At 65.7% G+C, this 81742-nt stretch carries 92 protein-coding genes, 1 tRNA gene and 1 other RNA gene; 51 read left to right on the forward strand and 43 right to left on the reverse strand.

Features of this window, described 5'->3' with window-relative positions:
* Nucleotides 1-163: 163 nt before the first annotated feature.
* The 20 genes from AC1RT8_RS19400 to AC1RT8_RS19495 all read left to right on the forward strand — a co-directional run bounded on the left by AC1RT8_RS19400 (nt 164) and on the right by AC1RT8_RS19495 (nt 17770).
* Nucleotides 164-871 (forward strand): CoA transferase subunit A, encoded by a 708-nt coding sequence (locus AC1RT8_RS19400; RefSeq protein ID WP_493077564.1) that lies wholly within the window; start codon nt 164-166, stop codon nt 869-871.
* A gap of 131 nt (nt 872-1002) precedes the next feature.
* Nucleotides 1003-1914 (forward strand): HAD family acid phosphatase, encoded by a 912-nt coding sequence (locus tag AC1RT8_RS19405; protein WP_493077566.1) that lies wholly within the window; start codon nt 1003-1005, stop codon nt 1912-1914.
* Between the two features lie 3 nt (nt 1915-1917).
* Nucleotides 1918-2553, forward strand: a complete 636-nt coding sequence (locus tag AC1RT8_RS19410; protein ID WP_493077568.1) for a CoA transferase subunit B — start codon at nt 1918-1920, stop codon at nt 2551-2553.
* Nucleotides 2553-3236 carry a glutathione S-transferase family protein gene (locus AC1RT8_RS19415; protein WP_493077569.1) on the forward strand — a complete coding sequence of 228 codons (684 nt, stop codon included), beginning with the start codon at nt 2553-2555 and terminating at the stop codon, nt 3234-3236. The genes AC1RT8_RS19410 and AC1RT8_RS19415 overlap by 1 nt, the downstream gene beginning before the upstream one ends.
* A complete protein-coding gene (locus AC1RT8_RS19420) occupies nt 3236-4117 on the forward strand; it encodes an alpha/beta hydrolase (protein WP_493077571.1) in 882 nt (293 codons plus the stop codon). Before AC1RT8_RS19415 ends, AC1RT8_RS19420 begins: the two co-directional genes overlap by 1 nt.
* Before the next feature lie 51 nt (nt 4118-4168).
* Nucleotides 4169-5605 carry a S41 family peptidase gene (locus tag AC1RT8_RS19425; protein WP_493077573.1) on the forward strand — a complete coding sequence of 479 codons (1437 nt, stop codon included), beginning with the start codon at nt 4169-4171 and terminating at the stop codon, nt 5603-5605.
* Nucleotides 5606-6568: an NAD-dependent epimerase/dehydratase family protein gene (locus tag AC1RT8_RS19430; protein WP_493077575.1), complete on the forward strand. Its 963-nt coding sequence runs from the start codon at nt 5606-5608 to the stop codon at nt 6566-6568.
* Between the two features lie 94 nt (nt 6569-6662).
* Entirely contained in the window at nt 6663-7496 is an 834-nt protein-coding gene (locus AC1RT8_RS19435) for a c-type cytochrome (RefSeq protein ID WP_493077576.1), read from the forward strand.
* Between the two features lie 280 nt (nt 7497-7776).
* Nucleotides 7777-8310 (forward strand): DUF5681 domain-containing protein, encoded by a 534-nt coding sequence (locus AC1RT8_RS19440; protein ID WP_493077578.1) that lies wholly within the window; start codon nt 7777-7779, stop codon nt 8308-8310.
* Between the two features lie 218 nt (nt 8311-8528).
* Nucleotides 8529-8987, forward strand: coding sequence for a DUF2946 family protein (locus AC1RT8_RS19445; RefSeq protein WP_493077580.1), 459 nt, complete (start codon nt 8529-8531; stop codon nt 8985-8987).
* A 96-nt stretch (nt 8988-9083) separates the two neighbouring features.
* Nucleotides 9084-11261 carry a TonB-dependent receptor gene (locus AC1RT8_RS19450; RefSeq protein ID WP_493077582.1) on the forward strand — a complete coding sequence of 726 codons (2178 nt, stop codon included), beginning with the start codon at nt 9084-9086 and terminating at the stop codon, nt 11259-11261.
* A 96-nt stretch (nt 11262-11357) separates the two neighbouring features.
* Nucleotides 11358-11765 (forward strand): MerC domain-containing protein, encoded by a 408-nt coding sequence (locus AC1RT8_RS19455; protein WP_493077583.1) that lies wholly within the window; start codon nt 11358-11360, stop codon nt 11763-11765.
* Nucleotides 11758-12183, forward strand: coding sequence for a Fur family transcriptional regulator (locus AC1RT8_RS19460; RefSeq protein ID WP_493077585.1), 426 nt, complete (start codon nt 11758-11760; stop codon nt 12181-12183). The genes AC1RT8_RS19455 and AC1RT8_RS19460 overlap by 8 nt, the downstream gene beginning before the upstream one ends.
* A 74-nt stretch (nt 12184-12257) precedes the next feature.
* Nucleotides 12258-13700 (forward strand): 3-isopropylmalate dehydratase large subunit, encoded by a 1443-nt coding sequence (leuC, locus tag AC1RT8_RS19465; protein ID WP_493077587.1) that lies wholly within the window; start codon nt 12258-12260, stop codon nt 13698-13700.
* A gap of 106 nt (nt 13701-13806) precedes the next feature.
* Nucleotides 13807-14436 (forward strand): 3-isopropylmalate dehydratase small subunit, encoded by a 630-nt coding sequence (leuD, locus tag AC1RT8_RS19470; protein ID WP_372852406.1) that lies wholly within the window; start codon nt 13807-13809, stop codon nt 14434-14436.
* Nucleotides 14399-15400 (forward strand): NADPH:quinone oxidoreductase family protein, encoded by a 1002-nt coding sequence (locus tag AC1RT8_RS19475; RefSeq protein ID WP_493077589.1) that lies wholly within the window; start codon nt 14399-14401, stop codon nt 15398-15400. The genes leuD and AC1RT8_RS19475 overlap by 38 nt, the downstream gene beginning before the upstream one ends.
* Nucleotides 15401-15546: 146 nt before the next feature.
* Complete coding sequence (locus AC1RT8_RS19480) at nt 15547-15870, forward strand: DUF1476 domain-containing protein (protein ID WP_493077590.1); 324 nt, start codon at nt 15547-15549, stop codon at nt 15868-15870.
* A 4-nt stretch (nt 15871-15874) separates the two neighbouring features.
* On the forward strand, nt 15875-16108 hold the full coding sequence (locus AC1RT8_RS19485) for a BolA/IbaG family iron-sulfur metabolism protein (RefSeq protein WP_372852413.1): 234 nt from the start codon (nt 15875-15877) through the stop codon (nt 16106-16108).
* A gap of 15 nt (nt 16109-16123) precedes the next feature.
* Nucleotides 16124-16456, forward strand: a complete 333-nt coding sequence (gene grxD, locus AC1RT8_RS19490) for a Grx4 family monothiol glutaredoxin (protein ID WP_493077591.1) — start codon at nt 16124-16126, stop codon at nt 16454-16456.
* A 21-nt stretch (nt 16457-16477) separates the two neighbouring features.
* On the forward strand, nt 16478-17770 hold the full coding sequence (locus tag AC1RT8_RS19495) for a glycosyltransferase (RefSeq protein WP_493077593.1): 1293 nt from the start codon (nt 16478-16480) through the stop codon (nt 17768-17770).
* Between the two features lie 191 nt (nt 17771-17961).
* Here the strand turns inward: AC1RT8_RS19495 and AC1RT8_RS19500 are convergent, their stop codons facing one another.
* Nucleotides 17962-18279, reverse strand: a complete 318-nt coding sequence (locus tag AC1RT8_RS19500; RefSeq protein ID WP_493077595.1) for a hypothetical protein — start codon at nt 18277-18279, stop codon at nt 17962-17964.
* 208 nt (nt 18280-18487) lie between these two features.
* Here AC1RT8_RS19500 and AC1RT8_RS19505 point away from each other — a divergent pair, with 208 nt between their 5' ends.
* Nucleotides 18488-20146 (forward strand): thiamine pyrophosphate-binding protein, encoded by a 1659-nt coding sequence (locus AC1RT8_RS19505; protein WP_493077596.1) that lies wholly within the window; start codon nt 18488-18490, stop codon nt 20144-20146.
* Here AC1RT8_RS19505 and AC1RT8_RS19510 read toward each other — a convergent pair.
* Nucleotides 20143-20532, reverse strand: a complete 390-nt coding sequence (locus AC1RT8_RS19510) for a VOC family protein (RefSeq protein WP_493077597.1) — start codon at nt 20530-20532, stop codon at nt 20143-20145. The two genes, AC1RT8_RS19505 and AC1RT8_RS19510, sit on opposite strands and share 4 nt — an antisense overlap.
* A gap of 87 nt (nt 20533-20619) precedes the next feature.
* On the reverse strand, nt 20620-20790 hold the full coding sequence (locus AC1RT8_RS19515; RefSeq protein WP_493077598.1) for a CsbD family protein: 171 nt from the start codon (nt 20788-20790) through the stop codon (nt 20620-20622).
* Between the two features lie 143 nt (nt 20791-20933).
* Between AC1RT8_RS19515 and AC1RT8_RS19520 the strand changes: the two genes are divergently transcribed.
* Nucleotides 20934-21527, forward strand: a complete 594-nt coding sequence (locus AC1RT8_RS19520; protein WP_493077600.1) for a class I SAM-dependent DNA methyltransferase — start codon at nt 20934-20936, stop codon at nt 21525-21527.
* 108 nt (nt 21528-21635) lie between these two features.
* On the opposite strand, the gene AC1RT8_RS19525 is transcribed toward AC1RT8_RS19520, so the two are convergent.
* Together AC1RT8_RS19525 and thiS are read right to left on the reverse strand one after the other, a co-directional pair.
* Entirely contained in the window at nt 21636-22409 is a 774-nt protein-coding gene (locus AC1RT8_RS19525; protein WP_493077602.1) for an alpha/beta hydrolase, read from the reverse strand.
* Entirely contained in the window at nt 22409-23407 is a 999-nt protein-coding gene (thiS, locus tag AC1RT8_RS19530; protein WP_493077604.1) for a sulfur carrier protein ThiS, read from the reverse strand. Before thiS ends, AC1RT8_RS19525 begins: the two co-directional genes overlap by 1 nt.
* A 169-nt stretch (nt 23408-23576) precedes the next feature.
* On the opposite strand from thiS, the gene aroQ reads away from it, so the two are divergent.
* The 6 genes from aroQ (at nt 23577) to arsC (ending at nt 27307) form a co-directional block, all read left to right on the forward strand.
* On the forward strand, nt 23577-24011 hold the full coding sequence (gene aroQ / locus AC1RT8_RS19535; protein ID WP_493077605.1) for a type II 3-dehydroquinate dehydratase: 435 nt from the start codon (nt 23577-23579) through the stop codon (nt 24009-24011).
* A gap of 56 nt (nt 24012-24067) precedes the next feature.
* Complete coding sequence (gene accB, locus AC1RT8_RS19540) at nt 24068-24541, forward strand: acetyl-CoA carboxylase biotin carboxyl carrier protein (protein ID WP_493077607.1); 474 nt, start codon at nt 24068-24070, stop codon at nt 24539-24541.
* 6 nt (nt 24542-24547) lie between these two features.
* Nucleotides 24548-25900: an acetyl-CoA carboxylase biotin carboxylase subunit gene (accC, locus tag AC1RT8_RS19545; protein ID WP_493077609.1), complete on the forward strand. Its 1353-nt coding sequence runs from the start codon at nt 24548-24550 to the stop codon at nt 25898-25900.
* Nucleotides 25901-26007: 107 nt separating this feature from the next.
* Entirely contained in the window at nt 26008-26271 is a 264-nt protein-coding gene (locus AC1RT8_RS19550; protein WP_493077610.1) for a hypothetical protein, read from the forward strand.
* Between the two features lie 31 nt (nt 26272-26302).
* Nucleotides 26303-26965, forward strand: coding sequence for a hypothetical protein (locus tag AC1RT8_RS19555; RefSeq protein ID WP_493077612.1), 663 nt, complete (start codon nt 26303-26305; stop codon nt 26963-26965).
* Between the two features lie 3 nt (nt 26966-26968).
* A complete protein-coding gene (gene arsC / locus AC1RT8_RS19560) occupies nt 26969-27307 on the forward strand; it encodes an arsenate reductase (glutaredoxin) (RefSeq protein WP_493077614.1) in 339 nt (112 codons plus the stop codon).
* A 315-nt stretch (nt 27308-27622) separates the two neighbouring features.
* Here arsC and AC1RT8_RS19565 read toward each other — a convergent pair whose 3' ends face one another.
* Nucleotides 27623-28297, reverse strand: coding sequence for a Crp/Fnr family transcriptional regulator (locus tag AC1RT8_RS19565; protein ID WP_493077616.1), 675 nt, complete (start codon nt 28295-28297; stop codon nt 27623-27625).
* 436 nt (nt 28298-28733) lie between these two features.
* Between AC1RT8_RS19565 and AC1RT8_RS19570 the strand changes: the two genes are divergently transcribed.
* The gene (locus tag AC1RT8_RS19570) at nt 28734-29546 is read left to right on the forward strand and encodes a sterol desaturase family protein (protein WP_493077618.1); all 813 of its coding nucleotides are present in this window, start codon (nt 28734-28736) and stop codon (nt 29544-29546) included.
* 155 nt (nt 29547-29701) lie between these two features.
* Here AC1RT8_RS19570 and AC1RT8_RS19575 read toward each other — a convergent pair whose 3' ends face one another.
* Complete coding sequence (locus AC1RT8_RS19575; RefSeq protein WP_493077620.1) at nt 29702-31693, reverse strand: FAD-dependent oxidoreductase; 1992 nt, start codon at nt 31691-31693, stop codon at nt 29702-29704.
* An 81-nt stretch (nt 31694-31774) separates the two neighbouring features.
* Nucleotides 31775-32722, reverse strand: a complete 948-nt coding sequence (locus tag AC1RT8_RS19580; protein WP_493077621.1) for a homocysteine S-methyltransferase family protein — start codon at nt 32720-32722, stop codon at nt 31775-31777.
* A 106-nt stretch (nt 32723-32828) separates the two neighbouring features.
* On the opposite strand from AC1RT8_RS19580, the gene purL reads away from it, so the two are divergent.
* The 7 genes from purL to bfr all read left to right on the forward strand — a co-directional run bounded on the left by purL (nt 32829) and on the right by bfr (nt 39776).
* Complete coding sequence (gene purL, locus AC1RT8_RS19585) at nt 32829-35045, forward strand: phosphoribosylformylglycinamidine synthase subunit PurL (protein ID WP_493077622.1); 2217 nt, start codon at nt 32829-32831, stop codon at nt 35043-35045.
* A 128-nt stretch (nt 35046-35173) separates the two neighbouring features.
* The gene (locus tag AC1RT8_RS19590) at nt 35174-36667 is read left to right on the forward strand and encodes a hypothetical protein (protein ID WP_493077623.1); all 1494 of its coding nucleotides are present in this window, start codon (nt 35174-35176) and stop codon (nt 36665-36667) included.
* A gap of 13 nt (nt 36668-36680) precedes the next feature.
* On the forward strand, nt 36681-37094 hold the full coding sequence (locus tag AC1RT8_RS19595) for a hypothetical protein (protein WP_493077624.1): 414 nt from the start codon (nt 36681-36683) through the stop codon (nt 37092-37094).
* 48 nt (nt 37095-37142) lie between these two features.
* A complete protein-coding gene (locus tag AC1RT8_RS19600) occupies nt 37143-37637 on the forward strand; it encodes a hypothetical protein (protein WP_493077626.1) in 495 nt (164 codons plus the stop codon).
* 31 nt (nt 37638-37668) lie between these two features.
* Nucleotides 37669-38943, forward strand: a complete 1275-nt coding sequence (locus AC1RT8_RS19605) for a DUF418 domain-containing protein (protein ID WP_493077628.1) — start codon at nt 37669-37671, stop codon at nt 38941-38943.
* 79 nt (nt 38944-39022) lie between these two features.
* A complete protein-coding gene (locus AC1RT8_RS19610; RefSeq protein WP_372852469.1) occupies nt 39023-39193 on the forward strand; it encodes a (2Fe-2S)-binding protein in 171 nt (56 codons plus the stop codon).
* 97 nt (nt 39194-39290) lie between these two features.
* Entirely contained in the window at nt 39291-39776 is a 486-nt protein-coding gene (gene bfr, locus AC1RT8_RS19615) for a bacterioferritin (RefSeq protein WP_465172575.1), read from the forward strand.
* A gap of 158 nt (nt 39777-39934) precedes the next feature.
* On the opposite strand, the gene AC1RT8_RS19620 is transcribed toward bfr, so the two are convergent.
* The 26 genes from AC1RT8_RS19620 to AC1RT8_RS19745 form a co-directional block, all read right to left on the reverse strand.
* Entirely contained in the window at nt 39935-40216 is a 282-nt protein-coding gene (locus AC1RT8_RS19620) for a DUF1467 family protein (RefSeq protein WP_493077630.1), read from the reverse strand.
* Between the two features lie 4 nt (nt 40217-40220).
* Nucleotides 40221-41858 carry a ribonuclease J gene (locus AC1RT8_RS19625; RefSeq protein ID WP_493077631.1) on the reverse strand — a complete coding sequence of 546 codons (1638 nt, stop codon included), beginning with the start codon at nt 41856-41858 and terminating at the stop codon, nt 40221-40223.
* A gap of 127 nt (nt 41859-41985) precedes the next feature.
* Nucleotides 41986-42768: a type III pantothenate kinase gene (locus tag AC1RT8_RS19630; RefSeq protein ID WP_493077632.1), complete on the reverse strand. Its 783-nt coding sequence runs from the start codon at nt 42766-42768 to the stop codon at nt 41986-41988.
* Between the two features lie 101 nt (nt 42769-42869).
* Complete coding sequence (locus AC1RT8_RS19635; RefSeq protein ID WP_493077704.1) at nt 42870-43619, reverse strand: biotin--[acetyl-CoA-carboxylase] ligase; 750 nt, start codon at nt 43617-43619, stop codon at nt 42870-42872.
* A gap of 47 nt (nt 43620-43666) precedes the next feature.
* Nucleotides 43667-45106, reverse strand: a complete 1440-nt coding sequence (gene nuoN / locus AC1RT8_RS19640; protein ID WP_493077634.1) for an NADH-quinone oxidoreductase subunit NuoN — start codon at nt 45104-45106, stop codon at nt 43667-43669.
* Complete coding sequence (locus tag AC1RT8_RS19645; RefSeq protein ID WP_493077636.1) at nt 45103-46662, reverse strand: NADH-quinone oxidoreductase subunit M; 1560 nt, start codon at nt 46660-46662, stop codon at nt 45103-45105. The genes nuoN and AC1RT8_RS19645 overlap by 4 nt, the downstream gene beginning before the upstream one ends.
* The gene (gene nuoL / locus AC1RT8_RS19650) at nt 46659-48713 is read right to left on the reverse strand and encodes an NADH-quinone oxidoreductase subunit L (RefSeq protein ID WP_493077638.1); all 2055 of its coding nucleotides are present in this window, start codon (nt 48711-48713) and stop codon (nt 46659-46661) included. The genes AC1RT8_RS19645 and nuoL overlap by 4 nt, the downstream gene beginning before the upstream one ends.
* Before the next feature lie 4 nt (nt 48714-48717).
* Entirely contained in the window at nt 48718-49023 is a 306-nt protein-coding gene (nuoK, locus tag AC1RT8_RS19655; protein ID WP_272625766.1) for an NADH-quinone oxidoreductase subunit NuoK, read from the reverse strand.
* A 151-nt stretch (nt 49024-49174) separates the two neighbouring features.
* Complete coding sequence (locus tag AC1RT8_RS19660; RefSeq protein ID WP_493077640.1) at nt 49175-49786, reverse strand: NADH-quinone oxidoreductase subunit J; 612 nt, start codon at nt 49784-49786, stop codon at nt 49175-49177.
* Between the two features lie 33 nt (nt 49787-49819).
* Nucleotides 49820-50305: an NADH-quinone oxidoreductase subunit NuoI gene (nuoI, locus tag AC1RT8_RS19665; RefSeq protein ID WP_372852491.1), complete on the reverse strand. Its 486-nt coding sequence runs from the start codon at nt 50303-50305 to the stop codon at nt 49820-49822.
* Nucleotides 50302-51351 carry an NADH-quinone oxidoreductase subunit NuoH gene (nuoH, locus tag AC1RT8_RS19670; protein ID WP_493077641.1) on the reverse strand — a complete coding sequence of 350 codons (1050 nt, stop codon included), beginning with the start codon at nt 51349-51351 and terminating at the stop codon, nt 50302-50304. The genes nuoI and nuoH overlap by 4 nt, the downstream gene beginning before the upstream one ends.
* Before the next feature lie 220 nt (nt 51352-51571).
* Nucleotides 51572-53572, reverse strand: coding sequence for an NADH-quinone oxidoreductase subunit NuoG (nuoG, locus tag AC1RT8_RS19675; RefSeq protein ID WP_493077643.1), 2001 nt, complete (start codon nt 53570-53572; stop codon nt 51572-51574).
* 14 nt (nt 53573-53586) lie between these two features.
* Nucleotides 53587-54249, reverse strand: a complete 663-nt coding sequence (locus AC1RT8_RS19680; RefSeq protein ID WP_493077644.1) for a hypothetical protein — start codon at nt 54247-54249, stop codon at nt 53587-53589.
* Nucleotides 54250-54289: 40 nt separating this feature from the next.
* Entirely contained in the window at nt 54290-54994 is a 705-nt protein-coding gene (locus AC1RT8_RS19685) for a hypothetical protein (protein ID WP_493077645.1), read from the reverse strand.
* Entirely contained in the window at nt 54991-56292 is a 1302-nt protein-coding gene (gene nuoF, locus AC1RT8_RS19690; protein WP_493077647.1) for an NADH-quinone oxidoreductase subunit NuoF, read from the reverse strand. The genes AC1RT8_RS19685 and nuoF overlap by 4 nt, the downstream gene beginning before the upstream one ends.
* Nucleotides 56293-56460, reverse strand: coding sequence for a hypothetical protein (locus AC1RT8_RS19695; protein WP_493077649.1), 168 nt, complete (start codon nt 56458-56460; stop codon nt 56293-56295).
* Nucleotides 56457-57125: a complex I 24 kDa subunit family protein gene (locus AC1RT8_RS19700; RefSeq protein ID WP_493077650.1), complete on the reverse strand. Its 669-nt coding sequence runs from the start codon at nt 57123-57125 to the stop codon at nt 56457-56459. The genes AC1RT8_RS19695 and AC1RT8_RS19700 overlap by 4 nt, the downstream gene beginning before the upstream one ends.
* The gene (locus AC1RT8_RS19705; RefSeq protein ID WP_493077651.1) at nt 57125-57925 is read right to left on the reverse strand and encodes a hypothetical protein; all 801 of its coding nucleotides are present in this window, start codon (nt 57923-57925) and stop codon (nt 57125-57127) included. Before AC1RT8_RS19705 ends, AC1RT8_RS19700 begins: the two co-directional genes overlap by 1 nt.
* The gene (locus tag AC1RT8_RS19710; RefSeq protein WP_493077653.1) at nt 57922-59157 is read right to left on the reverse strand and encodes an NADH-quinone oxidoreductase subunit D; all 1236 of its coding nucleotides are present in this window, start codon (nt 59155-59157) and stop codon (nt 57922-57924) included. Before AC1RT8_RS19710 ends, AC1RT8_RS19705 begins: the two co-directional genes overlap by 4 nt.
* Before the next feature lie 144 nt (nt 59158-59301).
* Nucleotides 59302-60195, reverse strand: coding sequence for an NADH-quinone oxidoreductase subunit C (locus tag AC1RT8_RS19715; protein WP_493077655.1), 894 nt, complete (start codon nt 60193-60195; stop codon nt 59302-59304).
* Complete coding sequence (locus AC1RT8_RS19720; RefSeq protein ID WP_272625747.1) at nt 60192-60737, reverse strand: NuoB/complex I 20 kDa subunit family protein; 546 nt, start codon at nt 60735-60737, stop codon at nt 60192-60194. Before AC1RT8_RS19720 ends, AC1RT8_RS19715 begins: the two co-directional genes overlap by 4 nt.
* Entirely contained in the window at nt 60728-61102 is a 375-nt protein-coding gene (gene ndhC / locus AC1RT8_RS19725) for an NADH-quinone oxidoreductase subunit A (RefSeq protein ID WP_272625746.1), read from the reverse strand. Before ndhC ends, AC1RT8_RS19720 begins: the two co-directional genes overlap by 10 nt.
* Before the next feature lie 219 nt (nt 61103-61321).
* Nucleotides 61322-62134 (reverse strand): inositol monophosphatase family protein, encoded by an 813-nt coding sequence (locus AC1RT8_RS19730; protein ID WP_372852516.1) that lies wholly within the window; start codon nt 62132-62134, stop codon nt 61322-61324.
* Between the two features lie 162 nt (nt 62135-62296).
* Nucleotides 62297-62860: an elongation factor P gene (gene efp / locus AC1RT8_RS19735; RefSeq protein WP_301085315.1), complete on the reverse strand. Its 564-nt coding sequence runs from the start codon at nt 62858-62860 to the stop codon at nt 62297-62299.
* Nucleotides 62861-62897: 37 nt separating this feature from the next.
* The gene (locus tag AC1RT8_RS19740; RefSeq protein ID WP_493077658.1) at nt 62898-63521 is read right to left on the reverse strand and encodes a M23 family metallopeptidase; all 624 of its coding nucleotides are present in this window, start codon (nt 63519-63521) and stop codon (nt 62898-62900) included.
* A gap of 4 nt (nt 63522-63525) precedes the next feature.
* Nucleotides 63526-64539, reverse strand: a complete 1014-nt coding sequence (locus tag AC1RT8_RS19745) for a L,D-transpeptidase family protein (protein ID WP_493077659.1) — start codon at nt 64537-64539, stop codon at nt 63526-63528.
* 38 nt (nt 64540-64577) lie between these two features.
* Here AC1RT8_RS19745 and AC1RT8_RS19750 point away from each other — a divergent pair, with 38 nt between their 5' ends.
* Together AC1RT8_RS19750 and AC1RT8_RS19755 are read left to right on the forward strand one after the other, a co-directional pair.
* Nucleotides 64578-65174, forward strand: coding sequence for a peptidoglycan L,D-endopeptidase MepK (locus AC1RT8_RS19750; protein WP_493077660.1), 597 nt, complete (start codon nt 64578-64580; stop codon nt 65172-65174).
* A 146-nt stretch (nt 65175-65320) separates the two neighbouring features.
* Nucleotides 65321-66082, forward strand: coding sequence for a hypothetical protein (locus AC1RT8_RS19755; protein ID WP_493077661.1), 762 nt, complete (start codon nt 65321-65323; stop codon nt 66080-66082).
* 12 nt (nt 66083-66094) lie between these two features.
* On the opposite strand, the gene thiE is transcribed toward AC1RT8_RS19755, so the two are convergent.
* From thiE to AC1RT8_RS19775, 4 genes are read right to left on the reverse strand one after another with little or no spacing between them, the layout of a single operon-like run.
* Entirely contained in the window at nt 66095-66778 is a 684-nt protein-coding gene (thiE, locus tag AC1RT8_RS19760) for a thiamine phosphate synthase (protein ID WP_493077663.1), read from the reverse strand.
* The gene (locus tag AC1RT8_RS19765; protein ID WP_493077664.1) at nt 66775-67449 is read right to left on the reverse strand and encodes an O-methyltransferase; all 675 of its coding nucleotides are present in this window, start codon (nt 67447-67449) and stop codon (nt 66775-66777) included. The genes thiE and AC1RT8_RS19765 overlap by 4 nt, the downstream gene beginning before the upstream one ends.
* Nucleotides 67446-67841, reverse strand: coding sequence for a putative quinol monooxygenase (locus AC1RT8_RS19770; RefSeq protein ID WP_493077665.1), 396 nt, complete (start codon nt 67839-67841; stop codon nt 67446-67448). Before AC1RT8_RS19770 ends, AC1RT8_RS19765 begins: the two co-directional genes overlap by 4 nt.
* Nucleotides 67838-68746, reverse strand: a complete 909-nt coding sequence (locus AC1RT8_RS19775; protein WP_493077666.1) for a class I fructose-bisphosphate aldolase — start codon at nt 68744-68746, stop codon at nt 67838-67840. The genes AC1RT8_RS19770 and AC1RT8_RS19775 overlap by 4 nt, the downstream gene beginning before the upstream one ends.
* 396 nt (nt 68747-69142) lie before the next feature.
* On the opposite strand from AC1RT8_RS19775, the gene AC1RT8_RS19780 reads away from it, so the two are divergent.
* The 6 genes from AC1RT8_RS19780 to pstS all read left to right on the forward strand — a co-directional run bounded on the left by AC1RT8_RS19780 (nt 69143) and on the right by pstS (nt 72655).
* Nucleotides 69143-69346, forward strand: a complete 204-nt coding sequence (locus AC1RT8_RS19780) for a hypothetical protein (RefSeq protein ID WP_493077668.1) — start codon at nt 69143-69145, stop codon at nt 69344-69346.
* A gap of 18 nt (nt 69347-69364) precedes the next feature.
* Nucleotides 69365-69700, forward strand: a complete 336-nt coding sequence (locus AC1RT8_RS19785; protein WP_493077670.1) for a hypothetical protein — start codon at nt 69365-69367, stop codon at nt 69698-69700.
* Between the two features lie 14 nt (nt 69701-69714).
* Nucleotides 69715-70299, forward strand: coding sequence for a hypothetical protein (locus tag AC1RT8_RS19790; RefSeq protein ID WP_493077671.1), 585 nt, complete (start codon nt 69715-69717; stop codon nt 70297-70299).
* A 93-nt stretch (nt 70300-70392) separates the two neighbouring features.
* A complete protein-coding gene (locus tag AC1RT8_RS19795) occupies nt 70393-70911 on the forward strand; it encodes a TlpA family protein disulfide reductase (RefSeq protein ID WP_493077672.1) in 519 nt (172 codons plus the stop codon).
* Between the two features lie 119 nt (nt 70912-71030).
* Entirely contained in the window at nt 71031-71420 is a 390-nt protein-coding gene (locus AC1RT8_RS19800; protein ID WP_493077674.1) for a PRC-barrel domain-containing protein, read from the forward strand.
* 164 nt (nt 71421-71584) lie between these two features.
* The gene (gene pstS / locus AC1RT8_RS19805; RefSeq protein WP_493077676.1) at nt 71585-72655 is read left to right on the forward strand and encodes a phosphate ABC transporter substrate-binding protein PstS; all 1071 of its coding nucleotides are present in this window, start codon (nt 71585-71587) and stop codon (nt 72653-72655) included.
* 2 nt (nt 72656-72657) lie between these two features.
* On the opposite strand, the gene AC1RT8_RS19810 is transcribed toward pstS, so the two are convergent.
* Complete coding sequence (locus AC1RT8_RS19810) at nt 72658-73857, reverse strand: phosphoglycerate kinase (protein WP_493077678.1); 1200 nt, start codon at nt 73855-73857, stop codon at nt 72658-72660.
* Nucleotides 73858-73894: 37 nt separating this feature from the next.
* Nucleotides 73895-74905 carry a type I glyceraldehyde-3-phosphate dehydrogenase gene (gene gap, locus AC1RT8_RS19815; protein WP_493077680.1) on the reverse strand — a complete coding sequence of 337 codons (1011 nt, stop codon included), beginning with the start codon at nt 74903-74905 and terminating at the stop codon, nt 73895-73897.
* Nucleotides 74906-75071: 166 nt separating this feature from the next.
* Between gap and AC1RT8_RS19820 the strand changes: the two genes are divergently transcribed.
* The 5 genes from AC1RT8_RS19820 (at nt 75072) to AC1RT8_RS19840 (ending at nt 76644) form a co-directional block, all read left to right on the forward strand.
* On the forward strand, nt 75072-75260 hold the full coding sequence (locus tag AC1RT8_RS19820) for a hypothetical protein (protein WP_493077682.1): 189 nt from the start codon (nt 75072-75074) through the stop codon (nt 75258-75260).
* Nucleotides 75260-75547 carry a cell division protein ZapA gene (locus AC1RT8_RS19825; protein WP_493077684.1) on the forward strand — a complete coding sequence of 96 codons (288 nt, stop codon included), beginning with the start codon at nt 75260-75262 and terminating at the stop codon, nt 75545-75547. The genes AC1RT8_RS19820 and AC1RT8_RS19825 overlap by 1 nt, the downstream gene beginning before the upstream one ends.
* Nucleotides 75548-75574: 27 nt before the next feature.
* Nucleotides 75575-75731: non-coding RNA, 6S RNA (ssrS, locus tag AC1RT8_RS19830), on the forward strand.
* 155 nt (nt 75732-75886) lie between these two features.
* A complete protein-coding gene (locus AC1RT8_RS19835; protein WP_493077686.1) occupies nt 75887-76435 on the forward strand; it encodes a 5-formyltetrahydrofolate cyclo-ligase in 549 nt (182 codons plus the stop codon).
* A complete protein-coding gene (locus tag AC1RT8_RS19840) occupies nt 76432-76644 on the forward strand; it encodes a DUF2842 domain-containing protein (RefSeq protein ID WP_493077688.1) in 213 nt (70 codons plus the stop codon). The genes AC1RT8_RS19835 and AC1RT8_RS19840 overlap by 4 nt, the downstream gene beginning before the upstream one ends.
* A gap of 31 nt (nt 76645-76675) precedes the next feature.
* Here AC1RT8_RS19840 and AC1RT8_RS19845 read toward each other — a convergent pair.
* From AC1RT8_RS19845 to AC1RT8_RS19855, 3 genes are all read right to left on the reverse strand, one after another.
* A tRNA-Asp gene (locus AC1RT8_RS19845) sits at nt 76676-76752 on the reverse strand.
* A gap of 81 nt (nt 76753-76833) precedes the next feature.
* A complete protein-coding gene (lgt, locus tag AC1RT8_RS19850) occupies nt 76834-77682 on the reverse strand; it encodes a prolipoprotein diacylglyceryl transferase (RefSeq protein WP_493077690.1) in 849 nt (282 codons plus the stop codon).
* A gap of 24 nt (nt 77683-77706) precedes the next feature.
* Nucleotides 77707-78924: an AI-2E family transporter gene (locus tag AC1RT8_RS19855; RefSeq protein WP_493077691.1), complete on the reverse strand. Its 1218-nt coding sequence runs from the start codon at nt 78922-78924 to the stop codon at nt 77707-77709.
* An 82-nt stretch (nt 78925-79006) separates the two neighbouring features.
* Between AC1RT8_RS19855 and glpK the strand changes: the two genes are divergently transcribed.
* Together glpK and AC1RT8_RS19865 are read left to right on the forward strand one after the other, a co-directional pair.
* Entirely contained in the window at nt 79007-80473 is a 1467-nt protein-coding gene (gene glpK / locus AC1RT8_RS19860) for a glycerol kinase GlpK (RefSeq protein WP_493077693.1), read from the forward strand.
* An 11-nt stretch (nt 80474-80484) separates the two neighbouring features.
* Nucleotides 80485-81207 (forward strand): SIMPL domain-containing protein, encoded by a 723-nt coding sequence (locus AC1RT8_RS19865; RefSeq protein ID WP_493077695.1) that lies wholly within the window; start codon nt 80485-80487, stop codon nt 81205-81207.
* The last annotated feature ends 535 nt before the right edge of the window (nt 81208-81742 follow it).

Below are 81742 nucleotides of genomic sequence, written 5' to 3' on the forward strand. Positions count from 1 at the left end.
AACTAGCATCGATCTGAGTATATCGGCGGCGTGCCCGATCGAATCGACGGCTGGCGCGCGCCGCGTGCATTTTCTGCAGGTGCAGTTGCAGCAAGCGCCCGATTGACCGGCGCGCGCGCCGATGGCTTATGCGCGTCCAAGAGGATGTTTGGAGATCACGGCGATGAAGAAGCTCTATCCCGATGCAGCGGCGGCGCTCGAGGGGCTCCTGTTCGACGGCATGACGATCTGCGCCGGCGGATTCGGCCTGTGCGGCATTCCCGAGCGGCTGATCGACGCGATCCGCGATGCGGGAACGAAGGACCTGACCATCGCCAGCAACAATGCCGGCGTGGACGGCGAGGGACTGGGCAAGCTGCTGCGCAGCCGCCAGGTCAGGAAGATGATCAGCTCCTATGTCGGCGAGAACAAGGAGTTCGAGCGGCAGTACCTGGCGGGCGAACTCGAGGTGGAATTCTGCCCCCAGGGCACCCTGGCCGAGCGCTGCCGCGCGGGCGGCGCCGGTATCCCGGGCTTCTATACGAAGACCGGCGTCGGCACGCAGGTGGCCGAGGGCAAGGAAGTGAAGGTCTTCGACGGCCAGGAATATATCCTGGAGCGCGGCATCCGCTCGGATATCTCGATCATCAAAGGCTGGAAGGCCGACGAGAGCGGCAATCTGATCTTCCGCAAGACCGCCCGCAACTTCAATGCGCCGATGGCGACCGCGGGGAAAATCTGCGTCGCCGAGGTGGAGGAAGTGGTGCCGGTCGGGTCGCTCGATCCCGACTGCATCCATCTGCCGGGGATCTATGTGAAGCGGATGATCGTAGGGTCGCCCTACGACAAGAAGATCGAGTTCCGCACGGTCCGCGAGCGGGTGGCGGCGTGAGAAAGCCTCTTTCTCTTAAGCCCCTCCCCTTCAGGGGAGGGGTTTGGGGTGGGGCATTCCGGCAAGACCGGCGCGTGACGATTGTGGAGTCCCCAACCCCAACCCCTCCCCTGAAGGAGAGGGGCTTTATTATGGCGTCGGCACTGATCCTCGCAGGCTGCGCGCATGCGGAGGCGCCTGTGCAGGTCGCACCTGCGCCTTATGTGCCGCCGGTCGAGGCATCACCGCCACCGCAGCCTCCAATACCTGTGCCTCCCCCCGCCCCGACCGTCCCGCCGGGCATGCAGTATCTTTACGGCTCCGGCGAAGGCTCGGCGATCAGCCTCCAGGCGTGGCGCGGGCTTACCACCTATGTCGCGCAGCAAGTGCGCAGGCGGCCACGCGACAGCGTCGTCCTCGCCACCGGCGCGACGCTTGCCGCGCCCAGCTTCGTGCCGTGCGGCAGGAAACCCTTCGCCGCGGTGTTCGACGTGGATGAGACCGTGCTGCTCAACCTCGGCTTCGAATATTCGGAAGCCGCCAACCCGCACCCCTATGACGAGGCGCATTGGCAGGCCTGGGAAAAGACCGGCGCCGACAAGGTCGCCCCCGTCCCCGGCGCCGTCGATGCGCTGAATCGGCTGCGCAAGCTCGGCATAACGGTGGTGTTCAACACCAACCGCTCGGCCGGCAACGCCGCCCAGACCAGCGCCGCGATCGAAGGCGCCGGGCTTGGCCCGGCGGTGCATGGCGAAACCATGTTCCTGTCGGGCGACGACGCCATGGGATCGAAGAAGGACGGCCGCCGCGCGGTGATTTCCGCCAAATATTGCGTGCTCGCGATGGGCGGCGATCAGCTCGGCGATTTCAGCGATCTGTTCAATGCCGGCCTCGCGCCATCCCCGCGCCGCGCGACCACCCTGGCACCGCCGGTCGCGGCCAAATGGGGCGCTGGCTGGTTCGTGCTCCCCAACCCCGTCTATGGCAGCGGCCTCAAGGGCGGATTCGACGACGTATTTCCTGCAGACAAGCGCTGGGTCGAGCCCGCGCCCACGGAGAAGTAAGACATGGCCTGGACCCGTGACGACATGGCGGCGCGTGCCGCGCGCGAACTGCAGGACGGATTCTACGTCAATCTCGGCATCGGCATCCCGACTCTGGTCGCGAACCACATCCCCGAGGGCGTGACCGTCACGCTTCAGTCCGAGAACGGCATGCTCGGCATCGGGCCGTTCCCCTATGACGACGAGGTCGACCCGGACCTGATCAATGCCGGCAAGCAGACGATCAGCGAGCTGCCGCAATCGGCCTATTTCAGCTCGTCGGACAGCTTTGCGATGATCCGCGGCGGGCATATCGACCTGACCGTGCTCGGCGCGATGGAAGTGGCCGAGAATGGCGACATCGCCAACTGGATGATCCCGGGCAAGATGATCAAGGGCATGGGCGGCGCGATGGATCTGGTCGCCGGGGTGAAGAAGATCATCGTCGTGATGGAGCACAATTCGAAGTCCGGCGACCCGAAGTTCATCCCCGCCTGCACCCTGCCGCTGACCGGCAAGAATGTGGTCGACATGATCATCACCGATCTCGCGGTGTTCCAGCGCCCCGACCATCAGTCGCCCTTCCGGCTGATCGAGACCGCGCCCGGCGTGACCGCGGATGAGGTCGCGGCGAAGACGACGGCAAAGTATCTGGCCTGATGGCCTATACCCTCATCACCGCCAACCGGAATTATTCGAGTTGGTCGCTGCGGCCCTGGCTGTTGATGAAGGCGCTCGGCATAAAGTTCGGGGAGCGGTTCGAACCCTTCGCCAAGCCGGACAATTACGAGGAATTCCGCGCCTTCTCGCCGAGCGGGCAGGTGCCGGTGCTGATCGACGGCGATCGCACGATCTGGGATTCGTTCGGAATCATTTTGTACCTTGCCGAGCGCCATCAAGGCGTCTGGCCGCGGGATGAGGCGGCGCGGGCCTGGGCGGTCTGCGCGGCGACCGAGATGCATGGCGGCTTCGGCGCGCTGCGCAACGACTGCACGATGAATGTCGGAGTCCGCGTCGCACCCAACCCGCCCTCCCCCGCCCTCGCGCGCCAGATCGCGCGGCTAGGCGAACTCTGGGCCGAAGGCCTGTCGCGCTTCGGCGGGCCGTGGCTGGCGGGTCCGGATTTCTCGGCGGTCGACGCCTTTTACGCGCCGGTCGCCTTCCGCGTGCGCACCTATGGCCTCGATGTCGGCGCGGCTGGTGCCGCATGGGTCGCGCGCATCCTCGATCATCCGGCGATGCTCGATTGGGAAAAGGTCGCGCTGACCGAAAGCTGGCGCGAGGCGGCGCATGAGGCCGAACTCGCCGCCGCGGGAACCATCACCGCCGACTTCCGGGTGTGATGCGGCGTGCGTTCGCCGCCGTCGCGCTCCTCATCCTCGTCTTGCTCGGGCTGACGGTGGCGTTCGTCTCCCCGCCCGGACTGCTGAGCCTGGTTGACGGCACGATGGGCGGTGGCAGCGGTGCGAGCCGGCCCGGCAGCTCTCTGCCCTTCGGCACCCACGGCCAGACGCTCGACGTGTGGCGGCCGGCCGGCAAGCCCGGCGCGACACGCCCGGTGCTGATCTTCTGGTATGGCGGTGGCTGGGCGAAGGGCGACCGCCGCGCTTATGCCTTTGCCGCCCGCGCTTTCGCCAAGGCCGGCTTCGTCGTGGTCGTGCCGGACTATCGCAAGGTACCGGGCGTGCGGTTCCCGGCCTTCCTGCAGGACGGCGCCGAGGCGGTGAAATGGACCCGCGACCATGTGGCCGACTTCGGCGGCGACCCGCACCGCATCGCCATCGCCGGCCATTCCGCCGGTGCCTATACCGTCGCTATGCTCGCGCTCGACCGGCGCTGGCTCGAAGCGGAGGGTGTCGACCCCGGCATCGTCAGGGCAGCGATCGGGCTGAGCGGACCCTATGATTTCTATCCCTGGACTTCGCCGCGATCGGAAGCGGCGATGATGGGCGTGGCTGACCCGGCAATGACTCAGCCGATCCATTTCGCGCGTGCCGATGCGCCGCCGATGCTGCTCGTCACGGGGGACACGGACACGACCGTCAGGCCGCGCAACGCCATCCATCTCGAGGCGCGGCTGAAGGCGCTCGGCGCGCCGGTGACCTTGCGCATCCATCCCGGCCTCGATCACGAGGATGTGGTGATGGCGCTCTCCAAACCGTTCCGCGCGAAGGCGCCGGTACTGGCGGAAAGCGTCGCTTTCCTGGATACTGTGCTCCAATAACCGCTGTATTGCAGCCATAACACGCGCGGGAGTAGGGGAGCGGGCATGAAAATGGCGATTCTTCTCCCGCTCCTCCTTGCTGCCATGCCTGCCGAACGCGACTGGTCGCAGGCGCTGCGCCAGGACGCCAAGGCACTGCATGACGATGCCGCGACCAATCATCCCGGGCCGATCAACACGCTCGACCCCGACTTCGCCAAACGCAATGACCAGGGCCTCGCGCTGGCGCTGAAACGTGCCGGACAGGTGCATGATTTCGCTGGCTATTGGTATGCGATGAAAGCTTATGTCGCGTCATTCGAGGACGGGCATATGGGTTTCGGCACGACCGGCGACGCGCCGAAGTTCGATACGAAATGGCCCGGCTTCCTGACCGGTTTCGATGCGGCCGGTGCCCAGCGCGTGGTGTCGCGCGCGGACGATGCGCCGCTGCCGCTCGGCGCCCGGCTCGCCTCATGCGGTGGCGTGCCGGCTGACTCGCTCGCGGCGGAGAATGTTGGGGCGTTCGAGGGCCGCTGGTTTCTGAAATCCCGCCATATTTGGCGCGGCGGCGAGCTGTTCGTCGATCGCGGCAATCCCTTCATCAAGCGGCCCGCGACCTGCGTGTTCGAGGTCGGCGGCAGGCTCGAACAGATCAGCCTCACCTGGAAAGCGATCGCGCCCGAAGCGCTCACGCCGCGGCTGTGGACCGCCAGCCAGCTGATCCGCCCGCCGGTCGGGGCGCGAACGCTGCCCGATGGAACGCGCTGGTATGCGCTCAGCGATTTCAACGGAGACCCCTCCTCGGACGCCGGGCGCAACCTGCCCGGCGTGATCGCGGGCATGAAGGCGGATCGCGCCGCGCTGGTCGCGGCGCCGGCGATCATACTCGACCTGCGCGGCAATAATGGCGGATCGTCCGACTGGTCGCGCCAGATCGCCGCGATCCTGTGGGGCGAGCAACGCTTCGCCGGGCTCGATATCGATTCGGACTCGGTCGAATGGCGAGCATCCGAAGCCAATATCGCGTCGCTGGTCGAGACACGCGAACAGCGCAAGGCGATCCTCTCGCCCGAGGCGAGGAAATGGTTCGACCGCACCATCGCCGGCATGCAGGCAGCCCATGCCAAAGGCGAGAAGCTGTGGCGCGACCCGGAGGACAAGGAGCCGCCGGTCCCCGGCGACCCTCCCCTCCCGCCGCGCGGGCCGGTCTATTTCGTCACCGATTCGGGCTGCGGGTCGGCCTGTCTCGATGCGGCCGATCTGTGGAAGGCGCTGGGCGCGATCCAGATCGGCCAGCAGACCAGCGCCGACACGCTCTACATGGACGTGCGCCAGAGCGTGCTGCCGAGCGGCATCTCGCGCCTGTCGGTGCCGATGAAGGTCTATCGCGGGCGCAAGCGCGGATCGAACATGCCGCTCGATCCGGTGCATGTCTTTCCGGGCAATCTGCGCGATACGGCGGCGCTCGAGGCATGGGTCGCGACCCTGCCCGAACGGAGGAAGTGAATGCGGATATTGCTGACCGGATCGAGCGGCTGGCTCGGACGCTATCTTGCGCCCCGGCTGTGCGGGCTTGGCCATGAGGTCACCGGCCTCGACGTCGCACCGGGGACCGACACCGATGTCGTGGGCAGCGTCGCCGACCGGGCGCTGATCGACCGGCTGTTCGGCGAGCGCGGGATCGAGGCGGTGATCCATGGCGGCGCGCTGCACAAGCCGGACATCGTGCGCTACCCGAACCAGACATTCATCGACGTGAACAGCAGCGGTACGCTCAACCTGCTCGAAGCGGCGGTCGCCAACCGCGCGAGCCGGTTCGTCTTCACCTCGACCACCTCGCTGATGATTTCGACCGCGATCCGCGAGGCGCGCGGCGAGACGGCGGTGTGGATCGACGAGGAGATGGCGCCGCTCGAGCCGCGCAATATCTACGGCGTGACCAAGCTCGCCGCCGAGCAGCTCTGCCGCCTGATCCATGTGGATCACGGCCTGCCCGTCATCATCCTGCGCACCTCGCGCTTCTTCCCCGAGGACGACGACACCCATCTGGCGCTGTCCGGCGAGAACATGAAGGCGAACGAACTGCTCCACCGCCGGCTGACGGTGGAGGATGCGGCCGAGGCACATATCGTTGCGCTCGCGCGGGCGCCGGAGATCGGGTTCGGGACTTTCATCGTCTCCGCCCCCACGCCGTTCGCGCGGGACGAGATGGCCGCGTTGAAGGCCGATGCACCCGCGGCGATCGCGCGGCTCTTCCCGGAGGCGGCTGGGCTCTATGCGCGGCGCGGCTGGCAGCTGCCGCAGTCGATCGACCGGGTATATGACGCCAGTCTTGCGGAGCGGGTGCTTGGTTTCCGGTGCGACACCGATTTCGCGGCGGTGCTCGACGCGCTCCGCAACGGGGCAGACCTGCCCTTCGCCCATGACGCCGACTATGTTTCGCCGAAGGAAGCCTTCGTCGCAGATTAGTCGCTCCTGTCGCGCGACCGCAGCAGCGGCCGGCTGTTCCCCCTAGGCGCCCCGCTCGATTTTTTGAGGAAGCGGGGAAATTGTCGTGCGGATAGTGAAGCGGATCGCCCTCGGGCTGATCGCGATCATCGTGCTTGCGGTTGTGGTGCTGTACACAGGATCGGAATGGAAGTTGCGCCGTGGCTATGACGTGGCGCTGACGCCGGTCGCGGTGCCGCATGACGCCGCATCGATCGCCGAGGGTGCGCGCCTCGCCAGGATCACCGGCTGCCGCGACTGCCATGGCGCCAATGGCGGCGGCGCGGTGCTGCTGAAGGACCCGATGCTCGGCACCATCGCCTCGCCGCCCTTTTCGCAGGTGGCGGCGCGCTACAGCGATGCCGAGCTGCTCCGCGCGATCCGCCACGGCGTGCGCCGCGACGGCAGCGCGCTGTTCATCATGCCGACCGATGCGCACACCTATCTGGCGGACGACGATGCCGCACGGATCATCGCCTGGATCCGCTCGCTCAAGCCGCAGCCGACCGATTCGCGCGAGACGATGCGCCTGGGGCCGCTGGGCCGCGGGCTCGTCCTCGCCGGCCAAGTGCGCCCGAGCGTCCAGATCCCCGAGATCTCCGCGCACACGCGGCCGGCGGATGTCGGCAAATATTTCGTCGATATCTCCTGCGCCGCCTGCCACAAGATGCACGAACCCTCGCCGGCGCACCACGGCAAGCAGATCGTGCCGGCGCTGGCCCCGATCGCCGCGGCCTATGACCCGGCTGCGTTCCGTACCCTGTTGCGGACCGGGGTGGGCGCCTCGAAGCGCGATCTTGGCCTGATGCGGATGGTTGCGGTCGCCGGCATGCACGCGCTGACCGACGAGGAGATCGCGGCGATCCAGGCGTATCTGACGGCGGAGGCGGCGCGCGTGCCGGCGCAATAGTCGGGAGCGAGTTCCTCGCTGTTACCGTCGCGCAGCCTCCCTGTTCCGCGCATTTTTCTCCCTGTTATTCAGGAACAGGGAGAATTGTCATCAAGCAACTGAAATACAATGATAATATTTCCAACAAAGTTGGAGATAACAGGGAGGAAAAAATCGGCCCCTGTCCGCCGCGATATCAGAGAGGGGGGCGGCACCTCCCGCCGCAGGCGAGGGAGGCTTGATTCAACCGCCCGGTAAAAGCTGCTTTCATGCGGCGATCCTTCTTCCATGGAGCGCTGACATGACGAGACGTAAAGGTGAATTGGACAAGGCAGGTGCGGCGGCGACAGGGAGCCCGCCTGTCGGACCGGGCAAGCCGCCGGTCGAATATCGTTTCCAGCAGGGGCGATCGGGCAACCCGGCCGGGCGGCCCCGCCGATCGGGCGCGCCGGGAGACCGGTTGCTCGGTGCGACGGAGCCGACACGACAGATGATCCTGGAGGAAGCGTATCGGATGGTGGAGATACGCGACGGCGACACGGTGACCGCGCTGCCGATGAATCGCGCGGTGTTCCGCGCGATGGGCATCGCGGCACTGAACGGAAACCCGACTGCACAACGCCGCTGGGCTGCGATGGTGCAGGAGACGGAAGCCGTGCAGAAGCGGGCACAACTGGCGATCTACAATGTGATCGAGCGCGAGGCCAGGGAGCGTGCGGCCAAGCGGCGCGAATGGTACGAGACGGCCGAGGAGCAGGACCCCTATGCCGAGGATATCCTTGTCGACTCGCGATCGGGGTCGGTGGTGATCCGGGATATGGGAAATGATGGCTGATGCCGGGGCAGGCGCTTCTATAGCGGGAGATCGGCGTGCTCGATCGTTTCCTGGTCCATGGCCATACCACCACGTCCATCGCCCAATCCCCCCTGTCCCCGGACGCCCGCTCCCGCTTCCTGCCGCCTGAAGGCCGACAGCCCATCGCTCGACAAGGCTTGATCTGGGTGACTATGTAACATAACACTAGCCTGAGAATTGTCGCAAATGGTTGGTCAATGACGGTGGGTGGTCAGTCGAGCGTGCGCTCCGGGCGCAGAAGGGCGCCACAGCTTCGCGCCCGGCTCGATGCCGCGCCGGCTCGGTCACTGCTGCCCGAGCGTATACGCACGGGATGGCTCGCTTTCCTTCTGGCGGTCACCCTTGCCCTTTCGTGGCAGAGCTTCCTCACCCAGACGCACCAGCATCTCGCATCCGCCTTCACCGCGGCAACGGCGCAGGGTGCGGGCACCACCGCGGCGCTTCCGGACCGCACGTCTTCCGATCAGCCGGCCACCTGCCCGATCTGCCGTGAGATCGCCCATAGCGGCTATTATCTCTTCCCGACCCTTGCCGTCTTCGACGCTCCGATAGCGACGACGTTCGGCTTTGGCGCGACGGTGGCACTTCGCCCCGTCCTCGTCCGGCGCTCGCACGCCTGGCAGAGTCGCGCCCCTCCCGTCCTGCTCCAAGCCTGAGGAACCGCCACCCGCGAAAGGGGGACGCGCCTGTGCGCGTCCATATGCGTGGCGTTTCCATCCGCCCTGTCGACAAGGTTCCTGGAGTATCTTTTCATGCGTCATCTGTATCTGCTGAGCGCTGCCTCGATCGCGCTCGCCCTCCCCGCCGGCGCCTATGCCGCGCCCAACGACACGCCGCCCGATGCCGCCGATGCGGCACCCGCCGATTCAGCGCCGGGCGGACAAAGCACCGCCAGCAATCCGCCCAACGACATCATCGTCACCGGCGTGCTCCAACAAAGCGAGAAGGACGTGCTGTCCGGAACCTCGATCCTGACCGGCGAGGAACTGACCCGCGACCTGCGTCCGAGCATCGGCGAAACGCTCGCCAGGCAGCCGGGCGTCTCGGCCACCTCGTTCGGCCCAAGCGCGTCGCGCCCGATCCTGCGCGGCTTCCAGGGCGAGCGGGTGCGCGTGCTGACCGACGGCATCGGATCGATCGACGTCTCGAACACCTCGGTCGACCATGCGGTCGTCATCGATCCGCTGCTCGCCGAGCGGGTCGAGGTGCTCCGGGGTCCCTCGGCGCTGCTATACGGATCGTCGGCGATCGGCGGCGTCGTCAATGTCATCGACAGCCGGATTCCGCGCAGCGTCCCGGCCAATGGCTACCGGGTCAACGCGATCGCCAGCTACGGCTCGGCCGCGAACGAACGCTCGGTCGGCGGTGCCGGCGACGTCGCGATCGGCAGCAAGATCGTGCTCCATGCCGACGGCTCCTATCTGAAGAGCGACGACCTGCACATCGGCGGCTATGTCCTCTCGCCCGGCGCCCGAGCCCAGGCATTGGCCGCGGCAGCCGGCCCGACCGCGCCGGACGACCCCGATTTCGCGGCGACGGCGGTGCTGAAGGATACGTTGCCCAACAGCGCCGCCAGGACCTGGACCGCTGGTGTCGGCGCGTCGATCATCACCGATACCGGCAGCCTCGGCATTTCCTACAGCCATTATGACAGCTTCTACGGCGTGCCGATCCGCTATGCGACCGCATCGGGCGAGGAGCAGGAGGCGCCGCGGCTGAGCCTGCTCCAGAACCGGTTCGACCTGCGCGGCGAGGTCGATACCGGCGGCGGCTTCCTCAAGCAGATCCGGCTGCGCGCGGGCTATGCCAATTACCGGCATTTCGAGTTGGAGGAGGACGGGTCGGTCGGCACTGCCTTCTACAACAAAGGGATCGAAGGCCGGCTCGAGCTGGTGCAATCGACCCGTGGCGGCTGGAGCGGCGCGTCGGGCGTGCAGTTCTTCAACCGCGACTTCAACGTCGTCGGCGACGAGGCCTTCCTGCCGAAGAACTCCACCAGCCAGATCGGCTTGTTCACGCTGCAACAGGTCGATCTGGGCCCACTGCGCGCCGAGGGTGGCCTGCGCTACGAATCGAGCGATCTGGAAGCGAACCCCGAAGACGGCGATCTCCGCTTCTTCTCGGGCAAACGCCATTTCGACGCCGTCTCGGGATCGGCGGGCTTGTCCTATGCACTCGCCGACGGCGTCCGCCTGGGCATCAACGTCTCCCGCACCGAGCGCGCGCCGTCGGCGGAGGAGCTGTTCGCCCGTGGCGGCCATGCCGGCACGCAATCCTGGGAAGTCGGAAGTCCCGACTTCAGGCTCGAGAAGTCCTGGGGCATCGAGGGCACGCTGCACGTCCACCGGGAAGGGTTCAGCCTGGACGCCTCCGCCTATTACAACTGGTTCTCCAACTATATCTCCGAGAATCAGGTCGACCCTTCGGTCTGCGAGGCGGTGGCGGCACCGAGCGGCCGCGAGGTCGACCTGCCCTGCTTCCAGTTCCAGCAGGCCGATGCCCGCTATTACGGGTTCGAGGCCGATGCGTCGCTGCGCGTCGCGCGGATCGGCGGCTATACGATCAACGTCGATGCGCTGGGCGACTATGTCCATGCCAATATCGTCGATATGGGGCCGGTGCCGCGCATCCCGCCGATGCGCGTGCTCGGCGGCGTCGAGGCGCAGTCGAACCGCGTGACCGGCCGGGTCGAGGTCGAGCATGTGTTCGACCAGGACCGGATCGCGCCGTTCGAGACGGAGACCAGCGCCTATACGCTGGTCAACGCGTCGATCGGGTTCAAGCCGATCGCCGGCAACGACAAGATCTCGCTGCTGCTCAGCGCCAACAACCTGTTCGACGTCGATGCCCGGCGCCATTCGAGCTTCCTCAAGGATTTCGCGCCGCTCGCGGGCCGCGATCTCCGCGTGACGGTGCGCGCCGGCTTCTAAAGCGGACAGCAACGCGGCGCCCGCTCGTGCCGATGTCCTCCTCGTTGGGGGCGTGGGCACGGGCGGGTGCCGCCAGCGAACAGAATTGGAGACTATATGTACTGCGGACAGCAGGCAGCCGGCGCGCCCGTCACCGACTGGGTCGAACGGGCGGCGGTCGGCGCGTCGATCCTATGCCTGATCCATTGCGCCGGGTTGCCGCTGCTGCTGGCGGCGCTGCCGGCGCTGTCCCGGCTGATCGCGCTGCCGGAGCAATTCCACCTGTGGATCCTGATCCTCGCGGTCCCTGCCTCGGGCACGGCACTGCTCCTGGGCGCCGTGCGCCATCGAACCTGGCGCCCGCTGGCTGCCGGATGCGTCGGCCTTGCGCTCCTCTCGGCCGGCGCGCTCCTCCTGCTCGGGAGCAGGTACGAGACTCCCGTTACCATCGCGGGGAGCCTCTGCCTCGTATTGGCGCATATCGACAACTGGCGACTGCGCCACCGCCGCCACCGCCATGGCTGAGAAGAGGCGTCGTGCCGGCTATCTGCGGGAGACGATCCTCCAGTCGCTGCACGCTGCGCCCCGGCCGCTCAGCGCGCTTGAGCTGAGGCAGATATTCCACCGACAGGGGGATCCGATCGGGCCCAATTTGATCTTCCGGGGGATCCGGCAGCTCATCGAGTGCGGCGCGATCCGCAAGGTCCTGGTTGCACGAGGTTATGCACCAGGATGTGGCGACCGCAAGGTGACCCTGTTCTGTAGACGATGCGGCCAGGTGACCGAGATCGCCTGCGCTGACGCGTTCGACGCGCTCGACGAGGTTGCTATGGCGGACGGCTTCACGGTCTCGCGCCACATCGTGGAAGTCTCCGGAGTCTGCGGGTCGTGCGCGCCGACCGCAGCCCCCGAAGGAGCGCCTGGCGACGGACCGGGCGCCTGACGCCCAACCCAGGCTATGCGCAACTAAATGCCGCACGCGCTTGATCGCGCGCAAGAAAGGGCTAGAGCGCCCGCATGGCTTCCCGTCCGCTCACTTTGTACGAAAAGATCTGGGCCGCTCATGTCGTCGAACGGCGCGATGACGGCACCTGCCTGATCTATATCGACCGCCACCTCATCCACGAGGTCACCAGCCCGCAGGCCTTTGCCGGCCTTCGCGCGGCCGGGCGCAAGGTGCGCCGGCCCGACCTTACGCTGGCGGTGCCCGATCATAACCTGCCGACCACGGCGCGGCTCGATGCAGCGGGCAAGCGGCTGCCGATCTTCGACGTCGAGAGCGCGGCGCAGCTTGACGCGCTCCAGCGCAACACCGCTGAATTCGGCATCGACTATATCGACGCGGTCGCGCCCGAGCAGGGCATCGTCCATGTCGTGGGCCCGGAGCAGGGCTTCACCCTGCCCGGCACCACGTTGGTTTGCGGCGACAGCCACACCTCGGCGCACGGCGCGATGGGCGCGCTGGCGTTCGGCATCGGCACCAGCGAGGTCGAGCATGTGCTCGCCACCCAGACCCTGCTGCTGAGCCAGTCGAAGACGATGGAGGTCCGGGTCGACGGATCGCTCGGCTTCGGGGTCAGCCCCAAGGACGTGATCCTGGCGATCATCGGCAAGATCGGCGCGGCGGGCGGCACCGGCTATGTGCTTGAATATACCGGCGAGGTGATCCGCGCCATGTCGGTCGAGGGTCGGCTGACCGTCGCCAACATGTCGATCGAGGGCGGCGCGCGCGCCGGGCTGATTGCGCCGGACGAAACGACCTTTGCTTATCTCAAGGGCCGGCCGATGGTGCCGAAGGGCGCCGATTGGGACAAGGCCGTCGCCTGGTGGAAGACTCTGCCGAGCGATCCCGCCGCGACCTATGACCGCAGCGTGCGGCTCGACGCGACCGATATCGCGCCATCGCTGACCTGGGGGACGAGCCCGGAGGACATCGTGCCGATCACCGGCGTGGTGCCCGATCCCGACAGCTTCGCCGATCCGGCCAAGCGCGCCGCCGCGCGGAAATCTCTCGACTATATGGGCCTGACGCCGGGCACCGCGATGCAGGACGTGGCTGTCGGGCATGTCTTTATCGGCAGTTGTACCAACAGCCGGATCGAGGATTTGCGCGCCGCGGCCTCGGTCGCCAATGGCCGCCATGTCGCTGACGGCGTGCGCGCGCTGGTCGTGCCGGGTTCGGGGCTGGTCAAGCGTCAGGCCGAGGCCGAGGGGCTCGACCGCATCTTCGTCGATGCAGGGTTCGAATGGCGCGAGCCGGGTTGTTCCATGTGTCTCGCCATGAATCCGGACAAGGTGCCGCCGGGCGAACGTTGCGCTTCCACTTCGAATCGGAATTTCGTAGGGCGTCAGGGTCCAGGAGCACGGACTCATCTGGTCTCACCCGCGATGGCGGCAGCGGCGGCTGTCACCGGGCGGTTGAGCGACGTCCGCGACCTGATGGGAGGGTCGAGATCATGAAGAAGGCGCTTGTGCTGCTGATCCTGGGCACCGTGTTGAGCGGCATCGCCGCCTATGCCGCGACCGCCAAGGCGAGGCCGGCCGACGGAACGATCGCGAGCCAGTAATGAAAGCCATCAGCCAGGTTTCCGGCCGCGCCTATCCCTGGGGCGCGAAGAATATCGACACCGACGTCATCATCCCGGCGCACTGGCTGAAGACCGTCACCCGTGAGGGCCTCGGCAAGGGCGCGTTCGAGACGGTGCGGGCGCAGCCCGACAATATCTTCGACGATCCGCGCTATGCCGGCAGCCCGATCCTGATCGCGGGCGACAATTTCGGCTGCGGATCGAGCCGCGAGCATGCCGCCTGGGCGCTGGCCGATATGGGCATCGTCGCGGTGATCGCGCCGAGCTTCTCCGACATCTTCTCGGGCAACGCCTTCAAGAACGGAATCGTACCCGTCGTTCTGCCGCAGGACGCGGTCGACCGGCTGGTCGAGGTGGCGAAGACCGACCCAGTCACCATCGATCTCGAGACGATGACGGTGACCACTCCCTTCCAGGACCGGTTTTCCTTCGAGCTGGACGCGTTCCGCCGCCAATGCCTCATGGAGGGGCTGGACGAGATCGGGCTTACGCTGGCAAGGGATACCGCGATTTCGAAATATGAGTCCGGTGTCGACGAGCACCGGCCATGGATGAGCGGAGACAGGATCTATGCGGGCATTGTTGTCGAAGGCGCCGGGCGGCCCTGACACCCTCGTCATCGACGACCTGCCCGATCCCGTGGCCGGGCCCGGCCAGGTGGTGGTCGCGGTCAAGGCGTGCTCGATCAACTATCCCGACGTCCTGATCATCGAGGACAAATATCAGTTCAAGCCGCCCCGGCCGTTCGCGCCGGGCAGCGAGATCTCCGGCGTGATCGAGAGTCTCGGCGAGGGCGTGACCGACTGGGCGGTGGGTGATCGGGTGATCGCCACTACCGGATCGGGCGGCCTGGTCGAGAAGATCGCGCTCAATGCGACCAGCCTGTTCCGCCTGCCCGAGGGGCGCAGCTTCGCCGAGGGTGCGTCGCTGTTGCTGACCTATGGCACGACGATCCACGCACTGCTCGATCGCGGGCATCTTGCAGAGGGCAATACGTTGCTGGTGCTCGGTGCGGCCGGCGGTGTCGGGCTGGCCGCAATCGAACTGGGCAAGGCGTTCGGTGCGCGCGTCGTCGCCGCGGTGTCGTCCGAGGAGAAGGCCGCGGTCGCCAAGGAAGCGGGCGCCGATGTGACGCTCATCTATCCCCGCGCCCCGTTCGACAAGGACCAGTCGAAGGCGCTGGCCGACCAGTTCAAGGCGGCGCTCGGCCCGGGCGGCGCCGACGTGGTCTATGATCCGGTCGGCGGCGACTATGCCGAGCCGGCGCTGCGCTCGATCGCCTGGGAGGGGCGCTATCTGGTCGTCGGCTTCCCGGCGGGCATCCCGAAGCTGCCGCTCAACCTGACGCTGCTGAAGAGTTGCGACGTGTGCGGCGTGTTCTGGGGCGCCTTCGCCGCGCGCGACCCCAAGGCGAACCAGGCCCATATCGAGCGCCTGTTCCGGCTTTGGAAGGATGGCCGTATCTCCCCGCGCGTGACCGAAACCTTCGCGTTCGAGGACGGCGGCAAGGCGATCGCCCGCATGGCCGCGCGCCAGGCGATCGGCAAGCTGGTGGTGACCGTCGCGGACTGACTCGTTCCACCCGTTCCGGGGGAGGAATGACTGCGACGAAGAATCGACCTGTGCCTCGCGCGGTCGTGCGCGCGCGGTTGCGTCGCAGCATCCGCGACCCTATCTCCGCCGTAACAATTGCAAACGCCCAAGGGGAACGAGCAACCATGAGCACTTTCGACGATCGCGAGCGGGCTTTCGAAACCAAATATGCGCGCGACGAGGAAATGGCGTTCCGCATCACGGCGCGGCGTAACCGGCTGCTCGGCCAGTGGGCAGCCGCCCAGATGAAGCTCACCCCGGAAGAAACCGATGCCTATGCCAAGGCAGTCGTGCAGGCCGATTTCGAGGAAGCCGGCGACGAGGACGTGATCCGCAAGCTGGTCAGCGACCTGAACGCGGCCGGCGTCGAGGTCGACGAGGGTGCGGTGCGCCGCGCGATCGAGGACCAGACGATCGAGGCCCGCCGTCAGCTGATGCAGTCGGAATAATCACATGGCGATGGCAGCCGAAGAGATCGAGGCGCTGATCACCGGGGGCATCCCCGATGCCCGGGTCGAGATCACCGATCTCGCCGGCGACGGCGATCACTATGCGGCGCGGGTGACGTCGGAGAGTTTCCGGGGCTTGCCCCGCATCAAGCAGCACCAGGCGGTCTATGCCGCATTGGGCGGCCGGATGGGCGGCGTGCTGCATGCGCTTCAGCTCACCACCGCGGTTCCAGAGTAAACAGGAGTAGACCCAGTGACCGATGACTCACAGGCCCGCATCGCCGAGATGGTCGCCAAGAGCGACATTCTCCTCTTCATGAAGGGCAGCCCGCTCTTCCCGCAATGTGGCTTTTCCAGCCGCGCGGTCGCCATCCTCAACCATCTCGGCGCCGAATTCGACAGCGTCGACGTGCTGCAGGACCAGGGCGTGCGCCAGGGCATCAAGGCGTTCTCGGACTGGCCCACCATTCCCCAGCTCTATGTGAAGGGCGAGTTCATCGGCGGATCGGACATCATGATGGAGATGTACGAGAGCGGCGAGCTTGCGCAGCTCTTCGAAGAGCAGGGCGTCGCTCAGGCAGGATGAAGAGGGAAAAAGGGACGGCACATGTTGTACGAAGCGGATTTCGCGCGCGGTGAAAACCGCGGGCGGACACCCCTCCTCGTCTGCGACCTGACCCAGAGCTACTCCCCCGTGGGCGGCGGCGGGATTAGCACTTACCTTCGCGAGAAGCGCGATTATGTGCTGACCCATACGCCGCATCACCTGCTGCAGATCGTGCCGGGGCCCGAGGACCGCATCACCGTCAACGGCCGCCACATCTTCGCCGAAGTCGCGGCCCCACAGGTGCGCGGCAGCCCGAACTACCGCTTCATCTTCCGCACCAGCGTCGTCCGCGACCTGCTGGCGCGCTACCAGCCCGACGTGATCGAATCCTTGTGCCCCTGGGTCCTGCCCTGGACCGCGATCAACCATCGCCGCGCCTTTCCCGAGACGACCCTGGTCGCCGGCTATCGCACCGATTTTCCCAACGCGCATATCTACCGCGTCGGGGTCGAGCTGTTCGGTGCGCCGATCGCGGGCGCGCTCAGGACGCTGTCCTATCATTATGCCAAAGCGACCTATAACGCGTTCGACCGCGTCTATACGCTGGGCGAACCCGCGCGGCTGACGCTGGAGCAGCACGGCGTGAAGCGCACAGACGTGCTGTCGCTCGGAGTGGACACCACGCTGTTCAACCCCGCTGCGCGCGATCCGGGCTATCGCGCGCAGCTCGGTTTGCCGGGTAAGGGGCCGCTGCTCGTCTATGCCGGGCGGATCGACAATGAGAAGCGCGCCGACAAGCTGATCGACATGTTCCGCCGGCTGCCGCCCTCGCTCGATGCGGCGATGGTGATGATCGGCAACGGCAAGCTCTACGATCGGCTCGTCGCCGAGGCCGCAGGCCTGCCGATCGCCTTCCCGGGTTTCGAAAGGGACCGGGCGAGCCTGGCCCAGGCACTTGCCTCCTCCGACATCTACGTCTCCGCCATGGCGGACGAGACGTTCGGCATCTCGGTGCTCGAGGCGCAGGCGGCCGGCCTGCCGGTGGTCGGCGTGGCGAGCGGGGCGATGCCCGACCGCGTGCCGCAGGGCCTCGGCCTGCTTGGGCCGGTCGACGATATCGATGCCATGGCCGCCAATGTCGTGAAGCTGTGGCAGCAAGGCCCGGCCGCGATGAGCCTCGCGGCACGGGCGCATGTCGAGCAGAATTTCAGCTGGAACGCGACCTTCGGGCGGCTCTTCGGCGAGATCTACCCCAAGGCGATGGCGCATGCCGCCGCGCGCACCAAGGGCAAGGCGCGGCAATATGCCGGTTTCGGTCAGCTCGAGAATGCAGGAATTTCGAAGGCTGGGTAATTGAGGCCGGGTAGGACGGACCGATGCGAGATCGGAGGGGAGCATCGGTCCGTCCTGCTGAAGCGATGAACGCTCGGCATGTTTCAGATTATGCAGTCGGCGTGCCAGTCCGGGCCGGCGACGTAAATCCGGGCATCTCGATGGTTAACGCCTCTTTCCACCCGGCGCCGACTGTAAATCCTTCCGACAGTTCAGCCGCCGATGGTGACGGCGACCTGGTACAGCCCAGGATGCGCGGTCCCCAGCGCGGCGTTGCGCGCAAAGAAGTCGCTCGCCCTTAGCCGCGCCATCACCCGATCCTGCGCCGGCTGGCCGCGTACCTGGGCATAGTTGACCACCCGGTCGCCCTCGAGCCCACGATGGATGCTGGCGGACATCCAGCCTTCCACGTCGCTGACCGAACGCGCACCTTCCGCGAGCAACGCGATCAGCGCCGCCTGATTGGCGGGATCGCAGGTGAAGACGTTGATCTGGGTGATGACCCCGGTTCCGCTGAAGATGATCGGCATGTCGTTTCTCCATACAGGCCCATGGGGGCGCACCCCGACAGGCCGGGACCGCGCATATCGCGTCCCTTCCTGTCGCGGGTTCCGCCGGAGCGGATACGGAGAGCACTCTCGCGCACGAGAGCGGTGGCCGGGCTTACCGATACCGGCCTGCTTCTTTTCGACCGGCACGGGCTAGCAAATTGCCGCGGGCCGGTCCAGGAATCGCGGCATGACGAACCCCCATACCGACCGGCGCACCGGCGGCCGCATCCTGATCGACCAGCTCGTCGCGCAAGGCTGCGACCGAATCTTCACCGTCCCCGGCGAGAGCTTCCTCGCCGTGCTCGATGCGCTCCACGACACGCCGGAGATCGACTTGGTGGTGTGCCGGCAGGAGGGCGGCGTCAGCTTCATGGCCTGTGCCGACGGCGCGCTGACCGGACGGCCCGGCGTCGCCTTCGTGACGCGCGGGCCGGGCGCGACCAATGCCTCGATCGGCGTCCATGTCGCGATGCAGGATTCGCAGCCGATGCTGCTGTTCATCGGCGATGTCGATCGCGGCACCAAGGACCGCGAGGCGTTCCAGGAGATCGATTTCCCGGCGATGCTCGGGCCGGTCGTGAAATGGGCGGCGAAGATCGACGATGCGGCGCGCATCCCGGAATATGTCGCGCGGGCGTGGAGCATCGCGATGTCGGGGCGGCCGGGGCCGGTGGTGCTGGCGCTGCCGGAGGACATGCTGCTGGACGAGGTCGACGCGGTCGACCGGCCGAGGATCGACCGGCCTGCGCAGCCGGCCGCTACGCATGCGGTCGCCGCGGCGCTCGACCTTCTCGCCAAGGCAAAGGCGCCCGTCGCGATCGTCGGCGGCGCTGGCTGGGACGCGGCCGCCACACGGGACTTCACTGCCTTCGCTGAGCGCGCCGCCCTTCCCGTCGCCGCCGCCTTCCGCCGGCAGGACGCCATCCCTAATGCCTCGTCGGCTTGGGCCGGCAATCTCGGCTATGGCCCCAATCCGAAGCTCGTCGCGCGGGTCAAGTCAGCCGATGTGTTGCTGGTGGTCGGGCCGCGGCTCGGCGAGGCGACGACTGACGGTTACGCGCTGATCACACCAGATCATCCGGGCCAGACCCTGATCCACGTCCATCCCGACCCGAACGAACTCAACAGCGCCTATCGCGCCGATCTCGCCATCTGCGCGGGCATGGCCGAATTCGCCGCTGCGCTCGCTGCCTCAAACGCTGCTCTGCCCCGCTTTGCCGGCGAGGAAACGCATGAGGAATGGCTGGCCTGGTCCACCCCTGCCCCGCGCGACATCAAGCTCGACCTCGGCCCCTGCGTCGCGACGATGCGCGAGGTGCTGCCGGTCGACACGATCATCTGCAACGGCGCGGGCAATTATTCAGGCTGGTGGCATCGTTACTGGCGCTATGCCGGCCCGGGCTGCCAGCTTGCCCCGACGGCGGGCGCGATGGGCTATGGCGTGCCCGCCGCGACGGCGGCCGCGCTGCGGCATCCGGGTCGCATGGTCGTGGCGCTGGCGGGCGACGGCTGTTTCCTGATGAACGGGCAGGAACTCGCGACCGCGGTCGGGCACGGTGCCGATATGCTGGTGCTGGTGATCGACAATGGTGGCTACGGCACGATCCGTATGCACCAGGAGCGCGAATATCCCGAGCGTATCTCCGGCACCGAATTGCGCAACCCGGATTTCGCCGCGCTGGGCCGGGCCTATGGCTGCTGGGCAGAGACGGTGGAGACGACGGAGGCGTTCGCTCCAGCCCTTGCCCGCGCCATGGCGGAGACCGGGGTGCGGCTGTTGCACCTCAAGACCGACCTTGATGTGATCACGCCGGCGACGACGATCTCGGCGATCCGGAAGCGTTAATCGCGGCGGATCTGGCTCCCGAAGGCGATGATATAGCCGTCCGGGTCGGTCACCTCGAATTCCCGGTTGTTGTAGCAGGTGTCGCACAGGTCGCTCACCTGCGCGCCGCGCGCCTTCATGTCGGCGTGGAGCGCATCGGCATCCTCGATCCAGACGTGCGCGTCCCAGACACCGTCCATATAACCGCGATTGGTGCCGGGGACCGGGTTCTCGCCATTGCCCTGGAGCATGAACTGGACGCCGCCCCGGCCCATGAACGCCATCACCGGCGGATCGCGGAAGGTGCCGATCACCGCAAAGCCCATGCGATCGCGCCAATAGGGGATGCTGATCGCGAGATCGCGCACCACGAGCACCGGGGCCACCTGCCAGGCTTCGGTCGACATGCCGAGCAATCTATTCGCGCTTCACAGAATAGAAAAGGCCGCCCGGTTGCCCCGAAGCGGCCTTTCTAACAATTGACACATACCGTGTCAGATATCGTCGCCGAGCGCGCCCTTGATCTTGCCGATCGTCTGCTGGGCCTTGCCCTTGATTTCCTGACCGGCGCCTTCGTCGCGCGTATCGGGATTGTCGCTCTGCTGCTTGACCTTGCCAATCGCTTCGTTGACATTGCCTTTGATCTTGTCGACGAGTTCACCCATGTGCTTGCTCCTTGATTTCAGTGCGGCGCCGACGGCCGGCGCCAGCCACTCCCGGAACAAGAACGGTTGACCGCGCGCCCAGTTCCTGCGGCTCACCGCGCACCTGGCTCGCAACGCATTGAAAAACGGCCCGGGAAGCCTCTGTGCCCGACCGCATAGCCGATCATTATGAGCGCCATGCGCATGCTTTCGATCGCGATCGGGCGCGCGGTTTCGTCGAGCGGGCGTGGATCGAACGCTTCGTGATGCCGCTGCCGCGCGGCGGGGCGATCCTCGACCTGGGCTGCGGCGGCGGGGAGCCGATCGCGCGATACCTGATCGATCACGGCTTCGTCATGACCGGGATCGACAGTTCGGCAACGATGATCGAGCTCGCCCGCAAGCGCTTTCCACGCCATCGCTGGCTGCAGATCGACATGCGCAAGCTGGCGATCGCGGACCGGTTCGAGGGGGCGATCGCCTGGGGAAGCCTGTTCCACCTCGAACATGACGACCAGGAAGCGATGATCGCGCGGATGGCAGCATGGCTGAAACCCGGCGGACGGCTGCTGTTCAACAGCGGGCCGAAGCGCGGCACCGCGACCGGCGACTATTGCGGCGACCCGCTCTATCACGCGAGCCTCGACCCGGCGGAGTATCGCGCGGCGTTCGTGAGAGCCGGGCTGGTCGAGATGGCGCACGTCGCCGAAGATCCCAGTTGCGGGCGCGCGACCGTCTGGCTGGCGCGGAAGGTTTAAGGCAGAGCTGAGAAAGAACGCGTCGATACCCCGAAGGGCGTCGCCGGATCCCACATTGTCGTCATTCGCGGCGATGTTGAATCAAGCATCCCCGTCGTATCGATGGCCCTATGGCGCGACCTTCTTCAGGAAGGCCATCACCGCCACCCAGTTCGCTTCGGTGCCCTTGGGGTCCTTCGAAGCGATCAGCGTCGAGGAGCCGTGGACGCCCGTCGTCGGCACATATTGCTCGGCACGGCCGCCGGGCACGGCCGCGACGATCGTCTTGGCTTCGGCGATCTCTTCAGGATCGCTCGCCGAGGTGACGAATACCGGCACCTGCACCTTTGCCGCCGCAGTCTTCACCAAGGCCTTGTCGGGGAAATATTCGCCTGGAGAAAAGGCCAGGATAGCCTTGACCTTGCCGGGGTTCTCGGCCGCGAGCGGAAACACCAGCGAGGAGGAATAGCTGCTGCCCCACAGGATGACCGGCAGCTTCAGCTCGCCCGCGAAGGTGAGTGCGGCCTGCAGGTCACGCTTTGCGTCAAGATAGTCGGTGCTCTTGCCAAGCAGCGCGACGGTCTCGTTGTCGCCATAGAGCTTGCCACCAGAGCGCTGGTCGATCGCGATGGCAGTATAGCCCGCGTCGCGCAGGCGCGGCGCGATCTCGGTATATTCGCCCTTGCTCGACTCAGCCTGGTGGAACAGCAGGATCACTGCCTTGGGTTTGGCCGCGTCATAGCGACGTCCGAAGATCGTCAGGTCGTCATCGGCCTTGAAGGTCACCGGCGTCCAGGCATGCGCCGCCGTGGGTGGCACATTGTTGTACTTGGTCTCCGGCTTGTCGCACGACGACAGCGTGGTGGCCGCGAGCAATAGCAGTCCGAAACGCACCGTCCGCATCAGATCAACCCCGCCAAAGGACTCGAAGGATCGGCATACATGCGCTTGCCCATGCGGCCCGCGAGATAAGCGAGCCTGCCCGCCTCCACACCGGCCTTCATCGCCGCCGCCATCATGATCGGATCCTTTGCCTCGGCAATGGCGGTGTTCATCAGCACGCCGTCGCAGCCTAGCTCCATTGCAGCCGCCGCATCCGACGCGGTGCCGACGCCCGCATCGACCAGCACCGGCACGCTCGCGCCCTCGACGATCAGGCGGATCGTCACCTTGTTCTGGATGCCGAGCCCCGAACCGATCGGCGCGCCCAAAGGCATGATCGCGACGGCGCCGGCATTCTCCAGCCGCTTCGCCGCGATGGGATCGTCGACGCAATAGACCATGGGCAAGAACCCCTCCTTTGCCAGGATCTCGGTCGCGCGCAGAGTCTCGACCATGTCGGGATAGAGCGTCTTGGCTTCGCCCAGCACTTCGAGTTTCACCAGATCCCAGCCGCCCGCCTCGCGCGCCAGCCGCAGGGTACGGATCGCCGATTCGGCGTCGAAGCAGCCCGCGGTGTTCGGGAGGTAGGTGACTTTCTTCGGGTCGATGAAGTCGGTCAGCATCGGGGCGTTGGGATCGGAGACGTTCACGCGGCGCACCGCGACGGTGACGATCTCGGCACCCGACGCTTCGAGCGCGGCGGCGTTCTGGGCGAAATCCTTGTATTTGCCGGTGCCGACGATCAGCCGCGAGCGGAAGGTGCGGCCGGCCACCGTCCAGGTGTCGAGCGTCGGCGTCACATCGCCACCGCCGACGAAATGCACGATCTCCAGCTCGTCGCCGTCCTCGACCATGACGTGGCCGAGGGTCGAGCGGGGCACGACCTCCAGATTGCGCTCGACCGCGACTTTTTCGGGGACGAGGCCGAGATCGGCGGCGAGCTGCGCCAGACTGAGGCCCGCGGCGACGCGGCGGTGCTCGCCGTTGACGCGGATCGAGACGGTGTGATCGGTGTGCAAGATACCCTCAATTTCCGTTCGGGCTGAGCTTGTCGAAGCCCTGCCCTTCACTTCGAAGAAAGAACAGCCCTTCGACAAGCTCAGGGCGAACGGTTGAGGACGCATTTGATCGCCAACCCCGGCTCATATAGGAAGCACCCGCACGTACCCGCAACCGAAAGGCTCCCTCTTGGCCGATACGATCTTCGTCCTCAACGGTCCGAACATGAACCTGCTCGGGCTGCGCGAGCCGGAGATCTACGGCAGCGACACGCTCGACGACATCGCCGGGCAGCTCGAGGACCGCGCGCGGGAGCTCGACCTGAAGATCGACATGCGCCAGTCGAATCACGAGGGCCACCTCATCGACTGGCTGCACGAGGCGCAGGCGAGCGGCGCGAAGGCAGTGATCCTCAATGCCGCCGCTTTCACCCACAGCTCGGTCGCGCTCCACGACGCGATCAAGTCGATCAGGACACCGGTGATCGAGGTGCATCTTTCCAACCCCCACAAGCGCGAAGACTTCCGGCATTTGAGCTGGGTAGGTCGCGCCGCGCGGGGAACCATCGCCGGCTTCGGCGCACTTTCGTATCTGCTTGCGCTTGAAGCCGCCGCCCGTCTCTGACAGGACGCGCCCTCAATAAGGGTTTTTTGGCCCAATAAGGGAAGAACAGGGGTCGCATGGCCGAAGAAACGAATTCCGATCCGATGCGGATCGATGTCGAGCTGGTCCGCCAGCTCGCGCAGATGCTCGATGAAACCCAGCTGACCGAGATCGAGGTCGAGGACGGCGGGCGTCGTATCCGTATCGCCCGCAAGGCAGCCGCTGCGGCGCCGGCGGTGCAGTACGCGCCGGCACCCGTTGCCGCGCCGGTGGCAGCCGCCGCCCCGCCGGTCGAGGCCGTAGCGGCGGTTCCCGCCGCCAATGCGGTCAAATCGCCGATGGTCGGCACCGCCTATCTTTCCGCCGAGCCGGGCGCGCCGCCGTTCGTCGGCGTCGGCAAGGCCGTCGCGGCAGGCGACACGCTGCTGATCGTCGAGGCGATGAAGGTGATGAACCCGATCCTCGCCCCCAGCGCCGGCGTTGTCCGGGCGATCCTGGTCGAGAGCGGCCAGCCGGTCGAATTCGACCAGCCGCTCGTGGTCGTCGAGTAAGCCAATATGGCTGAAATCAAGAAGCTCCTGATCGCCAATCGCGGCGAAATAGCGCTGCGCATCCATCGCGCCTGCCATGAGATGGGCATCAAGACGGTCGCGGTGCACTCCACCGCCGACAGCGACGCGATGCACGTCCGGCTTGCCGACGAGGCGATCTGCATCGGCCCGCCGCCCGCGACCGAGAGCTATCTCAACGTCGCCAACATCATCTCGGCGGCCGAGATCAGCCATGCCGATGCGATCCATCCCGGCTACGGCTTCCTCTCCGAGAATGCCCGTTTCGCCGAGATCGTCGAGGCGCATGGCATCATCTTCGTCGGGCCCAAGCCCGAGCATATCGTCACCATGGGCGACAAGGTGGAGGCGAAGCGCACCGCGGGTGCGCTCGGCCTGCCGTTGGTGCCCGGTTCGGACGGCGCGATCGGCGACGTGGCCGAGGCCAAGGCGATCGCGCGGAAGATCGGCTATCCGGTGATCATCAAGGCGGCGTCGGGCGGCGGCGGGCGCGGCATGAAGGTGTGCGCGTCCGAGGATCAGCTCGAGACGCTGATGATGCAGGCGGGCAGCGAGGCCAAGGCGGCGTTCGGCGACGCGACCGTCTATATGGAGAAGTATCTCGGCAACCCGCGGCACATCGAATTCCAGGTGTTCGGCGACGGCCAGGGCAATGCGATCCATCTCGGCGAGCGCGACTGCTCGCTGCAGCGGCGCCACCAGAAGGTACTGGAAGAGGCCCCCTCCCCCGTGCTCGGCGCGGAAGACCGCGAGCGGATGGGCGGGATCGTCTCCAAGGCGATGTCCGACATGGGCTATCGCGGTGCGGGGACGATCGAGTTCCTGTGGGAAGACGGCGAGTTCTACTTCATCGAGATGAACACCCGCCTTCAGGTCGAGCATCCGGTGACCGAGATGATCACCGGCCTGGACCTGGTGCGCGAGCAGATCCGCATCGCCGAAGGCCATCCGCTGACCTTGCGCCAGCAGGACGTGGTGTTCCGCGGCCATGCCATCGAATGCCGCATCAATGCCGAGGACCCACGGACCTTCGCGCCCTCGCCGGGGTTGGTGAAGCAATATCATGCGCCGGGGGGCATGAACGTGCGCGTCGATAGCGGGCTTTATGCCGGGTACCGCGTGCCGCCTTATTACGACTCGATGATCGCCAAGCTGATCGTCTACGGCACCACCCGCCAGGGCGCGATCCGCCGCCTGCGCCGGGCGCTGGAGGAATTCGTGATCGAGGGGATGAAGACCACCATCCCGCTGCACCAGGCATTGATCGAGGACCCGGATTTCCAGGCGGGGGATTATACGATCAAGTGGCTCGAGGAATGGCTCGCACGGCAAGAGGACTAGCTGTTCCGCGCAGCGACCGGGCCGGTGTCAACATTACTGTAATGTAACTCGACTCGGCACGATCCGCGGCCTAGCCTTCGATCGATTGTACCGGCTGAGGGGAAGCCATGATCCGTAAGCTCGTTGACGCGGCGCCGCCGCCCGCTTTGCCTGTCGTCGCCCCCGAAGATCTCGGCAAGGCGATCGATGAGGCATGTCGCGCGACGCCACGCCCCGACACGATGCTTTCGGCCCGATTCTGCCCGACCTGCGACCGTCAGCTGCTCGACGAGGAGCTGACCTGCCCGCCATGCTGGCTGCGCGGTGGCTCAGGCAAGACGGGCTTTGTCCGCGCCGCCATCGCGTCCATCACGGCGGTGCTGAGACGCTGACGCCGCCAGGCGGCCGGCCGGGAGAGCGGACATGTTCATCGGCCATTACAGCGCGGCGTTCGTCGCGGCGACATCCCCCAGGGCACCGCGACTCGGCACCTTGTTCATCGCGGCCCAGCTTGTCGATCTCGCCTTTTTCTCCTTCGTGCTGCTCGGCGTGGAGCATATGCGGCTCGTCCCCGGCATCACTGCGATGAACCCCATGGACCTGTACGACATGCCCTGGACTCACAGCCTGGTCGGGGCGCTGGCCTGGTCGGCGGGGTTCGCGCTGCTGATATGGTTCTGGCGGCGGAGCAGCGTGACGGCGCTGATCGGCGGGGCGGTGGTGTTCTCGCACTGGCTGATCGACCTGTTCGTCCACCGGCCCGACCTGACCCTGGCGGGCGGCCCACCGCCCTTTGGGCTCGGCCTGTGGAATTATCCGGCGATCGAGATGCCGCTCGAGCTGATCCTCGCTTACGGCACGCTCTCCTGGTTCGCCCGGAAGACGCGCGGGCCATGGATGCCCGTCGCGGCGCTGGCGGTGGCGATGGCGGCGTTCCAGGCGTTCAACTGGTTCGGGCCGGAGCCCGCGACGATCGTCGATCCGCCGCCGCCATCGCTCGCCATTCTCGGACTCCTTGCCTATGTGCTGCTCGCATTGCTTGCCTGGTGGGTGAGCCTGACGAGACAGTTGAAGACTGGGAGTTGAAGATTGAAGGCGACGATCTGGCATAATCCGCGCTGTTCCAAGTCGCGCGAGACACTGGCGATCCTGCAGGAGACGCCCGGCGTCGAGACCGAAGTGATCGAGTATCTGAAGACCCCGCCGACCCGCGAGAAGCTCGCCGCGCTGTACGAGCGCGCCGGCATGACCCCGCGCCAGGGCCTGCGCATGGCCGAGGATGCCGCGCGCAGCCTGAAATATGCCGATGCCGACGCGATCCTCGACGCGATGATGGTCGACCCGATCCTGATCGAGCGGCCACTGGTCGAGACCGAAAAGGGCGTGCGGCTCGGCCGGCCGCCCGAAAAGGTGCGCGAGATCCTGTAGATCGGACGCCCGATTCTCCAACTTTATCGGCCTTTGGCGGACTCATTTTTTTCTTCCGCTGTTATGTTGGGTTTTCGGGGCGAATTTCGTCTTCACTTTCAGATACTTGGAATGGGTTTTCCCTGTTATGGATAACAGCGGAAAAACAGCGGAAGAATTGCACGAAAACAGCGCTGTTTTCCGCTGTTCCCGGCAGATTTCGTCGCCGATTTTTCATTCATGATGTGAAAGAGCCGGGCGAGGCGAACCGCATCCGACGCCATGCTGGAGAGATGCCGGCCGGATTTGAATCGATCCGCCCGATTTGCTGGCCGGTCAGACCGGTGCGAGCATGGTCCGTTCGGCGATCCACGCCCGCAGCGACGGGCGATCGGGCAATTCGATCCGGCCGTAGCGCCGCCGCACGAGCTGGTCCTTCTCCAGGCCCCGCAGCGCCGTGCCGATCGCAACGCGCGAGACGCCGAACCGCGCCGCCAGTTCCTCATGCGTGGCGGTGACCCCGTCCTCTCCGGCCGTCGCCAGCAACAGCTTGGCAAGCTGCACCCTGAGCGGCAGGCGGCGGAGATCGTCTGCGAATTCGAGCAGCGTGTAGAGTCGTCGCGCCATCATCGTCATGATCGCGCGAGTGAGCGCGGGGTTCGCCTCGGCGAAACGCTCATAGGCGGCGGGCGAGACATGATCGATCGCAGTCGCGCCCTTCGCCACGGCATCATGGGTGCGCGGGAGATCCGCAAACAGGGTCATTTCGCCAAAGCAATGGCCGGGCCCGAGGATCGAGGTGATGACGAACGAGCCGTCGAGGCCAGGATTGCCGATCTGGACCGCGCCCTCGCGGATGATCGACAGGCCGGGACGGGCATCGCCGCGGGCCTGGACCAGCGCGCCATCGGCATAGGACATGCGCGTGCCGGAGGCGCAGAGGCGTTCGAACATTTCCGGCGGCAGCATCGAGGCGAGGCCAGGTGCGTCGAGGAAGAGCAAGCCGGCCAATTTGATCCCCAATTGCAGGGAACTCAGCGATTAGGCAGTTTGCGAATCCGTCCCCATGGAACGCAAACCGGTTGGACTACCCAGCGATACATCTTGGGTTTCGTTCTACGGCTGGAGCGAACTCTTCGCTCCTGATCTTGCATTTTCATCGCCAGCGACCGCCGAGCGCGTTCGCATTGTCGAATATCGCGATAGAGGGTGTTCGTCGGTCCTCCGACCAGCTTGTACGACGTCGGCTTGCTCGCTGAAGCGGCCAACGCGAGCGCTATCGCTATTGCAATCAAGCCAAGTTCTCCATCGTCTCATGCGTCCCTGGACTCGAAGTAAGCATCGGCGAGCAGGCAGGCGGCAATAGCAAACAACTTGTCATTCTTAAGCGCGCGGCTCTGCTACCACAAGCTCGAGAGCGCTCCACGGGAGCGCCGGGGAGAGCGCCATGAAGGTCGAGCTGATCGCGATCGTCGCCATCTATGTCGGGTTCGCGCTGGCGGAGGCGATCTCGACCGGCTTCTTCCGCAAATCGGGCGCGACGCGGCAGGATACGGTGGTCGAAGTGATCGGGACGGCCGTATTGCTGGTCGTGACCCAGCCGCTGGCGCTGGCAGGCGGGATATTCCTGGCCCATCTCGCCGCGCCCGAGGCGCAGGGCGCGCTTTCCGGCTGGCCGCTCCTCGCGCAGATCGCGCTGCTGCTGCTGTGCGACGACATGATGCAATATTGGTGGCACCGGCTCTCGCACACCGTGCCGTGGCTCTACAATCTGCACCGGCCGCACCACAATGCCGAATATATGTCGGTGCGGATCGTCTACCGGAACAACATCTTCTATTATCTGCTGATGCCGTCGCTCTGGCTGTCGGGCGTGCTGGTCTATCTCGGGCTGGGCTGGGTCTATGCCGGCTATGTCGTGGTCAAGATGGCGGTGATCATCGCGGCGCATTCGGACCGGCGCTGGGACGCTCCGCTGTATCGTGTGCCGTGGCTGTCGCCGGTGATGTGGCTGGTCGAGCGCACCGTTTCGACGCCCGCGACGCATGCCGCGCATCACGGCAAGCATGCCGATGACGGGGTGACCCACTATAAGGGCAATTTCGGCAATCTGCTGTTCTTCTGGGATGTGCTGTTCGGCACCGCGAAGATCACGCGGCGCTATCCGGAGAAGATCGGGGTGGAGAATTTGCCGGCGACCACGGCGGCGGCGCAGTTGTTGTGGCCGCTGGTGCCGGTGCCCAAGCGTCCCTCATCTTGAATTTCGGACCTGCGTTTTCTGTTTCCCCGGCGAAGGCCGGGGTCCAGTTGAGACACTTTTGAAATGGACGCTTCGCCCATTTCCTTCTGTTTCCCGACTGGGCCCCGGCCTTCGCCGGGGAAGAAGACAGAGGCAACGACCTGGATGCATCCGGCCTAAGCGAACGGCCTTCCCGCCGTCGCATAATGCGCCATCGCCATGGTGGTGAGTTGCGCGTTCACGCGGATGCAGCTCGAGAAAGTGCTGGCGTCGGTGACCAGCACATTCGCCGTGCCATGGACGCGGCAATCCAAGTCGACCACGCCCTTTTCCGGATCGGCGTTGCGGGCGTTGCCACCCTGGGGGTGCGAGCTGGACAGGGTGACGTCATCCGCCTCGCCGATATGGCGATCGAAAAAGGCGTCGATATCCTCGCCCTGGCGCAGGGTCTGCCCGCGGGCAAGCGCGGGATAGACCTCGGTCGCGCCGGCGGCGAAATGGACCTTGGCGAGCGTGCCGAGCGCGCGGCGGAGCAACGGCAGCTCGACATCGGCGCGCAGCTTGAAATGGAGGCTGCCGCCGATCAGCCGGCCCTGGCGGTCGGCGGGGAAGAGGATGCCGGCTGAGGCGAGCTTGTTATAGTTGAGCATGCGGTCCGCATGGCGGCCGAACCAGCCGGGCATCAGGGTCGACATGCTCATCGGCGGCTGGAAGTGCGATTCGAGCAGGAAATCGCCGCGGTCGACATAGGTCGCCATCTGGTCCTCGTCCCAGGCACGGACCTGGCCGGGCATCAGCGCCACAACCGGGCAGGCGATGTTGAGCGAGATGCCCTCCCCCGTGCCCTCGATGCCGCTCTTGTCGAGGATCCGGCTCGACGCCATCGTGCCGGCGGCGACGACCACGCCTTTCGTCGCCTTGATGGTGCGGCGGGTGCCGTCGGGGAGCAGGACCTCCACGCCGGTCGCGACGCGGCGCCCCGCGCCATCGGGATCGCCCCAGACGATCTTTTCGACCTTCGTCTCGGCAAGGATGCGGGCGCCCGAGCGGCGCGCGTCGATCAGGAAGGACTGGGCCATGCCCTGCTTGCGGCCATAGGGGCAGCCGGTGTTGCAGTACCCGCAATAGGCGCAGTCGGCCTTGAGGCTGCGCGGGCCGTAATTCTTGCTGAACCAGAGCGCGGGCGCGGCGGTGTCCATCGGATCGTTGCTGGCGGCGGCGTGAGCGGCCCAGCCGTTCAGCAGATGCGTGCCGTTGTTGCGGCCGCTCCTTTGGTCGATCGGCTCGATGCCGAGCCGGGTTTCGACCGCGCGATAGGCTGCCTCGAACCGCGCGGTATCGACTGGCGCGCCGAGCGCGGCCCAGGTGGCGAAGACGTCGTTCGCGTGCGGGTGAGTCAGGCCATCCTGCTTCACGCGGAGCGCAATGCCGTTGTTGATCACGGTCGAGCCGCCGACGCAGTGGCCCTGGAAGACGACGATGTCATGGTCGCGGCTCGTCTGGACACCGCCATCGACGAACAGCCGCGCGGTCATGCGGCGTTCTTCATGGGTGATCGCGCCCGAGGGGAAATGCGGGCCGGCCTCGATCACCAGCACGTCGTGATGGCGGGCGAGATTGGCGGCGGAGACAGCGCCGCCGGCACCCGAGCCGATGACGATCACATCCGCGCAAGCGGGCGCTTCGCTGGGGTCGAGCACATCGTCATGCGCGAGGTCGCGGCCGGGAAATGGCTCGATCTGGACCTCGCGGACGCCACGCTTGCGCTGATGGGGCAGCTCGAAACCGATCGCCTGGAGCACCGGATTGGCATCATTGTCGACCTCGGCCGCGCCGATCCAGTGGCCGTAATAGCCGGCATAGACGATGCCCCGGATGCGGGCGAGATCCTGCATCAGATTGTTGCGGCTGCGCTGGAGCCGCTTCGCCACGCGCCGTTTGCGCCAGGCCGGGCCCATCAGCAGGAAGAGCGGGCCGCCCATCAACAGGCAGATCAGATACAGGGTGAAACCGATCTCGCGCGGCTTGCCGCCTTCGACCATGCCGAACTGGTGCTGGAGATTGGCGACGACGCGTTCGGGCGGGATCTTCATGTCGACGCCGTGGAACAGCGCCTCGGTCAATGCCTTGAGGATCGCCGCCTGCAGCGGATTGAACGGATCGCGCATCGTCGAGTGTCCCCCGGTGTCCCGGCGGGATCGTAGCGGCGCGATATTGCAGCGGCGAGTCGGACCATAACCAAGACCGCGCTATTGCCGGCGCGCCGCGAGAACCTGTTCGGCGATGCGGTCGAGATGGGTTTCCCAGGTGCCGCAGCATCCACCCCACACATCGATATGCGGATAGCGGGCCGCCAGCGCGCCCATGCGTCGGCCGAGATCCGCTGGGTCGCCGCTTTCCAGATGGCCGAGCTGGCAGAGTTCAATCTTGTCCATCGAGACCGCATTGGGCCTGAGGCTGCGCAAACGGAGAATCCAGTCGCCGGGTTCGAGCGCCGGTTCGAATTCGAGCGGATGCGAACAGTTGATGCCATAGAAGGCGGGTCGCGATTCTCCGGCCTGTGTATCGACCGCTTCGATCGCCTCGCGCAGCGACGGGCCGGAGTTGAGCCTGCTCGCGGCATCGAGCGAAAAGGACAGCGACAGCGGCAGGCCGTATGTCGCGGCGGCACGCGACAGGCCGACTGCCTCCGGCACGGAATTGAAGGTCATCGCGCTGACGATGTCGGCACCGGTTCTGGCCAGGGTCTCGAGTTGCGCGCTGTGATAGTCCTCCGATTCCTCCTCGGTGATGGTTCGATTGATCGAATAGGCATCGCCGCGAGGACCGACAACGCCCGCGATGCGGATCGCGGGAAGCTGGCCCTGATAGGGAGCAGCCATGTCGTTCAGGAAATCGATGCAGCGCAACTGTACCTCGGCAAGGCCTGACGCCGAATAGCCGAGCAGCGCACCCCAGTCCGGGCTCGCCCGGTAGTCGAGCCCGCCCATCAAGGCCGCAAAACCGTGGCGCGCCGCAGTATCCAGATAGCGGCGATACATGCCCTGCAGTTCCCCGACCGCCACAGGGTTGTCGAGCAGGGTGAACATCGCGAAGTGGGGCAGATCATAGCCGAACTTGTACATGATCTCGGTTTCCTGGCCGCCCTCCGTCAGATACAGCAAGCCCGGTTCCGGGTTCGCGAAGCCTGTGTTCATCTTGCCCTCCCTTGATGATGCTTCACCCATAGCATGACTCGATCGAATTCGGCGCGTCTCGGAATGCTCTAGCCCGCTTGGCGATGCCCCGCTAAAGCCCGCGGGCATGAGCCAGATCACCCCCGAGATCGTCGCCCAGCATGGGCTTTCCGTGGAAGAATATGAGCGCGTGCTGCACGCCATGGGGCGCGAGCCGAACCTGACCGAACTCGGCATCTTCTCGGTGATGTGGTCCGAGCATTGCTCGTACAAATCCAGCCGTATCCATTTGAAAAAGCTGCCGACCACTGGCCCGCAGGTGATCTGCGGCCCGGGCGAGAATGCGGGTGTCATCGACATCGGCGACGGGCAGGCCGCGATCTTCAAGATGGAGAGCCATAACCACCCGTCCTATATCGAGCCCTATCAGGGCGCGGCGACGGGAGTCGGCGGCATCTTGCGCGACGTGTTCACCATGGGCGCGCGGCCGGTGGCGAACTTGAACGCGCTGCGCTTCGGCCGGCCCGAACACCCCAAGATGCGCCACCTGATCGCCGGCGTGGTCCATGGCATCGGCGGGTACGGCAATTGCGTGGGTGTGCCGACGGTGGGCGGCGAGGTGAATTTCCACGGCGCCTATGACGGCAACATCCTGGTCAATGCGATGACGGTGGGCGTCGCCGAGACCAACAAGATCTTCTATTCGGCCGCCTCGGGAGTCGGCAATTCGATCGTCTATGTCGGCTCCAAGACCGGGCGTGACGGCATTCACGGCGCGACCATGGCCTCGGCCGATTTCTCCGAGGATTCGGAGGAGAAGCGCCCGACGGTGCAGGTCGGCGATCCCTTCACCGAGAAGCTGCTGATCGAAGCGTGCCTGGAGCTGATGGCGTCCGACGCGATCGTCGCGATCCAGGACATGGGCGCGGCCGGCCTCACTTCCTCCTCCGTGGAGATGGCATCGAAGGGCGGAGTCGGCATCGAGCTGGTGATGGACGCAGTGCCGCAGCGCGAGACCGGCATGACGCCGTACGAGATGATGCTGAGCGAGAGCCAGGAGCGCATGCTGATGGTGCTCAAGCCTGGCCGCGAGGCGTTCGCCGAAGCGATCTTCCACAAATGGGAGCTGGATTTCGCGGTGATCGGCCATGTCACCGATACGGGCCGCATGGTGCTGAAATGGCAGGGCGAGACGGTCGCCGACATTCCGCTCGGCCCGCTCGCCGACGAAGCGCCGGCCTATGACCGGCCCTGGGTGAAGACGCCGCCGCCCGCACCGCTGAGCAATGTGCCCGAGACGACCGATATCGCGGCCGACCTGCTGACCTTGATGGCCTCGCCCGATATCGCCAGCCGCCGCTGGATCTGGGAGCAGTACGACCACATGGTCGGCGCGGACACGGTGCAGCGCCCGGGCGGCGATGCCGCGGTGGTGCGCGTGCATGGGACCGGCAAGGGTCTGGCGATCACGACCGATTGCACGCCGCGCTATTGCCATGCCGATCCCTATGAGGGCGGGAAGCAGGCGATCGCCGAGGCGTATCGCAATCTTTCCGCGGTCGGCGCGAAGCCGCTGGCCACGACCGACTGCATGAATTTCGGCAACCCGCAGCGGCCCGAGATCATGGGCCAGTTCGTCGGCTGCATCGAGGGCATGGCCGAAGCGTGCGCCGCGCTCGACTTCCCGATCGTGAGCGGCAATGTGTCGCTCTACAACGAGACCAAGAATGACGACGGCAGCGGGAGCGCGATCCTGCCGACCCCGGCGATCGGCGGCGTCGGGTTGCTCGACGACTGGTCCAAATCGGCGACGATCGCCTTCAAGGGCACTGGGGACGTTATCCTGCTGGTCGGGACCCGCTCGGGCCATCTCGGCCAGTCCTTGTGGCTGCGCGAGGTTCACGGCCGCGAGGAAGGCCCGCCGCCGCCGGTCGATCTCGCCGCGGAGCGCAGGAACGGCGAGTTCGTGCGTGCGCATATCGCCTCGGGCGCATTCACCGCGGTGCATGACGTGTCCGACGGGGGCGTCGCGGTGGCGATCGCCGAGATGGCGCTGGCGAGCGGCATCGGCGCGATGCTGCATGCGCCCCTGCCCTGCGGCGTGGCCTGCTCGCTGTTCGGCGAGGACCAGGGGCTGTATGTCGTGACGGTCGCCGACCATGCGTTGCTCGACACGCTGGCGGGCGCCGGTGCGGCGGGGATCGAGGTCGAGCGGATCGGGCGGACCATCGCCGGCCGGCTGATCTTCGAGCTGCACGACGACGACCATGTCGTGACCCTGGCCGATCTGCGCGCGGCGCATGAGGGGTTCTTCCCCAAGCTGATGGGCGACACCATCGTCTGATCGCAAGGACCTGGTTCGAATAGGACCGGCGTGGATGTTTTTGCGATTGTAACCGCCCCGGACGGCGCGCAGCCTTGGCGGGCGGTGGCCACCTTAGGAATTCGCATGCCACCGGATCGGGGGCGGCAATGGGGGACGATTCGCGCGCGGGCGGTGAGACGATGCCGAAGGCGCCGTCCCAGGCCCAGACATTCCTGCAGCAGTTCGACATTCTCATCCAGCGCGTGACGATCGCGGGCCTGTTGGGGGCGCTGCTGTACGGCGCTTCGGCGGGCGCGTGCCGAGTCGCGCCGGCAGCAAAGGCGGCCGCGTCGGCAGCCGCGCGATGCGGCGATTCCCCTTGGCTCGGCGCCCTGCTCGCCTTTGTCTTTGCCATGGCGGCGCTGGCGGTGGGGGCCTTTGCCGGCTTCCTTTTCGGACTGCCGCGCAGCTTCACCGCCAACGTCTCGCGCCCGGAATCATCCTCGGCGCAGGATGCGGGCGGCGGCGGCGACGACAATGGCGCCGGAGGCGCGGCGAACCGGGCGTCCGGCCGGACCCAGGGCATCGGTTCCGACGTGAACACCAACCTGGAGCGAATCTCCAACTGGCTGACCACCGTGATCGTCGGGGTCGGGCTGACCAAGCTCGAGGCGATCCCGGGCGCCCTCACCAATTTCGGCCAGACGGTCGACCCCTATTTCGGTGCCGGCGGCGCGATATTCGGGGTGGGCGGCGGCCTGTTCTTCACGATTTCGGGCTTCTTCCTTGCCTATGTCGGAACCCGGGTGAAGCTCGCCACGGTCTTCGGGCAGAGCCAGGTCGATGTGGCGGCGATCTTCACCCCGGCGGAACGGGCGGCGGTGGCGCTGTCCGGCGGGACCGCGCTGACCGCGGCCACGATCGGCCTGGGGACGGCGGCCTCCGCGGTCGGCCCGGTCGACAATAGCGACCTGAAACGTGCCGACGATGCGCTGCTGCAAAAGTCCCTGGCCGATTTGAAGAGCGACGACCAGATCATCGCCTGGGCCAATGCCAAGATGCGCGCCGGCGATCCGCAGGCAGCGCTGACCGCGTACAAGGATGTCGCGCAACGCGTTCGCCTGACCGAGGCCCAGACCAAGGATTTCGCGCTGGTGCTGGCGGCGGCGGGCGATGCGAGCGGGGCCGCCACCACACTCGACGCGTACAAGACGACCGCCGGACAGGGCATCCCCGACGAAACCCAGGTGCGCCAGGAAATATCGACCGTCTCGCTTCAGGCCCGGCTGCGCGATGGACTGTGGAAGCCGCCCGCGGCCAAGGGGTATGAGGATTCGATCCGCGCCGGCGAAGAATTGGTGAAGCAGCCCGAGGGGGACGCCGTCGCGATCAACCATGTCTGGCTTGCCTGCGCCTATGGCCAGAAGCTCGGCAATCTGAAGAAGGCGGCGGCCAGTGGCGGCCCTGCCGTGCCGTCCCAGGACGATGCGGCGTCGCTGACCAAGCTTGCGATCGCGCAGCTGAAGCGCGCGGTGGAACTCGACCCCGCCATGAAATCGCTGATCGGCAATCTGTACGACCCCGCCAGACAGGTTGGCGGCGACAACGATCTGCAGCCCTTCTTCCGCAATCCGGAGATTGACGCGCTCCTGGCATCGTGATCGAACCGGCGCGATGACCGCCGGCTATTCCACCACGCCGCTTGCCGGGAAGCTGGGGCTGAAGCCGGGCATGCGGGCCTGGTTTCCGGACATGCCCGATAGCGTGCGGGCCGAGATCGGCGTGGACGAACTCGGGCTGTCGGAACAGGCGGCGCCTTCCGCCGGGATCGAGGCGGCGCATATCTTCGTCACGCGACGCGCCGACCTTGTTCGCGAGGTGGCGGCCCTGCGCGCGCTGCTCGCCCCGGCCGGTTTCCTGTGGGTATCCTGGCCGAAAAAGGCGGCGAAGACCGATACCGACATTACCGAAAATGTGATCCGCGACGTCGCACTGCCGACGGGGCTCGTCGATGTGAAAGTCTGTGCGGTCGACGAGAAGTGGTCCGGATTGAAACTGATGATCCGAAAGAGCCTCAGGACAGCATAGACCACGCCCGTTGCGCCCGATAGCCTGCTCCCAGGGGGGAGGAGCAGGATGACGGAGTCCAGCTATTCATCGACAGCGCTTGTCCGCGCGATCGTGATCGGGACGGTGATTGCGGGGACGCTCGACATCTTGTCCGCCTTCGCCTTCGCGATCATGGCGGGCGGATCGCCGCTGGGCGTGCTGCGCGGTGTTGGCGGGGCGGTGTTCGACAGCGAGGCGGTCGAGCCGCGGGTGCTCGCCGCGATCGGCCTGGCGCTGCACTTCGCGATCATGGCGGTGATGGCGACGGTGTATCTGGTGCTCGCCGGGCGGATCGGGCTGATCAACCGGCTCGCGGTGCTGAGCGGCCTGGGCTACGGCTTGGTGCTGTGGGGGGTGATGTACTGGGTGGTGCTGCCCTGGCGCTGGCCGACCATGTTCCCGGTGATCGACCCGACCGAGGTCGCGATGCAAGTGTTCAGCCATGTCGTGCTGGTCGGCATCCCGATCGCGCTGGTCGCGCGATCGGCGACGCGGTGGCGATTCACCGCCGACTTGATGTAGGCTGCCTCGACGCGCCGCACCGGGGGATTGCATGACGACGACTGAGGAGATGGCGGTACCGGCAAGCGGGCCGCGCAGGATCGCAACGCTCGACGTGATCCGCGGGGTCGCGGTGATGGGCATCCTGATCATGAACATCGTCGCCTTTTCGATGCCCGAGGTCGCCTATATGAACCCCGCCGCCTTTGGCGGGCACACGGGTGCGGATCTGGCGGTGTGGGCGTTCAACTTCATCCTGGTCGACGGCAAGATGCGCGGCCTGTTCTCCTTCCTGTTCGGCGCCTCGACCCTGTTGGTGATCGACCTGGCGACGGCGAAGGGCGAGAGCCCGGCCAAGGTGCATTTCTCGCGGATGTTCTGGCTGTTCCTGTTCGGCGAAGCGCACATGATCCTGCTCTGGTGGGGCGACATCCTCCACCATTATGCGCTGATCGGCTGCATCGCCTATCTGTTCCGCAAGGCGGCGCCGCACAAGCTCGTCGCGATCGCGATCATCCTGTTGCTGGTCGAGTTTGCGATGATCTCCTCGGTAACGATGAGCGTGCGGGCGAGCGAGATCGCGATGCAGGCGCCCAAGCCGAGCGCCGAGGCCGTCCGTCACTATCAGGATTTCCAGCGCGGCTTCGGCGTGCCGACGCCCGAGGCGCTGGCGAAGGACCTGGCGCTGCATCGCGGGCCCTGGCCCGCGCTGATGGCGCATCGGTTGCATGAGGCCCTGCCGACCACCCTGCGCACCGTGGCCTTCGTCGGGGCGGAGACATTGGCCTATATGCTGCTCGGCATGGCGTGCCTCAAATCGGGGATGCTGACGGGCGGCTGGGACCGGAAACGCTATCTGCGCTGGATCGCGATCGGCTTCGGCACCGGCGTGCCGGCCTATGCCGCGCTTGCCTGGTATGTGTCGTCGCAGGGCTTCGCGATGTTCCCGCTGGTGCTCGGCGTGCTGGCGTTGCCTGCCCTGTTCCGGCCGCTGATGATCATCGGCTGGGCCTGCCTGATCGTGCTGCTTGCTCGGTCCGGCGGGGCGATCGTTGCGCGAATCGGCGCCGCTGGACGCATGGCCTTTTCCAACTATCTCGGCACCAGCATCCTCTGCTCGACCCTGTTCTACGGCTATGGGCTCGGCTGGTACGGCCATTTGTCGCGGGCGCAGCTCTATCCGGTGGTAATCGCGGTGTGGGTGCTGATGTTGCTCTGGTCGACGCCCTGGCTCGCGCATTTCCGATTCGGTCCGCTCGAATGGCTGTGGCGATCGCTGGCGCGGATGCGGTTCCAGCCGATGCGCGGCGCCGCCGGCGGCGACTAAGCCCTTTGCGACTGATCCGCAAAAGCCCTTGCGACTGGTTCGCATTAGCCCTAGATCATGGTCAGGCGAGGGAGCACCCATGGTCGTTTGTATCTGTAATGCGATTCGTGAGCAGGATGTGCGCGAGGCAGCGCGCGGCGGCGCGAAAAGCGCCTGCCAGGCCTATCGCACGCTCGGCCGCCAGCCGAAATGCGGCCAGTGCGTGCCGTTCGCGCGAGCCATTATCGATGAGGAACGTGCGGCTGCGTAGCGTTCGCAAGCCCGGAAAACCGCAGATTTCCGCCATTTTTTGCCTGTTCGGACTCCCCGTTCTGCGCTAGATTGCGCGGGCATAACGGAGACACGACATGAAGGGCGACCCCAAGGTCATCGACTATCTGAACGAGGCGCTCAAGAACGAGCTGACCGCGATCAACCAATATTGGTTGCATTATCGGCTGTTCGATCACTGGGGCGTGCGCAAGCTCGCCGAGTTCGAGAAGCACGAATCGATCGACGAGATGAAGCATGCCGACATGCTGTCGGAGCGGATCCTGTTCCTCGACGGCCTGCCCAATTTCCAGCTGCTCGGGCGGTTGCGCATCGGCGAGACGGTCGAGGAAGTGCTGAAGGCCGATCTGGCGCTCGAGATGGAGGCGCTGCCGCTGCTGCGCGACGCGATCGAGCACTCCGAGAAGGTCCGCGACTATGTCAGCCGCGACCTGTTCCGCCGCATCCTCGACAGCGAGGAAGAGCATGTCGACACACTGGAGCGCCAGTTCGAGATGATCGAGCGCATGGGCATCGCCAATTATGTGCAGCTGCAGAGCAAGTCTGCGGATGAGGATGGGTGAGTGTTAAGCCCCTCCCCTTCAGGGAGGGGTTGGGGGTGGGTTAGCAACGGCGGGGGCTCGATGCCCCCGCCGTTGCTGTTTGCGCTGAGGTTCGTGAGTCTTTTTAGGCGCGCAGACGCGCGCACCCACCCCTAACCCCTCCCTTGCAGGGAGGGGAATTAAGAAGCCGCCTCGTTCGACAGGCCGTAGAAATCCAGCGTCCTGGGCGTGACCCAGCCGTAATGATAATTCAGCAGGAAGATGCCGAAGAGGATCGTCGCGACGATCGTCACGCGGAGCGCCGTCCGTCCCACGCGGAATTCGTGGGGCGCGCTTTCGGCCTGGCCGGGCACGCGCTCGGTTCCCGCCTCATCCGCCGTCCTGACCCCGAAGGGCAGGACGAGGAAGACCGAAAAGGCCCAGAACAGGAAGTAGATCGCGAGCATCGACGGCCAGCGCATCGGATCAGGCCTCGATCAGCAAGACGTCGACGATGGGCTTCTTGCCGGTCCAGCGAGTCGCCACGCGACGGGCGGCGAGGCGGATGTCCTCGCGCAGCTTATCGCGGTCGCGGCCGCCCTTGCGGGTCGCCTCGGCGACGGCATCCACCGCCTCGTCGAGGAAGGGATCGCGATCCTCCTCGACCGGGATGCCCTGTAGCCGGACCTGCGGCGTGCCGATCATCTTGCCGCCGCGATCGATCGCCACCGCGACCGAGATCTGGCCGAACAGGCCGAGCTTGCGGCGTTCGTTGATCGTCGCGCCGTCGCCCGGCAGGATCACGTCGCCGTCGAGCACCAGGCGGCCGACCTGGGCATGGCCGAGCTTCTCCGGCGCGCCGGGAGCGAGGCGGACGATATCGCCATTGGTCTGCACCAGCGCGCGCGGGATGCCCTCGGAGAGGCCGAAACGGGCCTGCTCCATCAGATGGCGCATCTCGCCATGCACGGGCATCAGGATCTCGGGGCGGATCCAGCGGTACATCGCCGCGAGTTCGGGGCGGCCGGGATGACCGGAGACATGGACATGCGCCTGGCGCTCCGTGATCATCTCGATACCCTTGGTGGCAAGCTGGTTCTGGATGCGGCCGATGGCGACTTCGTTGCCCGGGATCTGCTTCGACGAGAAGACGACGGTGTCGCCGGCGTCGAGGCTGATCGGGTGCGTGCCCGAGGCGACCCGGGCCAGCGCGGCGCGTTCCTCGCCCTGCCCGCCGGTCGCGACGATCAGCACCTTGTTGCGTGGCAGGCGCATCGCGGCATCGGGATCGACCGTTTCCGGGAAATCCTTGAGATAGCCGGTCGCGCGGGCGACCTTCAGGATCCGGTCGAGCGAGCGGCCGGCGACGCAGAGCTTGCGCCCCGTCTCGCGCGCGACCAGCCCGAGCGTGTGCAGCCGCGCGGCATTCGAGGCGAAGGTGGTGACGAGCACACGGCCCTTGGCCTTGGCGATCACCTCGGACAGGCCGACGCGGACTTCGGCCTCGGAACCCGAGGGCTCGGCGTTGAACACGTTCGTGGAATCGCAGACGAGCGCAAGCACGCCCTCGTCGCCGATCACTTCGAGCTGCTCCGGCGTGGCCGGCTTGCCGAGCACGGGCGCCGCGTCGAGCTTCCAGTCGCCAGTGTGGAAGATGCGGCCGTACGGCGTATCGATCAGCAGCGCGTTCGCTTCGGGGATCGAGTGCGACATGGGCACGAAGTTCACGCCGAACGGGCCGATATCGACCCGCTGGCCGGGCTTCACGACGTTGAGGCGGACGCGATCGGCGTTGCCCTCTTCCTCGAGCTTGCCGCGGATCAGGCCGGCGGTGAAGGGTGTGGCGTAGAGCGGCACGCCGAGATCCTCGGCGAGGTAGGGCAGCGCACCGATATGGTCCTCATGACCATGGGTGAGCACGATGCCGACAAGGTTTTCGATCTGCTCCTCGATAAAGGCGAGATCGGGCAGGATCACATCGATCCCCGGATATTGGGGGTCGGCGAAGGTGATGCCGCAATCGACCATCAGCCACTTGCCGTGGCAGCCATAGAGATTGACGTTCATGCCGATCTCGCCCGAGCCGCCAAGGGCAAGGAAAAGGAGTTCTTTGTTGGGAGTCACGTAGTTTTCTGTTCTTTCTTGGTTCGTCATCCCCGGAAATGGGGGCTCCCTGCTCAAGCGCTGTCGTCATGTCGACGCCGTGGTGAGGGGGAGGAATTGGGTTCCCGCACCTGGCGGGAAGGATTGTTCAGGTCCTTATATGGGCGCGATCCCACAACATCGCCAGCCCCTGAATGGTCAGGTCGGGTTCGATCACGTCGAAAACATCGGTCTGCTTCTCGAAAAGCGTCGCCAGGCCGCCGGTCGCGATTACCTTTACCGGGCGGCCGACCTCGGCCTTGATGCGCGAGACCAGTCCCTCGATCATCGCGATATAGCCCCAATAGATGCCGATATGCATCTGGCTGACCGTGTCGCGGCCGATGACGCTGGTATTCTCGGGCGCTTCGATCGCGATGCGCGGCAGCTTGGCCGCTGCGGTGACGAGCGCGTCGAGCGACAGGTTGATGCCCGGCGCGATGATCCCGCCCTTGTACGCGCCGCGGAAGTCCGAGAAGTCGAAGGTGGTCGCGGTGCCGAAATCGATCGTGATCAGGTCGCCGGCATGAAGTGCATGCGCCGCGATCATGTTGACCGCGCGGTCCGCGCCGACGGCGTGCGGCTCCTCCACGTCGAGCTGCATGCCCCATTCGACCGGGGGCTCGCCGGCGATCAGCGGCTCGCCGCCGAAATATTTGCGGGCGAGCGTCTGGAGATTGTGGAGCGCGCGCGGGACGACGGTGGCGATGATCACGCCGGTGACGGCGCTGCGATCATAGCCCTCCAGCGTCAGGAGCTGGCTGAGCCACACGGCATATTCGTCGGCGGTGCGCCTGGGATCGGTCGCGATGCGCCAGCGGGCCTTGATCGTCCCGCTCTCGACAAGCGCGAAGACCACATTGGTATTGCCGGCATCGATCGCGAGCAGCATGCGAACCTCAATCCCTTCCGTTCGTGTCGAGCGAAGTCGAGACACATTTGCCTGACGCCAAGCCCCGTTTCTCGACTTCGCTCGAAACGAACGGAGTCATGTCAGATCAGGAAGACGTCGGCGGCGTGAATGACACGGCTCGATCCGTCCGCCAAGCGCAGGATGAGCGCGCCCTCGCTATCCAGGCCCTGGAACAGGCCGTCGATCGCGCTGCCGTCGGGCAGGCGCGCGGTGAGCGCCGTGCCGGGCGGGTGCGCGCGGTCGAGCCAGCGGGCACGGATCGGGGCCAGGCCCTCGACGCGCCAAATGCCGAGCCAGCGCTCGAACGCGTCAGCGAGGGTTTCGAGGAAGTCGGCCGGATCAGGGGCCGCGCCGTGCGCCGCGAGGCTGGTGGCGGGGCGTTCGAGACCGGTCGGGTGGTGCGCCAGGTTGACGCCCATACCGATCACTACCGCGTCGTCAGCGCGCTCCAGCAGGATGCCGGAGAGCTTGGCGCCGTCGAGCAACAGGTCGTTGGGCCATTTGATCGCCAACCCTCCAACGCCGACCGTTCCCCCGCGAAGGCGGGGATCCAGAGTCGCAGAACGCACCGATTGAAGCTCTGGCCCCCCGCCTTCGCGGGAGAACAAGGAAGGAAGGTAGGCGCGAATGACCTCCTCCAGCGCCACAGCGGCCACCAGGGCGAGTGTAGCCGCCTGCGGGTCGTGCGGGCGCAGCCGCACCAAGGTCGACGCGTAGAGATTGCCCTCGGGCGAGGACCAGGCCCGGCCATGCCGCCCGCGGCCGCCGGTCTGGCGCTCGGCGCGGAGCCAGAGCCCCTCTGCTGCCCCGCTGCCGGCGAGCATCAGCATGTCGGCATTGGTCGACCCCGTCTCGGCGACGGTGCGGATATTGTGCGTCAGAACAGCGCCCTGGCGGCCGCCATGGCCCATGCGCCGAGGCACGGGATGGCGAGATAGCCGATCGGCGAGATGAAGGTCGCGGCGACTGCGATCAGCCCGCCCTCGACCTTGCTGCCGACCGGAGCAAAGGCCGTGGCGGCATCATCGAAGTACATCGTCTTCACCACGCGCAGATAATAATAGGCGCCGATCACCGAGGCAGCGATACCGACCACCGCGAACGGGAACAGCCCCGCCTGCACGGCTGCCTGGAACACCACGAACTTCGCGTAGAAGCCGAGCAGCGGCGGGATGCCGGCCAGGCTGAACATGAACAGGCCGAGCGCCAGCGCGAGACCGGGCTGAGTCTTGGACATGCCCGACAGGCTCGCGATCGTCTCGACCGGCTGGCCGCTCTGGTCGCGCATCTGCAGCACCACGAGGAAGCTGCCCAGGGTCATCGCGATATAGATGGTCAGGTAGATCAGCACGGCCGACACGCCCTCGGCGGTGCCGCAGGCGAGACCGACCAGCGCGAAGCCGACATTGTTGATCGAGCTGTACGCCAGCAGGCGCTTGATGTTGCTCTGGCCGATCGCGGCGACCGCACCGAAGATGATCGAGGCGAGCGAGGCGAAGATCACGATCTGGCGCCATTGGTCGGTCGCCGGGCCCATTGCCTCGACGGCGACGCGGACCGCCAGCGCCATCGCCGCAACCTTGGGGGCCGAGGCGAAGAAGGTCGTCACCGGGGTCGGCGCGCCTTCGTACACGTCGGGCGTCCACATGTGGAACGGCACCGCGCTGATCTTGAAGGCGAGGCCGGCGAAGACGAAGACGAGGCCGAAGGTCAGGCCGAGCGAACGGCCGGCGCCATAAGCGTCGGCGATCAGCGAGAAGAGCGTCGTACCGCTGAACCCATAGACCAGGCTGATGCCGTAGAGCAGGATGCCGCTCGCCAGTGCGCCGAGCACGAAATATTTCAGGCCCGCTTCGGCCGAGCGCGCATCGCGGCGCATGAAGCTCGCCAGCACATAGGCGGCGAGGCTCTGCAGCTCGAGACCGACATACAGCGTCAGCAGATCGCCCGCCGACACCATCATGCCCATGCCGATGGCGGAGAGCAGGATCAGGACGGGATATTCGGGGCGCAGATCGTCGCCCGAAGTCTGCTGGAAGAAGCGTGGGGCGATGATGATCGCTACCGCAGCGGCGATATAGATCAATATCTTGGCGAAGGCGGCAAAGGCATCGGCGCGGTAAAGGCCGTCAAAGGCTTCACCGCCCGAGGACGCCGGACCGCACAGCGCGATCCCAGCGCCGATCAGCACCGCGACCGAGGTCCAGGAAATGGCCCTGGTCGAGGCCTGGCCGCCCCAGGCGGCTGCGAGCATCAGAATCAGCGCGCCGGCGGTCAGCACCAGTTCCGGCAGGGTCATCAGCAGCGAGGCGTTCATTGATGTGCCTCCCCATGCGCTGCCGCGGGCGCGGTGGCTTCGTGATGCGCCGCCGGAGCAGCGGGTTTGCCCGCGGTCGGCAGCGAGTCACCGGCCGGTGCGGCGCGTGCGATCCGAGCCTCGAGCGTGGCGACGTCGCCGCGCATCGGGGCGAGGAAGCTTTCCGGATAGACGCCCATCCACAGCACCACCGCCGCGATCGGCGCGAGCAGCGCGACTTCGCGCAAGGAGAGATCGGGCATCGCGCGGACGTCATCCTTGGTCAGATCGCCGAACACGACGCGGCGGTAGAGATAGAGCATGTACGCGGCGCCGAGGATGATGCCTGTCGTGCACAACAGGGTGATGGTGGTCGAAACCTTGTAGGTGCCGGCCAGCGAGAGGAACTCGCCGACGAAACCGCTGGTGCCGGGCAGGCCGACCGAGGCCATGGTGAACAGCATGAACAGCAGCGCATATTTCGGCATGTTGATCGCGAGCCCGCCGTACCGGTCGATCTCGCGGGTATGCAGCCGATCGTAGATCACGCCGACGCACAAGAACAAGGCGCCCGAAACCAGGCCATGGCTGAGCATGACGATCATCGCGCCTTCGATGCCCTGGCGGTTGAAGGCGAACAGGCCGATCGTCACGATCGCCATATGCGCGACCGAGCTATAGGCGATCAGCTTCTTCATGTCGGACTGCACCAACGCGACCAGCGAGGTGTAGATCACCGCCACCGCCGACAGGCCGAAGATCAGCCAGACGAACTCGGCCGAGGCCTCCGGGAACATCGGCAGCGAGAAGCGCAGGAAGCCGTATCCGCCGAGCTTCAGCAGCACGCCGGCCAGGATGACCGACCCGGCGGTGGGCGCCTGGACGTGTGCGTCGGGCAGCCAGGTATGGACCGGCCACATCGGCATCTTCACCGCGAAGGAGGCGAAGAAGGCGAGCCATAGCCAGGTCTGCGCATGTGCCGGGAAATCGGTGTTGAGCAGGGTCGGGATGTCGGCGGTGCCGGCATATTGCACCATCCACAGCATCGCGATGAACATCAGCACCGAGCCGAGCAGCGTGTAGAGGAAGAATTTGTACGACGCGTAGATGCGGTTCGCGCCGCCCCAGACGCCGATGATCAGGTACATCGGGATGAGGCCGGCTTCGAAGAAGATGTAGAACAGGAACAGGTCCTGCGCCGCGAAGGTGCCGATCATCAGCAGCTCGGTGACGAGGAAGGCGCACATATATTCCTGGACGCGCTTCTCGATCGCGACCCAGCTCGCCCCGATGCAGATCGGCATCAGGAACACGCTGAGCATGATCAGCATCAGCGCGAAGCCATCGATGCCGAGCTTCCAGCCGATCGGGCCGAACAGATTCTCGTGCGCCTCGACGAACTGCCATTGCGGGCCGCCGATATCGAATTGCGCCCAGAGGCAGATACCGAGCAGCAGATCGGCCAGGGTCGCGATCAGCGCGATCCAGCGCGCAGCGTTCGCGCTGACGAACAGGCACGCGACGGCAGCGATCGCCGGGATCGCGAGCATCAGCGACAGGATGGGGAAACCGCTCATCGTGTGATCGCCCAGGTAATAGCGGCAGTCAGGCCGATCAGCATGACGAAGGCATAGGTGTAGACATATCCGGTCTGGACCCTGCCGGCGACGCGCGAGCCGAGCGCGACGACCCAGGCCGAGCCGTTGGGCCCGAAGCGGTCGATCGTCTTCTCGTCGCCGCGGTGCCAGAAGAGGCGGCCAAGGGCGAAAGCGGGGCGGACGAACAGGATGTTATACAGCTCGTCGAAATACCATTTGTTGAGCAGGAAATCGTAGAGCACGCTGAACTGCGCCGCGAGCTTCGCCGGGAAATCCGGGTTGCGGATATAGGCCATCCAGGCACCCCATAGCCCAAGCAGCATGGCAATGGTCGCGGAGAGCTTCACGCCCAACGGCACCTCGTGCATCGCATGCATCAGATGCTCGCTGAAGGCGACGCTGCCCTTCCAATATTCCTCGCCTGCGGTCGGCTCGATGAAATAGCCGTGGAAGACGAAGCCGGCGGCGACCGCGCCGATCGACAGCAGGATCAGCGGGACCAGGATCGACAGCGGGCTTTCATGCGGATGATAGCCGCCGGTGCCGTCACCATGATCGTGCGCATGACCATGATCGTCGTGATGCGCGTCATGGGCATGCGCGTGATCTTCAGGGCCGTGCGCATCATGCACTGCGTGCTGGATATGCTCGGACTGAATCCAGCGCGGTTTGCCCCAGAAGGTCAGGAACATGAGGCGCCAGGAATAGAAGCTCGTCAGCAGCGCGACGATCATGCCGACGATCGAGGCGCCGCCCTGCCCTGCGGCCCAGGCCGCCTCGATGATCGCGTCCTTCGAGTGGAAGCCGGCAAAACCGATCGCGAGCGGGTTGCCGAACACGGCGGGGATGCCGACGCCGGTGATCGCGAGCGTGCCCGCCATCATGCCCCAGAAGGTCACGGGGATGTGTTTCCGCAGCCCCCCATAATAACGCATGTCCTGCTCATGGTGCATCGCATGGATCACCGAGCCGGCACCGAGGAACAGCAGCGCCTTGAAGAAGGCGTGCGTGAACAGGTGGAACATCGCCACATTGTAGGCGCCGACACCCGCGGCGAAGAACATGTAGCCGAGCTGCGAGCAGGTCGAATAGGCGATGACGCGCTTGATGTCGGTCTGGACCAGGCCGACGGTCGCCGCGAAGAAGCAGGTCGCGGCGCCGACCGTCATCACGACATGCAGCGCGAACGGGCTCGTCTCGAACATCGGCGACAGGCGGCAGACCATGAACACGCCGGCGGTGACCATCGTTGCGGCGTGGATCAGCGCCGACACCGGGGTCGGGCCTTCCATCGCGTCGGGCAGCCAGGTGTGCAGGCCGAGCTGCGCCGACTTGCCCATCGCGCCGACGAAGAGCAGCAGGCAGAGCAAGGTCATCGTATCGAAGCGGTGGCCGAGGAAACCGATGGTCGATCCGGCCATGCCCGGTGCGGCAGCGAGGATGTCGGGAATCGACACCGTGCCGAACACCAGGAAGGTGCCGAAGATGCCGAGCATGAAGCCGAGATCGCCGACGCGGTTGACGACGAACGCCTTGATCGCCGCGGCATTGGCGCTGGGTTTCTTGAACCAGAAACCGATCAGCAGGTACGAGGCGAGGCCGACGCCTTCCCAACCGAAGAACATCTGGACCAGATTGTTCGCGGTCACCAGCATCAGCATGGCGAAGGTGAAGAGCGACAGATAGGCGAAGAAGCGCGGCTGATCCGGATCCTCCGCCATATAGCCCCAGCTATAGAGGTGGACGAGCGCGGACACCGACGTGATCACCACCAGCATGACCGCGGTCAGCGCATCGACGCGGAGCGCCCAGGCAACGTCGAGATCGCCGGAGCGGATAAAGTCGAACACCGGCGTGATGCTGGGTTCGGCCCCGCCGAGATAGGAGATGAAGATCGGCCAGGAGAGCGCGCACGACGCGAACAGCGCGCCGGTGGTCAGCACCTTGGCGACGGTGTTGCTGAGTGCCCGGTTGCCCAGGCCTGCGACGAAGGCCGCGAGCAGCGGCAGGAAGACGATGAGGAGGATCAACGACTTACCCCTTCATCCGGTTGACGTCGTCGACCGAGATCGTGCCGCGTCCGCGGAAGTAGATGACCAGAATGGCGAGCCCGATCGCGGCCTCGCCTGCGGCGACGGTCAGCACGAACATCGCGAACACCTGCCCGACCAGATCGTGGAGATAGGCGGAGAAGGCGACAAGGTTCAGGTTCACCGCGAGCAGGATCAGCTCGATCGCCATGAGCATGACGATGAGGTTCTTGCGGTTGATGACGATGCCGAGCACGCCGAGCGCGAACAGGATCGCCGCGACGACGAGATAATGCGTCAGGCCGATCATGCCGCGCCCTCCCCAATACCGTCATGCCGGACTTGTTCCGGCATCCACTCGGCGGCCTGGCGACACGTCATCGATTGAATCGCAGCCTCTGCACGCAGCGGATCGGTGGACCCCGGAACAAGTCCGGGGTGACGAAGAAAAGAGGAACCGATCACAGCTCGATCCCCTGCCCTACGCCAGGCTGGGTGTTACGGGTCGCATCCTGCGGCCGGCGCGATACCTGGCGGTTGATGTTCTGCGGGCGGGTGCCGCCACGCTCGCGGTGGGTCAGCACGATCGCGCCGATCATGGCGACGAGCAGGACCAGGCCCGCGCCTTCGAACACGAACAGATAGCGGGTGTAGAGCAGCTCGCCGATCGCCACGATGTTGGGCAGGTCATCCGCAATCGGCGACGCGCGACGGCTCAGCTCGATCGCGCCGGCGCCATAGGCGTAGACTGCAATGAAAATCTCGGCAGCAAGCCCGATCGCCAGCGCCAGCCCGATCGGCAGATAGCGCGCGAAGCCGCTGCGCAGCTCGGCGAAATCGATGTTGAGCATCATCACGACGAACAGGAACAGCACCGCGACCGCGCCGACATAGACGATGATCAGCAGCATCGCGATGAACTCGGCGCCGAGCAGCACCATCAGCCCCGCCGCGTTGAAGAAGGCGAGGATCAGCCACAGCACGGCATGGACCGGGTTCCGCGCGGTGATGGTCAGCGCTGCCGACAGCAGCACCATCACGGCGAACAGATAAAAGGCGAGTGTCTGTATCACGGAATCAGGAGGCCCCTCGGATTCGGCTGGCGCTTAACGGTACGGTGCATCGGCGGCAAGGTTCGCGGCGATCGCGCGTTCCCAGCGATCGCCATTATCGAGCAGCTTCGCCTTGTCGTAGATCAGCTCCTCGCGGGTTTCGGTGGCGAATTCGAAATTCGGCCCTTCGACCACGGCATCGACCGGGCAGGCTTCCTGGCACAGGCCGCAATAGATGCACTTGGTCATGTCGATGTCGTAGCGGGTGGTGCGGCGGCTGCCGTCCTCGCGCGGCTCGGCCTCGATCGTGATCGCCTGGGCCGGGCATACCGCCTCGCACAGCTTGCACGCGATGCAGCGCTCCTCGCCGTTCGGGTAACGGCGCAGCGCATGCTCGCCGCGGAAGCGCGGGGAGATCGGGTTCTTCTCGAACGGATAGTTGATCGTCGCCTTCGCCTTGAAGAAATACTTCAGGGTGAGCGCGTGCGCCTTCACGAATTCCCACAGGGTGTAGGATTTGATGATCTGGCCGACGTTCATGACGAAACTCCAAAACGCGTCAGCATCAGATAACCCGACACCAGGAATACCCAGAACAGCGACAGCGGGAGGAAAATCTTCCAGCCCAAGCGCATCAGCTGGTCGTAACGGTAGCGCGGGACGGTGGCCTTCACCCAGCTGAACACGAAGAAGAAGAACAGCATCTTGGCGAACAGCCAGATGATGCCGGGGACATAATAGAGCGGCGCCCAGTCGACCGGGGGCAGCCAGCCGCCCCAGAAGAGCGTCGCGTTGAGCGCGCACATCAGGATGACGTTGGCATATTCGCCGAGCCAGAACAGCGCGAAGCTCATCGAACTATATTCGGTCTGGTAGCCGGCGACGAGCTCGCTCTCCGCCTCGGTCAGATCGAACGGCGCGCGCTGCGTCTCGGCGAGCGACGAGATGAAGAACACGATCGCCATCGGGAACAGCAGCGGATTCAGGAAGAAGCCGTTGAGGTGAAGATAGACGTTCTGCTGCGCCATCACGATGGTGGAGAGGTTGAAGCTCCCGGCCCACAGCACGACCGAGATCAGCACGAAGCCGATCGCGACTTCGTACGACACCATCTGCGCCGCGGCGCGGATCGCCGAATAGAAGGGGTATTTCGAGTTGGACGACCAGCCCGCCAGGATGATGCCGTAGACGCCGAGCGACGAGGCCGCGAGCACATAGAGCAGGCCGACATTGATATCCGCCAGCACCACGCCCGCCTGGAACGGGATGACCGCCCAGACGATCAACGCCACGGTGAAGGTGATGATCGGCGCGAGCAGGAACAGGCCCTTGTTCGCGCTGGTCGGGATGATGGTTTCCTGCAGGAAGACCTTCAGGCCGTCGGCAAAGCTCTGCAGCAGGCCGAACGGGCCGACCACGTTGGGGCCGCGGCGCAGCGCCATCGCCGCCCAGATTTTCCGGTCGGCATAGATGATCATGGCGACCGCGAGCATCAGCGGCAGCGCGATGACGAGGATGCCGATGATCGTGGCGATGAACCACGCCCATTCGAACGGCAGGCCCCAGGAGACGAAGAGAGCGGTCATCAGTTCAGCCCTCCCTTCATATAAACTCCCACATGCTTCGATCCACTGTTTCCCTCTCCCAGCGGGAGAGGGAGGGAGCCGCGCAAGCGGCGGAAGGGTGAGGGTGAGTGTAAGGCGGTGGGATGCGTCAGATGCGTCGCCCTCACCCTTCCCGCGCCTGCGGCGCGGGCCCCTTCCCTCTCCCGCTGGGAGAGGGAGAATGTCGCTTGCATAGCGCCCATCACTCAGCCGCCTCCGCGAACTCTTCGCCGTGGATCAGCTCGGCCGAGCAGCGCTGCATCGTCGGGGACGCGCGGCAGATGGCGTTGGTCAGGTAGAAATCCTTGATCGGATAACCGACTGGCCCTTCGCTCTTTGCATCGAGCGCGGGTGCGTTCCAGGCGAAGCGGCGCAGGCCGAGCGTGGCGAGATCGGGCGTGTCGACGCCCATCGCCGCGCGCAGTTCCTCGAGCGTGTCGAACGGCAGGGTCTTGCCCAGCACCGCGGAGAGCGCGCGCAGGATGGTCCAGTCCTCGCGGGCATCGCCCGGCGGGAACACCGCGCGCTCGCCGCGCTGGACGCGGCCTTCGAGATTGACCCAGGTACCCGACTTCTCGGCATAGCTCGCGCCCGGCAGCACGACATCGGCAGCGGCCGCGCCCTTGTCGCCGTGATGGCCGATATAGACCTTGAAGCTGTCGGCGAAGGCCGAGAAATCCGCTTCGTCGGCACCGAGGAAGAAAGTGAGCTTGGGCTTGGCCGCGACGATATCGGCGATCCCGCCCTTTTGCGCGAGGCCGAGCATCAGGCCGCCCATGCGCGAGGCGGCCATGTGCAACACGTTGAAGCCGTTCCAGCCGTCCCGCACCAGGTTCAGTGACGTGGCGAGCTTGAGCGCGGCACCATGGCCGCCCTTGAGCGCACCGCCGCCAACGATGACCATCGGGCGCTGGGCGTTCTTGAACGTCTCAGCCGGGCCCTTGGGCAGCTTGCCGAGCAGAGTCAGGTCGTTGCCGAGCCATTCGACCTTGTAGGTCAGGTCGGTTTCTTCGCCGATCGCAAAGACCTTCGCGCCCTTCTTGATCGCCTTGCGGATGCGCGTGTTCACCAGCGGCGCTTCCCAGCGCAGATTGGTGCCGACGAGCAGGATCGCGTCGGCCTCTTCGGCACCGGCGATGGTGGTGTTGAAATTGACCGCGGACAGCGACGATGTGTCGTAAGCCATGCCGGTCTGGCGGCCTTCGAGCAGGGTCGAGCCCATTGCGCCGAGCAGCGCCTTGGCGGCGTAGAGCGTCTCGCAGTCGACCAGGTCGCCATGCACCGCGGCGACGCTGGCGCCGGCATCGACCGCGGCGATGGCAGCGAACGCCTCGTCCCAGCTCGCCTCGGTCAGCTTGCCCTGTTTGCGGACGAACGGACGGTCGAGCCGGCGGCGGACCAGGCCGTCAACCGCGTGGCGAGTCTTGTCGCTGGCCCATTCCTCGTTGACGTCCTCGTTGATCACGGGGAGCGCGCGCAGCACCTGGCGCCCGCGGCTGTCGAGACGGATATTGGTGCCGACCGCGTCCATCACGTCGATGGTCAGCGTCTTCTTCAGCTCCCAGGGCCGCGCCTCGAAGGCATAGGGCTTGGAGGTCAGCGCGCCGACCGGGCAGAGATCGACGACATTGCCCGACAGCTCGCTGGTCACCGCGCCCTCGAGATAGGAGGTGATCTGCATATCCTCGCCGCGGCCGATCGCGCCGATCTCCTCGACGCCGGCGACTTCCTCGGCGAAGCGGATGCAACGGGTGCACTGGATGCACCGCGTCATCACCGTCTTCACGATCGGACCCATATATTTCTCGGTGACCGCGCGCTTGTTCTCGTCATAGCGGGAATGGCCGCGGCCATAGGCCAGGCTCTGGTCCTGCAGGTCGCACTCGCCGCCCTGATCGCAGATCGGGCAATCGAGCGGATGGTTGATCAGCAGGAATTCCATCACGCCTTCGCGCGCATTCTTCACCATCGGGGTGTTGGTGAAGACTTCCTGGTTCTCGGCAGCCGGCAGCGCGCAGGATGCCTGGGGCTTGGGCGGCCCCGGCTTCACCTCGACCAGGCACATGCGGCAATTGCCGGCGATCGACAGCCGCTCATGATAACAGAAGCGCGGGATCTCCTTGCCGGCGATCTCGCACGCCTGCAGCACCGTGGCGCCCGCAGGCACCTCGATCTCGATTCCGTCTACTTTGAGCTTAGGCATGCGTTTCGTACTTGCTAGCTGCGCCGGCCGGCCCAGGGGCCGCCGACAATGGCGTGATAAAGCGGTTCGGCGATCATCAGGCGGATCTGATCGCGCTTCATGCTCAGTGGCTTTCCCGCGACGACGCAACCGCCGAGCACCGGCTTGATCGCGTCGAGCGCCTGACGTTCGGCATCGCTGCCGGCCGCCGACTGAACAAGATTTGCAGCAGCATCCGGTGCGGCATTGAGAACGCAGGTCCCGAATTCCTGCATGCCGAGCGCGACCGCGTCATACCCACGGCCAGCCGTTCGCCCTGCCATCGCGCTCAGGTACCATGCTTTCACGCCGCCGGTTGCCGACGGCCGACGGCCTTCGCGCATGGCGACCGAAGCCGCCGCGGCGGCCATATCCGCCCGGCCGTTGTACAGGCCCTGAGAACCGCCGATCAGCGACAAACCGAAGGAGTCACCGCTGCATGAGCTGTAGACCGAGGCGAGCCGTTTCGCGGCGCGCTGCTCGTTGGAAGATCCCGGCAGGGTAGCGAGCAGCTCGCGGACCGGGCCGGGCGTTTCCGCCATGACGCATTCGGCCGTCGCGCGGAATTCGCGCGGATCCGCCTTACGCTCTCCAGCGACCACAACGCCCGCGATCAGCGGCAGCGCGACAGCCGCAGCAGCAATGGCAATTGCCCTCATTTCGATGCCCCCGTTGGACATATCATATCGTGCCCGCCCATCACTTGGCCGCCACCGGAACCGATGCCGTCGGACGGACGGCTTCCTTATAGAGCACTTCCGCCAGCAGGCTGCTCAGCATCAGCTTGTTGAACTTGAATCGCTTGCCCCCGGGGAGACAGCCGCTGAGATGCGGCGCGAGCGCGGCATACCCTTCCGCCTCCCTCTGGCCCGCGATCGGGGCAGTCACCACGGCATGGGCCGCCGAGACATCCGCCCGTGCAACGCAATCGGCGATCTTGCGGAGGCCTACGAACTGCGGTCGTTCGGGGCTGTCGGCTGGCATATTAAGGTCCGCCGCGAAGTCGAATGGTCCCGGAACCAGTGTCGGCACTGCCCGGCCGAAATCGCGACGGTAAAGCGAGATGAACAGCGCCCCGCGCAACAGGGGCGGCGAAAAGCGCAGTTCCCCGCTGCTCAGGCATTCATTGACCGACAGGTTGGCCAGTGCCTTGCTGTAATCGGCTGCGGCATAGAGGCGCAAAGCCCGCTCGACGCTGCGAACCTTGCGGTCGATCAGGCAGTCCGAATAACGCACCAGAGTGATCTTCGCGCGATCCTCCGGCGACATCTTGCCGTCGGGGATCACTGCCGGCGCGTTACGCGCGATGACCGACCCCGTCTCCGCTGTTTTCTGCGCAGCCGACGGCACGCTTCCAAAGGAAGCGAGCAGCGACAGGCAGCAAAGGGCGCGCGGCAGGATCACTCGGCAGCTTCCATCATCGGGGCGAGATCGCCGCCGCGTTCCTTGATCCGGCGCTCCAGCTCAGGCCGGAAATGCTTGATCAGGCCCTGGATCGGCCAGGCCGCCGCATCGCCGAGCGCGCAGATGGTGTGGCCTTCGATCTGCTTGGTGACCTGCTGCAGCGTGTCGATCTCGCTGATATCGGCGTCGCCGGTGCGCAGCCGCTCCATCACACGCCACATCCAGCCGGTGCCTTCGCGGCACGGCGTGCACTGGCCGCAGCTCTCATGCTTGTAGAAGTAGGAGATGCGCGAAATCGCGCGGACGATGTCGGTGGACTTGTCCATGACGATGATCGCCGCAGTGCCCAGACCCGAGCCGAGCGCCTTCAGCCCGTCGAAATCCATCGGGCAGTCCATGATCTGCGCCGCCGGGACCAGCGGGACCGAGGAACCGCCCGGGATCACCGCGAGCAGATTGTCCCACCCGCCGCGGATGCCGCCGCAATGTTCCTCGATCAGCTGGCGGAAGGGGATGCTCATCGCTTCCTCGACCACGCAAGGGCGGTTCACATGGCCCGAGATCTGGAACAGCTTGGTGCCGCGGTTGTTCTCCGCGCCGAAGCTCGCGAACCATTCCGGGCCGCGCCGCAGGATCGTCGGGACGACCGCGATCGACTCCACATTGTTGACCGTGGTCGGGCAGCCATACAGGCCCGCGCCCGCCGGGAAAGGCGGCTTGAGGCGCGGCTGGCCTTTCTTGCCCTCGAGGCTTTCGAGCATCGCGGTCTCTTCGCCGCAGATGTACGCGCCGGCGCCGCGGTGCACGAACACATCGAAATCATAGCCCGACCCGCTGGCGTTCTTGCCGATCAGCCCCTTGTCATAGGCTTCGGCGACCGCGGCGAACAGCACCTCGGCCTCGCGGATATATTCGCCGCGGATGTAGATGTACGCAGCGCGCGCGCGCATCGCATAGCCGGCGATCAGCGCGCCTTCGATCAGCTTGTGCGGATCGTGGCGCATGATCTCGCGGTCCTTGCAGGACCCGGGCTCGGATTCGTCTGCATTGATGACGAGGAAGTTCGGCCGCTCGGGCTTGGGTTCCTTCGGCATGAACGACCATTTGGTGCCGGTCGGGAAACCCGCGCCGCCACGGCCGCGCAGACCCGATGCCTTGACCGCGTCGATCAGGGCGTCCTGGCCACGCGCCATCAGGCCCTTGGTGTCATCCCAATCGCCGCGCTTGCGCGCCGCGTCGAGATTCCACGGCTGGAACCCGTAGACGTTGGTGAAGATACGGTCCTTGTCGGCGAGCATCTATTTGCCTTTTCCCGCAGCGCCCTGAACCATGAAATAGACGACCAGGCCGATGCCGATCAGGATCAGCAGCGGGAGCAGGCTGAAGGTGATCCGCAGCACCAGGCCAAGCACGACCAGTCCGCCGATGACGGCGAGCACAGCAACGATCGGATTCACGCCCTTCATGCCCATTCTCCCCGATAATCGTGGTTCTCGTCGACCATTTCCCTGAGGCTGGTCGGGCCGCCCGCCGGGCAGCTGTCGCGGCGACCGGTTTGCGAGCCCGGCGTCGGCGTCTTGCCTTCGGCCAGCGCGTCGAGGATCGCGGCGGTGCGATCATAATCCAGGTCTTCGTAGTTATCGTCGTTGATCTGCACCATCGGCGCATTGGCGCAGGCGCCGAGGCACTCGACCTCGGTCAGGGTGAACAGGCCGTCGGGCGTGGTCGCGCCCTTGACCAGGCCGCGATTCTTGCACGCGGCGAGCACATCGTCCGACCCGCCGAGCATGCACGGCGTCGTACCGCACACCTGGACATGATAGCGGCCGACCGGCGCCATGTTGAACATGGTGTAGAAGGTCGCGACCTCATAGACGCGCATGTACGGCACGCCGATCTCGCGGGCGACATATTCGATCACCGGAACCGGCAGCCAGCCCTGCGTTTTCGTCTCCGTGCCGACCTGGCGCTGGGCGAGATCGAGCAAGGGCAGCGACGCGGATTGCTCGCGCCCCTTGGGATAGCGGCCGAGTATCTCGGTCGCCTTCTTGCGGTTCTCGGCCGTCCAGATGAACGAACCCCAGCGTGCGCGGGTCTCGGCCTCGTCGGGGATTTTGGGTGCTTCAGCCATTATTGCGCTCGAGCCGAGGGAGTGGGTGCTGGCGGTGGCGGAGCAAAGGACGTTTCCTCGAATTCAGACATGACCACCTTGTTGGCCAACGGAACGACCTTTGCACTATATCCGGGGCTGGCGTGACCGTCGGCCTCGCAAAACCATACAACTTTATATCCCGGCGTCCTGCTTCCCAGAAAAGAGACCTGCGCCAGCGTACATCCGTCCAGTTGGGTAGCCAGATCGGCAGCCGTCACCACGGCCCCGCCGTATTTCTGGCGCCAGCGGGGACCAGCCTCGATCGGGCCGGCCAACATCGACGACGCACGCACGACGCCTTGTTGCGCATACAGGCCGATGAAACTCCAGACGGCGCGATTTGGGGCGGTGATGGCGCACCGCGCCACAGACCAAGTATCTTCGCGGTACACTCTGAGCGCCCATACTTGATCGCGAGGCTGGGCCTCGATGGCGTAACCGACGTCATAGCAAGGTTTTTCGCCCGACTGACGTCCGGCACACTTTAGCTCCAACGAACCGTTCGCATCGAGGGACACCTTCTGTTGGGTGGCTGGCTTCGGCTCGCGAATATGGAGCGACGTACATCCTCGCGTCGCGGCAACCAGTTCGCCCGACGTCATTCGCGCGACTCCGTTTGGACCTATCGCGAAGATCATGCCGCCCGTAATCTTTTGAAGATCGGCAGCATTCCCGCTTTGCATAGCGCTGACGATGGAGGCGGAAACACCATCGGCACCGCTCGCCGCAGCCGCGATCGACGGCAGCACCAAGGTGGCGACGACAGTCGATACCCTCACCGGTCGCACTCCCCGAACACGATATCCATCGCGCCGAGAATGGCGGTGGTGTCGGCGAGCATGTGGCCCTTGGCCATGAAGTCCATCGCCTGGAGATGCGAGAAGGCGGTCGGGCGGATCTTGCAGCGATACGGTTTGTTGCTGCCATCGGCGACGAGATAGACGCCGAACTCGCCCTTGGGGCTCTCGGTCGCGACGTACACGTCGCCGGCGGGAACGTGGAAACCCTCGGTATAGAGCTTGAAATGGTGGATCAGCGCTTCCATCGAGCGCTTCATCTCGGCGCGCTTGGGCGGCACGACCTTGCGGTCGAGGCTGGCGATCGGCCCTTCAGGCATTTCGTTCAGGCACTGCTTCATGATCCGCACCGACTGGCGGACCTCCTCCACGCGCACCATGAACCGGTCATAGCAATCGCCGCGCGTGCCGACCGGCACGTCGAAATCCATCTTCGCGTACACGTCATAGGGCTGCGACTTGCGCAGATCCCACGGAATGCCCGAGCCGCGGATCATCGGGCCGGAGAAACCCCATTTGATCGCATCGTCGCGGCTGACGGTCGCGATATCGACGTTGCGCTGCTTGAAGATGCGATTGTCGGCGACGAGGCTGATCGCATCCTCGAAAATCTGCGGCAGGCGATTGTCGAGCCAGTCGGCGATGTCGGTCAGCAGCTTGAGCGGCGTATCCTGGTGCACGCCGCCCGGCCGGAAATAGGCCGAATGCATGCGGGCGCCCGAGACGCGCTCGAAGAAGTTGAGGCAATCCTCGCGGATCTCGAACAGCCACAGGTTCGGCGTCATCGCGCCGACGTCCATCACATGGCTGCCGAGGTTGAGCATGTGGTTGGAGATGCGCGTCAGCTCGGCGAAGAAGACGCGGAGATATTGCGCGCGGATCGGCACTTCGAGATCGAGCAGCTTCTCGATCGCGAGCACGAAGCTGTGCTCCATGCACAGCGGCGAGCAGTAATCGAGCCGGTCGAAATAGGGCAGCGCCTGCATGTACGTCTTGTATTCGATCAGCTTCTCGGTGCCGCGGTGGAGCAGGCCGACATGCGGATCGACGCGCTCGACGATCTCGCCGTCGAGCTCCATCACCAGGCGCAGCACGCCATGCGCGGCCGGATGCTGCGGACCAAAATTGATCGTGTAGTTCTGGATCGCGATATCGCCGACTTCCGGATCGGCCGCGTCGGTCCTGCCCTCGATCGCTTCGAGATGATCAGCCATCAGAGCGTTCCTTACCCTGCTCTTCCCCGGCGAAGGCCGGGGCCCAGTCGGGAAGGTTGAAGTAACGAAGCGCAACGCGAGCCAATGGGAGTCCCCCAACTGGGCCCCGGCCTTCGCCGGGGAAGGGATAGGAAGAAGTCATCATCACGACGCCTTCGGCTTGCGCGGCGCGCGCGGCTTGGGTGCGGTTGGCGCGTCGCCCGAGGCGACGGGCTTGGCACGCGGGGCGCGCGGCTTCTTCACCACATCCGGGTCGGCGGGCTTGGGCGCCGCATCGGGCGAGGCCTTGCCGGCACCGGTCTGCGCCGAGCTCTCGGTGGTCTTGGGTGTCGCCGGCGGGGCAGCGGCAGCGGTCTTGGCTGCATCCGCCTTCTGGATTTCGTCGGCCTTGAGCGGCGTCGGCGCGCCCTTGGCTTCGGGGAGCTTCGCCTTCTCGTCGCCGGGGAGGATATATTCGGCGCCTTCCCACGGGCTCATGAAATCGAAGCTGCGGAAATCCTGGGCGAGCTGGACGGGTTCATAGACCACCCGCTTCGCTTCCTCGGAATAGCGCAGCTCGACATAGCCGGTCAGCGGGAAATCCTTGCGCTGCGGATGGCCGCGGAAGCCGTAATCGGTCAGGATGCGGCGCAGATCGGCATTGCCCGAGAAGAGCACGCCGTACATGTCGTAGACTTCGCGCTCGAGCCAGCCGGCGACCGGCCAGATGCCCGTGACGGACGGCACCGGCTTTTCCTCGTCGGTCTGCACATGCACGCGGATGCGGTGGTTGCGGGTCAGCGAGAGCAGGCAATAGACGACTTCGAAACGGTCGGACCGCTCCGGATAGTCGACGCCCGCGATTTCCATCAGCTGCTGATATTCGAGACCCGGCGTGTCGCGGAGCGCCACCATCGTCTCGAGCAGCGTGTCGCGGTCGACCGTCAGCGCGACTTCGCCCACCGCGTCGAGCGACGACAGCAGGTTCGCGCCAAGCAGTTCGCCCGCGCGATCGATGATCCCGTCATTGGCCGTGTAGGCCGGCGCCGGCGCCCTCACCGTTCAATCGTTCCGATGCGGCGGATCTTCCGCTGGAGCTGCATGATGCCGTACAGCAACGCTTCCGCGGTCGGCGGGCAGCCCGGGACATAGATGTCGACCGGCACGATCCGGTCGCAGCCGCGCACGACGCTGTAGCTATAATGATAATAGCCGCCGCCATTGGCGCAGGAGCCCATCGAGATCACGTATTTCGGCTCGGACATCTGGTCATAGACCCGGCGCAGCGCCGGGGCCATCTTGTTGCAGAGCGTACCCGCGACGATCATCACGTCGGACTGGCGCGGGCTGGCGCGCGGCGCGGCGCCGAAACGCTCCAGATCGTAGCGCGGCATGTTCACATGGATCATCTCGACCGCGCAGCAGGCGAGGCCGAAGGTCATCCACCACAAAGACCCGGTCCGAGCCCATTGGAACAGGTCTTCCGTCGAGGTGACGAGGAAACCCTTGTCGGTCAGCTCGCCGTTCAGATCGTTGAAGAACGTCTGGTCGGGCGGGATGATCGCGCCACCGGAGGCGGCTGGGGTGAGTTCTACTCCCACTCGAGCGCTCCCTTCTTCCATGCATAGACGAGGCCGAGCGCGAGTTCGGCAATGAAGCCCATCATCGCGAACCATGCCGTCCAGCCGAGCGAGAAGACGCTGACGGCCCAGGGATAGAGGAACGCGGCTTCGAGATCGAAGATGATGAACAGGATGGCGACGAGATAGAAGCGCACGTCGAACTGGCTGCGCGAATCCTCGAACGCGGGGAAACCGCACTCATATTCGGTCAGCTTCTCGGGCGTCGGCTTGTGCGCGCCGGTGAAGCGCGCGGCGATGATCGGCAGGAACACGAAAGCGCTGGACAGCACGATCGCGACGCCAAGGAACAGCAGGATCGGCAGATATTGCGACAGGTCGACCAATGGGTTTCTCGCAGGTGCGAATGATTGGCGCGGCTTTAGGACGATGACCCCTGTTGGGCAAGGCCGCGAGGAGTGAGAATCACTCGCAATTAAACCCTTCTCCCAGCGGGAGAAGGTGGCGCGTAGCGCCGGATGAGGGTGAGCGTAATAGCGCCCGGTCACCCTCACCCTTCCGCCGCTTCGCGGCTCCCTCCCTCTCCCGACGGGAGAGGGAGGTTTTTACCGCAACGCGTTCGCCAGCAGCTTGTGCAGCTTCGATTGCAGCGCGTCGTTCGCCGCCAGGAATTCGCCGCGTTCCATCATCCGGTCGCCGCCGCGGAAATCAGTCACGAAGCCGCCCGCTTCGCGCACCAACAGGATGCCGGCGGCGACGTCCCAGGGCTTCAGGCCGGATTCCCAGAAGCCGTCGAAACGGCCGGCAGCGACCCAGGCAAGGTCCAGCGCGGCCGCGCCGATCCGGCGGATGCCCGCCACTTCCGGCGCGATCGCCCCGAAGATGCGGCTCCATTCGGCGAAATTGCCATGGCCGAGAAAGGGAATGCCGGTCGCGATCAGCGCGTCGGGCAAGTCGCGGCGCGCGGACACACGCAGGCGCTGTTCCTGCATCCAGGCGCCCCGGCCCTTTTCGGCCCAGAAGCTGTCGTCCGTGATCGGGTTGTAGATAAGCCCGGTGGTGATCTCGCGCTTGCCGTTGGCCAGCGGCTCCTCGACCGCGATCGAGATCGCGAAGTGGGGAATGCCATGGAGGAAGTTGGTGGTGCCGTCGATCGGGTCGACGATCCAGCGCGGCTTGTTGGGGTCGCCAGCGACTTCGCCGCGCTCTTCCATCAGGAAACCCCAGTCGGGGCGCGCCTTGGACAGTTCCTCGAAGATCGTCTGCTCGGCGCGCTGATCCGCCATGGTGACGAAGTCGGCCGGGCCCTTGCGGCTCACCTGGAGATGCTGAACCTCGTTGAAGTCACGACGAATGCGCGGCGCGGCCTTGCGCGCGGCGCGATCCATGACGGTGATAAGGCCTGAATGACTAACCAAAATACTTCTCCACCCCTCCCTGCAAGGGAGGGGCAAGGGGTGGGTTGGCGGCGGCGGAGGCTCGATACCTCCGGCGGCGCTTTTATCGGTGAGGTAGGAGGGCTCGCTTCGCTCGCCACCCACCCCCTGCCCCCTCCCTTGCAGGGAGGGGAAGAAAAGGACTCAGTCAGCGCGCCTTACATAGGTCTGCTCATACACGTCGACCACGATACGCGTGCCGGCGCCGATATGCGGCGGCACCATCACGCGGACGCCGTTCTCGAGGATCGCGGGCTTGTAGCTGGACGAGGCCGTCTGGCCCTTCACCACCGCATCGGCCTCGACGATCAGCGCCTCGATCGTGTCGGGGAGCTGCACCGAGATCGGGCGCTCCTCCCAGAGCTCCATCACCACGTCCATGCCATCCTGCAGGAAAGCGGCCGCATCGCCGAGGATGCCGGCGTCGAGCGTGATCTGCTCGTAATTGATCTTGTCCATGAAGGTCAGCTGATCGCCCTCGCGGAACAGGAACTGGAAATCGGTGGTTTCCAGCCGCACCTTCTCGAGCGATTCGGCCGAGCGGAAGCGGACATTGTTCTTGCGGCCGTCGATGAGGTTCTTCATCTCGACCTGCATATAGGCACCGCCCTTCCCCGGCTGCGTGTGCTGGATTTTCACCGCGCGCCAGATGCCGCCTTCATATTCGAGGATGTTGCCGGGACGAATCTCGACCGCGTTGATCTTCATGGGGATGCCTGTGCTGGAAAGAGCGAAGGCGGGGCCTTTAGCGCTGGGACGGCTTTCCGGCAAGGTAGGGGTAGGGATTGACCTCCTGCGCCTGGTACCAATGCTGGTCGGGCATGGTGCGGCTGAGCCCGAAATGAAGATGGAAATTGCCCACTCCGGCATTGCCGGTGTCGCCGACATAGCCTAGCGGATCGCCGGTCTTGACCACCTGCCCCTCATGGACTCCCGGCGCATATCCGGCGAGGTGCGCATAATAATAGACCCAGAGCCGGTCAGGCGAGCGGACATAGAGCGTCGTCCCGCCCGCCACACTCTGGAACAGCTTCTCGATCGTGCCCGGCGCGGCCGCTGTCACCAGCGTGCCGCCGGGCGCCATGATGTCGGTGCCGTGATGCTGGCGTGCGCCGCCCTCGCGCGGATCCTCCCAGCTATCGGCAATTACGCTCCTCGCCACGCCGGCGACGGGAATGGCGAGCAGCCCGCCTGGATGGGGCGCGGCCTGGCCCGGCGCCGATGCCGTCGCGGTCGTGGTCGTGACCATCGCCACCTTCGGCTGTTGCTGCTTCGCGTCGGGCAAGGCCTGACCGAACAGCACCAGCGCGACGAAGATGCCGGCGACGCCGCAGACCAGCATCAGGAGACCATAGCCGAGCTTCCTCACGACCTCATTCCTGGAACACCGCCGGCGTGCCCGGCTTCACCATCAGCGACAGGCGCGCCGCATCCCAGTTGCTGAGGCGGATGCAGCCATGGCTTTCGGCGCGGCCGACGGTGCTCGGCTCGGGCGTGCCGTGGATGCCGTAATGCGGCTTGGACAGATCGAGCCAGATCACCCCGACCGGGCCATTGGGCCCCGGCGGCAGCCGGGCGGCCTTGGCGCTGTCCTTCGCATCCCAGAACAGGTCGGGATTATAGTGGAAGGGCGGGTTGTACGACGCGCCCTGAATCTTCCAGGTACCGACCGGCAGCGGATCATGCGTGCTGCCCATGGTCGCCTGGAACTGGGCGACGAGCCTTCCGTCCTTGTCGAGTACGCGCAGCACCTCGTCCGATTTGTCGACCACCACTTTCGCTCCCTCGGGCTGGTCGGCCGACACGTTCAGGTCATTGAGCGTCTTGCGCCAGTCGGCCGGCAGTTTCGCGTCATAGGCGCGCGACAGCGGCAATGCGTTGGGGAAAGTCACCATCGTGCCCGGTTCAAGCCGGGTCTCCGGGCTATTCAGCGCGACCAGCACGGCAGGCGTGGTGTGGAACATCTCCGCCAGCTTCTCCATCGGCGAGCTATAGCCGAGCGCCGGGAGCTTCGCCTGTTGCTGCGGGTCCTTGGGAAACGGATAGGTGAAAGGCCCGGCCAGCGTATCCGCCGTGAGCGCCAGCGTCCGCGTCGGCCGCCAGGCGCGATAGGGATGGAGCGCCCACAGGGTCGCCCTGTCGATTTCCCCGGTAACCTTGAGGCCGCGATTTTCCTGGAACCCCTTCAGCGCGGCGGTGAGCGACTTGCCGGGCCGGCCGTCGAGCATGCCGGGCGAGAAGCCGAGATGATCGAGAATCACCTGAACATGCAGAATCGACCGGTCGACCGTTTGAACATTCTTAAGCTTTGTTCCCGGGTCGGCCGCACTAACGGGGCCAATCGAGGCAAAAGCGAGACAGGCTGCGGCGACCGTTATTTTTCTCATAGTTTCAAGATCCTAGATTAGTCGTCATGCAATCAACGATGGACAGCCGGCTTGTTTCCGGCCCGGAACAAGTCGACGGTCCCATCTTCTCGCGACGCGCCCTGATCGGCGGTGCGATGGCGGTCGGCGCGGCGCTCGCCTTTCCCCTGCCCGCGATGGCTGCGGGCAAGGAGTTGCGGCTGGCGATCCGCAACGTGCACAACAATGAAAGCGTCGACGCCGTCTTCGCGCGGGGCGGCAGCTTCGTCGCCGATGGGCTTGCCGAGCTGAACCACGGCCTGCGCGACTGGCGCACGGGCCAGATCCATCCGATGGACCGCAAGCTGCTCGCGCTGCTCGTCCGGCTTCGTGAGAAGCTGGAAGTAAGCGGCAGCCGCAAGATCGACCTGATCTCGGGCTATCGCTCCCCCCAGACCAATGCGTCGCTGCGCGCCCATGGCGGCGAGCGCACCGGCGTCGCGAGCCAGAGCCAGCACATGCTGGGCAAGGCGACCGACATCATGATCCCGGGCGTGTCGCTCGACCGGCTTCGCGGCGCCGCGATGGCGCTGGGCGGCGGCGGAGTCGGTTATTATCCGCGCGACGGCTTTGTCCATGTCGATACGGGACCGGTGCGTCGCTGGCAGCAGATCTAGAACGGATCGACGTAAGCACGTTTTGCCTTCTTCCTCTCCAGTAGGAGAGGAATGATGGGTCCAGTCAATGTCGATAGGCCTAGCAGACATAAGCGCCAACCCAGTCTATAGACGAAGCGAACACGACCCTGGGGGCCGCCATTTCCATGCTTCGATTCGCCACGAACCTCGCCCGGAAGCTCACGCCGGACGCCGTCCGACCCTATCGTTATTTCGCCGCGCTGGCGCGCGATCGCACTGGACAGCAGGTGATCGACGGCCCGTTCAAGGGCCTGCGCTATATCGATCGGTCGGTCGGCAGTGCCTATGTCCCCAAGCTGCTCGGCATCTATGAGCGTGAGCTGGCCGCGGTGGTCGAGGAGATCATTGCGTCGAAACCGTCGCTGATCGTCGATGTCGGCGCGGCCGAGGGCTATTATGCCGTGGGCCTCGCCTCGCGCCTCCCTGGCACACAGATGATCGCATTCGAGATGGAGGCCGGCGGCCGTGCCGCGATCGCCGAGATGGCTGCCGCCAACAATGTCGCCGACCAGGTGACCATCCTGGCCACATGCGAGCCCGAGGGCCTGAATGCAGCGCTCGACGGGAAGAGCGGCGCCGTCGTGATCATGGACGTCGAGGGTTATGAGAGCGTGCTGCTCGACCCGGCAAAGGTACCGGCGCTCGCCACCGCGACCTTCCTGCTCGAACTGCACGAGTTCGCGGTGCCGGGCATTACCGAGATCATCGCGCAGCGGTTCGAAAAGACTCACGACCTCCAGCATATCTGGGCGGAGGATCGCAGCCGCGCCGACTTCCCCTGGCGCACCACGGTGACCAGCCTGTTGCCCGGCAGCTATATCGACGGCGCGGTCAGTGAAATGCGGCCGCCGCGCATGTCCTGGTATTATGCCAAGCCCAAGGGTTGAATCGGCCTGGGGCTATTTGACGAGGACTGCCTCGAACGCCTTGATCGCGGCAGCCTCGTCCCCGCCCCACACAGCATTGGACACCGCCAGGAAATCGGCGCCCGCTTTCACCAGCGCCGGGGCGTTGGCCAGCGTGATGCCGCCGATCGCGACACAGGGTATTTCGAACACCGTCGTCCACCAGCTCAGGATCGAGGGATCGGGGTGGTGGCTCACCTCTTTGGTGGTGGTCGGATAGAAGGCGCCGAACGCGACATAGTCGGCCCCGGCCTCGCCTGCTTCCATCGCTAGATGGCGGCTGTCGTGGCAAGTTACGCCGATCTGCGCCGTCGGCCCGAGCACCGAACGCGCCTCGCGCGGATCGCCATCGCCCTGCCCCAGATGCACGCCGTCCGCGCCGAGCCGCTTGGCGAGCGCGATGCTGTCGTTGACGATGAACGCCACTTCCCGCTCGGCACAGATTGCGCGGAGCGGCTCGCCCAGGCGGGTCGCTTCGTGCTGATCCACGTCCTTCACGCGGAACTGGAACGCCGCGACCGGCCCGGCATCGAGCGCGCGGGCCAGGCGATCGGGGAAAGCGCCGTCGACATCGAGCGGCGACACGAGATAGAGCTGGCAGGGCGGCCGCCGGATGTCGCGCGTGAACTTGGCCGCAAAATCGGGATCGAGCGGGCCGAGGGGATCATCTTCAGTCATTCGGCGGCGCCTAGCACGGCCAGGAGGAACCCGTCCCACTTCTTCGCACCGACCGTCTGGACCGCGGTCGCGCTCAGCCGGGGCTCGGCCGCGACTGCCTCGAACAGCGCGCGCGTGCCCTGGATGCGGTCGTCGTCGCTGTCCGCGTCGAGCACCCCGCCCTCGCGCACGACATTGTCGACGATGATCGTGGTGCCGGGCCGCCCCAGCGCGATCGCCGCACGGAGATAGGCGACGTTGTTCGGCTTGTCGGCATCGATGAAAACGAAGTCGAACGGCCCCTCGCCCGCCGCGATCATCGCGTCGAGCGTCTCGGTCGCCGGGCCGACCCGGACATCGACCTTGTCGGCGAAACCCGCCGCCGCGATGTTGCCGCGCGCGACATCAGCGTGGTGCGGTTCGAGTTCCAGCGTCACCAGTTGGCCGTCATCGGGCAGCGCCCGTGCCAGCCAGATCGTCGAATAGCCGCCAAGCGTGCCCAGCTCGAGGATACGCCGGGCGCCGGCCATCCGCGCCATCAGGTGGAGCATCTTGCCCTGCGCGGCCGATACGTCGATCGGGGGCAGGCCGCCCGCTTCGTTCGCCGCCAGCGCCGCGTCGAGCACCGGATCGGTACCGAGTAGATGGCCGACGATATAGTCGTCGACTGCGGTCCAGAGGGTATCGCTCATTTCTTCTCCACGCCGCTGATGGGTCGGGTGTGCGCGACACTGTCGAAACCGGCGATCAGTGGCCGACCCCTGGCGATCGCCGCGCGGACCGCCGGCAGGGAGAGCGAGGCATCATGCGCCGCCTTGTTTTCCCAGATCTCGGTCACCCAGAGCGCGTCGGCATCGGCCACGTCTTCGGCCACCACATAGGCCAGGCAGCCCGGCATCGCCTCCGATCCGCCCGAAAGCGCCGCCGCCAGCGCGTCGCGTTGGCCGGGCTTGGCCGTGATCTTCCCGATCAGGCCGTACGTGGCATTTTCCGCCGCGATGGCGGACGCCGGCCAGCCGATCATCGCGATGGCAACGGCACCGCCGATGACCTCGCGACGACCGATGACCGGCGGCACCGTCATTCCTCGTTCTTGTAGATGCGCACGAGCTTGTCGAGCATCGCAAGCGCTTCGTCGCGCGGCCGCTGGAAGGTGTTGCGGCCGATGATCGAGCCGTTGCCGCCGCCGTCGCGGATGTCGCGCGCGTCCTGATAGACCGCATCGGCGCCCTTGGCCGCGCCGCCCGAGAACACCACGATGCGGCGCCCGGCGAAGCTCGACTGCACGACATGCTTCACACGGTCCGACTGTTTCGACCAGTCGGTGCCCTCGTACATCGGCTTGGCTTCCTTCTGCTCGATATGGTCGCTCGGCAGCTTCACCTTGATGATGTGCGCGCCGAGCAACGCCGCCATGTGCGCGGCATAGGCGCCGACATCGAGCGCGAGCTCGCCCGACTTGGGCAGCGCGCCGCCGCGCGGATAGGACCAGATGACGGTGGCGATACCGACCGACTTGGCCTCGGCCGACAGCTCGCGGATCTGGCCGATCATCGAGAAGAGATCGTCCGAGCCGGGATAGATGGTGAAGCCAATCGCCGAGCAGCCGAGCCGCACCGCATCCTCGACGCCGGCGGTGACCGCCTGGTTCGCGCCCTGCGCCCAGCTGTTCGAGCTGTTGACCTTCAGGATGGTCGGAATCTGGCCGGCAAAGGTCTCGGCGCCCGCCTCGATCATGCCGAGCGGCGCTGCGTAAGCGGAGAGCCCGGCGTCGATCGCGATCTGATAGTGATAATGGGGATCATAGGCGGCGGGGTTCACCGCGAAGCTGCGCGCCGGGCCGTGCTCGAAGCCCTGATCGACCGGCAGGATGATCAGCTTGCCGGTGCCGCCGAGCTTGCCGTGCATCAGGATGCGGGCCAGGTTCGCCTTCACGCCGGCATTGTCGGACTCGTACTTGTCGAGAATGGCCTTCACCGTCGGCGTCATCGTGATTCCCTTGGCGCTATGGATGTGATGCCGGGCTGTTAGCGGGCGACGGCGCGAGGGGCAACGGGGGCGATCTGACAGGGGTGCGGGACGACGATGTCGCTGCCGCCGATCGGACCATGATGCTCCCTGTTATTGCGCGATAACAGGGAAGGAACAGGGAGTGCTGTTTGCCCGGTCTGCTTGCGGCGTGACGAGGCGGGCCTGCTGTAAGTTACCATAATTCCAGCAATAGATTCACGCAGATGACATGCCGACAAGTAAGAATCCATATGGCGTAACTCTCCCAAAAGAATGAATATTGTCAAAACGGTTTCTTTCGCCGTTGCGGCATGATCGCGCTTATGGCAAGTTACGATCGCGCATTTTGGGCGACCTGTTGATAAGGAGGCCGGCATGAACGGCACAACCCATGTCAGCGTCCATTTCGAATCAGCATCCGTAGCGTTATGCTTCGGGATTCTTGCAATATTTCTCTTTGTCGTACTCATTTTCGTGCGCCGTGCGATTCCGCGCGATCCGCCGCCTATTCCACATGACGCAGTCATGCTCACCGAAGCACAAAGCGCGGCGCTCGACGATATTACCCAGCAACCCTAGCCGATCGGGAGAAGAACTATGACAGCCGTCGCTACGGGAGCCGTGGTCGTCATCACCGCGCCCGAAATTGCGGCCGCGTTGTTGCTTGCAGCCATCGTCGTCGTGGTCGTCGTCCTGGTCGTCAAACTCATCGACGCGCTTCTCGACTGGTGGAGCAAGCCGCGGCCTCCGCCCCAGCCGACCCTGTGCACGCTGCAGATGTCGGTCGACATCCCCGGGGTCGGCCATGAATGCCACTATAATTGCTATCGCAACGGGGTGCTGGTGAAACAGTTCAACATCACCTTGCCGAAGCTGAGCCAGGTGCTCGGCAAGCCGCTGGAGGACTGTCCCAAGGGTATCCTCCTGCCCTAGCCGGGAGAAGGACAATGGAGGCGCCCGGGACGGGCCTTGCCGACATGCTGGCGCGATTGTTCCCGGCCGGGGCGGATGGCGCGCCGTCCGGCGGTATCCCGGCCGTCCTCACCAAGCGCTACGGCGCACCGGTTCGCAGCCCCCATGCGCCGGGCCTCGACCGGCTGAGCTTCGCCGGCAATGGGCCGGAGATAGCCGCGTTCGTCGCGACGGGCAGCGAGCGGCTGGTCGGCCTTGCGCTGTTCGGCCTGCCGTTGCCGTTGTGGAAACCCTGCCCCCAGACGCGCTTTTCCGCGGCGTGGGTGACCGGAAGCTCCACGCAATATTTCGTGCCCTTGATCGGCAGCCTTGCCGCCGCGACGGCGACGGCGACTGGCCTCGCAGTGCTCGATTATGCCCAGCAGACGCACCTTCTACGGCCGGGACTTTGTGCAGGCCTGTGCACGAACCCCTGCTGGTGCACGCTCGACGCGAAGACGCCGGCGCCCGGCGTGACCGTCGCGACGGCGCGGTCGATCTTCGGCATACCGATCCTGATCGGCGTGACGGTCACCTTCAGCGGATGGGTGATCGCCAGCTGCGAGCAGTGGAATTTCTAGCCCGGCGACGTCGAATCGGGCGCGACGGCGCGTCGCGATATTGACCTGCGCACCCCCCTTGCATCAGATTGAAGAGAAGGGGGAATTCACACCATGCCATCGGTCTCGCGCGCGCTGAAATTGCTTGGCCTGGGCGTGGCCGCCCTCTTGCTGACCGCGGCCAAGGAGCCCAAGGTCGGCGACGTCGCCCCCAATTTCGAACTGACCATGATCGACGGGTCGAAGGTGACGCTCGACCAGCTTCGTGGTCAGGTGGTGGTGTTGAACTTCTGGGCGACCTGGTGCGTGCCGTGCCGGGAGGAACTCCCGCTGCTGGATTCATATTATGCGATACAGCAGAAAAAGGGCCTGAGGGTCTTCGCGATCGCGACCGAGGATTCGGTGCCGCCTTTCAGGCTGAAGAAGCTCTTCGCGGCAATGCACATGCCGTCGGCGAGGAGGATCAAGGGCCCCTATGCCGTCATGAACGGCGTGCCGACCAACTATGTCATCGATCGGTCGGGCCATGTCCGCTACGCCAGGGCGGGGGCATTCGATCTGGAGGCGCTCAACCAGACGCTCGTACCGCTGCTCAACGAGCCGGTGCCGGCAGCGCCGGCCGCAACGAACTGATTTCCGTCGGGCAACTGCAGAAACGGAGAGCGGCGTTGCTGCCGCGGCCCATCGTCACATGATTGTCGTGTCCGGGGTTCAAGATGACTCCTGCGGGGGAATCGCATGGAGACTCCGACATGACCGATGCACCGACGGACACTGACATCGACGATATCGAAATCGACGAATCGGATTGGCTCATCGCTTCGAACAAGGTCGAAGGCACGGCCGTCTACAACGAGGACGGCGACAGGCTCGGCACGATCCACAACTTCATGGTCGACAAACAGTCGGGCCAGGTCGAATATGCCGTGTTGACCTTCGGTGGACTGTTCGGCCTGGGCGCCGATTATTACCCGCTCCCGTGGGAATCGCTGACCTACGAGCCCGAGCAGGGCGGTTATGTCGTCGATATCGACAAGGAGCTGCTCGAAAAGGCCCCGCATTACGGTGCCGATGAAGAGCCGAGCTTCGACCGCGCCTATGGCGAGCAGGTCTATACCTATTACGGCCTCCCCTATCCCTGAACCCCGGGGCACATGGCCCACCCGGCTGGGCGGTTCGAGCTTCGGAGCGGCGCCGCCGGGTGCGTCCTCCACATTCTCCGATGAAGCGTTTCGGAACGAGGAGTTCATGCCGCGTATCGGGCCAGTTGTCGCAGCGATTCCAGCAATGAGAGAGAGGGCTTCCTGTGAACGCAAAACTGTTCATCGCGGTCGCGGCACTTGGACTGTCGAGCGCCTGTAGCGAGGGCGCATCACAGAACAGCGCAGCGCAGCCCAGGACAAGCGTAGCGGGCGCCGGCGCGACCTTCCCGGCACCGCTTTATGCCAAATGGGCCGAAGGCTATCGGACCCAGGCCGATGTGGCGGTCGATTATCGGGCGGTCGGCTCGGGCGACGGCATCAAGCAGATCGAAGCCGGCAAGGTCGATTTCGGTGCGTCGGACCGGCCGCTCCAGCCGGAAGAGCTGGACAAGAACGGCCTTTATCAGTTTCCGACCGTCATCGGCGGCGTGGTGCCGGTGGTCAATCTGCCGGGCATCCAGCCGGGGCAGGTCAAGCTCACCGGTGCCGTGCTCGGCGATATTTATCTCGGCAAGGTGGAGAAGTGGAACGCGCCCGAGATCGTCGCGCTCAATCCCGGCCTGACCTTGCCCAATCTGCGGATCACCCCGGTACACCGGTCGGACGCTTCCGGGACCAGTTTCCTGTTCACCTCCTATCTGGCGATGAAGAATCCGGCCTGGCGCGCCAAGGTGGGGGCAAGCGACTCGGTCACCTGGCCGGCGGGTATCAGCGGCCAGGGCAATGAGGGCGTCGCGTCATCGGTGCAGGTGGCCCCTGGTTCGATCGGCTATGTCGAATATGCCTTTGCCAAGCAGACCAAGGCGATCCACGTCCTGCTGCAGAACAGTGCAGGCGCTTATCCCCAGCCCTCCGCCAGGTCGTTCGCGGCCGCCGCGCTGGGCGCCGACTGGGCGCACGCGCCGGGCAATTACCTGCTGCTGCTCGACCAGGCAGGCGCGCCGAGCTGGCCCATCACCGGGGCGACCTTCATCCTCCTGCACAAGACCAGGGCGGATGCCGCCAAGCGGGCCGCGGTGCTCCAATTCTTCGACTGGGCCTATCGCAACGGCGACGAAGCGACCGCGCGCCTCGACTATGTGCCGCTGCCGCCGTCCATCAAGGAGCGGATGCGTCAGCAATGGGCATCGACCGTCACCGCGAACGGCAAGCCGGTTTATACGGCAGCGCCCTGAGCCTATCGCGTCAGCGCGGCGACCCCTGGCAGTTCCTTGCCTTCCATCCATTCGAGGAAGGCGCCGCCGGCGGTGGAGACGAAGGTGAAGTCGTCGCCCACCCCCGCCTGATTGAGCGCCGCGACCGTATCGCCGCCGCCCGCGACCGAAACGAGCGAGCCGTCGCGGGTCAGCGCGGCTGCCGTGCGGGCCAGCGCCACGGTGGCGGTGTCGAAGGGCGGCGTCTCGAAGGCGCCGAGCGGGCCGTTCCACACCAGGGTGCGGCAGTTCTTGAGCACATCGGCCAGCGCCTCGACCGCGGCGGGGCCTACATCGAGGATCATCTCGTCGGCCGCGACCTCATGCACGTTGACGGTGCGGACCGGCGGGTTGGCGCGGAATTCCTTCGCCACCACCACGTCATAGGGCAGATGGATGGTGCAGTTGGCGCGCTCCGCCGCGTCGAAGATCTCCTCGGCAGTGCCGGTCAGGTCATGCTCGCACAGCGATTTGCCGACATCGACGCCGCGCGCGGCGAGGAAGGTGTTGGCCATGCCGCCGCCGATGATCAGGTGATCCACCTTCGCGACGAGATGCTTGAGCACGTCGAGCTTGGTCGACACCTTGGCGCCGCCGACCACCGCCGCGACGGGATGCTCGGGATTGCCCAGGGCCTTGTCGAGCGCGGTCAGTTCCGCTTCCATTGCGCGGCCTGCAAAGGCCGGGAGGATATGCGCGAGGCCCTCGGTCGAGGCGTGCGCCCGGTGCGCGGCGGAGAAGGCGTCGTTGACATAGAGGTCGCCGAGCTTCGCCATCTCGGCGGCCAGTTCGGGATCGTTCTTTTCCTCGCCGGCGTGGAAGCGGGTATTCTCCAGCACCGCGATGTCGCCGTCCTTCAACGTTGCGATCGCTTCGGCGGCACCCTCGCCCACGCAATCCTCGATGAAGCGCACCGGGCGACCGAGCACCTGGCTGTAGGGCTTGGCGACCAAAGCGAGCGACATCTCGGGGTCGCGCTTGCCCTTGGGGCGGCCATAATGAGCGAGGATCAGGACGATCGCACCGCGATCCGCCAGCTCGGTCACCGTCGGCAGGGTCGCGCGGAAACGGGTGGCGTCGGTGACGGCGCCGTCTGCCATCGGCACGTTCAGATCCTCGCGGACCAGTACGCGCTTGCCGGAGACATCGCCCATGTCGTCGAGCGTCTTGAATGGCTTGGTCATCTCGTCCTCGCTACCCCCGTGGTTCGATTCCGCGCCCTTACAGGAACGCGGCCATCGCGCCGGCGGTGTCGACCATGCGGTTGGAGAAGCCCCATTCATTGTCGTACCAGCTGACGACGCGGACGAGCTTGCCGTCGAGCACCGCCGTCTCAAGGCTGTCGATCGTCGAGCTTGCCGAAGTGTGCATCAGGTCGATCGAGACGAGCGGCTCGTCGGTGTAATCGAGGATGCCGACCAGCGGGCCGCTTTCCGATGCCGCCTTGAGGATCGCGTTGACCTCTTCCTTGGTCGTGTCGCGCTTCGGCGTGAAGGTCAGGTCGACCAGCGAGACGTCCGGCACCGGTACGCGGATCGCCGAGCCGTCCAGCTTGCCCTTGAGCTCGGGCAGCACTTCGCCGACCGCACGGGCGGCGCCCGTGGTGGTCGGGATCATCGACATGGCGGCCGCGCGGGCGCGGCGCAGGTCGGGGTGGATCTGGTCGAGGATCTTCTGGTCGTTGGTATAGGCGTGGATCGTGGTCATCAGGCCGCGCTCGATGCCGATCGCATCGTTCAGCACCTTGGCGACCGGCGCGAGGCAGTTGGTGGTGCACGACGCGTTGGACACGATGTTGTGGCCGGCCTCGAGCTTGTCGTTGTTGACGCCGAACACGACAGTCAGGTCGACGCCCTTGGCCGGGGCCGAGATCAGCACCTTCTTGGCACCCGCATCGATATGCTTCTGCGCGCTCTCGCGATCCGTGAAGAAGCCGGTGCATTCGAGCACGATGTCGATGCCCAGCTCGGCGTGCGGCAGCTTGGCGGGATCGCGCTCGGCGGTGACGCGGATGCGCTTGCCGTCGACGACCAGGTCATTGCCCTCGGCCGAGACCTTGCCCGGATATTTGCCGTGCACCGAGTCGCGCGAGAACAGCCAGGCATTCGACTTGGCATCGGCGAGGTCGTTGATCGCGACGAGTTCAAGTCCCGTATCGCCACGCTCCAGTACCGCGCGTGCAACCAGGCGACCGATACGCCCGAAACCATTGATCGCAACCTTCACCGTCATCGCAATTACCTCCGTCGCGGATACCGGGCGCGGCGCGGACATGCGCAAAAGGGGCGACCGGCGAGTCTGATAAGCCGCGCGGTCTTTGCGGTGGGCGGACCCGCCCGTCAACCGCAGTACGCCAAATCGATCTTGCCCGCTGGTAAAGCCATGCTATCCGGGAGCGATGGCAGACGAGACGCCTCCGCCCGCGCTCGACCGGATCGATCGCGCGATTGCTAGAATCGAAGCAGCAGTGGCTGAGCGCGATCGTGTGGCCGAGGCGGCGGTGCGCCGTCACGCGGTGCTGCGTGCCAGGATCGCACAAGCGGTGGCGACGCTGGACGACGTCATCGCGCGTGGCGAAGGCGGATAATGGCCGACGTCACCCTCACCATCGGCGATCGCCGCCATACCGTCGCTTGCCGTGACGGCGAGGAGCCTCAGCTGCGCAAGCTGGGCGAATTGCTCGACAAGCATTGGTCGACCGCCGCGCGCGCCTCTGGCGGGCTCAACGGTGAACGGACCATGTTGTTCGTCGCGCTGATGCTGGCGGACGAGCTGGACGAGGCACAGCGCCGTCCGCCGGAAGGCGCCGGAGCGATGATGCTCGAACAGGTAGCCGAACGGCTCGAACGACTCGCGGCGGTACTTGAGAATTAACCCCTTGGGGCCTATATTCGTTGGTGGCGGGCACTGCCCGGTACGAGCCTTACCGATTATCCCTGAGGCGATTATTCTTCCTAGGGGGTTGTCCCTGCGCTGGCCCTGGCCTGTCGTACATGATCCCCACCTGATGCTAACGGCGTCAGAGGATATTCAGGCAAACGGCCATGGCGGTCCCGCCACCGCTATTCGAGACAGGCGACATGATCGTCACCCCGGACTTGTTCCGGGGTCCACCGTGCCGCACATTCCGCACTGACGAGTTCGCGGAACAGTGGACCCCGGAACAAGTCCGGCATGACGAAAAGAGAAGGGGCTACCCTTGATTCCCCTCCCATGAACCCCGAAAAGTCCGCCCTCCGCGCCCGCATCCGCGCCGATCGCGACCGGTTCTTCGCCGGTGGCCCGCCCGCGATCGAACCGCCCCCCGCCCTTCTCGCCCGGCTCGAACACGGCCTGACGGTCGCCTCCTATGTCCCGATGGGCAGCGAGATCGATCCCTCGCCGCTCGCCCGCGCCGCGGTCGAGCGCGGCTGCGCTATCGTGCTGCCACATGTCACCGTCCGCTCGCAGCCGATGCGTTTCCTTGCCTGGGATAGCGAAGCGGCGCTGATCGCTGGCCCGTTCGGCCTTTCGCAGCCGCATCACGAGGCGGCGGCGATGGCGCCCGACATCATCCTGACGCCGCTGCTCGCCTTCGATCCGGCGCTGAACCGACTCGGCCAGGGCGCTGGCTATTACGACCGCGCCTTCGCGCAATTCCCCGACGCGTGGCGCGTCGGACTTGCCTGGTCGGTGCAACAGGTCGAAAGCCTGCCGCAAGAGCCGTGGGACGTGCCGCTCCACGCCATCATCACCGAACGAGACTGGATCACGCCGCAATGACCCCTTCCTGGCGCAAACCCGTCGGCATGCTCGCGATCCTCGGCATGATCCTGGCCTGGGTGATCCTGGTCGCCAGCCTGTCCGGCGTGATCGGCCAGTGGCACGTGCTGCTGCAGCTCGGCTTCTATCTGGTGACCGGAATCGTCTGGCTGTGGATATTGCCGATGCGCCGCATGCTGCTGTGGATGGAGACCGGACGCTGGCGGTGACGTCGCTGCGCCCTCCCCAAATCAGGGAGGGTGGCGCGAGTGACGGGGCTCGAACCCGCGACCTCCGGCGTGACAGGCCGGCGCTCTAACCAACTGAGCTACACCCGCTTGGAAAGCGTGAGGCGGCGCAACTAGGCGAGGTGCCCGGGCCTGTCAACGCTCGTTTTCGCACCCCGTTCAACTATGGGCTCAACTATTCCCGGTAACCGCGACAGCGGGCAGGTCCGCCCTGCCCGGCAAAGGCCGGAACGCGAAATACAGGCCGGCGGCAATGATCGGCAGGCTCAGCGTCTGGCCCATCGTCAGCCCCCACCACAGATGCTCCAGACCCTTGTCGGGCTGCCGGACGAGCTCGAGCAGGAATCGCGCAGCGCCATAGATAAGGAGGCTGGTTCCGAGCAGCCGGCCGGGCCGGTTGCGCGCGTCGGTGAACCAGAACAGCCAGAACAGGACGATCATCATGGTGAGGCCTTCGAGGCCCGCCTCATAGAGCTGGCTCGGATGCCGGGGCAGATCGTCGCCCGCGCCGGGGAACACCATGCCCCAGGGCAGGGTCGTCGGGCGGCCCCACAGCTCGCCGTTGATGAAGTTGGCGAGTCGCACCAGCACCAGCCCGAACGGCGTGGCGCAGGCGACGTAATCGCACACCCGCACCATGTTCAGCCCGTGCTTCCAGGTGAAGAGGCCGAGCGCGACAAGCACGCCGATCAGACCGCCATGGAAGGACATGCCCCCTTCCCACAGCTTCAGGACCTCCAATGGGTTGCCCCACAGGTCCGGCTTGTAGAACAGGGAATAGCCGATCCGCCCGCCGGCGACCACGCCGATCGTCAGATAGAAGACGAGATCGTCGACATGCTGGCGGGTCATCGGCGCCCCCGGCTCGGCGACCAGCCTGCGCAGATACCACCAGCCCAGGCCGATCATCGCGAGGTAGCTCAGCGCGTACCAGCGAATGTCGAACGGGCCGAGATGAAAGGCGACCGGCGACAGGCCGAGATTCTGCCACCGCCAGAGGGCGTGTGCGCCGTCGCTCATCATGCCCCTCATCCCGATCCGGTATCAGTCAGCATCGTCCCGCGCCGCCCGCCGGTCGCGCCGCTGCTGGGTCAGCGTGCCGTGCTCGAACAGGAAGCCGGCGATGTCGGGCTTGCCGGCGGCGCCGATCACCGTCTGGATGATGATCAGCAGCGGCACCGCGAGCAACGCGCCGGGCGTACCCCACACCCATCCCCAGAAGCTCAGCGAAATGAGGATCATGATCGGGTTGATCGTCAGCCGGTGGCCGACGATGAACGGCGTGATCGCATTGGCCTCGAGCAGATGCGCGCCGATCATGATTGCCGCCGGGAGCAGCGCGACCCAGATATCGGGGAAGGTCATCAGCCCGCCGAGCGCGAGCAGCATCGCCGCGACGATCGGCCCGAAATAGGGGATGTAGTTGCACAGGGCGACGATGCCGCCCCACATCAGCGGATAGGGCATGCCCAGCAGCCACAGCGCGAAGGCAATGACCAGGCCGAGCGACAGGTTGATGATGGTGATCGTGCCGAGATAGGCCGAGGTGTCGTCGACCACATCCTGGATCACCCGTGCCGTCGCCATCGCGCCGCCGAAGCTCGACCGGCTGGTGATCGTCCGCCGCCGCAGCCGGGTCCAGCCCGAGAGGAAGAAATAGACGACGAGGATGCCGAAAAAGACCTGAACGATCGCGGTCGGCGCCGAGGTGGCGGCAAGCTCCAGGATCGAGCTGGGCGGCGCGACGGCGGTGGTTTGCGGTGCATTCACCGGCCCGCTCGCGGCGAGGTGTCGCACGGTGCGGTTCACATATTTTTCGAGGCTCGAATAAAGATCGAGCACCGGCGCGATGTTCATCTGGATCCGGTCGATCCGGTCGGGCAGCTTGCGGAAGAACTCGGTCGCCGGGACGATGATCGCCGCCAGCGCGATGTTCGCCGCGACGAGGAACAGCAATACACAGGTAAGCGAGGCGAGCGCCGAGGGCACGCGGTGCCGCTCGAGCCATTCGAGCACCGGCACCAGCGCAATGGCGATGACCAAAGCGGCGGTGGTCGGCAGGAAGAATTCGGCGCCGGCCTTCAGGGCGAAGGGCGTGCCGAGCGCGAGGCCAATCCCGGCAATCAGGGTCAGCGCGGCGAGCAGCCTGTCGCGGCGTTGCCCGACCCGCGCCTCGTCGCCCGCTTCCTCGCCGTCGATCGGCAAACCGAATGCGCCTTCACCGGGGGCCTTGCCTGCGCCCTGTCCGGAACCCTCCGCCACTCGTCCGCCCCCTCTACGCTACAGTCTTCGCGGACAACCTAGCCGCATTCCCCTCGCTTGTAATCCCGGCTAGCCTGATCGCATGCGCGATCTGATCCTGGTTATCGACGAAGGCACCACTTCCACCCGGGCGATGCTGTTCGCGCCCGACGGCAAGTGTCTTACGAGCGAATCCGCCGAATTGATCCAACATTATCCGGAGAGCGGCCGCGTCGAGCATGATGCGGCGGAGATCTGGGACAAGACGCTCGCCGTCTGCCGCAATGTGGTCGAACGCGGCGGCGGCGCGGAGCGGATCGCCGCGATCGGCATCACCAACCAGCGCGAGACGGTGGTGTTCTGGGACCGTGAGACCGGCGAGCCACTGGCGCCCGCGATCGTCTGGCAGGACCGGCGCACCGCCGCGATCTGCCGCGACCTGCGCGAGGCGGGGCATGAGCCGGTGGTGCAGGCGAAGACCGGGCTGCTGCTCGATCCCTATTTCTCGGGCTCGAAGATCGGTTGGGCGATGGCCAACTGGCCGCAGCTCAAGGAAGCCGGCGGCCGGCTGGCCGTCGGCACGATCGAAAGCTGGCTGATCTGGAAGCTGACTGGCGGGCAACACATCACTGACGCGACCAATGCCAGCCGCACCGCCCTGATGGCGATCGGCAGCGGCCAGTGGGACGATGGGCTGATCGACCTGTTCGGCGCACCGCGCGCCGCCTTGCCGGAGATCGTCGATTGCGCCGGGCAGTTCGGCGAGACCACCCTGTTCGGCGCGGCCATCCCGATCTGCGGCATTGCCGGGGACCAGCAGGCAGCCACGATCGGCCAATCCTGCCTGAAGCCCGGCGAGACCAAGGCGACCTTCGGCACCGGCGCTTTCGTGCTGACCCAGGCAGGGCCGACCCCGCCGACGTCGCGCAACCGGCTGCTCTCGACGATCGCCTGGCAATTGAAGGGCCGCCGCGCCTATGCGCTGGAGGGGTCGGTGTTCGTCGCTGGCAGCCTGGTCAAATGGCTGCGCGATACGCTCCACCTGATCGGCGATGCGGCGGAGACCGAGAAGCTGGCGCGCAGTGTGGACTCGAGCGGCGGCGTCTATTTCGTGCCGGCTTTGTCAGGGCTCGGCGCACCGTGGTGGGAACCCGATGCGCGCGGGACGATCTCCGGCCTCAGCTTCTCCAGCGAACGCGCGCATATCGTCCGCGCCGCGCTCGAATCCATGGCGCACCAGGCGAACGACCTGAAGACCGCCTTCGCGGCCGACGGTGTCGACTGGAAGACGCTGCGCATCGACGGCGGCATGGTTGCGAACGACTGGATGGCGCAGGACCTGGCCGACATGCTCGGTGTGAGCGTCGAACGGCCGAAGTTCGCCGAGACCACTGCACTCGGTGCGGCGATGCTCGCGGGCGTCGGGTGCGGGCTGTTCAAGAGCCTCGAAGAGGCAGCGGTCATGCGCGGGGCGGTCGAGATGTTCGAGCCCGAGATGGCCTCCGAGGTGCGGGAAGAGCGGCTGACGGGCTGGAACAAGGCAGTGCGGAGCGTCATCGCCAAAGAGTGAGAGGAACGAAAATGCGCGGATCGACGATCGGATGGATGGCTATGAGCGGCGTGCTCGCGCTGGGCGCCTGCTCTCCCGGACCGCGCGATCCGCGCGGCGTCGGGCAGGACGAAGTGCTGCTTCAGGTCACCGCCAGCGGCCAGGCCGAAACGGCGCCCAACGAGGCGCGCTTCTCTGCCGGCGTGTCGTCGATCGGTGCGACGGCCGATGCGGCGACCACCGCCAACAACACGATCATGAACAAGGTCGTATCCGCGCTGGAAGGTTTCGGCGTCGCCAAGGCCGACATCCAGACCCAGCGGCTGACCGTCTCCCGGATCGACTGGGGTCCGAACAAGAACAAGTTCGAGGCGAGCAATGTCGTCTCTGTCCGCATGCGTGCCGTCGACAAGGCAGGCGCTGCTATTTCGGCCGTGACTCAGGCGGGCGCGAACGTGCTGTCCGGCCCCGACCTGCGCGTTGCCGATCCCGAAGCGGCGAGCCGATCCGCCTATGCCAATGCGTACAAGGCCGCGCGGGCACGGGCGGAAACCTATGCCCAGGCCGCCAATCTCAAGGTCGCCCGAATCCTCACCATCCGCGACGGCGGCGCATCGGCGGTGCCGATGGCCTATGAGTCGATGGCGATGATGGACAAGGTCGCGCCACAGGCCGTCGCGGCGCCGCCGGTGATGGCGGGCACCAACACCAGCCAGGTGAGCGTCAGCGTCGATTTTGCGCTCGGGCCGAAATAGCGCGGTCGTCGCGACCGAAGACCAGCGGTCGATACGGCTCGATTCAACATCCTGGCGGTCGCGATATCGGGGCACCGGGCGGCGCTCTGTTTCAAGCACTGCCCTGCTCTTTCTCACCTTGAATATCGTTGCAGATCACCGCTGTTTTGCGCGCGATAACAGCGGAAAAATACGTTGTTATCGCGTCGTTTTTCCGCTGTTATGCATAACAGCGGAAAACGCGCGCAAGCGGTTGAGAACGAACCGCAAATTTTGGCCGAAAATCCAACTTAACAGCGGAAGAAAAAATGTCCGCGGCTAACAGCCGAAAAAGCCGTCGAATCGCGTCGCCAGCTAAGGCGGATCGACATTCACGCAGACGATCGCTCACGCAGACGATCGCTCCTCTCCGGTGGGAGAGGATAGCGAAGCTTGGCAGCTTGCTGCCTAGCGTAGCTTGGTGAGGGGCTCCGGGAGCCCTCGATAGCTCCCGGAGCCCCTTGTAACTTACCTGACGCCGCATCTGCGATTATAAATGCAGGTGCGGTGGCAGGCG

This window comes from Sphingomonas sp. GW821-FHT10F11, assembly GCF_058809095.1.

What these genes read in the sequence shown, in the direction of transcription:
- AC1RT8_RS19525 (WP_493077602.1), bottom strand. Translation starts at nt 22,409, where the DNA reads ATGCGGACGGTGCGTTTCGGACTGCTATTGCTCGCGGCCACCACGCTG.
- AC1RT8_RS19645 (WP_493077636.1), bottom strand. Translation starts at nt 46,662, where the DNA reads ATGAGCGGTTTCCCCATCCTGTCGCTGATGCTCGCGATCCCGGCGATC.
- nuoH (WP_493077641.1), bottom strand. Translation starts at nt 51,351, where the DNA reads ATGACCGCTCTCTTCGTCTCCTGGGGCCTGCCGTTCGAATGGGCGTGG.
- AC1RT8_RS19700 (WP_493077650.1), bottom strand. Translation starts at nt 57,125, where the DNA reads ATGGCTGAAGCACCCAAAATCCCCGACGAGGCCGAGACCCGCGCACGC.
- AC1RT8_RS19425 (WP_493077573.1), top strand. Translation starts at nt 4,169, where the DNA reads ATGGCGATTCTTCTCCCGCTCCTCCTTGCTGCCATGCCTGCCGAACGC.
- AC1RT8_RS19420 (WP_493077571.1), top strand. Translation starts at nt 3,236, where the DNA reads ATGCGGCGTGCGTTCGCCGCCGTCGCGCTCCTCATCCTCGTCTTGCTC.
- AC1RT8_RS19400 (WP_493077564.1), top strand. Translation starts at nt 164, where the DNA reads ATGAAGAAGCTCTATCCCGATGCAGCGGCGGCGCTCGAGGGGCTCCTG.
- AC1RT8_RS19570 (WP_493077618.1), top strand. Translation starts at nt 28,734, where the DNA reads ATGAAGGTCGAGCTGATCGCGATCGTCGCCATCTATGTCGGGTTCGCG.
- AC1RT8_RS19575 (WP_493077620.1), bottom strand. Translation starts at nt 31,693, where the DNA reads ATGCGCGATCCGTTCAATCCGCTGCAGGCGGCGATCCTCAAGGCATTG.
- AC1RT8_RS19480 (WP_493077590.1), top strand. Translation starts at nt 15,547, where the DNA reads ATGAGCACTTTCGACGATCGCGAGCGGGCTTTCGAAACCAAATATGCG.
- AC1RT8_RS19445 (WP_493077580.1), top strand. Translation starts at nt 8,529, where the DNA reads ATGACGGTGGGTGGTCAGTCGAGCGTGCGCTCCGGGCGCAGAAGGGCG.
- nuoF (WP_493077647.1), bottom strand. Translation starts at nt 56,292, where the DNA reads ATGCTCGCCGACAAGGACCGTATCTTCACCAACGTCTACGGGTTCCAG.
- nuoI (WP_372852491.1), bottom strand. Translation starts at nt 50,305, where the DNA reads ATGAACGTCGGCCAGATCATCAAATCCTACACCCTGTGGGAATTCGTG.
- AC1RT8_RS19580 (WP_493077621.1), bottom strand. Translation starts at nt 32,722, where the DNA reads ATGAACACAGGCTTCGCGAACCCGGAACCGGGCTTGCTGTATCTGACG.
- AC1RT8_RS19440 (WP_493077578.1), top strand. Translation starts at nt 7,777, where the DNA reads ATGACGAGACGTAAAGGTGAATTGGACAAGGCAGGTGCGGCGGCGACA.
- AC1RT8_RS19840 (WP_493077688.1), top strand. Translation starts at nt 76,432, where the DNA reads ATGACCCCTTCCTGGCGCAAACCCGTCGGCATGCTCGCGATCCTCGGC.
- AC1RT8_RS19410 (WP_493077568.1), top strand. Translation starts at nt 1,918, where the DNA reads ATGGCCTGGACCCGTGACGACATGGCGGCGCGTGCCGCGCGCGAACTG.
- AC1RT8_RS19775 (WP_493077666.1), bottom strand. Translation starts at nt 68,746, where the DNA reads ATGACGCCGACGGTGAAGGCCATTCTCGACAAGTACGAGTCCGACAAT.
- glpK (WP_493077693.1), top strand. Translation starts at nt 79,007, where the DNA reads ATGCGCGATCTGATCCTGGTTATCGACGAAGGCACCACTTCCACCCGG.
- AC1RT8_RS19795 (WP_493077672.1), top strand. Translation starts at nt 70,393, where the DNA reads ATGCCATCGGTCTCGCGCGCGCTGAAATTGCTTGGCCTGGGCGTGGCC.
- AC1RT8_RS19710 (WP_493077653.1), bottom strand. Translation starts at nt 59,157, where the DNA reads ATGGCTGATCATCTCGAAGCGATCGAGGGCAGGACCGACGCGGCCGAT.
- AC1RT8_RS19745 (WP_493077659.1), bottom strand. Translation starts at nt 64,539, where the DNA reads ATGAGAAAAATAACGGTCGCCGCAGCCTGTCTCGCTTTTGCCTCGATT.
- AC1RT8_RS19405 (WP_493077566.1), top strand. Translation starts at nt 1,003, where the DNA reads ATGGCGTCGGCACTGATCCTCGCAGGCTGCGCGCATGCGGAGGCGCCT.
- AC1RT8_RS19620 (WP_493077630.1), bottom strand. Translation starts at nt 40,216, where the DNA reads ATGCGCTGGCCGTCGATGCTCGCGATCTACTTCCTGTTCTGGGCCTTT.
- thiE (WP_493077663.1), bottom strand. Translation starts at nt 66,778, where the DNA reads ATGACTGAAGATGATCCCCTCGGCCCGCTCGATCCCGATTTTGCGGCC.
- bfr (WP_465172575.1), top strand. Translation starts at nt 39,291, where the DNA reads ATGAAGGGCGACCCCAAGGTCATCGACTATCTGAACGAGGCGCTCAAG.
- lgt (WP_493077690.1), bottom strand. Translation starts at nt 77,682, where the DNA reads ATGAGCGACGGCGCACACGCCCTCTGGCGGTGGCAGAATCTCGGCCTG.
- leuD (WP_372852406.1), top strand. Translation starts at nt 13,807, where the DNA reads ATGAAAGCCATCAGCCAGGTTTCCGGCCGCGCCTATCCCTGGGGCGCG.
- AC1RT8_RS19555 (WP_493077612.1), top strand. Translation starts at nt 26,303, where the DNA reads ATGTTCATCGGCCATTACAGCGCGGCGTTCGTCGCGGCGACATCCCCC.
- nuoN (WP_493077634.1), bottom strand. Translation starts at nt 45,106, where the DNA reads ATGAACGCCTCGCTGCTGATGACCCTGCCGGAACTGGTGCTGACCGCC.
- AC1RT8_RS19765 (WP_493077664.1), bottom strand. Translation starts at nt 67,449, where the DNA reads ATGAGCGATACCCTCTGGACCGCAGTCGACGACTATATCGTCGGCCAT.
- AC1RT8_RS19770 (WP_493077665.1), bottom strand. Translation starts at nt 67,841, where the DNA reads ATGACGGTGCCGCCGGTCATCGGTCGTCGCGAGGTCATCGGCGGTGCC.
- AC1RT8_RS19510 (WP_493077597.1), bottom strand. Translation starts at nt 20,532, where the DNA reads ATGTCGACCGAAGCCTGGCAGGTGGCCCCGGTGCTCGTGGTGCGCGAT.
- AC1RT8_RS19485 (WP_372852413.1), top strand. Translation starts at nt 15,875, where the DNA reads ATGGCGATGGCAGCCGAAGAGATCGAGGCGCTGATCACCGGGGGCATC.
- AC1RT8_RS19750 (WP_493077660.1), top strand. Translation starts at nt 64,578, where the DNA reads ATGGACAGCCGGCTTGTTTCCGGCCCGGAACAAGTCGACGGTCCCATC.
- AC1RT8_RS19610 (WP_372852469.1), top strand. Translation starts at nt 39,023, where the DNA reads ATGGTCGTTTGTATCTGTAATGCGATTCGTGAGCAGGATGTGCGCGAG.
- AC1RT8_RS19600 (WP_493077626.1), top strand. Translation starts at nt 37,143, where the DNA reads ATGACGGAGTCCAGCTATTCATCGACAGCGCTTGTCCGCGCGATCGTG.
- AC1RT8_RS19825 (WP_493077684.1), top strand. Translation starts at nt 75,260, where the DNA reads ATGGCCGACGTCACCCTCACCATCGGCGATCGCCGCCATACCGTCGCT.
- AC1RT8_RS19500 (WP_493077595.1), bottom strand. Translation starts at nt 18,279, where the DNA reads ATGCCGATCATCTTCAGCGGAACCGGGGTCATCACCCAGATCAACGTC.
- AC1RT8_RS19800 (WP_493077674.1), top strand. Translation starts at nt 71,031, where the DNA reads ATGACCGATGCACCGACGGACACTGACATCGACGATATCGAAATCGAC.
- AC1RT8_RS19835 (WP_493077686.1), top strand. Translation starts at nt 75,887, where the DNA reads ATGAACCCCGAAAAGTCCGCCCTCCGCGCCCGCATCCGCGCCGATCGC.
- gap (WP_493077680.1), bottom strand. Translation starts at nt 74,905, where the DNA reads ATGACGGTGAAGGTTGCGATCAATGGTTTCGGGCGTATCGGTCGCCTG.
- AC1RT8_RS19865 (WP_493077695.1), top strand. Translation starts at nt 80,485, where the DNA reads ATGCGCGGATCGACGATCGGATGGATGGCTATGAGCGGCGTGCTCGCG.
- AC1RT8_RS19590 (WP_493077623.1), top strand. Translation starts at nt 35,174, where the DNA reads ATGGGGGACGATTCGCGCGCGGGCGGTGAGACGATGCCGAAGGCGCCG.
- AC1RT8_RS19460 (WP_493077585.1), top strand. Translation starts at nt 11,758, where the DNA reads ATGGCTGAGAAGAGGCGTCGTGCCGGCTATCTGCGGGAGACGATCCTC.
- AC1RT8_RS19495 (WP_493077593.1), top strand. Translation starts at nt 16,478, where the DNA reads ATGTTGTACGAAGCGGATTTCGCGCGCGGTGAAAACCGCGGGCGGACA.
- AC1RT8_RS19635 (WP_493077704.1), bottom strand. Translation starts at nt 43,619, where the DNA reads ATGCTGATGCTCGCCGGCAGCGGGGCAGCAGAGGGGCTCTGGCTCCGC.
- AC1RT8_RS19785 (WP_493077670.1), top strand. Translation starts at nt 69,365, where the DNA reads ATGACAGCCGTCGCTACGGGAGCCGTGGTCGTCATCACCGCGCCCGAA.
- AC1RT8_RS19695 (WP_493077649.1), bottom strand. Translation starts at nt 56,460, where the DNA reads ATGAAGGGCGTGAATCCGATCGTTGCTGTGCTCGCCGTCATCGGCGGA.
- AC1RT8_RS19820 (WP_493077682.1), top strand. Translation starts at nt 75,072, where the DNA reads ATGGCAGACGAGACGCCTCCGCCCGCGCTCGACCGGATCGATCGCGCG.
- accB (WP_493077607.1), top strand. Translation starts at nt 24,068, where the DNA reads ATGGCCGAAGAAACGAATTCCGATCCGATGCGGATCGATGTCGAGCTG.
- AC1RT8_RS19430 (WP_493077575.1), top strand. Translation starts at nt 5,606, where the DNA reads ATGCGGATATTGCTGACCGGATCGAGCGGCTGGCTCGGACGCTATCTT.
- AC1RT8_RS19755 (WP_493077661.1), top strand. Translation starts at nt 65,321, where the DNA reads ATGCTTCGATTCGCCACGAACCTCGCCCGGAAGCTCACGCCGGACGCC.
- AC1RT8_RS19515 (WP_493077598.1), bottom strand. Translation starts at nt 20,790, where the DNA reads ATGGGTGAACTCGTCGACAAGATCAAAGGCAATGTCAACGAAGCGATT.
- AC1RT8_RS19505 (WP_493077596.1), top strand. Translation starts at nt 18,488, where the DNA reads ATGACGAACCCCCATACCGACCGGCGCACCGGCGGCCGCATCCTGATC.
- AC1RT8_RS19415 (WP_493077569.1), top strand. Translation starts at nt 2,553, where the DNA reads ATGGCCTATACCCTCATCACCGCCAACCGGAATTATTCGAGTTGGTCG.
- nuoG (WP_493077643.1), bottom strand. Translation starts at nt 53,572, where the DNA reads ATGCCTAAGCTCAAAGTAGACGGAATCGAGATCGAGGTGCCTGCGGGC.
- AC1RT8_RS19475 (WP_493077589.1), top strand. Translation starts at nt 14,399, where the DNA reads ATGCGGGCATTGTTGTCGAAGGCGCCGGGCGGCCCTGACACCCTCGTC.
- AC1RT8_RS19605 (WP_493077628.1), top strand. Translation starts at nt 37,669, where the DNA reads ATGACGACGACTGAGGAGATGGCGGTACCGGCAAGCGGGCCGCGCAGG.
- purL (WP_493077622.1), top strand. Translation starts at nt 32,829, where the DNA reads ATGAGCCAGATCACCCCCGAGATCGTCGCCCAGCATGGGCTTTCCGTG.
- AC1RT8_RS19680 (WP_493077644.1), bottom strand. Translation starts at nt 54,249, where the DNA reads ATGAGGGCAATTGCCATTGCTGCTGCGGCTGTCGCGCTGCCGCTGATC.
- AC1RT8_RS19595 (WP_493077624.1), top strand. Translation starts at nt 36,681, where the DNA reads ATGACCGCCGGCTATTCCACCACGCCGCTTGCCGGGAAGCTGGGGCTG.
- nuoK (WP_272625766.1), bottom strand. Translation starts at nt 49,023, where the DNA reads ATGATCGGCCTGACGCATTATCTCGTCGTCGCGGCGATCCTGTTCGCG.
- AC1RT8_RS19810 (WP_493077678.1), bottom strand. Translation starts at nt 73,857, where the DNA reads ATGACCAAGCCATTCAAGACGCTCGACGACATGGGCGATGTCTCCGGC.
- leuC (WP_493077587.1), top strand. Translation starts at nt 12,258, where the DNA reads ATGGCTTCCCGTCCGCTCACTTTGTACGAAAAGATCTGGGCCGCTCAT.
- AC1RT8_RS19450 (WP_493077582.1), top strand. Translation starts at nt 9,084, where the DNA reads ATGCGTCATCTGTATCTGCTGAGCGCTGCCTCGATCGCGCTCGCCCTC.
- AC1RT8_RS19780 (WP_493077668.1), top strand. Translation starts at nt 69,143, where the DNA reads ATGAACGGCACAACCCATGTCAGCGTCCATTTCGAATCAGCATCCGTA.
- AC1RT8_RS19455 (WP_493077583.1), top strand. Translation starts at nt 11,358, where the DNA reads ATGTACTGCGGACAGCAGGCAGCCGGCGCGCCCGTCACCGACTGGGTC.
- AC1RT8_RS19790 (WP_493077671.1), top strand. Translation starts at nt 69,715, where the DNA reads ATGGAGGCGCCCGGGACGGGCCTTGCCGACATGCTGGCGCGATTGTTC.
- AC1RT8_RS19550 (WP_493077610.1), top strand. Translation starts at nt 26,008, where the DNA reads ATGATCCGTAAGCTCGTTGACGCGGCGCCGCCGCCCGCTTTGCCTGTC.
- accC (WP_493077609.1), top strand. Translation starts at nt 24,548, where the DNA reads ATGGCTGAAATCAAGAAGCTCCTGATCGCCAATCGCGGCGAAATAGCG.
- efp (WP_301085315.1), bottom strand. Translation starts at nt 62,860, where the DNA reads ATGAAGATCAACGCGGTCGAGATTCGTCCCGGCAACATCCTCGAATAT.
- AC1RT8_RS19630 (WP_493077632.1), bottom strand. Translation starts at nt 42,768, where the DNA reads ATGCTGCTCGCGATCGATGCCGGCAATACCAATGTGGTCTTCGCGCTT.